A 110489-nucleotide genomic window follows, 5' to 3' on the forward strand; every position below is an offset into this window, starting at 1 on the left:
AAACAGCACCGAGGACGAACCCGCGGAGGCGGGTTCGTAACAAAAGATCCACCGGGCCGCAGGCCCGCAAGGGCGACCGCCCGCCCGCAGGTGCTCTGCCGCGCAGCGGCAGAAACAGCACCGAGGACGAACCCGCGGAGGCGGGTTCGCAAAACAAAAAATGAAAAGGGCAGCTTCGCCCGTCGGGAAGCTGCCCTTGACATGGTCAGCGGCCGGAAGTGCCGCTCACGTAGCCTTACTCAGGCGGATTACCGAGTATGCTCCGTAGGGATCTTCACCGACCTCGCTACTGAACCATGAGACATCGGATCACCTCCTTTCGCGCTTGTGAGCCAGACCCCGCGTTTCACCGGGGGCCGAGAGCCGCGTTCGCCGCTGGCCTCGGGGACCAATGTGAGTCATCGCGGGGGCTTCCACAAGACTTGAAATAATCTTTTCCGCCGTCATACTCACCCCTCGCCGCTGCACAGAGCGGCCCACCGCGCCTGAGGGAAACCTCGGGCGTTTTTCATTTCGGGCGCGGGTGTGGACAGGCTGGGGATGGGCCTGTGGATATTAATGTATGGAATCGGAAGGGCCCTTGTTTGTGTGCCCGCCTCCGCGGGCACATCCTCGGTGCTGTTTCGATCCCTGCGGTATCGAGCACCTGCGGGGCGGCCGCGTGGCCTTGCGGACCCTGCGGGTCCGAAATCAGCGAGAACCGCCCTCGTTCTTTCTAACCCCTGCAATCCTCGATCACCCGGCTGACCTCGGCATGGCTGGGGAGGTAGAGCGGCGGCAGGCCTTCGGTCTCGATTGCGAACCGCCCCTTGCTCAACGCCATCGCGTCCAGCAGGGGATCGGTTGCCGGCAGTTCGGCGGTCATTTCCCGGTCGGACAGGCGGGCAGCGAGGGTGCGGGTGGCGGTTTCGGCGCGCACCGTTACCACGGGTTGCCGTGCGCCATTGTCCGGCAGCGACAGCACGAGGCTGCGGCTGGCCGTGCGGCAACTCAGGCGCAGCAAAGGCATACCGCCCGTGCTCCAGAACCCAGCTTCGCTTCCGTCGCTGTTCGGGCCGTAGCGCCACACGCCCGGCGTTGCGGGCGCGTCGATCCAGCTGTCATAGACGGGAGCCTGCGGCACCGGCGGCAGCGCGGCGGGGGCTGGGGCGGGCGCGGCGTTCCGGACAGGCGGCGGGACGGGTGCCGGTGCCGGTGAGGATGACACGCAGGCGGCAATGCCGAAGGTCAGCGTCAGGGCAGCCGCTTGCTGAAGGTAGGTGGCTTTCATCCCCCCACTTTGCGCGCTAGGGCCTTGTCTTGTCCATGCCCGAACGTTCGCCTCCCACACCCAAGCCCAAAAAGCGCCGCGTCGATCAGCTGCTGGTCGAGCGCGGGCTGGCCGAGAGCCGCGCGCGGGCGCAGGCGCTGGTGATGGCGGGGCTGGTGTTTGCGGGCGAGGTGAAGATCGACAAGCCCGGCCATCAGCTGCCCGAGGACGCAGACCTCGACGTGCGCGGGCGCGATCATCCCTGGGTCAGCCGGGGCGGGATCAAGCTCGCTCATGCGATCGAACATTTCGGTCTCGATCCGGCAGGCGCGGTGGCGATGGATATCGGATCGTCCACCGGGGGCTTTACCGATGTGCTGCTGACCCACGGCGCGGCGCATGTGTTCTGCGTCGATTCGGGCACCAACCAGCTGGCGTGGAAACTGCGCGAGGACCCGCGCGTGACGGTGCTCGAACAGCTTTCGGCGCGGCTGCTGACGCCCGACCATATCGACCGGCCCTGCAACTGGGTGGTGTGCGATGCGAGCTTCATCAGTCTCGCCAAGGTGCTGGAGGTGCCGCTCCGTCTCGCCGCCACGCCGTGCCAGCTGGTCGCGCTGATCAAGCCGCAGTTCGAAGTCGGGCGCGAGGAAGTGGGCAAGGGCGGGGTGGTGCGCGATCCCGCGCTGCATGCCCGCGTGTGCGACGAGGTGCGCGGCTGGGTCGAACGGCTGGGCTGGCAGGTTCAGGGCATCGCGACAAGCCCGATCACCGGGCCGCAGGGCAATGTCGAATTCCTGATCGCCGCCACACGCGGCTGACGCGGGCTGCCCAACAAAAAACCGGCAGCAACCCTAAGGTTGCCACCGGTCTCTTGATCCGTTTCCCGGCTCACACCGGGACCGGCAATCCGTGAAGGATTACTCGGCAGCCGGAGCAGCTTCAGCAGCCGGAGCAGCTTCGGTCGCAGCGGCGTCAGCAGCCGGAGCAGCTTCAGCAGCAGCGGCATCGCCTTCGGCAGCCGGAGCAGCTTCTTCAGCGGCGGGCTCTTCAGCGACGGCGGTGGTGTCGGCTTCGGTGGCAGCTTCTTCAGCCGGCTTCGAGCAAGCGGCGGTGGCGAGAGCGAGGCCGGCGACGGCGACGAGAGCGATCTTCTTCATGGTGTTTTTCCCCTGTGAGGCCGGCACAGCCGACCCGTGATGAGCGTTAAGCGCGTGAAACCTTATCTTCCTGCCGCAAACGCGCCTAACGAATCACGGCAGGAATGTGGCAGCCTCTAGCAGACTGGTTTCGGCCTGCCCAAGCCTTTCGTGATGTTTCCCGGCAAAACTTGTCCGCTTTATGATTGCTGCGCCATCGCGGGCCAGACTGCGCCGGATATGTTGGCGCTGGCGCAAGGCTCTGTTATCGCGCCGGGTCACGGACGCGGGCAGAGTCGCAGCCTGTGCCGTGCAGGAGAAGCCATGAACGTCCTTGCCTCCAAAGAACAACTGCGCGCCAGCTTCCTGCGCTGGGCGCTGTTTCTGGTGCCGTTGATCCTGCTGGTCGGTTTTGCTGCCGGGCAACTTGGCGGGCCCGACACGGCATGGTTTGCCGGGCTGGAAAAGCCCGCGATCTATCCGCCGCCTGCGGCCTTCGGGATCGTGTGGAGCATCCTGTTTGTGCTGATCGGCCTGTCGCTGGCGCTGGTGGCGAGCGCCTGGGGTGCCTACGGACGCGGGGTGGCACTGGTGGCATTTGCGATCCACTTCATCGGCACCCAGAGCTGGAGCGCGGTGTTCTTCGGGATGCAGGACATGCTCGCCGGGCTGATGGTGCTGGGTTACGGCATCGCCAGCCTGCTGGTGGCGCTGGCGCTGGTGTGGCGGGTGCGCCGCGCCGCGGGGCTGCTGCTGCTGCCCTATCTGGCGTGGTTGTGCTTTGCCGGCGTGCTCAACTACCAGTTCATGACCGCCAACCCCGACGGCGGCAATCGCGGCGCAGACGGCGCTGCGACACGCGTGGAATTGTAAGAGCTACCGTAGAATTGGAGCCTCTCGGACGCCAAAGGCGTCCGCAAGCGCGACCGCGCGCCCGCAGCGACGCGACCTTCTGGTCGCATGAGCGAGGAAGATGCTTGATCGCACGATCAAGCATCTCCAAATAGAGAAGATGCAAAGCCAGAACCCGATCATCGCCGATCTCGTCAAACTCGCCAACAGCGCCGCCGGAACCATGGCCGGCATGACCCGCGAAGCCCGCGAAAGCGCGCGCGAGCGGATGCGCGAGGCCTTTGGCGGGATCGATTTTGTCTCCCGCGAAGAATTCGACACGGTCAAGGCAATGGCGCAGAAGGCCCGCGAACAGGCCGATGCGCTGGAAGCCAAGGTCGCCGCGCTGGAAGCGAAGCTCGCCAAGAAGTAAGGCGGGCCGCAGGCGATGAACCTGCGCTGCTCCGCCATTCTGCTCGGCTCGCGTCCGCAGGGCGAGACCGGGGCGATTGCGCGCCTGCTGACTGCTGAAGAAGGTCTGGTCGCGGCCTATGTCGCGGGCGGGCGCGGGCGGCAGATGCGCGCGGTGATGGTGCCGGGCAACCGCATTGCCGCCGAATTCACCACCCGTTCCGCCAGCCAGCTGCCGTTTGCGCGGCTTGAGCTGGAACAATCCCGCGCCGCTCTGATGACAGAGCCGCTTCCCGCTGCCGCGATCCAGTGGGTCTGCGCGCTGGGCGCAGCGGCCTTGCCCGAACGCCAGCCCTATCCCGCGCTCTACGAGGCGCTCGATGCGCTGCTGTCCGCGATCGCCTTTGCCCCTTCGGCCCGCGGCTGGGTGAGCGGGCTGGTGGCTTACGAGACGATGCTGCTGCGCGAGCTGGGCTATGGCGGCGGCCAGCCCCCGGCAGCCGATGACTGGCCCGCGCAGATGCAGGCGCTGGGCGTGCTCGAAGGCCGGCTGGCGCACTACCTGCTTGCAGGGCGGAAAGGCGATGTTATGGCCGCGCGAAAGCTGCTGACCGAGCGGCTGCAACGCATAGCCTGAAAGTGACAGCCCCATGAAAATCGCAGTCCTGCCCGGTGACGGGATCGGCCCCGAAGTGACCGCAGAGGCGGTGCGCGTGCTGGAAGCGCTGGGCCTGCCGGGCCTGACCCTGTTCGAAGGCGACGTGGGCGGCATCGCCTATCGCCGCCACGGCCACCCGCTGCCCGAAGAGACGCTGGCACTGGCGCGTGAGGCCGATGCGATCCTGTTCGGCGCGGTCGGCGATCCTTCCTGCGACGCGCTGGAACGCCACCTGCGGCCCGAACAGGCGATCCTTGGCCTGCGCAAGGCGCTGGGCCTGTTTGCCAACCTGCGTCCGGCAAAAGTGTTCGCCGGGCTGGAGCACCTTTCCCCCCTGCGGCCCGATATTGCCGCCAGCCTCGACATGCTGATCGTGCGCGAGCTGACCGGCGATGTCTATTTCGGCGCCAAGGGCCAGCGCACCACCGATACGGGCGAGCGCGAGGGGTGGGACATGATGGCCTATTCCGCGCCCGAAGTGCGCCGCATTGCCCATGTCGCCTTCCGTGCGGCGGCGGCAGGCGGCCACCCGCTCACCAGCGTCGACAAGGCCAACGTGCTCGAAGCCAGCCAGCTGTGGCGCGATGTGGTGGTCGAGGTGGCGGCGGAGTACCGCCAGGTCGCGCTCGATCACATGTATGTCGATAATGCCGCGATGCAGGTGGTCAGCCATCCGCACCGTTTCCGGGTGATGCTGACCGGCAACCTGTTCGGCGACATTCTCAGCGATCTGGCCAGCGCGGCGGTGGGCAGCATCGGCCTGCTCCCCAGCGCCTCGCTGGGCGAGCGCCAGACCGCCTTCGGCACCTTCGGCCTCTATGAACCGATCCACGGCAGCGCGCCCGATATTGCCGGGCAGGGCAAGGCCAATCCGATGGCGACGATCCTTTCGGCAGCGATGATGCTGCGCCATTCCTTCGGGCTTGAGGCAGAAGCAGCGCGGATCGAGAATGCGGTGGCCGCCGCGCTGGCCGACGGGTTCCTCGGCGGCGATCTGGGCGGCAGTCACGGCACGGCAGCGATCGGCGAGGCGGTGCGCGCGCGCCTCTGATCCGGCCATGCTCGATCTGGCGATCATTCTCCCGACCCTCAACGAGCGGGCAAACCTTGCCCCGCTGGTCGAGCGGATTGCGGCGGCGCTGGGGGACGAGCGTTGGGAAGTGATCATCGTCGATGATGACAGCCGCGACGGGACAGCGGACGAGGCGCGCCGCATCGCGCTGACCGATCCCCGCGTGCGGGTGATCCAGCGCATCGGCCGGCGCGGGCTGGCGAGCGCGGCGATCGAGGGCTTCTGCGCCACCGCCGCGCCCTATGTGGCGGTGATGGACGCCGACCATCAGCACGATCCTGCGCTGCTGCCCGCGATGCTGGCGGCACTGAAGGCGGGCGAGGCGGAAATCGCGGTCGCCAGCCGCTTTGCCGAAGGGGCCAGCACGGCCGACTGGGCCGCACCCGAACGCGAGCGCCTTTCGGCCTTCGCCAACCGGGTGGCGCGCAAGCTGACCGGCGTTGATCTGACCGATCCGATGAGCGGCTATTTCATGCTCGATACCGCCCGTGCCCGCGCGCTGGTGCCGCGGCTTTCGGGGATCGGCTTCAAGATCCTGCTCGATCTGCTGGCGACATCGGATATGCCGCTGCGGGTGCGGGAATTCCCGCTGCAATTTGCCGCCCGCCTGTCAGGAGAAAGCAAGCTGGACCGCGCCATCCTGTTCGATTTCCTTGCCGGGCTTTACGACAAGACACTGGGCAAGGTGATCCCCACGCGCTTTGCCCTGTTCGGCACGGTCGGGGCGCTGGGCGTGATCGTCCACATGGCGGTGCTGTCTGCGCTGCTGTTCGTGTTCGGCGAAGGCTTCATGCTGGCGCAGAGCGCGGCGGTGCTGGTGGCGATGAGCTTCAACTTCTGGCTCAACAACTGGCTGACCTATCGCGACAAGCGGCTGAAGGGGGCAGGGGCGCTGCTGCGCGGCTGGCTGGGCTTCTGCGCGACCTGCGCGGTCGGGGCCTTCGCCAATGTCGCGGTGGCGAGCTTTCTGGAAGGGCAGGGCCTGTTCTGGGCGCTCGCCGCGCTGGCGGGGATCGTGGTGGGATCGGTCTGGAACTACGCCCTGTCGAGCCGGTTCGTGTGGGGGCGGTTTTGAGAGCCTTCGTCATTGCGAGGAGCGCAGCGACGAAGCAATCCATGGCCTGACCTCAAAGGTCGAAGAACAAATCCCGCCAATCAGGATTCGAAGCCTCGATCAACGCAATCTTCGCCTTCCGCGATCCGCCCTTGATCTGCTTTTCGCGTGTGATGGCGTGTTCCATGGTTGAATGCAGTTCGAACCAGACAAGCCGCTTGCAATTGTATTTGGCGGTAAATCCTTCGACCATCCCTTCACGATGTTGCCACGCACGTTTGGGCAAATCCGAGGTTACGCCGACGTAGACCGTCCCGCTCTTGTGGTTTGCCATGATGTAGACGGCAGGTCGGAAATTCGGGCGTCGGTCCATGGATTGGTTGGCCTTCGGCCAGCTGCGCTTCCGCTACGCTCGCAATGACGAGATTACCGCCACCCCGCGATCCACGTCCATTTCGCAAAGGAATCCGCCCCCAGCAGTGGCGCGGCGGCGAGCACCTTGTAGAACAGCGCGAACAGGCCTGCCGATCCCGCCAGCGCGCCCCATGCCCACCACGCCCAGCCCGCCCGCCTCAGGTCGGACAGCGCCAGCGCCAGCGCGGCCAGCAGGAAGAACTGCGGGACGAAATAGTGGTAATAGAACTGCACCGGCTTGGGCGCGATCAGCCACAGGCCGAGCGCTGCGGCATAGCCGATGACCGTGCCGAGCTTCGCCCAGTCACGCTGTCGTGCGCCGCTCGCCAGACACCACGCCAGCGCGGGCAGCCCCAGCAGCATCGTCAGCGGGTTGCCGATCAGCAGCACCCCGCGCTGCGCCCCGTCGACCACTTCGTAAAGATACCAGATGCCCCGCGTGTTCAGCACCCATTGCGGCCAGTTGCTCTGGTAAAGGTGCGGGGTCAGCACCTGGCTTTGCAGGTCGAGGATCTCGCCATGCAGCCCGATCAGGCCGTTCTGCGCCAGCGGCGAGGGGTGGAAGGGCGTCCCCAGCCAGTATCCCGGCACAAAGGTTGCCGCGTAAACCGCCAGCGGCACGATGCCGAGCCACACGAAGGCTTCCACCAGCGTCACCCCCCGCACCGGCGCGCCGCGGCGGCTGAGGAACAGGCGGCGGCGTCCGGCGGAAAGGCGGGCTGCGAAGAAGGCGAGGCCCGGCAGCACCGCGAGCGGGATCGCGTTCCACTTCGCCCCCATCGCGCAGCCCAGCGCAATCCCCGTCAGCGCCAGCCGCCAGCGGCCCTGTTCGGGCTGGGCGCAGGCGGCGGCGAATTGCCATGCGGCCACTGCCAGAAAGCTCGCCATGAACACATCGAGCATGGCGATGCGCGACTGGATGAACAGGTGGAAGCCGGTGGCGAGCAACAGCCCGAAGGCTATGCACGCAAACCGGTCGGCGCTGGCGTGCCACAGGGCGCGCATCGCAGCGAACAGCGCCAGCGTGCCGAACACGAGCGGCATGATCCGCCAGCCCAGCGCATTGTCGCCGAAGAGCCCCATCCCCAGCGCGATCAGCTGCTTGCCCAGCATCGGGTGTTCGCGGTTGAGATATTCGCCGAAGCCGACGTCCCACCACGCCAGCAGTTGCCGTGCTGCGGGGAGGTAATGCACCTCGTCGAAATAGGGCTTGGACGGTGTCGCCAGCTGCCAGCCTGCCACGGCTGCGAAGGCGGCAGCAATCGCGGCGACCCACACCAGCGGATCGCGGGGGTGCACCGGCGGGGCGGTATCATGCGGAGAGGAAGCGTGCGCCTCGGCCATGGCTGGCCAGGGGCTTAGGCAGAGGCGCGCCGGCGGGCAAGCGGGATTATGGCCTCGCCGCCGCCTTGCGCTCCAGCCAGAACAGCCGCGCACACATCGCGAGCAGGGCAATGCTGGCGGTGGCGATGATCGCGAGCGTCCACAGCGGCAGGTTCATGCCCTGTGCGCGGGCGCGCGGGGCGATCAGGAACAGCGCGATGGTGAGCGCGATCAGCAGATCCCACCACACCTGCACGCCCCACAGGTTGCCGGTGTGGTTGACGATCACGGGAACCACGCCCTCGGCCCAGATGGTTACGCCGGTATAGGCCGCAAAGCCGCCCGCCAGCGCCGCCGCCAGCGCCGCGCTGCCGGTGACATCGCGCCGCGCCAGCACCCATCCGATCGCCGCCAAAGCTGCAGCGAGCCCGCCGATGAACAGCGCGGCATAGGGAGTAAGGGCGAGGTCCATCGGCGTGTCTCCGGCAAGTTGTAGCGAGTGCTACGCCCGCTTGTAGCGTGATGTAGCGCCTGCTACAAGGGGCTATGCCCGCGCCCGCCAGAAAGCCGCCGATGACGAAGGACAGCCTGCTGCCCTTGCTGGCCGCGCATGTTCTCGCGCACGGGCTGGGGCAGGCAAGCCTGCGCCCGCTGGCGAAGGCGGCGGGGACATCCGACCGGATGCTGCTCTACCATTTCGGCAGCAAGGAAGCGCTGCTGGCCGAACTCTTGTCCTTTCTGGCGCGCACCTATGCGGGCGCGCTCGACGCGGCGCTTGCGGGGGAGCGGGTGCGGACGCGGGCCGAGGCGGTCTCGCGCATCCTGACCCATGCCCGCAGCCCCGCGATGCGCCCCTTCATGGCCCTGTGGTGGGAGATTGTTGCCGGTGCCGCACGGGGCGTGCCGGGTTTCGCTCCGGCGGCGGAAGCGATGATGGGCGATCTGCTCGGCTGGCTCGAAGGGCAGATGCCCGAAGGTGACCCGGACCCCAGGGGCGGGGCGCGCTATCTGCTCACCGTGATCGAAGGCACGCTGATGCTCGGCGCGATCGGGCATGATCGCACGGCACAAGACGGCCTGCTTGCGGGCGGCCTCGCGCCGTCCTAAAGCCCCGCTCCATGAAGAAGACCACCGGAATGGACCGCGCCGCCACCGCCAGCTGGCGCCCTGCAACCCGTGCCCTGCGCGGCGGCACCTGGCGCAGCGAACATGGCGAGACGAGCGAGGCGCTGTTCCTCACCTCGGGCTACACCTATGACGACGCCCAGACTGTTGCCGATCGCTTCGCCGGCACCGCGCAGGGCATGACCTATTCGCGCCTCCAGAACCCCACCGTCGCGATGCTGGAAGAACGCATCGCGCTGATGGAGGGGGCCGAGGCCTGCCGCACGCAGGCCTCCGGCATGGCGGCGATGACAGCCGCGCTGCTGTGCCAGCTTTCGGCAGGCGATCATGTGGTGGCCGCCCGCGCCGCCTTCGGATCGTGCCGCTGGCTGGTCGATACGCTGCTGCCGAAGTTCGGGATCGAAACCACGGTGATCGACAGCGCCGACAATGCCGCGTGGGAAGCCGCGATCCGGCCCAACACCAAGGTGTTTTTCTTCGAAACCCCGGCCAACCCGACGCTCGACATCGTCGATATGGCGCACGTTTGCGGGCTGGCGCGGGCGCACGGGATCACCACCGTGGTCGACAACGCCTTCGCCTCGCCCGTCTTGCAGCGCCCGATGGAATTCGGCGCGGATGTGGTGGCATACTCGGCGACCAAGCTGATGGACGGGCAGGGCCGCGTGCTGGCGGGCGCGATCTGTGCCAGCCAGCAGTGGATCGACGAGGTGCTGATGCCGTTCCAGCGCAACACCGGCCCGACCATTTCCGCCTTCAACGCCTGGGTGGTGCTGAAGGGGCTGGAAACGCTGCCCTTCCGCGCCCGTCTGCAAAGCGAGAACGCGGTGGCGCTGGGCCAGTTTCTCGAACCGCGGGTGCAGGCGGCAGGCGGCCACCTGCTCCACCCCGGCCTGCCGAGCCACCCGCGCCACGCGCTCGCCACCGCGCAGATGGACGCGACGGGGCCGATCTTCGCGCTCGATGTCGGCACGCGGGCGCGGGCTTTTGCGCTGCTGGATGCGCTGCGGCTGATCGATATCTCCAACAATATCGGCGATGCCCGCAGCCTGATGTGCCACCCGGCATCGACCACCCACGCCGGCCTGACCGACGAAGCCCGCGCCGCAATGGGCGTGACCGAAGGCCTGCTGCGCATCAACGTGGGTCTGGAAGACATCGCCGATCTGACCGAGGACATGGACCAGGCCCTCGCCGCGGCGGGGATGTAAGGGAGCCGCACAATGGCCAAACGCGTTGAACTCGTCTTCGATTTCGTTTCCCCCAACGCCTATCTGGTGTGGTGGCCGCTGCGCGAATTGCTTGACCGTTACGAGGCCGAGCTGGACGTGATCCCCGTGTTCCTCGCCGGGATGCACAAGCTCACCGGCAATGCTCCGCCGATGCACCGCGATGCAGGGGTGAAGGGCAAGAACGAATATGCGATGCTCGAAATGCAGCGCTTTATCGCGAAGCACGGTCTCGACCGCTATCGCCTGCATCCGCAGTTTCCGTTCAATTCGATCCTGCTCCAGCGGATGCTCTACGCCGCCGATCAGGACGGGCGCGGGGTGCAGTTTGCGCAAAGCCTGTTGCGCCCGATCTGGGAGGAGGGGATCGACGTCACCTCGCCCGAAGCCATCGGCGCGGCGATCACCGCAGCCGGGTTCGACGCTGCCGACCTGTTCGCCCGTGCGCAGAGCGACGAGGTCAAGCAGGGCCTTGCCGCCAACACCGACGCGGTGGTCGCGCGCGGCGCCTTCGGCATCCCGACGATGTTCGTGGGGCCGAAGGGCGGGGCGAACGAGATGTTCTTCGGCAAGGAACGGCTGGGCCAGATCGAGGAACTGCTGGCCAAAGGGTAGGGCGGTCTATCGCCCCGCTGTCACCGCCTCGAGCGGCACATCCATCACCGGATAGCGCCGCCAGTCGGCCCAGTCGTAATGCCACCACTCGTTGGCGAGCGGCACGAAGCCTTCGGCCACCATCCAGTCTTCGAGCATCCGGCTTGCCGCCAGCGCCTCTGCGGGTGCAGCGGTGTTGCTGCGATAGGCGGCTGGCGTGAAATCGTCATAGGGGCTGGGCATGGTGACCTCGATGCCGCCGCGGTGCAGCGACAGATCGATCGAACAGCCGCGATTGTGACGCGATCCGGTGCGCGGGTCGGCGACGAATTCGCGCTTTTCGGGCGGGGTTGCCTCCCACATCGCCCTGGTGATGCGCCAGGGGCGATAGGCATCGAAGATCAGCAGGCCGTAGCCTGCCGCCGCGGCGCGGGTCTGCACTTTGGCGAGCGCCTCGGCCACGGGCCGCTGGGCAACCGCGTGCGGCACCGGATAAAGCACCCGCCCCATGAAATTGGCCGGCGTGGCATAGCGGATGTCGAGCCTGAGGCGCGGATCGAAGCGGGCGAGGTCAACCAGATCGGGCGTTGCCGTCGCGGCCGGATCTTGCGGCAGCGCCAGCGCCGGGCGGTCCCGCATGGCGCATCCGCCAAGCATTCCGGTCACGAATGTCGCTCCTATCCCGCGCAACACCGTGCGGCGGGTTGTCTGCGGGGCGGGGCCGGGGGGCAGGGCGATCATGGCAGGGAGACATAGGCCAGCCCTGCCGGCGCTTCCACACAGGATTCTCTCACCCTTGCGGGATACAGCGTGGATTAAGGGCGTTGAGCCTCTTGTAGCGCCCGCGCAATCCGCTACCTTGAGGCACGATATGAAGGAATTCTTCCAGCACGCTGCCACCACCGACGGGGTGACCGTCCGCGTCGCCGTCAATTACCTGCCGGAGCAGTCGCATCCGGAGGCGGGCAAGTGGTTCTGGGTCTATCACATCCGCATCGAGAACGCCTCGCACGAGGCGCTGCGCCTGCGCACCCGCCACTGGCGCATCACCGACGGGCGCGGGATGGTGAACCATGTCGATGGCGAGGGCGTGGTGGGCGAACAGCCGCTGCTCGCGCCGGGGCAGAGCCACGATTACGTCTCCGGCTGCCCGCTGACGACGCCGTTCGGGTCGATGGAGGGGTTCTACACCTTCGAACGCGCCGATGGCTCGCCGGCAGAGGTGCGCATCCCGTTCTTCCCGCTGTCCGCCCCCGAAACCGCCGAAGGCCGGTCTGCTCGCTGAACGCTTGCGGTAGGCCTGCTGCGGGCCTAATCGCGAAACCGTGAAGCGCACCCATCTTCCCCTCAATGCCCTGCGCGTGTTCGATGCTGCCGCGCGCCACCTGTCGTTCACCCGTGCGGCGGACGAGCTGGCGGTGACCCCTGCCGCGGTCGGCCAGCAGATCCGCGCGCTTGAGGATGTGCTCGGCGTGGTGCTGTTCCGCCGCACGCCCAAGGGGCTGGAACTCACCCCCGAGGGCGAGGCCGGGCTCGATCCCTTGCGCGAAGGCTTCCTGCGGTTCGAGGAAAGCGTCGAGGCGATGCAGGCCGGGCAGGCGTCCGACCGCTATACCATCGCGGTCCCGCGGGAATTCTACGCCGAATGGCTCGCCCCGCGGCTGGCGCGGTTCCAGGCCGATGCGGCGCAAGGCTCGGGGGACGTGCAGTACATCCTCTCTGCCGACGAGCACGCCGATTTCACCGAGGCGAATATCGACATCGCGATCCGGCTGGTCGACGGGCCGGGCGATCTGGAGGGGGTGCAGCTCGCCCCCGCGCTGCGCGTGACAGTCGCCGCGCCCGATGCCCGCGACAGCTGGATCGACTGGCCGGGGATGCCGCTGCCCGATGGCGTCACGCCGGGCATCAAGGCCGGCAGCCCCGGACAGGCGCTGGCTTCGGCGCTGGCGGGAATGGGGCGCACGATCCTGCCGCTGGCGCTTGCCGAAAGCGCGATCGGGCGCGGCGCGCTTACCGTGCTGGAAGGGCCGGAGCCCGCGATCCGAAGCTACTGGCTCCTCGCCCCCCCGCCGCAATGGCGCAGCCGCAAGGTGCGGGCGCTGGTAGGGTTTCTGGTTGGCTGAATCCCCTGCTGATCAAAGCCGGATAAGGCCGTTTCGCAACGCCTTGATAACCGCACCGATCCGGTCGTTGCAGCCCAGCTTGGCATAGATCCGGCGCATGTAGGTGGCGACCGTTTCCGGCGAAATCGCGATGATGGTGGCGATATCATTGTTGCTCTTGCCCTTGGCGACCCACGTCAGAACCTCGCGCTCGCGCTCGGACAGAACGGGCTCCGGCACCTCTCCGGATGACAGTTCGACGATCTTCTGATGCGCAGCCAGCAACATCGTGTGGACGGTGCGCAAGGTTGCCGGCGAGAGCGGGATTTCATTGTCGGGAAAACCGATCGCCACAAAGGCATTCTGGCCGCGTGCGCCCCAAAGCGGAAAACCGAGGCCTGCCGTCAGTCCGTGCGCGCGCGCCATCCGGAAAAAGGCTTTCTGCGCGGGGGTGAGTTTCAGGCTGGCGATGGCTTCTTGCCAGGTCATCACTCTGGCCTTGCGCATGACCAGATCGGGTATGGGATCGGCAATCTGTGCTCCGCCCCTGATGTAAAGGTCGATCCATTCCGCGGGGAAGCCCGTGGCGAACACTTCGGATCTGACGGTTGAAATGCCTTTGAACAATATTTCCGGATGATAGCTGAATTTATCAGCCCCAACGATGCGGCACATATCAAATACAGAATCAAGAACGCCTTTTACATTATCGGCGTTGAATATCCTTTCCAAAAACTGGAGATTCAATTCTGCATCTAAGGTCAAATATCAAACTGCGCCTAATTTCTTAGATTAGTTAACGCCCTCTAATTTTATGCCAAATTCTGGCGATCACGGAGTCTCGCCGCACCCATCATTCACGTAATCTACCCAGGGGACAGGAAATCGCGTATTTTTTCGCTAGGGCGTGGCTCATGCACGATGAAGCGACCCCCTTTCACACGCGCCTCGAAATTCTGGAGCACGCGATCCAGGCCATGCAGCCGGTCAAGACCTGTGGCTGTTCGGTCGGGCCGGATGTGCGGCAGGCAAAAAATGGCGAGCGTGGCGCGGGATCTTCGCTGGCTGACAGGTTGCGACTGATCGATGCTCTTGTCGCGGCGCGCAGGCACAGGACGAAGTATTTCGACCATGACCTGTTCTTCGATCCGGTCTGGTCAATTCTGATCGATCTTTACCGCGCCGAACTGACTGGCCAGCAATTGTGTGTATCGTCGGTCTGCTATGGCAGCGGCGTGGCCGAGACGACAGCGCTGCGCTACATCAGGGTGCTCGAACTGCGGGGGCTCGTCGAGCGCATGCCTGATCCAAGAGACAGGCGCCGGTCGTTTCTGGGGTTGAACAGGGCGGCGTTCGAGAAACTCGACACGTATTTCAGTGATGTCAGCAGCGGCTGGACCTTTGTGCATACTGCCGGCAGCGAAAGCCGCGAAAGCAGGTCTCTGGCCCGCTTCGGCTGATTGTCTTGACCCGCGACCCAAACCTGCCTAAGGGCGCCCATCTTTCCGGAGCAACCCTCCGGAGCGAGCTGAACATTGGCGGTGCGTCTTCCTCGGGTAGGCAGCCGTCAAAGTAACCCGGTGGCCGAAGGGCCGCGTCGAGTGGGTGGAGCGTTTCGGCTTGGACGTCATGCCGGCTTCGGCTGGTTCTTTCCTGCTGGCAATGCGCTGGCGGCGAGCGGTCCCGGGTCAAGCCCGGGATGACGGCTGAGGCCAACTCTCTCTCTTCCATCGTCCGGCACCCGTGCTCACCATCAACCTGGTGAAGTGAGAACTTAATGCCGACGATCAACCAGCTGGTCCGCAAGGGCCGCGTTCCGCAGAAGGCCAAGTCCAAGGTCCCTGCGATGGAGCAGAACCCGCAGAAGCGCGGCGTTTGCACCCGCGTCTACACGACGACCCCGAAGAAGCCGAACTCGGCGCTGCGCAAGGTGGCCAAGGTCCGCCTGACCAACCAGCGCGAAGTCATCAGCTACATCCCGGGCGAAGGTCACAACCTGCAGGAGCACAGCGTTGTGCTGATCCGCGGCGGGCGTGTGCGCGACCTTCCCGGCGTGCGCTATCACGTGCTGCGCGGCGTGCTCGACACGCAGGGCGTGAAGGACCGCAAGCAGTCGCGTTCGAAGTACGGCGCCAAGCGTCCGAAGTAATCGGTTTTTCCCGTCGCCCCGCACGTGATGCGGGGCTTGGCTTCCTTCCGGCGCGCCGCGTGAAAAAGGAAGCCCAGGCCCGGATCAAGTCCGGGCTGACGATTTAGGATTTTGGAGACAAAGCAATGTCACGTCGTCGTCGTCCCGAAAAGCGGGTCATCCTGCCCGATCCCCAGTACGGGGATCAGATCCTGTCGAAGTTCATGAACAACCTCATGCTCGACGGTAAGAAGGCTGTTGCCGAAAAGATCGTCTATGGCGCGCTCGCCACGGTCGAAGCCAAGGCCAAGGCCGATCCGATCCAGCTGTTCCATGATGCGCTGAACAATGTGAAGCCGCAGGTCGAAGTCCGCAGCCGCCGCGTTGGTGGTGCGACCTATCAGGTGCCGGTCGAGGTGCGCGCCGAGCGTGCCCAGGCACTGGCGATCCGCTGGCTGATCAATGCGGCGCGCGGCCGTCCGGAAACCACTATGGCAGCGCGTCTGTCGGGTGAGCTGCTGGATGCCGCCAACAACCGCGGCAACGCGGTGAAGAAGCGTGAAGACACCCACCGCATGGCTGACGCGAACCGCGCGTTCTCGCACTACCGCTGGTAAGGGTCGGGCACGGATGACAGGCCGCTCCGGTGAAAAAGGGGCGGCCGGTCTTTCCGCTGTCACAAAAGCAACTATATGGAGCCCGCGCCGGTCCCGGTTGGACCGTTGATGCTCCTCCAACGCTCAAGGAATTCACCATGGCACGCAGCCATCCGATCGACCGCTACCGCAATATCGGTATCATGGCGCACATCGACGCCGGCAAGACCACCACGACCGAGCGGATCCTCTACTACACCGGCAAGTCCTACAAGATCGGCGAAGTGCACGATGGTGCCGCGACGATGGACTGGATGGAGCAGGAGCAGGAGCGCGGGATCACCATCACCTCGGCGGCCACGACCTGCTTCTGGTCGGTTGCCGGCGGCCCCGAGCACCGCATCAACATCATCGACACCCCGGGCCACGTGGACTTCACCATCGAGGTGGAGCGTTCCTTGCGCGTCCTCGACGGCGCGGTCGCCTGTTTCGACGGCGTGGCCGGCGTTGAGCCGCAGTCGGAAACCGTTTGGCGCCAGGCCGACAAGTACGGCGTTCCGCGGATGTGCTTCATCAACAAGCTCGACCGCACCGGTGCCAACTTCAAGTATTGCGTCCAGTCGATCATCGATCGTCTGGGTGCGCGTCCGGCCGTGCTTTACATTCCGATCGGTCTCGAAGCCGATCTGAAGGGCCTGGTCGATCTCGTGCACAACCGCGCGATCATCTGGAAGGACGAATCGCTGGGTGCCGAGTTCACCTACGAGGAAATCCCCGCCGATCTGGCTGACGAAGCCGCGATCTACCGCGCCGAGCTGATCGAACTCGCTGTCGAACAGGACGACGAGGCGATGGAAGCCTACCTCGAAGGCAACGAGCCCGACGTCGCGACGCTGAAGGCGCTGATCCGCAAGGGCACGCTCAACCAGTCGTTCGTGCCGGTGTGCTGCGGCTCGGCGTTCAAGAACAAGGGCGTGCAGCCCCTGCTCGACGCCGTGGTCGATTACCTGCCTTCGCCGCTCGACATCCCCGACGTGCAGGGCGTCAAGATGGACAGCGACGAGCCCGACAGCCGTCCGGCCACCGACGAAGCGCCGTTCAGCGCGCTGGCGTTCAAGGTCATGAACGATCCCTTCGTGGGCTCGCTCACCTTCATCCGCATCTATTCGGGCGCGCTCACCAAGGGCACCTACCTGAACTCGGTGAAGGACAAGAAGGAAAAGGTCGGTCGTATGCTGGAAATGCATGCGAACGAGCGCAAGGACGTGGACGAAGCCTTCGCTGGCGACATCATCGCGCTGGCCGGGATGAAGGAAACCACCACCGGCGACACGCTGTGCGCGGAAAAGGCGCCGATCGTGCTCGAGCGGATGGAATTCCCGGAGCCGGTGATCGAGCTTTCGGTGGAGCCCAAGACCAAGGCTGACCAGGAAAAGATGGGCATCGCGCTCAACCGCCTGTCGGCCGAAGACCCCTCGTTCCGCGTTTCGACCGATCATGAATCGGGCCAGACGATCATCAAGGGGATGGGCGAACTCCACCTCGACATCATCGTCGACCGCATGCGCCGCGAGTTCAAGGTCGAGGCCAACGTCGGTGCGCCGCAGGTGGCCTACCGCGAATACCTCGCCCGCGAAGTCGAAGTCGATTACACCCACAAGAAGCAGTCGGGCGGCTCGGGCCAGTTCGGCCGCGTCAAGGTCACTGTCACTCCGGGTGAACGCGGCCAGGGCGTGATCTTCGAAGACCAGATCAAGGGCGGTAACATTCCGCGCGAATATATCCCCGCGATCGAAAAGGGCTTCCGCGAACAGGCTGCCAGCGGGCACCTGGTCGGCTTCCCGATCATCGATTTCAGCATCAAGCTGACCGATGGTGCGTACCACGACGTCGACTCGAGCGCGATCGCGTTCGAAATCGCCGCCCGCGGTGCGATGCGTGAAGTGGCGCAGAAGGCCGGGATCAAGCTGCTCGAACCGATCATGAAGGTCGAAGTGGTGACCCCGGACGATTATCTCGGCGACGTGATCGGCGATCTCAACAGCCGTCGTGGCCAGATCCAGGGCACCGATACCCGCGGCAATGCCCAGGCGGTCGAGGCGTTCGTCCCGCTCGCCAACATGTTCGGCTACGTCAACGAACTGCGCTCGTTCACCCAGGGACGTGCACAGTACACCATGATCTTCTCGCACTATGACGAGGTTCCGGCCAACGTCGCAGCCGAGGTCAAGGAGAAACTTGCCTAAGCCGAACGATCGGTCTAGGGGCGGCGCCTGATTCAGCGGGCACCGCCGTTCTCCCGCGAACACATTGTTTCATTCAAGAAGGTACACCAGAGAAATGGCCAAGGAAAAGTTCCAGCGGAATAAGCCGCACTGCAACATCGGCACCATCGGTCACGTTGACCATGGCAAGACCACGCTGACCGCCGCGATCACCAAGGTGATGGCTGAAACCTACGGCGGCAGCGCCGTGGACTTCGCCAACATCGACAAGGCTCCCGAAGAGCGCGAGCGCGGCATCACCATCTCGACCGCCCACGTCGAGTATGAATCGGCTGCCCGTCACTACGCGCACGTCGACTGCCCGGGTCACGCTGACTACGTGAAGAACATGATCACCGGTGCCGCCCAGATGGACGGCGCGATCCTGGTGGTGAACGCTGCTGACGGCCCGATGCCGCAGACCCGCGAGCACATCCTGCTCGCCCGTCAGGTCGGCGTGCCGGCGCTGGTCGTGTACATGAACAAGGTCGACCAGGTTGACGACGAGGAAATCCTCGAGCTCGTCGAGCTGGAAGTGCGCGAACTGCTGTCGTCGTACGACTTCGACGGTGACAATATTCCGATCGTCAAGGGTTCGGCTCTGGCCGCTCTCGAAGGCCGCGATGACAACATCGGCAAGGATTCGGTCATTGCTCTGATCGAAGCCGTCGACAGCTACATCCCGCAGCCCGACCGTCCGGTTGACAAGCCGTTCCTGATGCCGATCGAAGACGTGTTCTCGATCTCGGGTCGCGGCACCGTGGTGACCGGCCGTATCGAAACCGGCATCGTCAACGTTGGTGACGAAGTCGAAATCGTCGGCATCAAGGACACCCGCAAGACCACCGTCACCGGCGTGGAAATGTTCCGCAAGCTGCTCGATCGCGGTGAAGCTGGCGACAACGTCGGCGCCCTGATCCGCGGCGTTGCCCGTGAAGAAGTCGAGCGTGGCCAGGTTCTCTGCAAGCCCGGCTCGGTCAGCCCGCACACCGAGTTCAGCGCCGAAGTCTACGTGCTGTCGAAGGACGAAGGTGGCCGTCACACGCCGTTCTTCGCCAACTACCGCCCGCAGTTCTACTTCCGCACCACCGACGTGACCGGCGAAGTGATCCTTCCCGAAGGCACCGAAATGGTGATGCCGGGCGACAACGTGACCATCGGCGTCAAGCTGATCGCTCCGATCGCCATGGACGAAGGTCTGCGCTTCGCGATCCGCGAAGGCGGCCGCACCGTGGGTTCGGGCGTCGTTGCCAAGATCACCAAGTAAGGTTTTGCTCCTTTAGGGAGCGCAACTGAACGAAAGAGGCCCGGCGCTCGCAGGAGCTGCCGGGCCTTCTTTTGTGTGAAGGGCAGGGCTGGTTTCAGGGGTGCGGCGCGGTCGTTTCACGCTCGCGTAATTTCCTTAGCCTTACCCCCTTGCCAGAATCCAACACGCCCCGTATAGGCGCGCATCCGCAGACGAGATTCGTCCCGTCTGCATCGAGTTTTGAAGAAGGCCGCCCGCCTCGGGAAACCGGAAATGGCGGGGCCGGCCTTTGTTTTTTGGGAAATGCCGGGCAACCGGCGGCTCCTTGGCTCTTTCGCATCGGTAGTAGGACATGGAAGCTCAGAATATCCGTATTCGCCTCAAGGCGTTTGATCACCGCGTGCTCGACCAGGCGACTGGCGAGATCGCAGGTACGGCCCGTCGCACCGGCGCTCTTATTCGTGGCCCCATTCCCCTGCCGACGCGTATCGAGAAGTTCACCGTGAACCGCGGCCCGCACGTCGACAAGAAGTCGCGCGAGCAGTTCGAGGTGCGCACCTACAAGCGGCTGCTCGACATCGTGCAGCCCAACGCCCAGACCGTCGATGCTCTGATGAAGCTCGATCTGGCTGCCGGCGTGAATGTCGAGATCAAGCTGGCCTGAGGCTAGCCGAAATGCCCCTTGCCACGGCAGGGGGCCTCTATCGTAGGGGCGGGTAACGCCCCGACTGACGATAGGGTGGATACCGCCGGAGAAACTCTCCGGGCTGCGTCCCCCGTCTCGCTTCCAGCGGCCACCCGGCCAGCGGAGGCACTCAGCCCGGACGGGGCGATGCATGAAAATTCGGGCTGAACTGGGGCTGTGTTGCTTGCAACGCGGCCTCGCCATGCACCTTGCGGATGGTCTGCAGGGTGCCTCTGTTGAGGAGTGAACTGACGATGCGCACCGGCGTTATCGCAAAGAAAGTCGGGATGACCCGCCTCTTCCAGGAGGACGGACGGCACGTGCCTGTGACCGTTCTCGCGCTGGAAGATTGCCAGGTGGTGTCGCACCGCACCGCTGACCGCGATGGTTACTTCGCAGTCCAGCTGGGCGCGGGCGAAGCCAAGCAGAAGAACGTTGCCAAGCCGCAGCGTGAACATTTCGCCAAGGCCGATGTCGGTCTGAAGAAGAAGGTCGCCGAATTCCGGGTCGAGAGCGAGGATGCTCTGGTTCCCGTGGGTGCGACCATCAGCGCGGACCACTTCGTTGCCGGCCAGATGGTCGACATCACCGGTCACACGCAGGGTAAGGGCTTTGCCGGTGCGATGAAGCGCTGGGGTTTCGGCGGTATGCGCGCCACCCACGGTGTGTCGATCTCGCACCGTGCGCATGGTTCGACCGGTAACCGTCAGGATCCGGGCCGCGTGTTCAAGGGCAAGAAGATGGCCGGCCACATGGGCGACCGTCAGCGCACCCAGCAGAACCTCGAAATCGTCCGCACCGACGCCGAGCGTGGCCTCCTCTTCGTCAAGGGCTCGGTGCCCGGCGCGAAGAACGGCTGGCTGCTCGTTCGTGACGCGGTCAAGCTGCCGCTCCCCGAAGGTCTGCCGTTCCCCGGCGCAGTGCTCCAGAAGCACGCTCCCGTGGCTGACGAGACCCCCTCGGTGGTTGAAGCTGCTGCCGATGAAGCCATCGTGACCGAAGGTGCCGAAGCCGGCGCCGAGGCCACTGAAGAAAACAAGGAAGGCTGAGCCATGAAGATCAAGGTTCAGAAAATCGACGGCGGGAAGGCCGCAGGCGATATCGAACTGTCGGATGACGTGTTCGGCATCGAGCCGCGCGCCGACATCCTGCACCGGGTCGTGACCTGGCAGCTCGAGAACCGCCGCGGCACCGCCCGCCCGACGCGCGAGCGTTCGGACGTGGCCCGCACCGGCAAGAAGTTCGGCAAGCAGAAGGGTGGCGGCACCGCCCGTCACGGCGACCGCGCTGCCCCGATCTTCATCGGTGGTGGTAAGGCCCACGGTGCGCGCAAGCGTGACTTCGAGCAGTCGCTCAACAAGAAGATCCGTGCGCTCGGCCTCAAGATGGCGCTTTCGACCAAGGCCAAGAGCGGTCTTGTGGTCGTTGACAGCCTCGAACTCGCCGAAGCCAAGACCAAGGTGCTCAAGGGCCACCTCGCTAAGGCCGGCCTGTCGGGCAAGGTGCTGGTGATCGATGGCGAGCAGGTGGATGCGGGCTTCAAGAAGGCCGCCGGCAACCTGCCGGGGATCAACGTGCTCCCCGCGATCGGCGCCAATGTCTACGACATCCTCAACCACGACACGCTGGTGCTGACCAAGGCCGCTGTCGAAAAGCTGGAGGCGCGCTTCAATGGCTAAGAAGCAGACTGTCGATGCGCGTCACTACGACGTGATCATCGCGCCGCACATCACGGAAAAGTCGACCCTCGCGTCGGAACAGAACGCCGTGGTCTTCAAGGTCGCTAAGGACGCGACCAAGCCCCAGATCAAGGAAGCGATCGAGGCGATCTACGACAAGAAGGTCGTCGCCGTGAACACCCTGATCGCCAAGGGCAAGACCAAGCGCTGGAAGGGCAAGGCCTATCAGCGCTCCGACGTGAAGAAGGCCATTGTCACCCTCGCCGAGGGTGAAATGATCGACATCACCAGCGGTATCTGAGGCCAAGGGACAGGACACGAACAATGGCACTCAAGAACTACAAGCCGACCAGTCCCGCACGCCGCGGTCTGATCCTGGTCGACAAGTCGGCCCTGTGGAAGGGCAAGCCGGTCAAGGCGCTTACCGAAGGCAAGCGCAAGACCGGTGGCCGCAACAACAAGGGTCACGTCACCAGCCGCGGCATCGCCGGTGGTCACAAGCAGAAGTACCGCTTCATCGACTTCAAGCGTCGCAAGTGGGACATGCCGGCCACGGTCGAGCGTCTGGAATATGACCCGAACCGCACCGCTTTCATCGCTCTCGTCAAGTACGAGGACGGCGAGCAGGCCTACATCATCGCTCCGCAGCGCCTTGCTGTCGGTGACACGGTGGTGGCCGGTGAAAAGACCGACACCAAGCCGGGCAACGCGATGCTGCTGGGCCAGATGCCGGTCGGCACCATCTGCCACAACGTGGAAATGAAGCCGGGCAAGGGCGGTCAGATCGCCCGTTCCGCCGGCACCTATGTGCAGGTCGTCGGCCGTGACCGCGCTTTCGTGATCGTCCGCCTGAACTCGGGCGAGCAGCGTTACCTGCGCGCCGATTGCATGGGCACGGTGGGTGCGGTGTCGAACCCCGACAACGCCAACCAGAACTTTGCCAAGGCCGGCCGTTCGCGCTGGATGGGCAAGCGGCCGCTCACTCGCGGCGTTGCGAAGAACCCGGTCGACCACCCGCACGGTGGTGGTGAAGGCCGCACCTCGGGTGGCCGTCATCCGGTGACCCCGTGGGGCAAGCCGACCAAGGGTGCCCGTACGCGCCACAACAAGCAGACGGACAAGATGATCATCCGTTCGCGTCACGCGAAGAAGAAGAGGTAAGAGACGATGGCACGTTCCGTCTGGAAAGGTCCGTTTGTCGAGCTGAGCCTGCTGAAGAAGGCAGAAACGGCGCAGGAAACCACGAATGCCAAGCCGATCAAGACCTGGTCGCGGCGTTCGACGATCCTGCCGCAGTTCGTCGGGCTCACCTTCAATGTCTATAACGGGCACAAGTTCATTCCCGTTTCGGTTTCGGAAGAAATGGTCGGCCACAAGCTCGGTGAATTTGCGCCCACGCGCACCTTCCCCGGCCACGCCGCCGACAAGAAGGGCAAGCGCTGATGAGCAAGGCAAAGGCACCCCGCCGCGTCGCCGATAACGAGGCGCTGGCTGTCGGCACCACGATCCGTGGTTCCGCGCAGAAGCTGAACCTCGTTGCGGCCCTGATCCGCGGCAAGAAGGCCGAAGAGGCGATGAACATCCTCGCCTTTTCGAAGCGGGCGATGGCGCGCGATGCGAGCAAGGTGCTCGCTTCGGCAATCGCCAACGCCGAAAACAACCACAACCTCGACGTTGACTCGCTGATCGTGGCCGAAGCCTCGGTCGGCAAGTCGGTGACGATGAAGCGGTTCCACACCCGCGGCCGCGGCAAGTCGACCCGGATCCTCAAGCCGTTCAGCCGGTTGCGGATCGTCGTTCGCGAAGCAGAAGAGGCGTAAGATGGGCCAGAAGAGCAATCCGATCGGTCTGCGCCTGCAGATCAACCGCACCTGGGACAGCCGCTGGTACGCCGAAGGGCGTGACTATGCGCAGCTGCTCAAGGAAGATGTCGCGATCCGCAAGTACATCATGAAGAACCTGCCGCAGGCGGCGGTTTCGAAGGTGGTGATCGAGCGCCCGGCCAAGCTGTGCCGCGTGTCGATCTATGCGGCGCGTCCCGGCGTGATCATCGGCAAGAAGGGCGCAGACATCGAAAAGCTGCGTTCCAAGCTGGCGACCATGACCGCGAGCGAGGTGAAGCTGAACATCGTCGAAATCCGCAAGCCGGAAATCGATGCGAAGCTCGTCGCGCAGGGCATTGCTGACCAGCTGGTGCGCCGCGTGGCGTTCCGCCGGGCGATGAAGCGTGCGGTGCAGTCGGCGCTGCGTCTGGGTGCCGAAGGCATCAAGATCGTGTGCGGCGGCCGTCTCGGCGGGGCGGAAATCGCCCGCGTCGAATGGTACCGCGAAGGCCGCGTGCCGCTTCACACCCTGCGTGCGAACATCGATTACGCCGAAACCGAGGCGCTGACCGCCTACGGGATCATCGGGATCAAGGTGTGGATCTTCAAGGGCGAGATCCTTGCCCATGATCCGACCGCGCAGGACCGCCTGATGATGGAAGCCCAGACTTCCGGCGTTCGTCCGGCCCGCTAAAGGTAACAGACCATGTTGCAACCGAAGAAAACCAAGTTCCGCAAGGCTTTCAAGGGCCGGATCAAGGGCGAAGCCAAGGGTGGCACCACCCTCAATTTCGGCTCCTACGGTCTCAAGGCGCTCGAACCCGAGCGGATCACCGCCCGCCAGATCGAAGCGGCGCGTCGTGCCATCACCCGCCACATCAAGCGTCAGGGTCGTCTGTGGATCCGCGTGTTCCCCGATGTGCCGGTGTCGAAGAAGCCTGCCGAAGTCCGTCAGGGTAAGGGCAAGGGCTCGATCGAATACTGGGCAGCCCGCGTGAAGCCGGGTCGGATCCTGTTCGAACTCGACGGCGTTGCCGGCCCGCTGGCTGCCGAAGCATTCGAGCGTGCAGCGATGAAGCTGCCGATCAAGACCAAGGTCGTCGCCCGTCTTGGCGACACCAGCCACCTGGGAGGCGAATAATGGCCGATATCGCGGACCTTCGCACCAAGACCGATGATCAGCTGGCCGCCGAGCTCACCGAGCTGAAGCGCGAGCAGTACAATCTCCGGTTCCAGGCTGCGACCAACCAGCTCGAGGCTCCGTCGCGCATCCGTCAGGTGCGCCGGAACATCGCGCAGATCAAGACGCTGCAAAGCGAGCGTGCGGCGAAGGCCGCCGCCGCGAAGGCGTAAGGAGTAAGCACAATGCCCAAGCGCATCCTCGTCGGGACTGTGACCTCCGACAAGACTGACAAGACCGTGACCGTGAAGGTCGAACGCAAGGTTCGTCACCCGCTTTACGGGAAGATCATCCGTCGTTCGAAGAAGTATCACGCGCACGACGAGAACAACGAATACACCGTGGGTGATGTCGTGCGGATCGAAGAGACCCGTCCGATGTCCAAGACCAAGACCTGGATCGTCAAGGACCGGGTCGTGGCAGGCGGCGTTCAGGCGGTGGAAGCCGACCTCGACGTGGCGGCTGCGGGTAACTGAGTTAGACGTAAACGGAACTACCGGGCCCCGGTCGGATCGGGCGTCCCGGAAAGCCATTGAGTAAGGAACCGGATCAATGATCCAGATGCAATCCAATCTCGACGTCGCGGACAACAGCGGCGCCAAGCGCGTCCAGTGCATCAAGGTGCTGGGCGGGTCGAAGCGTCGTACCGCAGGCGTTGGCGATGTGATCGTGGTTTCCGTCAAGGAAGCCCAGCCGCGCACCAAGGTGAAGAAGGGCGACGTTCATCGCGCCGTGATCGTGCGCACCCGCAAGGACGTGCGTCGTCCGGATGGTACTGTCATCCGTTTCGACAGCAACGCTGCCGTGCTCGTGAACAAGAACGAGGAGCCGATCGGCACCCGTATCTTTGGCCCCGTGGTCCGCGAACTGCGCGGCAAGGGCTTCATGAAGATCATCTCGCTTGCTCCGGAGGTGCTGTAATGTCGGCCGCCAAGATCAAGAAGGGTGACAGCGTCGTCGTGCTGTCCGGCAAGGACAAGGGCCGCACCGGTACGGTCGCCCAGGTCATGCCGAAGGACGGCAAGGTCGTCGTGGAAGGCGTGAACATCGTCGCCCGTCACCGCAAGCCCAGCCAGGCCAACCCGCAGGGTGGCATCGACCGGTTCCCGGCTCCGATGCACATCTCCAAGGTCGCTCTGGCCGATCCCAAGGATGGCAAGCCCACCCGCGTCCGTTTCGAAATCAAGGACGGCAAGAAGGTGCGCGTTGCCGTGAAGAGCGGGGAGACCATCAATGGCTGACGCTTACACCGCACGGATGAAGGCGAAGTACGACGCCGAAATCGTCAAGGCGATGACCGAGAAGTTCGGTTACAAGAACCGCATGGAAGTGCCGAAGCTCGAAAAGATCACGCTCAACATGGGCGTGGGCGAAGCGAGCCAGGACAAGAAGAAGGTTCAGACCGCCGCCGAGGAAATGGCGCTGATTGCCGGCCAGAAGCCGGTCATCACCCTCGCCAAGAAGTCGATCGCGCAGTTCAAGCTGCGTGAAGGCATGCCGATCGGCTGCAAGGTGACCCTGCGCCGCGAACGCATGTACGAATTCCTCGATCGTCTCGTGACCGTGGCCATGCCGCGCATCCGTGACTTCCGCGGGCTGAACGCCAAGTCGTTCGATGGCCGCGGCAATTACGCGATGGGGCTGAAGGAACAGATCGTGTTCCCCGAAATCAGCTACGACAAGATCGAAAAGGTGCGCGGGATGGATATCATCATCACCACCACCGCCAAGACCGACGAAGAGGCGCGCGAACTGCTGCGTCTGTTCGGCTTCCCCTTCCAGGGCGAGGCCAAGGGTGAACAGAAGGAGGCGGCGTGAGCCGCTTCCCGTTAGAGACACGAAAGCAGAGAGCTTAAGTCCATGGCGAAACTGAGTTCCATCAACAAGAATGAGCGTCGCAAGAAGCTCGTGAAGCAGTACGCTGCGAAGTACGAGAAGCTGAAGGCGATCGCTGCCGATGAATCGCTTGACGAGACCGAGCGCCTGATGGCCCGGCTCAAGATGGCGGAGCTTCCGCGCAATGCGAACCCGACCCGGGTGCGCAACCGTTGCGCCACCACCGGCCGCCCGCGCGGCTATTACCGCAAGTTCGGCATCAACCGTATCGAACTGCGTCAACTCGGCAACAGCGGGATGATTCCCGGTCTGACCAAGTCGAGCTGGTGAGGACTGAACTATGGCTATGACCGATCCTCTGGGTGACATGCTCACCCGCATCCGCAACGGCCAGCGCGCGAAGAAGGACTCCGTCCTGACGCCCGCCAGCAACCTGCGTGCAAGCGTGCTCGAAGTGCTTCAGCGTGAAGGCTACATCCGTGGCTTCAGCGAAGACAATTCGGGCAAGCACAAGGCGCTGCGGATCGAACTGAAGTATTTCGAAGGCGAGCCCGCGATCAAGCACGTGGCCCGCGTTTCGAAGCCCGGCCGCCGCGTCTATTCGGGTTCCAAGGAACTGCCGACGATCCGCAACGGCCTTGGCATCACCATCGTCTCGACGCCGAAGGGCGTGCTCTCGGATGCCGAGGCACGCACCCACAACGTCGGCGGCGAAGTGCTGGCGGAGGTGTTCTGATGAGCCGCATCGGCAAAAAGCCGGTCGCGATCCCCGGCGGGGTGACGGCCACCATCGAAAACGGCACGCTCAGCGTGAAGGGCCCCAAGGGCACCCTTACCATGGGCCTGTCGGATCTGATCGACTACAAGCTCGAAGACGGCGCGATTTCGGTCAAGCCGGCCAACGACACCCGTCAGGCACGGGCGTTCTGGGGCATGCAGCGCACGCTGGTCTCGAACCTCGTCGAAGGCGTGACCGAGGGCTTCACCAAGGTTCTGGTGATCAAGGGCGTCGGCTACCGTGCCAGCGCGCAGGGCGCCAACCTGAAGCTGCAGCTCGGCTACAGCCACGATGTCGATCTGCCCGTGCCCGCCGGTCTTGAAGTCAAGACCCCGGACCAGACCACGATCGAGATTTCCGGCATCGACAAGCAGGCCGTTGGCCAGTTTGCCGCCGAAATCCGCCGCTGGCGCAAGCCCGAGCCCTACAAGGGCAAGGGGATCGCCTATCGCGGCGAGTTTATCTTCCGCAAGGAAGGGAAGAAGAGGTAAGATGGCTAAGCTCTCCCTGTTCGAACGGCGCCGTCGCCGCGTTCGCACCGCGCTGCGTGCGCGTGCCGGTGGCAAGCCGCGCCTGTCGGTGCACCGCACCGGCCGTCACATCTACGCCCAGATCATCGATGACGCTGCCGGCCGCACGGTCGCTGCTGCATCGACGCTCGGTGCCAAGGCGAGCGGTGCCAATGTCGATGCCGCTGCCCAGGTCGGCAAGGCAATCGCCGAAGCCGCCAAGAAGGCCGGCGTGACCACCGTCGTGTTCGATCGCGGCGGCTTCCTGTTCCATGGCCGCGTCAAGGCGCTGGCCGATGCCGCCCGTGAAGGCGGGCTGGAGTTCTGATCATGGCTGACGAAAACACCATCGAAACTCCGGAAGTCGCCGGTGACATCGGCGGCGACGCCGGGGAAGCGCAGGGCCGTCGTGGCCGTGGGCGTGGCGGCAACCGCGAAGGCGGTGACCGCGGGCGCGGTCGTGGCGGTCGCGACGACCGTCGCGGCGGCAAGCCCGAGGAAGATGACGGCATCATCGAAAAGCTGGTGCACATCAACCGCGTCTCCAAGACCGTGAAGGGCGGCAAGCGCTTCGGCTTTGCTGCGCTGGTCGTGGTCGGTGACGGCCAGGGTCGCGTCGGCTTCGGCCACGGCAAGGCCCGCGAAGTGCCCGAAGCGATCACCAAGGCGACTGCCTCGGCCCGCAAGAAGATGATCCGCGTTCCGCTCAAGGAAGGCCGCACCCTGCACCATGACGGCAACGGCCGTTTCGGCGCCGGCAAGGTGACCGTCCGCACCGCGCCTCCGGGGACCGGCATCATCGCCGGTGGTCCGATGCGCGCCGTGTTCGAGAGCCTCGGCGTTGCCGACGTGGTGACCAAGTCGGTCGGCACCTCGAACCCCTACAACATGATCCGCGCCACCTTCGACGCGCTGTCCGAGCAGACTTCGCCGAAGTCGGTCGCCCAGCGTCGTGGCAAGAAGGTTGCCGACCTGCTGGGTCGGGGCGGAGCCAGCGCAGCCGAGGCCGAAGCCGACGCTGCGGCGATTGTGGAGTAATCCGAGATGGCAACCATCAAGATCAAGCAGATCGGTTCGCCGATCCGTCGCCCGGAAAGCCAGCGCAAGATCCTCATCGGTCTTGGGCTGAACAAGATGCACAAGGTCGTCGAGCGTCAGGATACCCCTGAAGTTCGCGGCGCGATCGCCAAGATCCCGCATCTGGTCCAGGTGATCGACTAAATCCAGGCAGGCCCCGCGCAAGTGGGGCCTTCCTCTCTGTCAGCGCGACAAAAGCGAAAGCGAGTGCACACATGAAACTGAATGACATCCGCGACAATGCCGGTGCCCGCAAGGGCCGCATCCGTGTCGGCCGTGGTATCGGCTCGGGCAAGGGCAAGACCTCGGCTCGCGGCCAGAAGGGCCAGAAGGCCCGTTCCGGCGTTGCCATCAAGGGCTTTGAAGGCGGCCAGATGCCGCTGCACATGCGCCTGCCGAAGCGCGGGTTCAACAACCCGTTCGGCAAGGACTATGCCGAGGTGAACATCGGCATGATCCAGAAGTTCATCGACGCCGGAAAGCTCGATGCCAAGGCGACCATCACCGAGGAAGCGCTGCGCGCGGCCGGTCTGGTTCGTGGCGGTAAGGACGGCGTGCGTCTGCTCGGCAAGGGCGAGATCACGGCCAAGGCGACTTTCGCTGTGACCGGCGCCACCAAGGGCGCGATTGCCGCGGTTGAAAAGGCCGGTGGCAAGGTGGAAGTGGCTCCGGCCCCGACCCCCGAACATGAAAAGAAGCTCGCCCGTCGCGACGCCAACAAGGCCGCCAAGGCGAAGTAATCGACGAAAATGGGAGCGCGGGGGTTCGACAAGAGCCCCCGCGCTTCCTATTTACGCTCTCGCGTGCCGCGGCAGCCCTACGGACAGGGCCATTCGCGCCGGGCGCGCCCGGATCAAGAGCTAGGATCGACCAGACAACATGGCATCACGCGCCGACAATATCGCGAGCAACCTGAACCTCGGCAATTTTGCCAAGGCGACAGAGCTCAAGCAGCGCATCTGGTTCACCATCGGTGCGCTGATCGTGTTCCGCTTTCTCAGCTTTGTGCCGCTGCCCGGCGTCAATCCGCTGATCCTCAGCGAACTTTACGACCAGACCCGCGGCGGGATCCTCGATCTGTTCAACGCCTTTTCGGGTGGCAGCCTTGAGCGCATGAGCCTCATTGCGCTCGGCGTCATGCCCTACATCACTTCATCGATCGTGGTGCAGATGGCCTCGGCCCTGCATCCGGCGCTCGCCGCCCTTAAGAAGGAAGGCGCGACCGGTCGCCAGAAGCTGAACCAGTACACCCGCTACGGTGCAGTGTTCCTGTGCGCGATCCAGGGCTATTTCCTTGCGGTCGGTCTGGAAAGCTTTGCCGCGCAGAGCGGGCTTCAGGCGGTGGTCGATCCCGGCTACCTGTTCCGCATCGGCGCTGTGATCAGCCTGGTCGGCGGCACCATGTTCCTGCTGTGGCTGGGCGAGCAGATCACCAGCCGCGGCATCGGCAACGGTATCTCGCTGATCATCATGGCGGGCATCGTCGCCCAGTTTCCGAGCTTTGCCACCAACCTGTTCGAGGGCGGCCGCACCGGTTCGATCGCACCGTGGATCATCATCGCCTTTCTGGTGATGGTGGTGGTGCTGATCTACGGCATCAGCTTCTTCGAGCGCGCCCAGCGCCGTCTGCTGATCCAGTATCCCAAGCGCGCGACCCAGCGCGGCATGATGCAGGCCGAGCGTTCGCACCTGCCGCTGAAGATCAACACCGCGGGCGTGATCCCGCCGATCTTCGCCAGCTCGCTGCTGCTGCTGCCGCTGACGATCAGCCAGTTTGCCGGCAACTCTGTCGATACCGAGAGCACCTTCGGCAATGTTATCGTGACGCTGAACCAGTATCTCGCCCACGGCCAGCCGCTCTACATGACGCTTTACGCGATCGGGATTATCTTCTTCTGCTTCTTCTACACCGCGGTTGTGTTCAACCCGGAGGAGACGGCGGACAACCTCAAGAAGAATGGCGGGTTCATCCCCGGCATCCGTCCGGGCAAGCGCACCGCCGACTATCTCGAATATGTGCTGACGCGCATCACCGTGGTCGGGTCGGTCTATCTCACCATCGTCTGTGTGGTGCCTGAATTCATGATTGCCCAGACCGGCATTCCGCTGTTCCTTGGCGGCACCAGTCTGCTGATCGTGGTCAACGTGACGGTCGATACCATCACGCAGGTCCAGTCTCATCTGCTGGCGCACCAGTATGGCGATCTCATCAAGAAGGCCAAGCTCAAGGGGCGGATGCGCTGAGGCTCGGACAAAAGTCCGACTTGACGCCAGCCCACGCTTGGTTGAACCCGCAAGTCTGCAAAACACCCCCGGGCATGGGACCCGGGGCGTAACGGGGGACGGTTCGTGAACATCATTCTTCTGGGTCCTCCGGGCGCTGGCAAAGGCACGCAGAGTGCAGGGCTGGTCGAGCGGCACGGGATGCGCCAGCTTTCGACCGGCGACATGCTGCGCGCTGCGGTGAAGGCGGGTACCCCTGTGGGGCTGCGCGCCAAGGAAGTCATGGAACGCGGCGAGCTGGTGTCGGACGCGATCGTGTCCGACCTGATCGATGCCGAACTGGCTGCGATGGCGCCCGAGACCGGCGCTATCTTTGATGGCTATCCCCGCACCGCCGCGCAGGCCGACGCGCTCGACGCGATCCTCGCGAAGAACGGCCGCGTGCTCGATCACGTGATTGAACTCGAAGTGAACGAGGATGCGCTGGTCGAGCGGATCACCGGGCGCTTTTCCTGCGGCAATTGCGGCGCGCTCTATCACGACACCGCCAATCCGCCCGCCCAGGACGGCGTGTGCGATGCCTGCGGCAGCACCGAATTCAAGCGCCGTCCGGACGATAATGAGGAAACCGTTCGCACCCGCATGGCCGAATACCGTGCCAAGACCGCGCCGATCCTGCCCGGCTACGAAGCGCGCGGGATCGTGACCCGGATCGACGGGATGGCGGCGATCGATACGGTCGCGGGCCAGATCGACGCGATCCTGCGCGGCTGAGGCTGGCAGGGTGGGGAAGGGCGCTCTGATGTTCCGGATTGCGGCCCTTGCTGGCGCCGCGCTCGGCCTTGCCGCTCCGGCCTCGGCAGAACTGGTCCGCGCCAATGACAGCGGCTTTGTCACCCGTCACGAGGTGGTGGTCGAGGCTACCCCCAAGGACGTCTGGCTGGCGCTGATCGCCCCTGCGACCTGGTGGCGGGCGGAGCACACCTGGTCGGGCGATGCGAAGAACCTGACGCTCACCCCGCAGGCAGGCGGATGCTTCTGCGAGACCATTCCCGAAGTCGATGAACCGGGACGCTTCACCCTGCAAGGGAGCGTCGAGCATATGCGCGTGGTGCAGGCCTATCCCGAGCAGGCGCTGCGCATGACCGGCGCGCTTGGCCCCTTGCAGAGCGAGCCGGTGACAGGCGTGCTGACGATCGTGATCAGCACGATCAAACAGGGCACGCGGATCGTGCTCGAATATAATGTCGGCGGGCCGATGCGCTATGAAGTGCCGGTAATTTCCAAGGCCGTTGATGGCGTGATGGGCGCGCAGCTCGCTTCGCTGGGCAAGTTGCTTGGCCCCGTGGCCATGCCCGCGCCCGTCGCGCCGCCGCCGGTCGAGACCGCCCCGGCTGACGCGGCTGCTGCGCCTGCTGATGCGCCGGAGAAGGCAGGGGCAGGGGAGAGCAAGGCGGCTCCGGCCGCTCCGGCGATCAAGGCAGCTCCGGTGCTTGGACCTGCGACCAAGCCCGCCGCTCCGGCACCTGCGGCAAAGCCTTCTGCCAAGGCCCCATCTGTCGAGGATGCTTTCGCCGATCTCGACAAGGATCCCCCCGCCTGACCCTTGCGGCAGGGGCAAATCCGTAACGCGGCGCAGGGGCGGTTGACGGCCTGCCCGAATCAGCCTATGCGCGCCCCTCATTCGACATGCTCGAAGTCAGTTCGGCAGGCATCGCCCTTGCGCGTGCCGACCGGACTTTTTGCCGTTTGCATGCCTGCGATTTGCAGGAGCAACCGGCGGCGAGCGTGGGAATGAATGAGCGTTGAGATAGGGGTGGCCCCGTGAAGGCCGTCAAGCCCCTGTGGAGCATGGAGAAATAAGTGGCTCGTATTGCCGGGGTCAATATCCCCACCAACAAGCGCGTGATCATCGCGCTCACCTACATTCACGGGATCGGTCGCACGACGGCTGTCCAGATCGCTGACAAGCTGGGCATTCCCCACACCGCGCGTGTGCAGGACCTCACCGACGAGGAAGTGCTGCGGATCCGCGAAACCATCGATGCCGATTTCACCGTGGAAGGCGACCTGCGTCGCAACACCGCGATGAACATCAAGCGTCTGATGGACCTGCGCGCCTATCGCGGCCTGCGTCATCGCAGCGGTCTGCCCGTTCGCGGCCAGCGCACTCACACCAACGCCCGCACCCGCAAGGGTAAGGCCAAGCCCATCGCGGGCAAGAAGAAGTAAGCCGGAGGCCCGCACGGGCCCCCGACGCTTTTTCCTTCTTACGAGTTAGAGGACACATACGATGGCACGCGAACCAGGCCGTATCCGGCGCCGTGACAAGAAGAACATCACCAGCGGCGTTGCGCATATCAACGCCAGCTTCAACAACACCATGATCACCATCACCGATGCCCAGGGCAACGCCATTTCCTGGTCATCTGCCGGCATGATGGGCTTCAAGGGTAGCCGCAAGTCGACCCCCTACGCCGCGCAGGTTGCTGCCGACGATGCGGGCAAGAAGGCTGCCGAACATGGCGTGCGCACGCTCGAAGTCGAAGTGAAGGGCCCGGGTTCGGGCCGCGAGAGCGCGCTGCGCGGTCTTGCTGCAGTCGGCTTCAACATCACCTCGATCCGCGACGTGACGCCGATCCCGCACAACGGGGTCCGTCCGTCCAAGCGTCGTCGCGTCTGATCCGCCGGGATGGCGGCGGCAATCCGTGCCGTCGCCGCCCGAACGGGTCCGATGCCGCGCTCGCGACCAGCGCATCCGGCCCGACCAGAATGTGAAACGCCCGCACAGGGCGAATTAGGGGAAATCCATGTCCGTCAACACGAAGAACTGGCAGGAACTCAAGAAACCCAACACCCTCGAAATCAAGGATGGCGGCGATCGTCAGCGCAAGGCGACCTTCGTGGCCGAACCGCTGGAGCGCGGCTTCGGTCTGACGCTGGGCAACGCGCTGCGGCGCGTGCTGCTGTCGAGCCTGCAGGGCGCGGCAATCACCTCGATCAAGATCGAAAACGTGCTGCACGAATTCTCGTCGCTCGCCGGCGTGCGTGAAGACGTCACCGACATCGTTCTGAACGTCAAGCAGATCGCGCTGAAGATGGAAGGCGAAGGCCCCAAGCGGCTCCAGCTTTCGGCCACCGGCCCGGGCGCGGTCAAGGCGGGTGACATTGCTGTCACCGGCGACATCGAAGTCATGAACAAGGATCTGGTGATCTGCCAGCTCGATGAAGGCGCGACGCTCAACATGGAGCTGACTGCCGACACCGGCAAGGGCTACTCGCCTGCCGTGCAGAACCGCCCGGTCGATGCGCCGATCGGCCTCATTCCGGTCGATTCGATCTATTCGCCGGTGCGCCAGGTGAGCTACAAGGTCGAGAACGCCCGCGTCGGTCAGGAGCTTGACTATGACAAGCTCTCGCTGACGGTCGAAACCGATGGCACCGTCACCCCGGAAGACGCCGTGGCCTATGCCGCGCGCATCCTTCAGGACCAGCTGACCCTGTTCGTCCACTTCGAAGACGGCATCCCGCAGCCGGTCGGCACCATGATCGGCCATGCGGCTCCGGCCGAGGAAAGCGACGCCAACCAGCTCAACCGTTACCTCCTCAAGAAGGTGGACGAGCTGGAACTGTCGGTGCGTTCGGCCAACTGCCTCAAGAACGACAACATCATCTACATCGGCGACCTGGTCCAGAAGACCGAAGCCGAGATGCTGCGCACGCCGAACTTCGGCCGCAAGTCGCTCAACGAGATCAAGGAAGTGCTTTCGAGCATGGGCCTGCGCCTCGGCATGGACATCCCGGGCTGGCCGCCTGAGAACATCGAGGAAATGGCCAAGAAGCTCGAGCAGGAGCTTTTGGGCTAAGCCGATCGGCGACGTCGCCAAGCGCTGCTTGGTGACGCACAGCCGGAAGGCCGGCCGGCGGGCGCAAGCCCGTTCGGAAGCGAAGCTGGCCGGAGGCCACCTCACGGGATTTACTCCCGTGACGGCCTCGCTGGGAAGAGATGGGCAGGTCGGACCCTTTCCGACCAGGATGGAGCTACCTTGCACGGGCTCCCTACGAACGGAGTAAAGAATATGCGTCATGGTATTTCGGGCCGCAAGCTGGGCCGTCGCACGGGTCACCGCAACGCCCTGTTCCGCAACATGGCTGCCGCGCTGATCAAGCACGAGCAGATCAAGACCACGCTGCCCAAGGCGAAGGAACTGCGCCCTTACATCGAGAAGCTGATCACGCTGGCGAAGCGCGGTGGCCTGTCGAACCGTCGTCTCGCCATGGCCCGTCTGGGTGACGAAGCACAGCTCAAGAAGCTGTTCGAAGTTCTGGCCGAGCGTTATTCGGACCGTGAAGGCGGCTACACCCGCGTGCTGCGCGCCGGTGTGCGCGCTGGCGATGCGGTGCAGATGGCGATCATCGAACTGGTCGACCGCGACGAAGGTGCCAAGGGTCAGGATTCGGGTCCGGTGGCATCGGACGAATACGAAGACGCGTAAGCCGCGCGCTTTCAACGCAACACAGGCAGGGGCCGGGGCGGGAACGCTTCCGGCCCTTTCCTTTTGGGCAGTGGCGGATAGGGTGCGCCGCATGATCCGCACCACGCTTGCAGCCGCCACGCTGCTTCTCGCCGTCCCCGCCGCCGCCCAGAGCCAGCAAGAGGCGCTTCAGGCGCGCCATGACCGGGCGCTTGCGGCGGGCTACAAGGCGCTGATGCTGTGCGGCGCGATCGCCAGTGCGCAGCGCAGCGGCTCGCCTGAGCGCAGCGAGGAAAGCGTGCTGGCGCTGGAACTGACCGGCATCCAGCAACCGCTCGACGGGATTGTCGCGGCGTTGCCTTACCGGATCACCCGCTGGCCTGACGGCAGCAAGCCTATCCGCCATGTCACGGTGGACTGGGCGGACGACATGCCGCCCCGGATCGCCTTCCAGCGCAGCACCGGCGGATGTTCGCTCGGTCCGATCGGGATGGAGGCGGCCGATGTCATCCACTCGCCCCCGCCAGCGCGTCCGGAGATGATCACCACCTGGCACATGCGCAAACCCGGCAAGGTCACGCCGGTGCTGGAGGCCGCGATGAGCGGTGCCTACGGGGCCAAGGCGCGGACCACCGCGGTTTCGGTCAACTGGGGCGAAAGCGGCTGGGACTGGCGCTTCGCCGATGGGTTCACACCGTTTACGCCGCAACGCACCTGGTCGGTCGCCAAGAGCCTTGCGGCAACGCTGGTAGGCGCCAACGAGCAGCGTGGGGGAGGGTTGGTGCCCTCGAAGGGGGCTCATGCTGTCCCTGCGCCGCCGCTGCCGATCTTCGACTGGTATGGTGGCGAGCTGCGTGATCCGCGCCGCGACATCAGCATGGACCACCTGCTGCGCATGGCATCGGGCCGCTATTCCGACACCCCCGGCAACCGCACCGATGCGCTCTATTTCGGCGGATCGACGGTGCGCGAGACAGCGCTGCACTGGCCTGTCGTCCACCGGCCCGGAACGGTGTTCCGCTATGCCAACAACGACACGCTGGCAGCGGTTGCCGCCATTTCCCACACCTTTGCCGACCATCCCCCTGCGGAGCTGTTCGCAAAGATCGGGATGCAGGACACCATTGCCGAGACCGACTGGCAGGGTGATTACGTCCTCTCCAGCCAGGTGTGGGCGAGCACCATGGACCTGATCCGCTTCGGCCAGCTTTACCTCAACGACGGCAAGCTCGCCTCGGGCGAGCGGATCCTGCCCGAAGGCTGGGTGAGATATGTCTCCACCCCGTCCGGCCCGCAGCCCGAAGGCGAATTCGGCTATGGTGCGGGGTTCTGGTTGATGAACCGGTCTGATGGCATCCCGCCCGATACCTTCGCGGCCTTCGGCAATCGCGGGCAATATGTGGTGATCGTTCCTTCCCGGAAGGTGGTGATTGTCCGCCGGGGCGAGGATCCGGTGGGCAGCCGCTTCGACATCGCCGCCTTCACCCGCGATGTGCTGGCTGCGCTGCGGGAGCGGTGAAGGCGGCTATTCATAAAAGGCTGGCCGAAGATTAACATTTCCTGCCAAGCCAATTCAGCTTCGTCACACCCCGAATCGCGCACAAGGTCCTCGACACCCCGGCAATTCCGCCAGGGTGCCAGACGAGGATAGACTTCGATGACCACCAAGACCATCCGGCTGGCCTCCGGCAAACTGGCCCGGCTTTCGCTCGGCGCGGTGGCTGCTACCGCGCTTGCTGCTGCCACTGTTTCCCCGGCGATGGCGAATGACCATCGCGACCGCGGCGGGATCGGGGCGGGCGAGATCATCGCGGGTGCGGTGGTGATCGGCGGAATCGCGGCGCTGGCCGGCGCTTTCGACAATGATCGCGACCACCGCCGCTATGATTACCGCGACCGCGATTTCCGCGGAGATCGCTGGGATCGCGGCGGCTTCGGCTTTGCGGGCAATCCGCGCACGGCGGTGGATCGCTGCGTGAGGGCGGCCGAGAACCAGGCGCGGCGCTTTGGCGGGTATCGCTATGCCGACGTGATCGACGTGCGCGACATTGATCGCACCCGCGACGGGTTCCGCGTGCGTGGCCGGATCGATGTCGGCGGCGGCTGGAACCGCAACGACCGTGGCCGGTTCACCTGCCGGATCGACGGACGCGGCGCACCGCTGATCGATTTCGACGGGATCCGCGGCCTGCGCTGACCATTCTGACGCCTCGCGCCGCCTCTCCCCCTCTCCCCTCAGGCGCGAGCATCCTTGCCGCCCCGCTGTTCCTGAAGGAACGGCGGGGCGGCTTCGTTTGTGCGGCTCTGCGTTCAGCCCAGCGCAAGCCTTGCACGGTTAATCGGGCGGCTATCAGGGCGTTTGGTGGCCGCTCGTCTTGCAACAGGAGTGAGCTCTATGGCTCTGACTATTCGTGCACTTGCGCTGGCGGGCGCTCTGGCCGGCACCACCATTCTTGCAAGCCCGGCGGCAGCGGCAACCCTGCCTGCAAGCGGGCTTGGCGCGCCTTCGGCCGCTTTCGATCACAGCCGCTACGATCCCGCTGCCGACACCTCCGACTGGCGTTGCCGCGGCTGGGGCTGCAACCGTGGCTGGGGACGGCGCGGATGGCGGCGCAACCGCGTGGACGCCGGCGATGTGCTGATCGGCGCGGCGATCATCGGCGGGATTGCCGCGATTGCCAGCAGCAACAACCGCCGCCAGCGCGAACGCGATGTGGTGGTGGTGCAGCGCGATGTGCGCCAGCCCGACTGGCGCGACAATGATCGCCGCTATGATGACCGCCGCGACGATCGCAGGGCCGGGCCGCGTGGCACCGGTTCGGCGGGGCTGGATAGCGCGGTCAACATGTGCCTCGACCGGATCGAGCGCGATGTGCGGGTGGATACGGTCGACAATGTCGAGCGCACCGGCGCAGGCTGGACGGTCAGCGGCGCGCTGTTCAACGGATCATCCTTCCGCTGCCGGATCGGCAATGGCGGGCAGATTGACGGCGTCGACTATGGCGGCGGGTTCTCCGGTATCGGTTACACCGGCAGCGCCGCAGGCAACGTCGCTCCGGCGGCGGGCCAGTGGGACGAGCAGCGCTATGCCTCGGCGCGGCAGGCGATCGGCGGCACCGCAAGGCCCGACATGGCGGTGCAGGAAGCACCGATGCAGGTTGCCCAGGCCCCGCGCCAGTCAACCCGTCCTCCGGTGATCACCGACCGGATGCCGGCCTATCCCGGCGGGCCGATTCCGGGTGAGGACATTCCCGAGACGATCGACGGCGACCTGTAAGACGAAATTGGGGGGGAGGGGGCCTAGGCCTCCTCGCCCTCTTTCGTGCCGTAGCTCGGCAAGCCCCATTCCCACCGGATCGCGGCGCTGCGCAGGGCAAAGCCGCAGGCGAAGGCAAGGCTCCATACCGCAGCATCGGGCAGGCCCAGCAGCGGCGCGATCCCCATTCCTGCAACCGTCAGCGCGGCGCTGAGTGCGGCGGGGGTGACATAGAGTTCGGGCTGCATGATGATCGACGGGCGGCCTGCCACCACATCGCGGATGATCCCGCCCACGCAGCCGGTGATCACCCCCATCAGCGCAGCCGGCACCGGCGGCACACCGTAAGCCAGCGCCTTGGCGGTGCCGAGCACGGCATAGGCCGCCAGCCCCGCGCCATCGGCATAATCGAAGCCCTTGCCCTCCCACCAGCGCACCGGCGTGAACCACGCGATCAGCGCGGTGGCGAGGCATACGGCGGCAACCCAGGGATCGCGGATCCAGAACACCGGCGCCTCGATCAGCAGATCGCGCACCGTGCCGCCGCCCACGCCGGTCACCAGCGCGAAGAAGCCCATGGTGACGAAGGTCTGCTTTAGCCGCGCCGCGAGCACCGCGCCCGACAGCGCGAACAGCGCAATCCCGGCAATGTCGAGCCAGTCGAGGATCGGGGTGAGGACTGTCGGGGTCATGCGGCGCGGACCCGCGCCTTGCGGCGGCGGAACATCAGCACGCAGCCGATCACCGCTCCGGCAAGGCCGAGCGCGGCGAAGATGATCAGCACCGGATGGCTGGTGTCCTCGCGCTCCGACAGGTCCATGATGTGCAGGCCCCAGGCGACATCGAAGGCGCGCCACCAGCGGGTGCGCACTGCCTCGATCGCGCCGGTATCGCGCCCGACATAGACATTGGTGCCATCCGCCAGCGCGACCTGCCACACGGCGAGCGGGCGGCGGAAATCGAACGGGGTGCGGTCGGCAGGGAACAGGGTGACGCGCTCGACCCTGTCGCCGCCGATGATCCCCTGCGCGACCAGCGCCCGCGCACCGGCGGCATCCAGCGGTGCGAGCGGCGCTCCGGTGGCGAAATCGACCCGGCTGACAGCGCCATCGAGCGTGGTGAGGATCGCGACGGCGCGGCCATCCTGCATCGTGACCCGCATCTCCTTCAGCCCCGCTTCGGGAGCAGCGAGCGTGCTGCCTGGGATCGCCAGCGGCTCTGCCGCCGCCTCGCGTCGCAGGTGATCGCCGCGCACCTGATCAATCGGGCGCGACACCATCAGCAGGCCCGTGGCGAGCCACATGACAATCGGCACACCGACCAGCCAGCCGAGCCAGAAGTGCCATTTGGCCAGAGAGCGCATGGAGATGATTGTCATGTCCGCGCCATGACGAAGCCTGATCAGCCGTGCAAGATGTTCCCGATCGCTTCGGCGGCCGCGATGCAATCGAGATCGCTCCAGCGCGGGCCGATCACCTGCATCCCGCAGGGCAGTTCGGCGCCCAGATAGGTGCCGCTGCCGATGGGGAGCACCGTGGCGGGCAGGTTGGGGAAGGTCGCAAGGCCTGCCCACATCAGCCCGTTGCCGCCCGGATGCTCCGCCCCGTTGATGGTGATCGTGCCGCGGAACACCGCCTTGTCGCTGTGCGGCACGGCCAGCACCGGCGCGGGCGGGGCGAGCACGAAATCGTAGGTTTCGAACAGGGCATTCCAATGCGCGATGCAGGCCGCCTGTGCATCGAGCAGGTCGAACCAGTCGGTCGCGGTGGCGCGTCTGCCATCAGGGGCCGGAGCGCCGCGGGCCATCACCACGTTCATCATCTTGAGGTAATGGCGATATTGCACCGCCTGATCGGGCAGGAGGTCGCTCGACCGGTCGATTGTCACGTCTGCCCGCGCAAGGGCTTGCAGCGCCGCTTCGGTCGGGGCCATGACGCTGTCATCGACCGGCGCGCCGGGCAGATCGGTGATCGCCAGCAGGCGGCATTCGCGGATCGGCTTCGGACGGCGGCGCAGCGGCACGTCCGCGCCCACTTCCACCAGCAGCGCCAGATCGGGGGCATTGCGCGCCAGCGGTCCGGCAATGCTGAGCATCCCGTCATGCGCCGCGACAAAGCCCTCGCGCCGTGCCATGGCGGGGTGATCGTGGCCGTGCTTGGGCACCAGACCCCAGGTGGTCTTGTGCGCCCAGACCCCGCAGAAATGCGCCGGCACGCGCACCGATCCGCCGATGTCGGTGCCATAGTCGCACGGCACCATCCCGCTCGCCACCGCCGCCGCGCTGCCGCCCGACGATCCGCCGGGCGAGCGGGCCGTGTCATGGGGGTTGCGGGTGCGGCCATAGACCGGGTTGAAGCTCTGCCAGTCGGTGAGGTCGACCGGCACGTTGGTCTTGCCGATGATCACCGCGCCCGCCGCTTTCAGGCGCTGCACCAGCAGGGCATCGCGCGGGGCAAGCTGTTCGCGGAACTCGGGATGGCCCCAGGTGGTGGGCAATCCGGCGACGTCGAAGCTTTCCTTGATCGTCATCGGCACGCCGAACAGCGGCTGATCGAGCCGCCGTGTGCCTGCGTCCATCGCCCTGGCCGTTTCATAGGCGCGGTCGAAATCGGGCACTGCGATCGCGTCGATTTCGGCATCGAGCCGTCCGGCGCGGGTGATTGCTGCATCGACCGCTTCGGCCACGCTGAGCTTGCGCGTGCGAATGGCCAGCGCGGTGGCGAGCGCGCCGGGTTTGTCGGTCAGTTGCGGATAGGCCATGCGTGAATTCTCCCCTCGGCCCTGCGGTCTAGGCAAAGCCGCGGGGAGGGGCAATTCACATACTGACAGGTTTCCCCGCCGCGCTTAGCGCAAGGGCAAGACCGATGATCGGAGAAGCGCCGTAGCCGATCAGGGCATAGGGGAAGGGGGAAAGGCTCGCCATGGTCCCCGCAGCCACCAACATGGCGGCCAGCGCGAGGCGCTCGGCGTGGGAGAGGTGCGGGGCGCGTGCCAGTAGCCACGGCGCGGCGACGAACAGCAATGCCCCGAGCATGAGCGCTGCAACGGGCGCGCTCTGCCACACCTGCGCCAGCACGCCCTCGGTAAAGAGTTGCGGTTCCAGCGTCCCTCTCCCGAAAGTCAGCGCCGCCAGGGCCGCGCCCGAAGCGGCGACCAGCGCGTAGCCGGCCGAGCGGTTTGTCGCCGCCAGCACCGCACTCGCCGCGCCAAGCGCTGCCAGCATCGCCGCATCGGGCTGGAGCGCGAGCGCGATCATGGCGAGCGCGAGCAGGAAAGGGCCGAACCGCGCCGCACCCGCCGCCAGCACGATCACCAGCGGCAGGAGCAGCGCGCCGGAATGGAGCAGCACGGGTCCTGCCCGCAGCCAGCGGCTCACCCCGCCAACCTCGGGCCCGAGCAGCAAGGGCAGGAACAAGGCACCCGCCGCCGAGGCCGCGAGGCCGAGGCGCGCGCTGCGCCCCGAGGGCATTCGTCCCAGCAGCACCCAAGCGAGGCCGAAAGCCAGCGCTCCCGCGTTCACGGCAATGAGCCGCGCGGGAGCGTCATAGGAAAGCAGATAGGCCAGCCCGCCCAGTGTCGGCAGAGCAAGGGGCAGGGTGAGCCGCCAGCGCTCCAGCGCCCGCGTGCTCACCCTGGCGCGCATCACATGTGGATCGGCTTGCCCTGCACCGCCATCGCCGCTTCCTTGACGGCTTCGGCGTGGGTCGGGTGGGCGTGGCAGGTGTAGGCGATGTCTTCGCTGGTGGCGCCGAATTCCATCGCCAGCGCGGCCTCGGCGATCATCGTGCCGGCAACCGAGGCAATGGCCCAGACGCCCAGCACCTTGTCGGTCTTGGCGTCGGCGATCACCTTCACGAAACCGTCGGGCTCGTGATTGGTCTTGGCGCGGCTGTTGGCCAGCATCGCGAACTTGCCGACCTTGATTTCGCTGCCGGAAGCGGCTGCCTGTTCGCGCGCCTGTTCCTCGGTGAGGCCGACGCCTGCGAATTCGGGCATCGTATAGACCACGCCGGGGATTACATCGTGGTTCACGATGCCGGTGCCGGTGGCGATGTATTCGGCCACGGCGATGCCTTCGTCCTCGGCCTTGTGCGCCAGCATGGGGCCGGGGATCACGTCGCCGATCGCGCGCACGCTATCAACGCTGGTGCGGAAATCGTGGCCCGTTTCGATCTGGCCGCGCGCGTTGAGTTCAAGCCCGATGTTCTCGAGCCCGAGACCCTGCGTGTTGGGACGACGCCCGATGGCGACGAGGACGCAATCGGCCTCGATCGTCTCGGCCGCGCCGCCCTTGGCCGGTTCGATGGTGAGGGTGGCTGTCTTGCCCTTGACCACCGCACCGGTGACCTTGGTGCCGAGCTTGAGTTCCAGACCCTGCTTCTTGAAGATCTTCGCGGCTTCCTTGCGCACGTCGCCGTCCATGCCGGGCAGCAGCTGGTCGAGGAATTCGACGACGGTGACCTTGGCGCCGAGACGCCGCCAGACCGAACCCATTTCAAGGCCGATCACGCCGCCGCCGATCACCACGAGGTGATCCGGCACCCGGTCAAGCGCCAGCGCGCCGGTGCTGTCGACGATGATGCCCTTGTCGTTGTCGATCTCGACGCCGGGCAGGGGAGTGACGCTCGAACCGGTGGCAATCACCACTTCCTTGGCGGTGTAGTCCTTGCCCGCGACGGTGACGGTGTGCGCGTCCTTGAAAGTGCCGTGGCCCTTGAGCCAATCGACCTTGTTCTTCTTGAACAGGAATTCGATGCCGCCGGTGAGGCCCTTGACCGCATCGGCCTTGTCGGCCTGGAGCGCGGCGAGATCGAGTTCGACCTTGCCGAGCTTCACGCCGTAGCGCGCCAGCGTGCCGTTGGCGGCCTCGGCAAACTTTTCCGAGCCGTGCAGCAGCGCCTTGGAAGGGATGCAGCCGACGTTGAGGCAGGTGCCGCCGAGCGTTTCGCGGCTTTCGACGCAGGCGGTCTTCAGGCCCAGCTGCGCTGCGCGGATCGCACCTACATAGCCGCCGGGGCCGGCGCCGATAAAGATAACGTCGTAATCGTAGTTCTCAGCCATTTCATTCTCCGTCGCCCCATTGAAAACTGGGGTCTCAAGCGTCGAAGGGCAAGACCTGCCGCCCTAGGCCCCGGCTTTCGCCGGGGTGACGCGGGAGTGCGTAAACTTACAGATCGATCAGCATCCGGGTGGGATCCTCGATCGCTTCCTTGATGATCTTGAGCGCGGTCACCGCCTCGCGCCCGTCGATCAGGCGGTGATCGTAGGACAGGGCGAGATACATCATCGGGCGGATCACGATCTGGCCATTGCGGACAACCGGGCGATCCTCGATGCGGTGGAGGCCCAGCACGGCGCTCTGCGGCGGGTTGATGATCGGGGTGCTCATCAGGCTTCCGAACACGCCGCCGTTCGAGATGGTGAAGGTGCCGCCGGTCATGTCTTCCATGGTCAGCGTGCCAGCCTTGGCGCGCGCGCCGAAATCGGCGATGTCCTGCTCGATCCGGGCAAAGCCCTTCTTGTCGCAATCGCGCACCACCGGCACCACAAGGCCATTGGGGGCCGAGACCGCCACCGAGATATCGACATAGTCGTGATAGACGATTTCGTCGCCGTCGATATAGGCGTTCACGCTCGGCACGTCCTTCAGCGCAAGGCAGGCGGCCTTGGCGAAGAAGCCCATGAAGCCGAGACGGATGTCGTGCTTCTTGGCGAACAGGTCCTTGTACTTGTCGCGCGCTTCGATGACCGCGCTCATGTCGCAATCGTTGAAGGTGGTGAGCAGCGCGGCATTCTCCTGCGCGCCTTTCAGCCGCTTGGCGATGGTCTGGCGCATGCGGGTCATCTTGACCCGCTCTTCCCCGCGAGCGCCGGTGCTGGCCGCCGGAGCGGTGGCAGCAGGCGCAGCGGCCGGAGCCGGGGCAGCGCCGCCCTTGGCCTTGGCTTCCGCCGCCGCGAGCACGTCTTCCTTGGTCAGGCGGCCATCCTTGCCGGTGCCCTTGATGGTCGAGGGATCGACCCCGTGCTCCAGCACCGCACGGCGCACCGCGGGCGACATGGTCTGCGCCGGTGTGAGCAGCTCTTCCGAGGCCGCAGGCGCGGGCGCTTCCGCCTTGGCGGCGGCCGGAGCGGGCGCTGCGGCTGCGGCAGTGGCACCGGCTTCGATCACCGCGATCACCGCGCCCACTTCGACATTGTCGCCCACCGCGGCGCGGTGTTCGGACATGATGCCCGCGACCGGCGAGGGCACGTCGACCGCGACCTTGTCGGTCTCGAGGCTGCAGATCGCCTCGTCGGCGGCAACCGCATCGCCGGGCTGCTTGAACCATTCGGCAATCGTGCCTTCGGTGACGGATTCGCCGAGGACGGGGACTTTGATTTCGGTGGCCATTGCAATCGGTTCCTAAATTCTATTCCGTTCGGTTCGAGCGAAGTCGAGAACCATTCGTGCGGGGTGTCTCGACTTCGCTCGACACGAACGGGTGATGTTATCTTCGGCTACAGCCCCAGCGCGGCGGCGATCAGCGCTTCCTGCTGGGCCTTGTGGCGGCTGGCGAGACCCGTGGCGGGCGAGGCAGCAGCATCGCGGCCCGCATAGGTCGGGCGCATGCCCTTGTGGCCGGCAGCGGTCAGCGCATCCTCGATCCGCTCGTTCACGAAGAACCACGAACCATTGTTGCGCGGCTCTTCCTGGCACCACACGACCTCCTTGAGGTTGGTCATGCGGGCAAGGCGGATCGCCAGCGGATCGCCGGGGAAGGGGAACAGCTGTTCGATCCGGACGATCGACACATCGTCCTGCCCGGCAGCATCGCGCGCTTCGATCAGATCATAGGCGACCTTGCCCGAACACAGCACCAGACGCCGCACCTTGTCGTCGGCGATGGTCTTGGTGTCGGACAGGATCCGCCGGAACTGGCGATCGCCGAGGAACTCCTCGCGGCTCGACTTCGCCATCGGGTGGCGCAGCAGCGACTTGGGGCTCATGATGATCAGCGGCTTGCGGAAGCTCCGCAGCATCTGGCGGCGCAGCACGTGGAAGTAGTTGGCCGGCGTGGTGATGTTGCACACGCACATGTTGTCGTCGGCGCACAGCTGGAGGAAACGCTCCAGACGCGCCGAGGAGTGCTCCGGCCCCTGACCTTCATAGCCGTGCGGCAGCAGCATCACGAGGCCGTTGGCGCGCAGCCACTTGCTCTCGCCGCTGGCGACAAACTGGTCGATCATGATCTGCGCACCGTTGGCGAAGTCGCCGAACTGGCCTTCCCACAGCACAAGGCTCTTGGGATCGGCCATGGCAAAGCCATATTCGAAGCCGAGCACGCCATATTCCGAGAGGGTGGAATCGTGCACCTCGAACTTGCCGTGGGGCAGGGTGGAGAGCGGCACATATTTGCGCTCGACCTTCTGGTCGACCCACACGGCATGGCGCTGCGAGAAGGTGCCGCGTCCGCTATCCTGACCGGACAGGCGCACGCCGTAGCCTTCCATCACCAGAGAGCCGAACGCCAGCGCCTCGGCGGTGGCCCAGTCGAAGCCTTCGCCGGTGGCGAACATCTCGCGCTTGGCGGCGAGCACGCGGTCGAGGGTCTTGTGGATGTCGAGATCGGCAGGGACTTCGGTGAGCACGCGGCCCAGCGAATCCAGCACCTTGGGCTCGATCGCGGTTTCGACCGAACGGCGCGCGGTTTCCGGATCAGCCGGCTTGTTGAGCCCGCTCCAGCGCCCGCCGAACCAGTCGGCCTCGTTGGCCTTGTAGTTCTTGCCCGCCTCGAATTCCTCGTCGAGCAGCGCGACGAATTCGGCTGCGATGCGCTCGCGGGTGCCGGGTTCGATCACGCCTTCGCGGATCAGGCGCGCTTCGTAGCTGACGCTGACCTTGGGGTGGCTGCGGATCTTGTCGTACATCAGCGGCTGGGTGAACTTGGGCTCGTCACCCTCGTTGTGGCCGAAGCGGCGGTAGCACCACATGTCGATCACGACATCGCGGTGGAAGGTCTGGCGGTATTCGACCGCAAGCTTGCACGCGAAGGTCACGGCTTCGGGATCGTCGCCGTTGACGTGGAGGATCGGCGCCATCACGCCCTTGGCCACGTCGCTCGGATAGGGCGAGGAACGGGCGAACTTGGGGCTGGTGGTGAAGCCGATCTGGTTGTTGATGATGAAGTGGACGCAGCCGCCGGTGTCATAGCCCGGCACGCCGGAGAGCGAGAGGCTCTCCCACACCACGCCCTGACCCGCAAAGGCGGCATCGCCGTGGATCAGCACGGGAAGCACCTGATCCTTCTTCTTCAGATCATCGCGGATCGCCTGCTGGGCACGCGCCTTGCCGAGCACCACGGGGTTCACCGCTTCGAGGTGCGAGGGGTTGGGCACGAGGCTCATGTGCACCGAAATCCCGTCGAATTCGCGGTCGGTCGAGGTGCCGAGGTGATACTTCACATCGCCCGAACCGCCGACATCGTCGGGGTTGGCCGAGCCGCCCGAGAATTCGTGGAAGATCACGCGGTAGGGCTTGGCCATCACGTTGGCGAGCACGTTCAGCCGGCCGCGGTGGGCCATGCCGTAGATGATCTCGCGCACGCCCGCGCTGCCGCCATGCTTGATCACGGCTTCCAGCGCCGGGATCATGGATTCGCCGCCATCAAGGCCGAAGCGCTTGGTGCCGACATACTTCTTGGCGAGGAATTCCTCGTATTGCTCCCCGCGCAGCACAGCGGCGAGGATCGCCTTCTTGCCTTCGGGGGTGAACTGGATCGTCTCGCCGGGGCTTTCGAACTTGTCCTGCAGAAAGCGCCGTTCCTCGGTGTCGGCGATGTGCATGTATTCAAGGCCGACCTTGCCGCAGTACACTTCGCGCAGGCGCTGGTGGAGCTTGCCCACCGTGGTCCACTCCATGCCGAGCACGCCGCCGACATAGACGTCCTCGTTCTCCTTGCCCGCAAGGCCGTGCCATTCGAGCGTGAGGTCAGCCGGGCCTTCGCGGTTGCTGAGGCCGAGCGGATCGAGGTCTGCCGCCATGTGCCCGCGCACGCGGTAGAGGCGAACGAGGGTCATCGCCGCGATCGAGAGCGCGGCGGCCTTTTCGACCGCCTTGGGGTCCATCGCCTTGCCGCTGTCCTTCGCGGCCTTGGCGACCGCGAGCTTCATCTCGGTCGGGTCCATCGCGGCCACAAGGTCCGCGCCGCTGTCGGCCAGCGTGTCGAGCCAGCCGCGCTTGGCCCACGAAGGACCGGGCTGCGGGCCTTCCTGATCGGTGAGAGCGGGGATGAAGTTCTGCGGTTCGTTGCCCATGTGGGGGTTCCCGGGGAGGAGAAAAACGTAAGGAGAAAGGCTTGGCCCCTCACCAGAACGGGAGGGGCCGGTCGTCGTTAACTCAGGCGTTCTCTTTCAGCATCGCAGCCAGCGTTTCGCCGAGCAGCGAGGGCGAGGGGCTGACGCGGATGCCTGCGTCTTCCATCGCCGCGATCTTGTCTTCCGCGCCGCCCTGACCGCCGCTGACGATGGCGCCAGCGTGGCCCATGCGGCGGCCCGGAGGGGCGGTGCGCCCGGCGATGAAGCCGACCATCGGCTTGGAACGGCCCTTGGCGCGTTCGGCCTTGATGAAGGCAGCGGCTTCTTCTTCGGCCGAGCCGCCGATTTCGCCGATCATGATGATGGACTCGGTTTCCGGATCGTCGAGGAACAGGTCGAGCACGTCGATGAAGTTGGTGCCGTTGACGGGATCGCCGCCGATGCCGACCGCGGTGGTCTGGCCGAGGCCCGCCATGGTGGTCTGGTGCACGGCTTCATAGGTGAGCGTGCCCGAACGCGAGACGATGCCGACGCTGCCCTTCTTGAAGATGTTGGCCGGCATGATCCCGATCTTGCACTCGTTCGGCGTCAGCACGCCGGGGCAGTTCGGGCCGATGAGCCGCGACTTCGAGCCCGAGAGCGCGCGCTTGGCGCGGACCATGTCGAGCACCGGAATGCCTTCGGTGATGCAGATGATCAGCTCGATCTCGGCATCGATGGCTTCGCAGATCGCGTCGGCAGCGAACGGCGGCGGCACGTAGATGCACGAGGCGGTCGCGCCGGTCGCTGCCTTGGCTTCGCGCACGGTGTCGAACTGCGGCAGGCCGATATGCGTGGTGCCGCCCTTGCCCGGCGTCACGCCCGCGACCATCTGCGTCCCGTAATCGAGCGCGGCCTGCGTGTGGAAGGTGCCGGTGTTGCCGGTCATCCCTTGCGTGATGACCTTGGTGTCTTTGTTTACGAGGATGGACATTCAATTTCTCCGTGAGACGCAGCGTCAATCTGCTTCAGGTTCTTTTACAGGGCGCGTTAACCAGCAAATCAGCATCGCTGTGACAGCACTCAAGGCGTACCAGATGCCTTGTTCAGCGGTAAATGTATTGCCAATGAAGTTGCCCACGATACTCATTAAAAACAGACCGATGATCAAAAACCCCCACCATTGACCCCGGATTGTAGCTGCTAAGCTCAGAGTCAAAATAATGCTGATGACCAAATAACTTGGCAGATTATCAGCAATGTAGAGGAGGAGGGTCATCACGCCAGCGAGCTATCCAGCGCCTTGCACGCCTCAAGCAGTTCTTTGACCGCGTCGACGCTGACCTGGAGGTTGGCCTTTTCCTCGCCGGTGAGGTTGATCTCGATCACTTCCTCAGCGCCGTTCGCGCCGATCACCACCGGCACGCCGACATAGAGGCCATCGACGCCGTACTTGCCGTCAACCTGCACCGCGCAGGGGAGGATGCGCTTCTGGTCGTAGAGGTAGGCTTCGGCCATCGCAATGGCGCTGGTGGCGGGCGCATAGAAGGCCGAGCCGGTCTTGAGCAGCGCGACGATCTCGCCGCCGCCCGAACGGGTGCGCTTGACGATCTCGCCGAGGCGCTCTTCCGAAATGCCCTTGATCTTGGCCATGTCCGCGACGGGGATGCCGTTGATGGTCGAGTAGCTGAGCACCGGCACCATCGTGTCGCCGTGGCCGCCGAGCACGAAGGCGTTCACGTCCTTGACGCTGACGCCGAATTCCCACGCGAGGAAGGTGGCGAAGCGCGCCGAATCCAGCACCCCGGCCATGCCGACGACCTTGTTGGCGGGCAGACCCGAGAACTCGCGCAGCGCCCAGACCATCGCATCGAGCGGGTTGGTGATGCAGATCACGAAGGCATCGGGGCAGTTGGCAGCAATGCCTTCGCCGACCGCCTTCATCACCTTGAGGTTGATGCCGAGCAGGTCATCGCGGCTCATGCCCGGCTTGCGCGCAACGCCCGCGGTGACGATCACCACATCCGCGCCCGCGATGTCGGCATAGTCGTTCGATCCGGTGATCGAGGCGTCGAAGCCTTCGACCGGGCCGCACTGGCTGAGGTCCAAAGCCTTGCCCTGCGGAATGCCCTCGGCCACGTCGAACAGGACGATGTCGCCAAGGCCCTTCAATGCTGCGAGGTGAGCGAGCGTGCCGCCGATATTGCCGGCGCCGACGAGGGCGATTTTCTTGCGGGCCATGTGAGGACTTCCTTCCCAAATCTCTCGGGACGAAGTGACAAGGCGTGACACGCCGGTGCCTGCCTTCCGTCCCAAGCGGCTGGGCACCCGTTACAAAAGCGGCGGTAGGCCTCTCAAAACGGGTTTGCAACCATCAAAAGGTCGGATGCGGCAACTATCTTTGCAAACAGTTCGCAATTGCATTAAGCCATTCGGGCTGTCGCATCAGGGAAACACCCTATCACGGGTGCCGTGAGGTCAGGCAGGTCAGGGACGGATCAGTCGCAGCGGGTGCGCGCGGCGAGGCGGCGGTCGAACATGCCGGTGATCGCGAGCCAGTGCGCCTTGCTCTGCCCGTCGCCGCGGCGCGCCGCTTCCTCGGCGGCATCGCGGGCAGCCTCGGCTGCGGCAAGCCCGTGCACGGCAAAGTGCCGAAGCGCCTCTGCCAGCAGCGGGTCGAAGGCCGCAGCGGGCGGATGGGCTGCGCCATTATCGTTCACCGCCCGCGCCAGTGCCGGGGCGATCAACCCGCGTCCCGCCGCGTGCCAGCCGATCCGGCGCACAGCATTGCGGGCAGGGGCAAATCGGACGGACATCAAGGGGCTTCCCGTTTTGGCATCTGCTCTCACGGCGGAGCAGTTCGTGCAGCAGGCTCTAGTGCCTGTGCCGCTAAGGCTTGGTGTGGCAACAGGGTTTCGCGGGTCTTAACCCTGTTTTGCGCATCTTGCGCGGGGCCGCCAGCCGCTATTCGCCTGCGGGGGTTACGGCGGGGGTTATGGCGGGGCGCGCCTTCCACTGGCCCGCCTTGGCATATTCGGCCTTGACCGCGCCTGCCCCGGTGTAAGGCTCTGTCGGCGGGGTTGCGGGGAGCGCGCCAGGGGCAGCGGCAGGGGCTTTCGCGCCCGGCTTGCCCTGTGCGCGCACCGGCACGGGTTCCAGATCATAGGCAATCGCCGGACGCCCTGCTGCGGGCATGGCCGCGTCGGGCAGGGCGGCAGGCGGCGGGGTCGTGCGCCCGCTCACCACCGGTTCGAGGCCCGCATAGGCATTGGTGAAGGCCGCTGCCGTCCCGCCCGCACCGCGATTGCGGTAGAACCGGTGCGCGCCGATCGTGCCGATATGGTCGAGCGTGCCTGCCCAGTAAGGATTGACCCAGAGCGTGTGGTAATGCGTGGCAAGGCCGACTGGGGCATAGACGCTGCCGTTCAGGGCATCGGCGGCGATCCGCTGCGCCCGCGCCCAGCTTGCCCCCGAAGGACGGCGGGCGAGGCTGCCGTCGCAGGTGAAGGTGAACTGGCAACCGGTGCTGCGTTCCGATCCCTGATAGACTACGCCGCACACGCTCGATGGCCACGAGGGGTGGGCGACGCGGTTGAGCACCACCTGCGCCACGGCGCGCTGGCCGGCCTCGCTTTCGCTGGCGGCTTCGTACCACACGGCCTGCGCCAGACATTCCTGCGCCCGCATCGCGGTGATGCCGGTGCCGGGGGCGAAGAACGGCCTGGCCGCCACGCCGACATCGATCAGCGCGCCCAGCTCGCGCCCTTCCTCGGCGCCGGTGGCCAGCGGATCGGCTGTGGGCAGGGCGAGCAGCGCGCTGCCTGCGGGGTCGGCCATGTAGTAATAGGCCGATCCGGGAAAGCTCATCCCCGGCCGCTCGAACGGCAGCGCGGCTTCGGCGGCTGCGCGGGTGGCGAGCGCGGCGGTGCTTTCGACCGCGGGGCCGGGCAGCGTGCCGACCCCGCCGGTGGCCGCCATCGCGGGCACGGCAATCGCCGCGACCAGCACCGCGAGCCGCTTGCGCCAGCCTGTGCGCGGGGCAGGCTGCGCGGGCGAAGCAGAGGAGGGGCGGCGGGCGGCGGGCATGGTGTCATCCCGCCCTACGCCCAAGCCGCTGGCAGGGCGAGGGCGGCGCACCCCCGCGTCCCGATTGGGGACACCTCTCCGGCAGGTCTTAAGGCGTTGCGCGTTTGGGCCCGCCGCCCTATCGCCACAGCCGGACATGGCGCGGGATCACAGCAGTTTGGGGACGGGACTGGCCGGCGCAATCGCCGCCCTGATGCTCGCCGCCTGCGCGCCGCAAGCCGCGCCGCAAGGTGATGCGCAGTCGCCCACGATCGTCAGCCTCAACCCCTGTCTCGACGCCATTCTGGTGGAGGTGGCAGACCCCTCGCAGGTGCTCGCCCTGTCGCATTACAGCCGCGATCCGGGCGGCAGTTCGATCCCGCAGGCGGTGGCGCGGCGATATGGCGTCACGGGCGGCACGGCTGAGGAGGTGATCGCGCTGCGGCCCGATCTCGTGCTCGCCTCGATCTACCTGCCGCAGCCCACCAAGACCGCCCTTGAGCGGGCGGGACTGACCGTCGCAACCTTCGGCAGCCCTGTCACGGTCGCCGAAAGCATCGCGCAGGTGCGCGAAGTGGCCGCGCTCGCTGGAAAGCCGGATGCGGGCGAGGCGCTTGCTGCGCGCATGAGCGCGCCGCCCGCCGATCCGCGCCCCTCGGTCAGCGCGCTGCTGTGGCAACCGGGCGAGATCGTCGCGGGCGAGACGACGCTCATTGCGCAGCTCCTGCGCGAAGAGGGCTTTGCCAGCCATGCCGCCGCACGCGGGCTGGGGCAGGCCGATGCGGTGCGGCTGGAGACGCTGCTCGCCGATCCGCCGCAAGTGTTGCTGGTGGCAGGCGATGCGCCGGGGCAACGCCATCCGTTGCTGGCAGGGGCGCTCAAGTCCACGCAGATCGCCGATTTCGACCCCGCGCTGCTCTATTGCGGCGGGCCGACCATTCCCAAGGCCCGCGCCCGCCTGCGCGACATCCGCGATGCGGCAGAGGCACGGCCATGAACCGAGCCGCGCTGGTCTTTGCAGGCGTGTTGGCGGTGCTGGTGCCGCTATCGTTGCTGGCGGGGAGGGTGTGGATCGCGCCATTCGGCGACATGCCGCAGAACGCGGCGCTGATCCTCGCCGAACTGCGCCTGCCCCGTGCCGTTCTGGCGATCACCATCGGCGCGGGGCTGGGTGCTGCGGGGGCGGCGATGCAGGGCTATCTCAGGAACCCGCTCGCCGATCCCGGCCTGTTCGGCATCGCCCCGATGGCGGCGCTGGGCGCGGTGGCGAGTTTCTGGCTCGGCGCGAGCTGGGCGCTGCCGGTCGCCGCGCTCGCCGGAGCCGGCACCGGCATGGCCGCGCTGGCGCTGATCGCAGGCCGCACCACATCGGACGCCGGCAGCGGCGCGGGCGGAGGGATCGCGCTGTTCACCCTTGCCGGGCTGATGCTGGCGAGCCTCGCAGGCGCACTCACCGCGCTGGCGATCACCCTCGCGCCCAACCCCTTTGCCCTGTCGGAAATCGTAATGTGGCTCAACGGCGCGCTGACCGACCGTTCGTGGCGCGAGGTGTGGCTGGCCGCACCGCTCACCCTCGCGGGCATCGCCGTGCTGGCACTGGCGGCGCGCAGCCTCGATGCGCTGACGCTGGGCGAGGAAGCGGCGCGGTCGATGGGGGTCGATCCGGCGCGGCTGCTGGTGCTGCTGGTGCTGGGCGTCGGCCTGACCGTCGGCGCGGGGGTGGCGGTGGCGGGGATCATCGGCTTTGTCGGCCTTGTGGTGCCCCATCTGGTGCGCCCGCTGACCGACCGTCTGCCTTCGAGCCTGATCGGCCCAAGCGCGCTTGCTGGCGCATGTCTGGTGCTCGCGGCGGACAGCGCGGTGCGCATCCTGCCGCTGGTGACCGAACTCAGGCTCGGCATCGCGCTGTCGCTGATCGGTGCGCCGTTTTTCCTGTGGCTGCTGCTGCGCATGCGGCGGGGGCGGCTCTAGATGCTGGCGGCGGAAAACCTCACGCTGATACGCGGCGGAACGAGAGTGGTGGAGCGCCTGTCCGCCGCGCTCGAACCCGGCCGGATCACCGCGATTGTCGGCCCCAACGGCGCGGGCAAATCATCGCTGCTGCTGGGGCTGGCAGGCTTGCTCGCCCCTGCGGAGGGCGAGGTGACGCTGGGCGGGCAAAGGCTCGCCGCGCTCCATCCCCGCGCCCGTGCGCAGGCCATCGGCTACCTGCCGCAGGTGCCGGACATCGCGTGGGATGTGGCGGCGGAGAACCTTGTGCGGCTGGGCCGTCTGCCATGGCGCGATCGCGGGGATGCGGCGGTCGAGGCGGCGATTGCGGCCCTCGCGCTTGAGCCGCTGCGCCATCGCCCGGTCAGTCAGCTTTCGGGCGGAGAGCGGGCGCGCGTGCTGCTGGCCCGCGTGCTGGCGGGCGAGCCGCAGTGGATCCTCGCCGACGAACCGCTCGCCGCGCTCGATCTGGCGCACCAGTTGGGCCTCGTCGCCCACCTCAAGGCCTGCGCGGCGGCGGGGCAGGGGGTGGTGGTGGTGCTCCACGATCTGGGGCTGGCGATGAACCATGCCGACCGCGTGCTGGTGCTGAAGAAAGGCCACCTGATCGCCGACGGCTCGCCCGCACAGGCACTCGCGCCGCACATCATCGCCGAAGGCTGGGGGGTCAATGCCCGCTGGCTGGGAGACACCGGCGCGCAAGCTCTGCTGACCGATTAGGGGCGTTGGTGACCGGTCAGGGAAACCGGTGGCAAGTTAGGAACCGGGAAACATCGAGGCGGGCTTTGGGGTACCCAAGTGTGTTTCCCGGTCCCTGACCAGATCTCTGCTGAATAGCCAGGTTGCGACCCTGAAAGGCCCCGGCTGGAGACCGGCAAAGAGGACTCTCCAGTGGCCCACGGCACGCAGTTTGACGACTTCAGATTTTCTGTAGGGTGGGGGTTTTGGGCGATTAAAATTGCTTAATCATCAGATTGGGCTGGAAAAATTGTCCGGTGAGCAATGCTCATTGTCCGCATCTGCTTAGGTCGCCTTTCTGGCACGCCTCAACATCTGCGCGCCATTTCGCCATGGCTGCTTCGTATTCGCGCTGCTTGCGTTCGGCCTCGGCCTTCTGTGCGGCGATGGTGGCCTCGCGTTCTGCGGTGGCCTTTTCAAAGGCGGCCTTGGCGGCGGCATTTTCCGCGTTCTGCTTTGTCGCGAAAGCGACCTGCTCGCGGTTGAGCCTTTCACGGGTGGCGATTTCGGCCAATGCCTGTTCTGAGGTGACGGGAAGCGACTCAGGCTGCTCGGCTGGGCGAACGGCAACAGGCGACCGTGCCGGTGCGACCGGCGCTGTGACGGTCGATGTCGAGGCTCGACCGCGTGTTCCAGCGGCGACATTGTCGCGTCTGGTGCCTTTGACCTCCGAACACTTGTATTCGATCACCTCACTGTAATGCGTCGCATCCGGCCGGTAGGTTTTGCGCTTGTGCTCCTCGCGCACCATGTCGCCGCCCCAAAGGCCGGAAAGCTGCCGGTAATCGAGGTAGGGCGTCATCGGCGATGAGACGCGCAAGTCAAGCGGAAGGACGGATGCCACGGGAAAACCGGCACGGGCCCGAAACCTCCCCGCGTCTCGCCCGTTGCACCGGCACAACCCGATCCCATTTCCTACAGGCCCGCGGATACCCCGCCGCACCGGCCTTGACCGCCACGAACATTTCCGGAACAGACCCTTTCCATGAGCCTCACCAAAATCAGTGTGCGCGGAGCGCGCGAGCATAATCTCAAGGGTATCGACATCGATCTGCCGCGCGATGCGCTGATCGTGGTAACGGGCCTGTCCGGCAGCGGCAAGTCGAGCCTCGCGTTCGACACTATCTATGCCGAGGGCCAGCGGCGCTATGTCGAATCCTTAAGCGCCTATGCGCGCCAGTTCCTCGAAATGATGCAGAAGCCCGATGTCGAGCATATCGACGGGCTGTCCCCTGCGATCAGCATCGAGCAGAAGACCACCAGCCGCAACCCGCGCTCGACCGTGGCGACGGTGACCGAGATCTACGATTACATGCGCCTGCTGTGGGCCCGCGTCGGCGTGCCTTACTCGCCCGCCACCGGCGAGCCGATTTCCGCCCAGACTGTCAGCCAGATGGTCGACCGGGTGATGGCCCTTCCCGAAGGCACGCGGCTCTATCTGCTCGCGCCGGTGGTGCGCGGGCGCAAGGGCGAATACCGCAAGGAGCTGGCCGAATGGCAGCGGCAGGGCTTCACCCGCGTGCGGATCGACGGGGAGATCTACGCCATCGAGGATGCCCCCGCGCTCGACAAGAAGTTCAAGCACGACATCGAGGTGGTGGTCGATCGCATCGCGGTGAAGGAGGGCATCGAAACGCGCCTCGCGGAAAGCTTCGAGCAGGCGCTGAAGCTGGCCGAGGGGCTTGCCTATGTCGATCTGGCCGATGGCGTGGTGCCGGGGCGCGAAGGCGAGGCCGAAAGCGGCGGCGCGATGAAAGGCGCAGGCCTGCCCGCCAACCGCATCGTCTTCTCCGAGAAATTCGCCTGCCCGGTCTCCGGCTTCACCATCGAGGAGATCGAGCCGCGCCTGTTCTCCTTCAACGCCCCGCAAGGTGCCTGTCCCGCGTGCGACGGCATCGGCGAGAAGATGCTGTTCGACCCGCAGCTGGTCGTGCCCAATGAAGGCCTGACCCTCAAGCAGGGCGCGGTGGTGCCCTGGGCCAAGTCCAACCCGCCGTCGCCCTATTACATGCAGGTGCTCGCCAGCCTCGCCAAGGCCTACGGCTTCGACCTGACGACCCCGTGGAAAGACCTCGCCCCCGAACAGCGCCTCATCATCCTCCACGGCACGGGCGGGATACCGGTGCCGCTGACCTTCAAGGACGGGCGCCGCGAATACACCGTCCACAAGCCGTTCGAGGGCGTCATCGGCAACCTCAACCGCCGCCTGATGCAGACCGAAAGCGCGTGGATGCAGGAGGAGCTCGCCAAGTACCAAACCGCGCAACCCTGCGAGACCTGCGGCGGCAAGCGTCTCAATGAAAAGGCGCTCTCGGTCAAGGTCGCCGGGACCGATATCGCCACCCCCGTCGCCATGAGCGTCGCGGACGCCAAGGCGTGGTTCCTTGCCCTCGACGCGCAGCTCACTCCGCAGCAGTCGCAGATCGCCAAGGCCATCCTGAAAGAGATCAACGAGCGGCTCGGCTTCCTCGACAACGTCGGCCTCGATTACCTCAACCTCGACCGCACCAGCGGCACCCTGTCGGGGGGCGAGAGCCAGCGCATCCGCCTCGCCAGCCAGATCGGCAGCGGGCTGTCGGGCGTGCTCTACGTGCTGGACGAGCCCTCCATCGGCCTCCACCAGCGCGACAATGACCGCCTGCTCGAAACCCTCAAACGCCTGCGCGATCTCGGCAACACCGTGATCGTGGTCGAGCATGACGAGGACGCGATCCGCACCGCCGATCACATCGTCGATCTCGGCCCCGGCGCGGGGGTGCACGGCGGGCAGGTGGTCGCCCAAGGCAGCCTCAAGGACATCCTCAAGGCCAAGGGATCGCTCACCGCCGATTACCTCACCGGCAAGCGCAAGATCGCAGTGCCCGCCACCCGCCGCAAGGGCAATGGCAAGCACATCACGGTCAAGAACGCCCGCGCCAACAACCTCAAGGGCGTCACCGCCAAGATCCCGCTCGGCACCTTCACCTGCATCACAGGCGTCAGCGGGAGCGGCAAGTCCTCGCTCACCATCGACACCCTGCAAGCCGGCGCCGCCCGCGTGCTCAACGGCGCGCGCGTGATCGCGGGCGCGCATGACGCGATCACCGGCCTCGAACATTGCGACAAGGTGATCGAGATCGACCAGTCCCCCATCGGCCGCACCCCGCGATCGAACCCCGCCACCTACACCGGCGCCTTCACCCAGATCCGCGACTGGTTCGCCGGCCTCCCCGAAAGCCTCGCGCGCGGGTACAAGCCGGGGCGCTTCTCCTTCAACGTCAAGGGCGGCCGCTGCGAGAAGTGCCAGGGCGACGGCCTGATCAAGATCGAGATGCACTTCCTCCCCGATGTCTACGTCACCTGCGAGGAATGCCACGGCAAGCGCTACAACCGCGAGACGCTGGAGGTGAAGTTCAAGGGCCACTCCATCGCCGACGTGCTCGACATGACGATCGAGGATGCCGAGGAGTTCTTCAAGGCCGTGCCGTCGATCCGCGAGAAGATGCGGATGCTGAACGAAGTCGGCCTCGGCTACGTCAAGGTCGGCCAGCAGGCGACGACCTTATCGGGCGGCGAGGCGCAGCGGGTGAAACTGGCCAAGGAACTCGCCCGCCGCAGCACCGGCCAGACCTTGTACATCCTCGATGAACCCACCACCGGCCTGCATTTCGAGGATGTGCGAAAGCTGCTCGAAGTGCTGCACCGGCTGGTCGAGGGCGGCAATTCGGTCGTGGTGATCGAGCACAACCTCGACGTGATCAAGACCGCCGACTGGATTATCGACTTGGGCCCCGAGGGCGGGGTGCGCGGCGGGGAGATTGTCGCGGTGGGCACGCCGGAAGCGGTGGTGAAGGAGCCGCGGTCGTTTACGGGGCAGTATCTCAAGCCGCTGCTGGCGAAATAAATCCAAACTCCCCTCCCGCTTGCGGGAGGGGCCGGGGGTGGGCAAGAGACAAGCGCAATCCTCCCCTCAAGGGGAGGGGGACCATCCGAAGGATGGTGGAGGGGCGGCTGCGGCTACCCCAACCACCCGTCACGCCGGCGCAGGCCGGGGTTCGGCTTTTTGGCTCACACAAAGCCACAAAGCCACAAAGGGGGCGGTGCTCGGATTTATATTGAAACCCGCCCCGATCTTGAGCGAGGGGATGAGGCGGTAAATCGTTTAGGTAATCGCCGATTTATCCTACCACTGCCGTGACTATACTGAAGTTGTCTTCAGGGCCTCTTGCTGTGACTTGAGAAATTATATTTTCAACAATTTCTTGAGCATTGTTTGCACTTTTGAAAAGAGGGATCATTTCTCGTAACTTCAATATCTCATGAATTCCATCCGATACAATCGCAATTTTGTCACCAGGTTCTAGGTCATAGTTAAATTCATCAATGTATGGGGCTTTCTGAGATCCTAATGCATTATCGAGAATGTTTCTGCGAGGATAGTTTTCGTACTCGGTTTTTGATAGCTTGCCTGACTTAAATAATCGGAACGCTTCGGTGTGCTCCTGAGTAAGTCGAATGATCCCATCTTTTCTCTGCAGGATGCATCGGGTATCGCCAACATGCGCGCCGCTCAATTTTAAGTCGCTGACTGCAGCAATGGTGGCGGTCGTTCCCATGGATCGCAATTTCTCGTTTTGCGACTGCACGCTCCTTATCTTATCGTGCGCGCGCTTCAGCACTTCTGCAAGTGCAGAGGCACTTGCTTCTTTGCACGTAAGGGCGATCGTAGCCACGATGCCTGCGGCCTCGGCGCCACCAAGGTGACCACCAAGTCCATCGGCTACGCCAATCAGGCGAAAAGTTGACGACTGCAAATCGATGACGCGATCTTCGTTTTGAGATCGGGGGCCGCGATCTGTGTAGTGCGCGAACGAAGTCACCCGCAGATACTCTCTAACGCATCGACGATTAGTGGATGTAATCCCGTTCGACTCACTCCGATTGAACTTTCTAGGTGGTCGACCGTTGAGCAGATTTCTCCTCCAGTAGCTTTCAGCTCGACAACGAACCTCTTGGCTAAGGCGGTCTCCATAGTAGGTCCGGATAGTCGCATGAATTTTCTTTCGACGTACCAGCGGTTGTGCGCCGTACCCATCTTTAGAAGCGCCAACAAGCATTCCGCTTGTAAAGCTAAATCTCCGTTTCTGAAAAAGCAGGAAAGTCGGTCTGCTAAGACATCGCAGTAATCAAAATTAAACGAACCCTCGGCTACCCAAGATGAAAAAATCAACCCAATTTGATTTGATTTCAAAGGATCTATTTTATACATTTCGTCAATATTATCGATTGTTATTCGACGGAAAAGGAGATTTCCATCGTTTGTATCTAAATTATCTTCACAAAAATCTGCGATCTCATCAATAACTTTTTTGTTAATATCTCCGTTCTCGAGAGCTTCGATTAAGTTTACCGTATCTGCATTCTCTGCTGGGGGTAGCTCAGCGTCGATGGAAGCCAGCACGTCCCGCACAGCTGCTACAGACTTGAAGCGTTTTTGTGGAATGCTCCGCGTGCAATTCCGAAGCAGCGGGCCGAACGGAGTGGTTTCCTTGATTTCTCCACAAGGTATCCGGTCTTCTGCGCCGACAACGTCATGCATGATGCATCCCAAGGAATAGATATCAGTTGCTGCGCTAGCGAGGCGCAAATCCTTGGTAATCTCTGGGGCCGTGTAATAGTCAGTACCTTTCGCCATCCCAGTATGCGTTAACGCTGATAGGCGTGAGTCGTTAAGTGAAACGAAGCCAAAGTCGCTAATCGCGTAAAATGTTTCCCCATCTTCATCTTCGAAACGTAGGACATTTTGTGGCTTCAGATCGCGATGGTACATTTCCATAGAGTGCATTTCGTTTAGGCCTGAGACGATGTCAGAGACGACAGAGAGGAGTTCTGCCTGCGTCACAACTTTATTTGCGATGTCTTTTTCTAGCGTCGAGACGGCCACAGGCATAAGATAGGAAGGCGCTTCGCCCGCAAGATCCACGCCAACGATTGGTACGATATGGCGATGGTTTATCCCGGATTGTAGCTGCGCCTCTCGAATAAAGCGCTTTCTGACATTCTCGATCAAATCGGGCGGCAGTTGCTGGGCCACGGAGAAGCGTTTGCGTGCGAATCGCTGTCCTTCCCCATCTTCCACCAGTTCAACGATGCCGAAGCCGCCACTCCCAAGTGTTTCGATTACCTTCATGCTTTTGCGCCCCATTCCAAGTTCGTTATCGTCACTACTCAACGAACAATCCCCTGACAAATTCGTACCACGAATCCGTCTCAAGTGCTCTGCTCCGCGAGTCCCCCTTTCCTACACCCCACCCCCGACATACCCTCCCGCGCAGGCGTCAGCCTGCACGCGCAGGCCTCACCCCGCGCCCGAGCTCTGCGCTCGCTCTCCGGCTCCCCGCTCGCGGGCCATGCGCAAGCGCCTCGGGGCGGTGGTGAGGGGGTGCGCCTGCGGGGGCGGGGCGGTTTGCTTGTGCTTTGGTGACGGCGCCCGCGCTTGTGGCATCGCCGCCACGGCGTCGGTCGGGGGCGGGCAGGGCAGAGGGGCAGCAGTGCACGGCCCCGCGGCAACACGGCCTCAACCCCGCGTGAAACATTGAAAATCACGCGATAACAGGGCGCTAGGCGTGAAACATTGCTCCGCCAGCCCGTTTTAGACCCCCTTTAGACCCCTGTTAGACCCCCGCTACTCTGCCGGCAGGGCCTCGGCCCCGGCGAGCCCCTCGGCCCGCTCGATTTTTCGCGGGGAGGGCCTTGCGACCGGCGCTTCGGCAAGGCTCCACCCCGCCGCCAGAAAGCTCCGCCGCTCCAGCCCCGCATGCTCGCCCGCGGGAAAGACATTGATCGCGGCAAGGCAATCGGGAACCATCAGCGCCACCCCGCAATCCTCGGGCAGGGCGGACAGATCGACGTGATACCGCCAGCGATCCCGCGCCACCTCCTCGCGCCGCACGGGCAAGGGGGCGAAGGTCGCGGCATCATGCGCGGCGATATCGGCAAAGGTGATGCCGTTGATCACGAGCACCTCGAAACTCAGGCGGTTCAGGGCCTTGGTGCGACGGATGGCGAGATCGCTGCGGCGCGAGGGGCCGGCCCAGTGGCCCGGGCCAATCGCCGTCGGCTCGGCCGGATACCACCCCTCGCGCAGCCACACGCCGCTCGTGCCCCGGCGGAACACCTGCGAGGCGTTGGCGGGGTAATTCCACGGCGCGCGCTGCTCCGCCACCGCCGCGGACCACGCGGCAAAGCGGCTCTGCGCATATTGGTAGAGCACGTTGTCGAGCGCGAACAGGCCGATGCGGGAACGGATCGCAGCCTCCAGCGCGGGGAGATCGACATCGTCGGGCGGGGCGTGGTTGGTGGCATAGGCAGGCTCCGCCACACGCCGCCCGCTCTCGACCTCCCACAGCGGGACAAAGGCGTCGATCCGCGCGGTCGGCACCAGCCAGCGCACCTTGTCGAGGATCGCGGGCAGGTGGCGCGAGGCGGTGTGCCAGATCCCGAGGCGCTGCTCCTCCAGCCCCAGCGGGATGAAGGCCGAGAGCAGGTAGCGCGTCTGGAAGTCGGCGAAGAAGTCACCGAAATGGTCGAAAAACGTGCCCGGATCGAGCTCGCGCGCTGCGCGGGACAGACGACGGTGCGGCTCGCGGCGGATGTGGCGGTAGTTCGAGATGATCTGCGCCACCGGATCGCGCACCGTCACCAGCAGGTCGGCAATCCGGCGTCCGGCGAGCAGTTCGCCGGTGACATGCGCCTCGACGAAATCGTGACGCTTGAGCACCTTATCGAGGGCGGCGCTGTCGTCCGGAAAGGTGAACTGGTCCTGCTGCAAATGGGCGCGCCCGGGCGGGAAGGCCGAGGCCAGCCGGCGGGCCAGCGTCTGGCCGCCGGTCTTGGGAATATGCAGATAGAACACCGTGTCTCGCTCCCGTTGCGCCCCCGCCGCCATCCTGTGTCTGGCCGCCGGGGATACCTGCGGCCACTAGGGATGAGTCCTGAACGGAGTTAGCTTTGTAAGAACAATCAGGAGCCTAACGTGGGCGAGGGCGCTTTCCCTTCGGCCGCTCAGGCGCGGGCAGGGGCGGGTTTCCGGTGTGCCAGCGTGATGAGGGCAAAGACCGCCGCGCCCGCCGCGATCATCCACAGGAACGCGCCCGGCACGCCCATCACATAGTCGAGCACCGTCAGCACCAGCAGCTGCGCGATGATCGCGCCTGTCGCGGCCCGTCCGGACGCCGACCACCGCGCCAGCCCGACGATGATCGGCACCGCCAGCACAGCGGCAATCGCTCCGGCATCGAGCACGAGGTTGCGCAAGGATTCCCCCTGCGCCGCGACCAACGCGGCCACCGCCGCAGCCCCCACGGTCGAGGCTCTGGCAGCGCGCAGCATCGACAGCGGCGAGGCGGCGGGGTTGATCCGGCGATACCCGCTTTCGGTCATCACCGCCGACACCGCCAGCAACGCGGAATCGACCGAGGACAGGATGGCCGAGACCAGCGCGCCGGTGAAGATGATCAGCAGCCATGGCGGGAACAAGGCCTCGGCCAGGCTGGGCAGATAGGCCTCGTCCGCACCCAGCGTCACGCCCAGAACCGGCGCCAGTTGCGGCCCGAACAGACCGAGGCTCACCGGGATCAGGCCGACCGTGAGGTAGATCGCCGCGCCCAGCATGGCCCCCTTGCGCGCCACCTCGGGCGAGCGGGCGGCGAGGGTGCGTGACAGCGCCTCCTGGCTCACCATCGTGCCGGCGATCGGGATCAGCCACAGCTCCACCCGGTCGATCCAGCTTTCGCCGGGTGCGGTGAAGCTCCACGCTGTCGGCGGGGCGGCGGCGAGCATCGCGGTCACACCGCCCGATGCATCGACCATCAGCGCGAACAGCACGCAGATCGCGGCGATGATGATCGCGCCCTGCACGATATCGGTCACCACGTCGCCCGCCAGCCCGCCGAACAGGGTATAGGTCATCACCAGCAGCGTCGCCCCGATCAGCGCGGTGGTGAAATCGAGGCCCGATGCGCTGGCGATGATGGTGGCGAAGGCGAACAGCTGCGCGGCCGACCAGGTGGTGGCCGACAGGGCGATGACGATGGCGGCCAGCCCCTCGGTCTTCGGGCCGAAGCGGTCGCGCAGGAAATCGGCGATGGTGATGAACCCGCCGCTGCGCAGCCGGTAGGCGAAGAACAGCGCGATCGCGAGGATGCCGATGGCATAGGCAAAGGGTTCTGCGCGGGCGCCGGCAAGCCCGTCGCGGGCGACTTCGCCCGAGGTTGCGATCAGGCTTTCCGAGGCGAACCACGTCGCGAACAGCGACATGCCGACCGCGCCCGTCCCGAGGCTGCGTCCGGCGACGAGGTAATCGGCATCGGATCTTGCCCCGCGTCCGGCCCACACCGCCAGCGCGATCTGGGCGGCGACATAGAGCATTATCAGTGTGAGAGTGATGGCCGTATTCCCCCGCAGACGCGCTGGCGGCGCATGCCGTCAGGATCGTGTTTGCAGGAGACTAACTAGCTGCGGGAGAGGCGTGCGCAAGAGGCCGTTGCAGGTGGCCCGCGCGCGATCAGTCTTCGATCAGCGCCAGTTCCACCGTGGCGTGGCCGCGGGCAACCATGCCCAGTTCGTCGGCAGCGGCGCGGCTGACATCGATCAGGCGGCCGCGGGTGAAGGGGCCGCGATCATTGATCCGCACCACCACGCTTTTGCCGTTGGCCGGATTGCGCACCCGCACAAGGCTGCCGAAGGGCAGGGTGCGATGCGCCGCTGTCATGGCGTCATTATCGAATACCTCGCCGCTGGCGGTGCGGCGGCCATCGAACTTGGCAGCGTAATAGGATGCGCTGCCACTGCCGAGCACGGTTTCCTGCGGGGCAGACGGGGCTTCGGGCGTCGGGGCAGGGACAGTGACGTCTGCCGAAGGCTGGAGCGGAACAAGCTCGATCACAGCCGCGCTGGCAGCCGGTTCGGCCCGCAAGGCACCGGCATCGGGCGAGGCCGCACTGGAGGCACCAAGCGGCGCCAAACCCAGCAAAGCGGCGATAACCGCCGATTGCAGGCTGATGGCACGCAAGGCCGGGATGCGATTTTCCCTCCGCATGGCGCGGCGGATAGGTCGGGATGCTTACCGAAAGCAAACCGGGCCTGCGTTTCATCGCCGGTGATGCGCGTTTGCGGCACGAAGCGCCCCTCAAATGCGGCGAAACGATGGCGGTGGTTGTCGTGCGATAGGGGGAATTGCGGATTTCTGATGACCACGACTCGCAGAGGCGCGATGCGATGGCGGGGTATCCGGAGGCAACGGCGCAAGGGTTGGCGCAATGCAAATGGGGCCGGCATTGCTGCCGACCCCACTCTCACCGGCGTGTGGATGACCCTCCGCTAGCGATGCTTCCGGCGAACCTTCAGCTCCGTTTGCTCGCGGGCCATGCTTGGCGCCCGATGTCTAGCCTCTTGCTGCCTGCGTCTTGCGACCGGCCTTGCCAGAGATTTGTCACCGGCGCTCGCGCCGGCATCCGGCTTTCGCTCCTGCCCTGCCGCGTTGCGCTTCTGCCCGAAGGCTGCCCGCTTTCCGCTGCCATGCGCAGTCGCCTGGCCGAGGTCTTGTCCCTTTAACCGGCTGAATTGCGACGGGTTGGGGGCTTTCGCCGTTCCGCTGCATTTCTGCCTGCCCAGGTTCCTGACCTGTCCGGTGTTACCGCGTCGCGCTCTTCTCAAACGAGCCTGCTTGCATTTGGCCGCAGCCTCTTGCATGCCGTCTCTCGATGAGCGCGGGGACTGGTTCCACCGCCATCCCTGGGATCAAAACCCCGGTAACTTCAAGGCCTTGCGGCTTTTCGTTCCGGTTGCTTCGTGTCCCGAAGACAGGTTCAAAGTGCGCCTGAATCGGCGTTCTGACAACAACCGGAAGCCCGAGTTTTCCACTTTCAAGCAACTCGCCTGTGGACGAGGGTGGATAAGTCAACGCTTCGTCGCATTCAGCGCGACGCGAGCCCATCCCGGGAACCACAAGGCCGCCGCATCACCGGATCATAGCCTCCACGCCGCCGCGACGCGCGCGGCGACTCGGTGTTTCCCACCGGAAATGCGATCAGGCGTCGCGGTTGCGGCGCGCGAGCAGACGCAGGCGCAGGCCGTTCAGCTTGATGAAGCCTTCCGCATCCTTCTGATCATAGGCACCGGCGTCGTCTTCGAAGGTGACGTGCGCTTCGGAATAGAGCGAATAGGGCGATTTGCGGCCCACCACGCTGGCCAGCCCCTTGTAGAGCTTCAGCCGCACGGTGCCGGTCACCTTGTCCTGCGAATGGTCAATCGCGGCCTGAAGCATCTCGCGTTCCGGCGAGAACCAGAAGCCGTTGTAGATCAGTTCGGCATAGCGCGGCATCAGCTCGTCCTTGAGGTGCGCGGCGCCGCGATCGAGCGTGATCTGTTCGATCCCGCGATGTGCGCGGGCGTAGATTTCGCCACCAGGGGTCTCGTACATCCCGCGGCTCTTCATACCGACGAAGCGGTTTTCGACCAGATCGAGCCGACCGATGCCATGCTTGCGGCCCAGTTCATTGAGTGCGGTCAGCAGCGTGGCGGGGCTCATCGTCTCGCCGTTCAGGGCGACACCGTCACCCTTTTCGAAATCGATGGTGATGTATTCGGGCGTGTCGGGCGCGTCTTCGGGATTGACCGTGCGCGAATAGACGTAGTCGGGGGTTTCCTGCCACGGGTCTTCCAGCACTTTGCCCTCGGACGAGGTGTGCAGCAGGTTCGCATCGGTCGAAAACGGGCTTTCGCCGCGCTTGTCCTTGGGGACCTGGATCTGGTGCTTTTCCGCCCATGCGATCAGCGCGGTGCGGCTGGTGAGATCCCATTCGCGCCACGGGGCAATCACCTTGATGTCCGGATCGAGCGCATAGGCCGAAAGTTCGAAGCGCACCTGATCATTGCCCTTGCCGGTCGCGCCGTGGGCGATGAAATCGGCGCCGGTTTCATGCGCGATCTCGACCAGCCGCTTGGAGATCAGCGGGCGGGCGATCGACGTGCCGAGCAGGTAGTCGCCTTCATAACGGGCATTGGCGCGCATCATCGGGAAAACGAAATCGCGCACGAATTCCTCGCGCAGGTCTTCGATGAAGATGTGATCGTCGGCAATGCCCATGGCCTTGGCCTTGGCACGGGCGGGTTCGATTTCCTCGCCTTGCCCCAGGTCGGCGGTGAAGGTCACGACCTCCAGCCCGCGCTCCACGCTCAGCCACTTGGCAATGACGCTGGTATCGAGACCGCCCGAATAGGCGAGGACGACTTTCTGGGGTTGGGCCATGGTGGGGTTCCTGATATGAAAAGGCGCGAGCGCCGGTCGCAGCCGCTCCCCGCCTTGTCAAGCATTCTGGCCGAGCAGATAGTCCCGCGTGACCGGCAGGGCATGACGGCTGCGGATGTACTGGATCTGGTAATTGCACATGCTGCCATGTTCGAAGACTGTCGCAGCTCCGGCGAGATAAAAGGTCCACATCCGGAAAAACCGCTCGTCATGCATGGCGATGATCGCATCGCGGTGGGCGAGGCAGTTGGCATACCAGCAGCGGATCGTCCTGGCGTAATGCAGCCGCAGCGTCTCGATATCCGAGGCGATCAGGCGCACTTTCTCGCTGGCGGCCAGTGTTTCCGAAAGGGCGGGGATATAGCCGCCGGGGAAGATGTATTTGCGGGTGAAGGCATCGGTGGTGCCCGGCCCGCCGAACCGGCCGATGGTGTGGAGCAGCATCACGCCGTCATCCTCCAGCATCCGTGCACAGCATGCGAAGAAGGTGTCGAACTGCGCCCGGCCCACGTGTTCGAACATGCCGACCGACACGATCCGGTCGAACCGGCGGCCCGAAGCGGCGGTGTCACGATAGTCTTCGAGCAGGATCGTGACCCGGTCGGCCACGCCCGCTGCCTGCACCCGCTGCCGGGCGAGCGAAGCCTGTTCTTCGGACAGGGTGATGCCGGTGACATGGACATTGTGCGCCCTTGCCAGATGGATCGCCATCCCGCCCCAGCCGCAGCCGATATCAAGCACCTGCTGTCCGGCGGTCAGCGCCAGCTTTTTCGCGATATGCGCCAGTTTTGCGCCCTGCGCTTCGGCCAGCGTGGTGACGCCATCGGCCCAATAGGCGCAGGAATACTGCCAGTGTTCACCATCCAGCATCAGCGCATAGAGATCATTGCCGATGTCATAATGGTGCGCGACATTGCGCTGCGAACGCACGCGGTTGTTGATCTGTTCGGCGGCAAAGCCGGCGCGGCTCACCAGCCGTTTGATCGTGCCGGGCCGGACCAGATCGCCGCCCTTGTCCCACGCATTATTGGCGCGCAGCAGGCTGACGAGGCCCATGACATCGCCCTCCTCGATCAGCAGGCGGCCATCGATGAAGGCCTCTGCCGCGCCAAGCCGCGGGTCCATCACGATGTCGCGGGGCACGCCGGCATCGGTGAAGCGGATCACGATGTCGGGAAATCCTGCCGCTGCGGTGCCGAAGGTGGCAGAGCTGCCATCGGCAAACACCACGCCAAGGCGGCCCTTGCGCACGGCGCGGGACAGGAAGCGATCGAGAAGGGGTTTGCTCATAAGGCGCCTTTCTTCGTTTTCCGTGCTAGAAGGATAGCCGCAACGCATGCCTGTTCAAGGGCGCAAGGGGAGGGCTGACAGCATGGCAGAGGCCAAGACCACCATCACCGACGTTCCGGTCGAAGCGTTCATCGCTGCGGTAGAGCCGCCGGCCAAACGCGCCGACGCCGAAGTGCTCGACGCGCTGTTCCGCCGGGTGACGGGCGAGGTGCCGAAGATGTGGGGGCCGACGATGATCGGCTACGGCGAAGTGCGCACCACCTATGAGAGCGGGCGCGATGTGCACTGGATGCGCACCGGCTTCAGCCCTCGCAAAGCCAAGCATTCAATCTACCTGATGGGCGGGTATTGCGATGCGGAGACGGGAGAGAAACACGGTGACGCGCTTGAGCGGCTGGGAAAGCACTCACGCGGCAAAAGCTGCCTTTATGTCAACAAGCTGGCCGATATCGACCTTGCCGTGCTTGAGGAGATGATCCGCAACGACTGGCAAGAGATGAACTGGCGCTACCCGGCCTAGGCTGCATCGACATCCAGCCCTGACGGCCTGCAAATGCCCCGCTTTCCGGCATTCCGGTGCTCACGGCCAGAAAGGCCGCTGCGCTCCGGGTCCGGAAATCGCCCCATTTTCGGCGCGTCATCATCTGGATGTCGATACAGCCTAGATCCCCGCATACCACTGGTAACCGGCGAGATCCTCCCAGAACCCGCCCTTGCCGCCGCCAATATCGTCGAAACTCGCCACCGCCTCGATCGCGGTGAGAAACTTGGCGTGCTTGTAGCCAAGCTGCCGTTCGATCCGCGCCCGTAGCGGGGCACCGTTCTTTTCGGGCAGGGGTTCGCCGTTCAGCGCGTGGGCAATGATGGTCTGCGGGTGATAGGCATCGACCATGTCGATGCTCTCGTAATAGTCCCGGCCATAAAGGCGGTCGGCACAGCGGAACACGATGAACCTCGCATCCTCGCGCACGCGGGCGGCATCGAGCAGGGTCGACAGCTGCGGCCCCGTCCATTCGCCGATGGCGCTCCACCCCTCGACACAATCATGGCGGGTGATCTGGCTGCGCTGCGGCAGGGCGCGCAGATCGGCAAGGGTGAAGAACAGCGGCTGTTCCACCAGCCCGCCGACGGTCAGCACCCAGTCGGGAAAGCCCTTGGCCAGCTGATCGCGATACGCCGGATCATCCACCGTCAGCGAGCCATTGCCCTTGAAGGTGGGGGAACGGTCTTGCGGCGCATACTCGGGCGCAAGCGCCTGCCGCCCCGCCAGCGTGCGGTGTGCGGTGCGGTGCCAGCTCTCGGCAGCGTCGATCAGGCTCTGGGTCGCCTCGCTGTCGTTGATCTTCGCGCAGGCACCGACGCCCAGCGCAGCGATCCCGGCGAGCAGCGAGCGGCGGGGAAGGTCAGGCATGGCCGCGCTCCTCGCCGGGCTTGCCGCCGGTGATCATCGCTGCGATCAGCCGCCAGTTGGCCAGCGCCAGCACGATGTGGATCACGAAGAAGCCGAACAGGCCCCATGCGGCCACAAAGTGGAGCGAGCGGGCGCTCTGCCGTCCGCCCAGCGCCTCGACCATCCACGGCGCGGCAGGTTCGAACCCCGGGCTGATCGCAAGGCCGGTGACCACCATCAGCGGCAGCAGCACGCCGAACACCATGCCGTAGAGAATGCGCTGCACCGGATTGTAGCCCCCGGCATCCGTCGTATGGGAATTGAGCGAGGCGATCATCGCACCCGGCGTCCAGTCGCGCGGGGTGGTTGCAAGGCTGCGGCGGAAATGCCCGTTCGCCAGCATCGCGATCCAGATGAACAGCAAGCCGATCGCGAAGGGCCACGCCGCCAATATGTGCCAGTCCCTTGCCACGGCGAGGTTGTAATGCTGCGGGATCGTGGCCCAGGCGGGGAACTTCGCCACTTTCAGCCAGGCATCTGCCGGATCGAAGCCGTAATTGCCCCAATAGAGGTAACGATGGGCGTTGGAGATGTTCAGCCCGCTCATGAACAGCACGATGATCGCGCCCGCGTTCACCCAGTGCCACAGGCGGGTGGAGAGCGCGTGCTGCTTCATGCCCCGGCGGCCTCGCGGGCGAGCCAGATCACGTCGCGCGGCTGGTCGAGCAGGTGCTGGCCGCTGTCGATGAACAGGCTCTCCCCGCTTTTCAGCGCGCCGCTGGCGAGGAACAGCGCGGCATCGGCGATCTCGCCAGCGCCGGTCTTGCGGCCCAGCAGGTTCATGCGGTGGGAGACATCGGTCTCCTCCTCGCGCTGGTCGTGGCTGGCAAGGATCGCGCCGGGGGCAAGGCCATAGACCCGCGCTCCGGCGAAGGCTTCGGCCTTGGCCATCATGCCGATGGTCGCCGCCAGCGCGTGCTTGGCCATGGTGTAGCTGAAGAAATCGGGGTTGGTGTTGGCGATCTTCATGTCGGTGACATTGATCACGCTGCGCACGCCCCCTGCGGCGGCGGCATGGGCGAGAAAGGCCTGCGCAAGGCGGGCGGGGGCAAGTGCGTTGACCTGCATCGCCTCCCGGTTCGTCTCAGGATCGAGCGCGGTTACACTGTCGTAATCGAATACCGAGGCCGAATTGACGAGGCAGCGCCATTCGGGCAGCCGCGCCGCCAGCGCGGTAACGGCGGCTACGGCGGTGTCATCGTCGCACAGGTCGAAGCCGATGGTTTCGGCAGAGGGCAGGGTCGCGGCCAGCGCATCGGCCTGTGTGGCCGAACTGCGGTAATGGATCACCACATGCCAGCCGGCAGCGGCAAACCGTCGGACAATCGCTGCGCCGATACGGGTCGCCCCGCCGGTCACGAGAACGGCGGGGCAGGTCATGGAATATGCATGTGTGCTGGAGCCATGATGCCAGCGCTAACAGTGAGCGGGCCGCGCTTCAATCGGGGAGCTACACGCGGCCCGATTGCTGTCAGTGCGGCATCAGCGGCAACGCAGCTCTCCGCGATCGATCTCGCGGCCGATCAGACCGCCGCCAATCGCGCCGAGCAGGGTGCCGGCGGAGCGGTCACCGCGGGTGTCGATCGTGCGGCCCAGCAGCGCGCCGACGCCTGCGCCGATCACCAGACCGGTGGTGCCATTATCGCGGCGGCAGTAATAGCGGTCACCATCGCGCCAGATGCGGTCATTGCGCGACAGGCGGCGCGGTTCGAGATAGCGGCCGCGATCGTCATAGATGCGGTCCTTGGCGCGCTTGCCCCAGGCGGGGGCGTGGGGCGGCGGATCGGCCTGGGCCGGGGTCGCCAGCGGAAGGGGCATGGCTCCGGCGGCGATGAGGATGGCGATCTTCTTCATGGCAGGTCCTTTCGGTTTGTCTGCGTGATGGAGAGGTCCGGATGCTGCCCGATGTTACCGGGCAGGCAAAGCGCAGGGCGGCGGGGCGGGCTTGTCGTCAGCCGGAAGCCCGCCCGGCCGTCATGTTCAGCGGCAGCGGACGTCGCCCCGGTCGATCTCGCGGCCGAGCAACCCGCCACCAACCGCGCCAAGCACGGTGCCGAGCGTGCGGTCGCCCCGGCGGTCGACTTCGCGGCCGAGCAGCGCGCCGACGCCGGCACCGATCAGCAGGCCGGTGGTGCCGTCGTCGCGACGGCAGCGCCAGCGACCGTCATCGCCGCGCCAGTAACCGCCGCGCTGGTCGCGCCAGCGACGGTCATCGCGGTGGCGGCGATCGTTCCAGCGACGGCGATCGCGGCGGTCGTCCCAGCGGTCGCGATCATATCCGGCCGTGGCCGAGACAGGGTGGCTGGCGGCGTCATAGCCGGCAAAAATCGTGGCGGAGGCCGGTGCGGCGGGCAGTTCGGCCGCCTGCGCCGGCGCGGCAAACACGGCCAGCGAACCGGCGGCGGCAAGGAGGGCGAGGTGTTTCATGGTCTTATCCCTTGTGGCGGCTCCCCGATGGAGCGAGACCTTTTTCGTTCAGTTAAGTCGAACGCGGGATGAATGGCGCTGTCAGGAAACGGCCAGTTTTGTTCATCTTGCGGATGCGCAAGGTGAACCGTGTCTCAGCCGAGACGGGCTGCAGCTTTCTCGCGCCAATGCGGGTTCAGCGCGGGCAGCACGGCGATTTGGGCGTATTCATCCTTGCTCGCCTTGCCGCCGATGATGGCGTGAAACACCCGCGCAACGCTCCAGTCTGCCGCGCCGATGCTGATCCGTTCGAGCGAATCGCCCGCGGCGACCTCGCCTTGCTCGATCACACGGAAATACCAGCCGCAGCGGCCGCTTTCGACGATCCGCGCCACCATGCCCTTGTGGCCGAAGCGGTGCTCGATCTTCCAGCACGGCTGGCGCGGCTGGCTGATCTCGATCAGCGCGGTGCCGAGGCGGAAGCGGTCGCCGATATGCACCATGTCCTCGGTCAGCCCGCTCACGGCAAGGTTCGACCCGAAGCCGCCCGGTTCCGCAAGGGCAGGGTGATCGCCGATTTCCCCGCGCCACCATTCATGGTGATCGATCGGGTAAAGGTGCAGCGCCATCTCCGGCCCGCCATGCACGCGGCGGTCGGCCTGCTCGTCGGGTGCAAGCCCTTCGTGCAGCACCTGCACCGCGCCTTCGCGGGGTCGTTTGGCAATCGCGCTGGTCTCCGCGCCGTTGAAGGGGCGGGCGGTGCCGGTGCAGACGGCGCTGACGATGTGCTTCATGGTGTCCTCGCGATGAGATCGATCCAGTCGCGCTGCGTACCGTCACTGGCCTTGCCCGCATAGGTTTCCTGCGCTTCGATCACGAAACCGGGAGCCTCGTAAGCGGCGACCAGCCATTCTTGCGAGGGGAAATTGTGCAGCCGTCCAAGCAGGTCGCGGCCTTCCCCGTCGCCGAGCTTGTAGCTGGAGAAGAACCAGCCGCCCGGCACCAGAGCGCGGCGGATGCGCACGAGCACATCGGGCAGGGCATCGCGGGGGCAATGCAGCAGGCTGGCATGGGCCCAGACACCGGCATAGGCGGCCTCGGCCTCCAGCTCGTCGAAGGCCATCACCCTCGCGCCAAGATCGAAGGCTTCGTTGACGCGCCTGACGAGGGCGGGGGTGGCGTCGGTCGCATCGACCGTGAACCCGCGCTGCCTGATCCGCGCCGCATCGCGCCCGCCACCGCAGCCCAGTTCAAGCACGCGTCCGCCGGGGGGCAACCGGTCGAGGAAGGTATCAAGCTGGTGGCTGTGCCGCTCGCCCGAATGGAACACCCAGTAAGGCGCGCGGTCCTGATAGAACGCGATTGTCGCCGGATCGGTGCTCAAGCGCCCTCGGTAGCCGCCGCAGCCGCCTCGCGGTCGCGCTGGGCGCGGCTTTTCTTTTCCGCGGTCGTTTTCAGCTGGCCGCAGGCCGCGTCGATATCGCGCCCACGCGGGGTGCGCACGGGAGCCGAAAAACCGCCCTGGAACACGATCTCGGAAAAGGCGCGGATGCGCTCCGGCGTCGAGGTTTCGTAACCCGCGCCCGGCCAGGGGTTGAACGGGATCAGGTTGACCTTGGCGGGCAGGTTATACTGCCGCAGCAGCCGGACCAGCTCGCGCGCATCGTCGTCGCTGTCGTTCTTGTCCTTGATCATCACGTATTCGAAGGTGATGCGGCGGGCGTTGCTCGCGCCGGGATAGTCGGCGCAGGCCTGAAGCAGGTCTTCGATGCCGTATTTCTTGTTGAGCGGCACCAGTTCGTCGCGCACTTCCTTGCGCACGCCGTGGAGGGACACCGCGAGGTTCACGCCGATTTCCTGCCCGCAGCGCTCCATCATCGGGATCACGCCGCTGGTCGAGAGCGTGATGCGGCGCTTCGACAGGGCGAGCCCATCGCCGTCCATCACCAGCGTCAGCGCATCGCGCACGTGATCGAAATTGTAGAGCGGCTCGCCCATGCCCATCATCACGATATTGGTGAGGAGGCGCCCGTCGGCGGTGTAGTGGCCCGCCTCGTCATCCTCGTCGATCGCGTCGGCATCGGAGATCATCGTCCCGCGCGGCCATTCGCCCAGCGCATCGCGGGCAAGCATCACCTGCCCGACGATCTCGCCGGGGGTGAGGTTGCGCACCAGCTTCATCGTGCCGGTGTGGCAGAACGAACAGGTGAGGGTGCAGCCGACTTGGCTGGAGACGCACAGCGTGCCCCGCGTCTCGTCGGGGATGAAGACCATCTCGAAATCGTGGCCGTCAGCCGTGCGCAGCAGCCACTTGCGGGTGCCGTCGACCGAATGCTGCGCCTCGACCACGTCGGGCCGCCCGATCACGAAGCGTTCGGCGAGCCACGGGCGCATCGGCTTGGCGATGTCGGTCATCGCCTCGAAGTCGGTGACGCCGCGATGGTAGAGCCAGTGGAACACCTGCTTGGCGCGCAGCTTGGCGGCCTTTTCGTCCAGCCCGGCCTCGGCAAACAGCTCGCGGATGCGCGGGCGCGGCAGGCCGATCAGATCGATACGGCCATCGGCGCGCGGCGTGATGTCGCGCGTGGCGGGAACCGGGTCAACGAGGCCCGGAATGGACATGAGAGCAGTGTCGGCCATGGGTGGCGGCCATATAGTGCGCCTTGCGCCGTTTGGCGAGTCAGCGCTTGGCGCACCCCACGGTCGCAGCATCGATCGCCGTGGCCGCGCCGTTCAGGCTATAGCGGTCGGTGAAGCCGCTGCCTTTGGTGCTGGTGGCCGAAACGCTCATGCGCGAGGCAGAGCGGATCGCAGCGATGATTGCGGCGTCATCGCGGCTGTCCCTGGCCCAGGCATTGCGGCCCTTGGCGACGAGGTCGAAGCGCTTGTCCCCCACTGTCAGCCGGACATTGCCCTTGGCTGCCACCTCGCGTGACAACACCATGTGCAGCGCGCCGCGCACCTTGCGGTCGGGCCAGTTCGATACCGTCGCATAGGCGGGCGCGGCGGGCCTCCCCTGCGCCTTGGCGATGGCATAGCAGCGCGCCGGCTGCGCATCCTTGAACGCGGCCCAGCCGTCGAACACGCCCAGGCTGTCGCGCGCAGCCAGCGGCGTCGTGATGGCTAGGGCGAGCGCAAGGCCAGCAAGAGCGACCAGCCTAATCATAGGCAATCGCCAGAACCTCCCATTCGCGCGTGCCGGAGGGCAGGGCGACTACGCGGCAATCGCCCACGCTCGCCCCGCGCAGCGCCCGCGCCATGGGGGAACTCCACCCGATCCGCCCTGCGCCTGCATCCTGTTCGTCATCCCCCACCAGCGTTACCGTCTGGCGGTTGTCGTCCTCGTCCGCGATTTCGACGCTGGCACCGAAGAATACGCGGCTGCGGTCAACCTGCGCGGCGGGATCGACCACCCGCACCGCCTTCATCCGCCGGGCAAGGTGCGCCAGCTCGCGGTCGATCTCGCGCATTTTCTTGCGGCCGTAGAGGTAATCGCCGTTCTCGCTGCGATCGCCATTGCCCGCCGCCCAGCTGACGATCTCGACAATCGCCGGACGCTCGGTGCCGAGCAGATGGTCGTAGCGCGCCTTAAGCGCGGCCATGCCCGCAGGCGTGATCGGCGGCCCTTGAGGTTTCATCGGACGAGGTCAGCGCAGGAAGGAATCGACCGGGCGCGGCAGGCCCGCTTCGCCCGGATACATGTGCGAATAGGTCACCGCATTGCCGATCACCCGCATGATGTAATAGCGGGTTTCGAAATTGGCCGGAATCTTCTCGACCCAGGTGACCCAGTCGATGGCGCCCGTGCGCGGATCGCCGTTCTTGCGCAGCCATTCGTTCACGCGCCCCGGCCCTGCATTATAGGCGCCCACGGCGAGCGGATAGGCCCCGCCGTAATAGCTCATCATGCGGGCGAAATAGGCATCGCCCAGCTGGATATTGTAATGCGGCGTCGCGGTCAGATCGGCGGCCATGTAATTGATGCCGAGCTTGCCTGCCTGTTCGCGTGCGGTGCCGGGCATCAGCTGCATCACCCCGCGTGCGCCCGCGTGGGAGACACGGTTACGGTCGAACTCGCTTTCCTGTCGGCCAATTGCGTGCACCATCGTCCAGTCGTTGACGAAGGAGGGGGTGGAGATGGTGGGAAAGCCGATCCGTTCCAGCCCGGCCAGACCGTTTTCGCCCGCTTTCATGCCCAGCACCACGGCCATTTCGTCCAGCCCGGTTTCGCGGGCAAGCATCCCTGCCATCAGCATTTCCTCGCGGCTGTCGGCCTCATCGCCCAGCGCTTCGAAGAAACGGCGCTCGGTGCGCCAGTCGCGGCGGTTGGTGGCGAGCGCGCGGATGGCCTTGACCAGCGGTCGCGCTTCGAATTCGGCGCGCAGGCCCGCGTCCATCGCGGGTTGCGGCAGCGGGGCAAAGGCCGGCATCGGCTGGCCCAGCGCCGAAAGCGCGAGCTGGCCGTAGTAATAATCGGGCCAGCGCGCCGCCATGTCGAAATAGACGCGGGCGGCGGCCTCGTTGCCCGATTGGCGCGCGGCGCGGCCGGCCCAGTAATAGCCCTTGGCCTTGGTCAGCGGGGTCTTGGCTGCATCGCCATAGCGCTGGAACAGCGGCGCGGCCGCCGCTCCGTCGCCCAGATCCCACAGGGCGCGGGTGCCGCCCAGCCACATCAGATCGGTGTAGCGATCGCGCAAGGCGAAGCTGAGCGTCGAGATATCGGTGCCGGGCGCGAACAGATCGTCGGTGCGGCTTGCCACCTGCACCGCATCGCGCGCGCCGCCCGCCTTGGCGAGCGCCAGCAGATCGCCGACGAAGGCCTCGGCATCGCGGGCAGGGCGGGCAAAATCGGGGCGGGTGGCAAACACCCGTGCGGCCTCGCCGGTCTGGCCGGTGGCGCGCAGATGCTTCACGAGGTTGAAGACATAGCCCGGATCGCGCTCCGAACCGGCCGGCACGGCAAGCCCGGCGCTTTCGGGCCGCGCACCGCGCAGCAGCGACAGGCGGGCGAGCGCCATCGGGCGCTCCGGCTCGGGCAGGTTCATCGCCTGCCGCGATGCGGCGTCGGCCTTGCCCTGCCACAGCAGCGCATCCATTCGCGCCGCGTGATCATCAGGCGTGAACTGCGCGCCGTAAATGCCTGACAGATAAAGCTCGATGGAATCGGCCATCTGTCCGCCGCGCCACGCCTTGCGCGCTTCGGCAAGGGCCTCGGGCCGCTGCGTCGCGGTCAGCGCCAGCGCATAACGCGCCCGGCCCGCATTGGTCAGCGGCGGGTGGGCATCGAAATAGCGGATCACCTCGTCCTGCGAGGGTGCCTCTTTCTCCAGCGCAGCCTCGGCCCGCAGGCGCAGGATCTCCATGCGGGGGAAGCTCGGATAGGCCATCACGAAGCCGGCATAGTCGGCAAAGCCGTGCTGGGTGCTGGCCTGCAGCACTTCCCAGCGGGCAATCGCAGCGTTCATGGCCGAAGGCTGGCGCGCCACCAGATTGTCCCCCGAAGGCGCGGCAAATTCCTGCGCGGCGAGCGGCGCGGCAGACGCCAGCCCGATTGCAGCAATAATCCGTGCGGAAGTCATAAGATTACGGACCATGCTGGACATAGTGCCAATCGGCTCCTTATCAGGCGCTGAACAGAAGGGGTAACGGGTGGGGGTGCCCGGCTATTCCGGTATCTAACGATGAAGGCAGGACTAAGGCAATGTTCAGCGGCTCCATTCCCGCTTTGGTGACTCCTTTTCGCGGCGGAACGTTTGACGAGGCCGCGTTCCGGCGGTTGGTCGACTGGCAGATCGAGAACGGCAGCGCCGCGCTGGTGCCCTGCGGCACGACCGGCGAGGCTTCGACCCTGTCGAATGCCGAACACCACCGCGTGATCGAGGTCTGTATCGAACAGGCGGCGGGCCGCGTGCCGGTGATTGCGGGCTGCGGTTCGAACGACACCCGCAACGCGCTGCTGCACATGAACTTCTCGCGCAAGGCCGGCGCGGCGGCGGGGCTATGCGTCGCCCCCTATTACAACCGTCCGAGCCAGCGCGGGCTGATCGCCCATTTCAGCTTCCTCGCCGAAAACAGCGACCTGCCGATCGTGCTCTACAACGTGCCGGGCCGCACCGTCACCGATCTCGAGGACGAGACCGTGGTGGCGCTGGTCAACAAGTATCCCGACCGGATCATCGCCATCAAGGATGCAAGCGGCGACCTGTCGCGCGTCGCCGATCACCGCATGGGCATCGGGCGCGAATTCTGCCAGCTTTCGGGCAATGACGAGCTGTGGCTGCCCCACGCGGCAGCGGGCGGGCGCGGGTGCATTTCGGTGACGGCCAATGTCGCGCCCAGGCTGTGCGCCGAATTCCACGAGGCGATCGCCGCCAATGAACTCAAGAAGGCGCGCCAGCTGAACGACCGCCTGTTCCCGCTGCATTACGCGATGTTTTCCGACGCTTCGCCTGCGCCGGTGAAATATGCGCTCAGCCGCGTGCATGACTGGATCGAGCCCGAAGTGCGCCTGCCGCTGGTGGAATGTTCGGACGAGGCCAAGAAGGCGGTTGACGAGGCACTGGTGGTTGCGGGCGTGCTTCCCGCCTAAAGCCCCTCGCTTTTTCGCACGCCAGCCCCTACATCGCGCGTCCCATGGCACGCCCCAAACCCGTTACTTTCGACAAGCTCAAGATCGTCGCCGAAAACCGCCGTGCGCGGTTCGATTATTCGATCGAGGACACCTTCGAGGCCGGGCTCGCCTTGCAGGGCACCGAGGTCAAGGCGCTGCGGGCGGGCGAGGCGAGCATTGCCGAAAGCTATGCCGAGGTGAAGGACGGGCAGGTGTGGCTGATCAACGCCAACATCCCCGAATACAGCCACGGCAACCGCCTGAACCACGAGCCGCGCCGCCCGCGCAAGCTGCTGCTGCACGAACGCGAGATCGAAAAGCTGTTCGGCGCGGTCGAGCGCAAGGGCATGACGCTGGTGCCGCTGTCGGTCTACTTCAACCGCACCGGCCGGGCGAAGGTCGAACTGGCGCTCGCCAAGGGCAAGCAGACCCATGACAAGCGCGCCAGCATCAAGGAGCGCGACTGGAAACGCGACAAGGCCCGGCTCATGCGCGAAAAGGGCTGATCGCAGGCCCACCACAGGCTGCCGAAAAAAATCATGGGCGCGCGATTCACCTACTGGTCAGTCTTGTGGTGCTACCCATATGGGCGCTGACCATGATGCTCCGGTTCCCCTCTTGCGATTCTGCCGCCTGCGTGCGCCTTTCGGGGGCGGACGCATGAGCACGCCTCCCAAAAAGCCCACCATTGCCGGACGCTCCAAGACCTGGGCGATGGACATCATCCGCAAGAACACGCCCACCCGCGAGGAAATGGCGCAGAACAAATATCTCGCGCCGATCGCCCACCGCTTCCTGTCGCCCGAATTGTGGCGCTTTACCCGCCGCTCGGTGCCGCGCGGCGTGGCGCTGGGGCTGTTTGCGGCCTTCATCATTCCCATCGGGCAGATTTTCCTCGCCGCCTTCCTCGCGCTGCCATCGCGGGCGAATGTGCCGCTGGCAGCGCTGGTGACTTTCGTCACCAATCCCTTCACCCTGCCATTCTGGCTGGTGGTGGCGAACAAGGTCGGCAATTTCACCCTCCGGCTCGACGCGGCGGGGCCGGCGATTGCCAATGCCCATATGGAAACCAGCGCCTGGGCGGTGGTGACCGATTTCTTTCAGATGGCGGGCGCCACCGCGTTCGGCTTCATCGTGCTGGCGGTGGTTACGCCGTCGGTCGGCTATCTGGTCGCCGGATGGGTGTGGCGCGCCGTGGTGTCGCGCAGGCGCGCCAAACGGTTGAAGGTTATGGAAGCACGGCTCGACCAGCGGCTCGGCTCGCAGTAGGACGGGGCTGACGGCCCGCACCCGATTGCGGGCCTTGCGTTACAGGAGCCCCCGCTTGTCCCGCCTGACCGGCACCCCGAAAAACACCAAGCCCGATCTGCCTGCCGATAGCGAGCAGGGCGGCGTTAGCGATAACGCGCTGCTGCTGCCGGTCCTCGGCGGTGGCATGCTCGCGAGCGCGCTGGTGCTGTTTTTCGCCACCGGCAGCTGGCTGGTGGCGCTGGCCTTTGTGCTGGGTGCAGGCGTGCTGCTGGGCGGGGTGGCGGCGTTTGACCGGATGCGCGCCCAGCCGCAGACTGACAGCTTCGCCGCGCCCGATTGGACGGTGACCGTCGCCGCGATCGAGCGTGCGGGCGAAGCTATCGCCATCACCGACCGCGCCAACCGCATGGTGTGCGCCAACAGCCTGTTCCTCCAGCACTTCGGCGCCGCCGGTGCGCCGCCCGCGCTGCCTTTCGATCGCCCGCAGCTGGAAGCCGTGACGCTGCTCGCCCGCAATGCCTGGCGTGATGGCACGGCTGCGCTTGAGGCGGTCGAGGCGCCTGACGGAAACGAATGGCAGATTTCCGCCCAGCGCGCCGGACGGGGCGAGGATCACCTGATCTGGCGCCTGCGCCCGATTGCGCGGGCCCGCGGGGCCGATCTTGGCGCGCTCGATCTGGCGGGGCCGTTCGGCAAGATGCTGAGCCGGGCGGGGATCGAAACCGCGATCACCACGGCTGACGGCGTGATCCGCGCGGTCAGCGCCGGATTTGCCGAACGGGCAGCGGGCGATGAACGCGCCACGCTGGCGGGGCAGGATTTTGTCAGCTTCCTGCGCTCTGACGAGCGCGACCGGATTTTCTTCGCCCGCGAGGGGCGCGGCGGCACGCCGCAGACGCTGGTGGATATTCCGCTGGTCGATCCCGAAATCCAGACCGCGCCGGCGGGGCCGGACGAGGCGACTTCGCTGATGCTGCTGATCGATAGCGGGGTGGGCATCGGTTCGGGCTGGGACGGGACATCGCAGGCGGGCGTGGCGCAGCTCGATGCGCTGCTTGCGCAATTGCCGCTCGGCCTTGCCATGACCGACCGCGACGGGCGCTTCCTGTTCGGCAACGAGGCGTTCCTGCGCAGCGTGGGCCGCGAAGGGCGGGGCCTGCCGCCGTTCCCGACCGATCTGGTGACGCGGGAAGACAAGGCCGCGCTGTCCGATGCGGTGCGCCGCCACGGACGCGGGCCTGCGACCAGCGGCGATGTGGCGGTGCGACTGGTCAATTCGCCCGAGGAGCCGGTCAGCCTCGGCCTTGCGGGCGTGCGCGGGCTGGGCGAGGCGGCGGTGCTGCTGTCGCTGGCCGATTCCAGCCAGGAAAACCAGCTGCGGCGGCAGGTCGCGCAGGCGACCAAGATGCAGGCCGTGGGGCAGCTGGCAGGCGGGGTCGCGCATGATTTCAACAATGTGCTGACCGCGATCATCGGCACCTGCGATCTGATGCTGCTGCGCCATATTCCCGGTGACAGCGATTATGACGATATCCAGCAGATCCGCGCCAATTCCAACCGCGCCGCCGCGCTGACGCGGCAATTGCTCGCCTTCTCGCGCCAGCAGACGCTGCGGCCGGAAATCATCCAGCTGCCTGACGTGGTGAGCGAGGTCAGCCCGCTGATCAAGCGGCTGCTGGGCGAGAAGATCACCTATTACGTCCAGCATGACCGCAATCTGGGCCCGGTGCGCGCCGATCCGCAGCAGCTGGAACAGGTGATCATGAACCTCGCGGTCAATGCCCGCGACGCGATCCAGTCGCGCGGGAACGGCACGGGGCGGATTTCGCTCTACACGCGGACCTTGCAGGCAAAGCAGGTGATCCAGCTGGGTTCCGAAGTGCTGCCCGCTGCCGATTACACCGTGCTGATCGTGCAGGATACCGGCGGCGGCATCCCCCCGCATGTGCTGCCCAAGCTGTTCGAACCGTTCTTCACCACCAAGGAACAGGGCAAGGGCACGGGCCTTGGACTTTCGACCGCCTACGGGATCGTCAAGCAATCGGGCGGCTTCATCTTCGCCGACAATATCACCGACAAGACCGGCCACCCTACGGGCGCGCGTTTCACGGTCTATTTCCCCGTCCACCGCGGCGAGGTGCCCAAAAAGCGTCCGGTGCAGGAGCTGGTCTCGTCCGACTGGTCGGCGGGCGGCAAGGTGCTGCTGGTGGAGGACGAGGACATGGTCCGCGTCGTCGCCGAACGCGCGCTGACGCGGGCGGGTTATGAAGTCACCACCGCTGCCAATGGCGAGGAGGGGCTGGCCGCGATCACCGAGGGCAAGGCGCAGTTCGACATCGTGGTGAGCGATGTGGTGATGCCCGGGATGGATGGCCCCGCGATGGTCCGCGCCATCCGCAAGCAGCTGCCGAAGATGCCGGTGCTGTTCATGTCCGGCTATGCCGAAGAACAGCTGCGCCGCGATATCGACATCCCCGACATGCACTTCATCGCCAAGCCTTTCAGCGTCGCGGCGATCGGCGACAAGGTCGGCGCGGTGCTGCGGCAGGCGCGCAGCGAACAGGGTGCAGGGGCGTGATTCCGGCGGGAAACCGCTTTGTTCACCTTGGATAAATTGCACAAGTGGCTCATGATCCCCGTCCGAGGCAGGAGGGGACAGCATGATCACACGCGCATCGATCCGCACAGGCGGGCTTTCGGCAATCGCACTTCTCGCAGGCGCAGCAGCGGCGCAATCGCTCCCCGATCCTGATGCGACTGCTCAGGGCGATGTCTCGCTCACCATCTACAACGGCGGCACCACGCTGGTGCAGGATGTGCGGCAATTGAACATCGCGGGCGGGATCAGCCGGGTCGAATTCCCCGATGTCTCGGCCAGCATCCGCCCCGAAACGCTCAGCTTCGCGGCGGCCGACACCACGATCATCGAGCAGAATTTCGATTTCGATCTGCTGACCCCCACCAAGATGATGGAGAAGGCCGTCGGCCAGACCGTCACGCTCCTGCGCACCAATCCTGCCACCGGCATCGAAACCCGCGAGCGCGCCAAGGTGCTCTCCACCGCAGGCGGGGTGGTGATCCAGATCGGCGAGCGGATCGAGGTGCTGCGCGACGATGGCCTGCCGGTCCGCGTGATCTTCGACCGCGTGCCGCCCAATCTGCGCGCCCGCCCGACGCTGTCGGTCAACCTCGATTCTGCCCGCGCCGGCACCCGCCCTGTCAACCTGCGCTATCTCACCGGCGGACTGGGGTGGAGCGCGGATTATGTCGCGCTTTACAACGAGAAAGGCGGCACCATCGACATGCAGGGCTGGGTGACGCTGACCAACAACACCGGCACCACCTTCCACCGCGCCGATACCGTGCTGGTCGCGGGCAACCCTAACGGCGGCGGCGGGCGCAGCTTCGGCAGCCGCGGCATGACCCGTGCGGGGACCGAGGCCGCCGCGCGCGAACGGCTCGGCGATTTCTACCTCTACCCGATTGCGGGCCGCACCACCGTCGCCAATGCCCAGACCAAGCAGGTCAGCTTCCTCGACGTGCAGGCCGTGCCTGCGCGCAAGATCTACTCGCGCGAGGTCTATTGGCAGCAGAACGACAGCGAGGCCGAAAACGCCGAAAGCCGCATCGCCTTTTCCTCCTCGAAGAACCAGGGTCTCGGCGATGCGCTCCCCGCAGGCACGGTGCGCTTCTACCAGCGTGACAGCGAGGGCACGCCGCAATTCATCGGCGAAAACGCCATCGACCACACCCCGATGGGCAGCGAACTCTCGCTCGTCACCGGCGAAGCCTTCGACATCACCGTGAAGGCCGAGGTCGAAAAGCGCGAGACGATCACGTCGGACGAATGGGAGAAAACCGCCCGTTACCGCGTCACCGATGGCGCAGCCACGCGCACCATCACCCTCGAACGGCCCAAGACCTATTACCGCACCACCATGCGCTACACCCTCACCAACGCCAAGGATGAGCCGGTCGAGGTGCAGGTGACCCAGACCGGCCTCAATCGCAGCTGGTGGGCCGACGATTTCCGCGTCACCGCCGAGGATATCAAGGGCGAACAGCTGAATGCCGACCGGCGGCGCTACACCATCCCCGTCCTCGCAGAAGGCGAGCGGGTGATCCGCGTGACCTACGAAACGCGGTATTGAGGGCGCGAGGCCGTGCGCGTCGCTGCGACCTGTTGGCTGGCTCTGGCGGCAGGCATCGCCGTGCCACTGGCCCCTGCTGCATGGGCGCGCGAGGTGGTGGACGCCTCGCCGCCGACCGATCTTTCGGTGTCGATCTACCGCAACCCCGACCGCGAGGTGGACGAGGCGCTGGAGCGTGACTATCCGCAGGGCTTCGCCATGATCAGCGAAACCCGCCGCGTGACGCTGCCCCCCGGCGAATCGACGATCCGTTTCGAAGGCGTGGCCGAAGGCATGGTGGGCGTCTCCGCCATCGTCACCGGCCTGCCCGGCGGCACGATCGAGAAGAACCGCAACGCCCAGCTCCTCTCGCCCGCCGCGCTGGTGGACGGCACGCTCGGCAACCGCGTGACCATCACCCGCACCAATCCCGCCACCGGCGAGGTGCGCAGCGAACAGGCGGTGGTGCGCACCCGGGCCGACGGGGGCCTGGTGCTGCAATCCTCAGCCGGCTTCGAAGCGGTGCGCTGTACGGGCCTGCCCGAAAAGCTGACCTTCGACCGCGTGCCCGCCGGATTGTCCTCCGCGCCGGTCTATTCGGTCGATACGCGTTCGGAGGCGGGCGGCACCTATGATGTGACGCTCACCTACCTCGCATGGGGTTTCGACTGGCAGGCCAATTATGTCGCCACCATGCTGGACAAGGGTGTCGGGAAGGGGGCGGGCGAGGAGTTCGAGCTGCGGCTGCTCAGCTGGCTGACTCTACTCAACGACAATGGCCAGAGCTTTGACAAGGCGCGGCTCCAGATCATCGCGGGCGAGCTCAATATCGACAGCGATTTCGAAGGGCTGGCCGATCCCCCGGTGGCAGAGCCGTTGCAGTTGACCTGCTACCCCTTCGGCAGCACGGCGGAAGGATCGCCGGTGCCCGATTACAGCCCCGTGCCGCCCCCGCCGCCGCCGCCCGTGGCCTACGCGCCGATGGCAGCCGAGATGATCACTGTGACAGCATCGCGCCGAACCGAGGCGATGATGGACGTGCCGGTCGCCGTCGTCACCGCCGACGAGGAAGACCTCGGCGATCTCAAGCTGTTCCGCGTGCCGGGGCGGATCGACGTTTCGGCCAAGGGGATGAAGCAGGTCGCCTTCCTCAACAAGGACGCGGTCAAGGCGCGTTACCTCTATCAGGCGCCGTGCGATCCGTGGGAATGGATCGGGGAGGGAGGCGAACCGCAGCCCGCCAGCCTGCTGCTGGTGACCAAGAACGAAGTGGCCAAGGGCCTCGGCATCGCCCTGCCGCAGGGTCAGATGACGCTCTATGAACCCACCGCGCGCGGGCCGCAGCTGGCCGGAACGGTGTCCCTGCGTGATTATGCCCGCGGGCGCGATATCGAGCTGGAACTGGCGCAAAGCGCGCAGGTCTTCGCCCGCTGTGCGGCGGTGAACGAGGATGCCAAGCCCGATGACGGGCGCAAGTGGACCGCGATGCGCGCCGAACTCTCCAACGCCAACCCGCACCCTGTGACTGTGCGGCTGCAACTGGGTTGGGCGAGCCAGTTCGAGATCCGCGTGCCGCGCGAAAAGGTGGTGCTGAAGAACGGCTACCGCAGTGTCGAGGTGACGGTGCCGGCCAACCGGACCCGCACGATCGACTGGCAATTGCGCAGTTCCGAACGCGATTGAGCGCGTTGTAGGAAAATTTTCGTTCCCCACTTGTTCCATGAGAACAAATGCGATACATGGCTGTCAACGGCGGCGGAAAACTGCTTTCCGCCCTCTAGGCAAGCGAAGGAGCGCGTGCGATGGCTACCCAATTGAAATTGGTCGAAGAGGACAGAAAAGCCGTGGATCGTCAAAAGGCTCTCGAAGCCGCGCTCGCGCAGATTGATCGTGCCTTTGGCAAGGGTTCGGCGATGAAGCTGGGCTCGAAGGAAGCGATGCAGGTCGAAGCGATTTCGACCGGATCGCTGGGTCTGGATATCGCGCTTGGCATCGGCGGCCTGCCGCGCGGCCGCGTGATCGAAGTCTATGGTCCGGAAAGCTCGGGCAAGACCACGCTGGCGCTGCACGTGATTGCCGAAGCGCAGAAGATGGGCGGCACCGCGGCCTTTGTTGATGCGGAACACGCGCTCGATCCGGTCTATGCCAAGAAGCTGGGCGTCGACATTGACGAACTGATCGTCTCGCAGCCCGATACCGGCGAACAGGCGCTCGAAATCACCGACACGCTGGTGCGCTCCAACGCGATCGACGTGCTGGTGGTCGATTCGGTCGCGGCGCTGGTGCCGCGCGCGGAAATCGAAGGCGAAATGGGCGATTCGCACGTCGGCCTTCAGGCGCGCCTGATGAGCCAGTCCCTGCGCAAGCTGACCGGATCGATCAGCCGCTCGCGCTGCATGGTGATCTTCATCAACCAGCTGCGCATGAAGATCGGGGTGATGTACGGCAATCCGGAAACCACCACCGGCGGCAACGCGCTGAAGTTCTACGCCAGCGTGCGGCTCGACATCCGCCGCACCGGCCAGATCAAGGAACGTGACGAGATCACCGGCAACACCACCCGCGTGAAGGTGGTGAAGAACAAGGTGGCGCCGCCGTTCAAGCAGGTCGAATTCGACATCATGTATGGCGAAGGCATCTCGAAGATCGGTGAAATTCTCGATCTCGGCGTGAAGGCGGGCCTTGTCGAGAAATCGGGCAGCTGGTTCTCCTACGATTCGATCCGGATCGGGCAGGGGCGCGAAAACGCCAAGAACTACCTCAAGGAAAACCCGGAAGTTTGCGACCGGTTGGAAGCTGCGATCCGCAGCCGCACCGATCAGGTCGCCGGGGAGATGATGACAGGGCCGGACGCGGACTCTGACGACTGATCCCCAAGCGGACATGACGGGAGCGTGGTGAGCGCTCCCGGTCCGGAAAATCGGAACGCCGGCGCTGTGTCTCCTCGCGGATGCATGCGCCGGCTTTTCGGTTGCGCAAGGGGTGCGGGGTGCAGGTGGAGGTTAGCCTCGTCCAGACCCCTCTAGACCCCCTCTAGACCCCCTCTAGACCCCTTCCAGGCTCCTCCAGACCCCCGTTTCATGCACCTTTTGGCCATGGTCTGTGACCTGCCTGCAACGCTTGGGAGCGGCGCTTTTGCGCGGTGGATTGCCTTAACCCCGCGCTTTGCCTAACTGCACGGCCATGACCTCGACGAACGACATCCGCCGCTCCTTCCTCGACTATTTCAGTAGGAATGGCCACGCCGCCACGCCTTCGGCGCCGCTGGTGCCCTACAATGATCCGACGCTGATGTTCGTCAACGCGGGCATGGTGCCGTTCAAGAACGTGTTCACCGGCCTCGAAACCCCGGCCTCGCCCCGCGCCGCATCCTCGCAAAAATGCGTCCGCGCCGGCGGCAAGCACAATGACCTCGACAATGTAGGCTATACCGCCCGCCACCATACCTTCTTCGAAATGCTGGGGAATTTCTCCTTCGGCGACTATTTCAAGGAAGAGGCGATCACCCACGCCTGGACCTTGCTGACCCGCGAATGGGGCCTGCCCAAGGACAAGCTCACTGTCACCGTCTACCACACCGACGACGAGGCAGCGGGCCTGTGGAGCAGGATCGCAGGCCTGCCCGAAGACCGCATCATCCGCATTAGCACCAACGACAATTTCTGGTCGATGGGCGACACCGGCCCCTGCGGTCCGTGCTCCGAAATCTTCTACGATCACGGCGACCACATCTTCGGCGGACCTCCCGGCAGCCCCGATGAAGATGGCGACCGCTTCGTCGAGATCTGGAACCTCGTGTTCATGCAATACGAGCAGCAGGCTGACGGGACGCGCCGCAATCTGCCCAAGCCTTCGATCGACACCGGCATGGGCATCGAACGCATCGCCGCCGTGCTTCAGGGGGTGCATGACAATTACGATACCGACACCTTCAAGGCTCTGATTTCGGCGTCGGAATCGATCACCGGTGTCGCCGCACAAGGCGAATCCGCAGCCTCGCACCGGGTCATTGCCGATCACCTGCGGTCTACCAGCTTCCTCATGGCCGACGGCGTGCTGCCTTCCAACGAAGGGCGCGGTTATGTGCTGCGCCGGATTATGCGCCGCGCCATGCGCCACGCCCACCTGCTGGGTGCAAGCGAGCCGCTGATGCATCGCCTTGTCCCCGCGCTGGTCACGGAAATGGGCGCCGCCTATCCCGAACTTCAGCGCGGACAGGCGCTGATCACCGAGGTGCTCGAGCGCGAGGAAACGCAGTTCCGCCGCACGCTCGACAAGGGTCTCAAACTGCTCGACGAGGCGACCGGCGATCTGGGCGAAGGCGGCGAGCTCGACGGCGAGGTCGCCTTCCGGCTCTATGACACCTACGGCTTCCCCTATGACCTCACCGAAGACGCGCTGCGCGCCCGCGGCATCGGGGTCGACAAGGCCGGGTTCGATGCCGCCATGGCCCGCCAGAAGGCCGCCGCCCGCGCCGCCTGGAAGGGCAGCGGCGAGGCGGCTTCGGGCGAAGTCTGGTTCGACATTGCCGAGCGCGAAGGCGCCACCGAGTTCACCGGCTATGCCTCCACCAGCGGCGAGGGCCGGGTGGTCGCCATCGTCAAGGGCGGCGCCGAGGTGCAAAGCGCCACGGCGGGCGACGACGTTGTGATCCTCACCAACCAGACCCCGTTCTACGGTGAAAGCGGCGGTCAGACAGGCGATGCAGGCACCATGGCGAGCCTCGGCGGCTTCAAGGCCACCGTCACCGACACCGCCAAGCCGCTCGGCCGGTTGCACGCCCATCAGGTGCGGATCGAGGCGGGCCAGGTCGCGGTCGGCGATACAGTGGAACTCAAAGTCGATTCCGAACGGCGTGACCGCATCCGTGCCAACCATTCGGCCACGCACCTCGTCCATGCGGCGCTGCGCAACCGGCTTGGCGGTCATGTGACGCAGAAGGGCAGCATGGTTGCCGAAGATCGTCTGCGCTTCGATTTCTCGCACCCTGTGGCGCTGACGCCGGAAGATATTGCCGCGATCGAAGCCGAAGTGAACGCCGAGATCCGCGCCAACGAGGTTGTCAGCACCCGGCTCATGACGCCCGACGATGCCGTTGCGGCAGGCGCGCTGGCGCTGTTCGGCGAGAAGTATGGCGATGAAGTGCGCGTGCTCGCCATGGGCCGTGCGGGTCGCGAAGGGCGCAATTATTCGGTCGAACTTTGCGGCGGCACCCACGTGCGCGCCACCGGTGATATCGGCGTATTCCGCATCGTTTCGGAGAGCGCGGTGTCATCAGGCGTCCGCCGGATCGAGGCGATGACGGGCGAGGGTGCGCGCCAGTGGCTGGTCGCACGCGAGGAGGCACTGAAGGCGGCTGCGGGGGTGATCCGCGCAACGCCTGAAGAAGTGCCCGCGCGTCTCGCCGCGCTGCTCGATGAGCGCAAGCGGCTCGAAAAGGAACTCGCCGAGGCGAAGAAGGCGCTGGCGCTGGGCGGCGGCGGTTCGGGCAGCGGCGCGGCGGCTGCGGACGAGACCGTGGCGGGCGTGACCTTCTCGGGTCAGGTGCTCGAAGGGCTCGACCCGAAAGAACTGCGCCCGCTGCTCGATGCGGCCAAGCAGCGCATCGGCTCGGGCATCGCGGTGCTAATTGCGGTCAATGACGGCAAGGCGAGCATCGCGGCTGCCGTGACTGATGATCTCACGGCACGCTTCAGTGCGGTCGATCTGGTGCGCGCAGGGGTGGAAGCTCTAGGCGGCAAGGGCGGCGGCGGGCGTCCCGACATGGCCCAGGGCGGCGGGCCGGAGGGTGCGAAAGCAGCCGAGGCGCTGGCGGCAGTGAAGGGCGTGCTGGCGGCGGCGACAGCTGCCTGACGCCGCCCGCTACCGCCGGGTCAACTGCTCTGGATTGCGCTGGTGGTGCGCAGCTTCGGCTTTTCGCTGAGCCCGCCTTCGCGTTCCAGCTGCTCGCGGAATTCGTCGCGCTTTTCGTGAATGCTGGCGATCACCGGCCCCATCGCCACGCCGATATCGACCAGCACAGCTTCTGATAGCTGGAGCGAGCTTTCCAGCGTTTCCGGCACGGCATGGCTTGCACCCGCCCGGTACATGGCGGCAGCGTGATCGGTATCGCGGGCGCGGGCGACGATCAGCAGATCGGGGTAGGACTGGCGGAGTTTGGCAACGAGACGCTGGGCCAGCACCGGCTCGTCCATCGTCAGCACCACGGCAGGCGCGGATTCCACGCCAAGCCGTGACAGCGCATCGCCCCGCGCTGCATCGCCGAAGGTGGCGCGATACCCGTCACGCTTGGCCGCCGCGATCAGATCGGGGTTGGAATCGAGCATTACGTAGGGCTTGCCATGGGTTTGCATCATGTCGGCCACCAGCCGGCCCACACGGCCGCCACCGACAATGATGGTGCGAGCGATGTCCGCGTCATCATCGTCCATCGGAGCGGCAACGCCGTCCACCCGCCGGGCCAGCATCGCGCCGAGCTTTGCCAGCAACGGGGTGATGGTAAGGCCGATCGCCGTCACCGTCTGCCAGAAACGGGCGGTTTCGGTGTCGAGCACCAGCGCGCTGGTGGCTGCGGCGAGAATGATCAGCGTGGTTTCGGAAGGCGAGGCCATCAGCACGCCGGTTTCCGCCGCCGTGCCGCGCCGCGCCCCCATCAACCGCAACAGCACCCCGGTCACCAAGGCCTTGAACACCAGCACGCCGACCACCGCGAGGGCAATCGCCCCGATCTGTTCGCCGATCTCGACCAGATTGATGCTCATGCCCACTGTAATCAGGAATACGCCGAGGGCGAGACCCTTGAACGGCTCCATGATCAGTTCGACTTCGGTGTGATACTCGGTCTCGGCAATCAGCAGGCCCGCGATCAGTGCGCCGACGATCGGCGAAAGCCCGACCAGCGCGGTCGCCAGGCTTGCGCCGATGACCACCAGCAGCGAAGCGGCAAGGAACAACTCGGGGCTCTTGGTGCGGGCGGCCTGTGCGAACAGACGGGGCAGGGCGAGGCGTCCGACCACCAGCAGGGCCGCAATCACCAATCCGCCTTGCCACAGGGTCGTGATCAGGCCCTCCCACCCTTCGCCCTGCGCATTGGGTGCGAGCGCGCCGAGGATGAAGATGATCGGCACGATCATGATATCCTCGAACAATAGCATCGAAAGCGCCGCGCGGCCCACCGGTGTGCGGGTACCCGAAATCGGCAGCACGATGGCGGTCGAGGAAAAGGCGAGCGCAAAGCCCAGCGCCAGTGCCGCCGTTGGCGTCATGCTGCCCGCCAGTCCGAGAAACAGCGCCAGTGCGCTGCCGATGATCAGCACTTCGAGCGCGCCAAGCCCGAACACCAGCTTGCGCATCTGCCACAGGCGGTTGAACGACAGCTCCAGCCCGATGGCGAACAGCAGCAGCACGATGCCGAAATCGGCAAAGGGTGTGAGTGCCTCTGGGTCGCTTATCGTTATGTAGTAGAGCCAGGGTATTCGTCCGGTCAGCGAGCCCAATCCGAAGGGGCCGACCAGCACGCCGATCAGGATGAAACCGATGATCGGCGTTATCCGGAACCGGGCAAACACCGGGATCACGATCCCCGCCGCGCCGAGAATCACCAGCGCATCGGACAGGAACGGAGAGAGGGTCAGTTCGCCAGCCACATGGCGGGCTTAACGCGGGCGAGGGGGGCTGTCACCCGTGGCTTTCACAATAAAAAGCCGGGCGGACCGCGGCCCGCCCGGCTTTCCGGATTCATGCGGGACCGATCAGGCCCAGGCAGCCATTTCCTTTTCGAGATTCTCGACAATGGTCTCGAAGAACTGCTCGGTGGTCTGCCATGCCTGGCCCGGGCCAATCAGCAGCGCGAGATCCTTGGTCATGTAGCCCTTCTCGACAGTCTGGATGCAGACGCGCTCGAGCGTTTCGGCGAACTTCACGACATCGGGGGTGCCATCGAACTTGCCGCGATACATCAGGCCGCGGGTCCAGGCGAAGATCGATGCGATCGGGTTGGTCGAGGTCGCCTTGCCCTGCTGGTGCTGGCGATAGTGGCGGGTGACGGTGCCGTGCGCGGCTTCGGCCTCGACAGTCTTGCCGTCGGGGGTCATCAACACCGAGGTCATCAGGCCGAGCGAGCCGAAGCCCTGCGCCACGGTATCCGACTGCACGTCGCCGTCGTAGTTCTTGCACGCCCAGACGAACTTGCCCGACCACTTGAGCGCCGATGCGACCATGTCGTCGATCAGGCGGTGTTCGTAGACGATGCCCTTTTCCTTGAACTGTTCGGCAAAGCCTTCGGTGTCGAACACTTCCTGGAACAGATCCTTGAAGCGCCCGTCATAGGCCTTCATGATCGTGTTCTTGGTGGAAAGGTACACCGGCCAGCCAAGGTTCAGACCGTAATTGAAGCTGGCGCGGGCGAAATCGCGGATCGAATCGTCGAGGTTGTACATGGCCATCGCCACGCCGGCGCTGGGGAAATCAAACACGTCGAGATCGATCTTGGTGCCATCCTCGCCATCAAAGACCAGACGCAGCTTGCCGGGGCCGGGGATGCGGGTGTCGGTGGCGCGATACTGGTCGCCGAAGGCATGGCGGCCCACCACGATCGGATCGGTCCAGCCCGGCACGAGGCGCGGCACGTTGTCGATCACGATCGGCTCACGGAAGACAACGCCGCCAAGGATGTTGCGGATCGTGCCGTTGGGCGACTTCCACATCTTCTTGAGGCCGAATTCCTCGACGCGCTGTTCGTCGGGGGTGATGGTGGCGCACTTCACGCCGACGCCGTACTGCTTGATCGCATTGGCGGAATCGATGGTCACCTGATCGTCGGTCGCATCGCGGTTCTCGATCGACAGGTCGTAATACTTCAGGTCGATGTCGAGATAGGGCAGGATCAGCCTTTCGCGGATCCATTGCCAGATGATGCGGGTCATCTCGTCGCCGTCGAGTTCGACGACGGGGTTGGCGACTTTGATTTTGTCCATGGCTGTTGCCCTATCCTTCTTGCCCCGTCTGCGCAGGGCTGTGTGTGATCGACAGGAAGCTGAATAAGATCCCGCAGGCGCTTTAGCAGAGGAGGGCGGGCTTGCAAGCGCAGGTCTTGCGAATGATTTGCAACAGCTAATGCGCTATGCGCTGCCGGGCGAGGCGGGCACAAAAAAGCCCGCCGGAAGGGCGGGCTCTTTGCGGCTTAACCGATGGTGGGCGTAGCAAGGATTGAACTTGCGACCCCTACGATGTCAACATAGTGCTCTACCACTGAGCTATACGCCCACACCATCGGATGCGCGCCCTGTTGAGGGCGGAGCGGCCCTTTATCGCAGCACCTCGCAAGGTGCAAGCGATTCGGACAGGCTAGCCTCTTGCCGCGTCCGCTTCCTCGAACACGCGCTCCACTTCCAGCACCAGATCGCGCAGGTGGAAGGGCTTTGACAGCACCCTTGCGGCCGGCTGTTCGCGGCTGGCGCGCAAGGACACGGCGGCAAAACCGGTGATGAACATCACCTTGGTGCGCGGGGAAATCTCGGCGCAGCGCTGCGCCAGCTCGATCCCGTCCATTTCCGGCATGACGATATCGGACAACAGCAGATCATAGTCGCCGTTTTCGAGCAGGGGCACGGCTTCGGTGCCGCGATCGACCGCGCTGACTTCGTAGCCGGCGTTGGTCAGCGCCCGTTCGAGATAGGCGCGCATCGCGTCTTCATCTTCGGCGAGCAGAATCCGGGGGGTGCGTGCGACTGTCATGCAGGTTCTGTTAGCAGAGGGGACTTAAGAAATCTTTCTCCCTGCGCCGAAAGGTGCCGCCAATGAGGGCGATCAGGCTTTGACAGGGCGGGGCAAAGGCGGCAGCAAGGGTGGGGAATGACCTCCGCCCCCCGCCCGCCATCCTCGCTTGCTGCCCGCCAGAGCGTGCGTTCGTCCGTGACGGGCGGGCTGGTTCCGGGCCTGCGCGATGCTCCGGCGTTCACGCTGTCGGTTCCGGCGCGGTTGAGCCTGCCGGTGTTGATCGCCGTGCCCCATGCCGGGCGTGCCTATCCGCCATCGGTGGTGGCCCGGATGCGCGACCCCGCGCTGGCGAAACTGCGGCTGGAAGACCGTCTGGTTGACCGGATCGGAGTGGAAATCGCCCGCCAGACCGGCGCGGGCCTGTTGGTCGCCCACGCCCCGCGGGCGCTGCTCGACCTCAACCGCGCCGATGATGATATCGACTGGGACATGGTCGAAGGTGGCTTGCCCGAAGGCGTCATCGCGCCGGTAGCGGGGCAGGGCGGCAACCGCCGCGCCCGCAGCGGTCTCGGGCTGGTGCCGCGCCGCTTGCCGGGATCGGGCGAGATCTGGCGTGGGCGGCTTGATCCTGACGAGCTGGCCGGACGCATCTCCGGCATCCACCGCGCCTATCATTCCGCGCTCGCCGACGAGCTGACGCGGATCAAGGCCGGGTGGGGCGCGGCGCTGCTGATTGATCTGCACTCGATGCCGCCACTGAAACCCGCACAGGGTGAAACCCGGGCGCCGCTGATCGTGCTGGGTGACCGGTTCGGGGCATCGTGCCACAACCTGCTGATGGGCCGGGCGCTTGGCCATCTCGACCGTCAGGGCGTTCCGGCTGCGCAGAACCAGCCCTATTCGGGCGGCTATGTGCTCGACCGGCACGGCGCGCCGCAATCGGGCGTGCATGCGATGCAGATCGAGGTGTGCCGTTCGTCCTATCTCGATCGCACGATGGCAGAGGCCGGTCCGGGCTTGCCCGCCATGGCGGCCATGCTTGCCGCTCTGGTGCGCGAACTTGGGGCGGAAGCGGCCTTGCTCGGCGGAGGCGATGGGATGTTGCAGGCGGCGGAATAGGCTCGGCAGCTTGAGCACTTTCCGACCACTCCGGGTCACCCTGACGGAGCCGGTTTGGGCTCAGGGCGAGGCGCGAGGAGCGAGCGATGCAGCGCATCGTGAGCGACGAGCAACGTGGCCCTGAGCCCAAATCGGCCCGCCCCTTCGGGGTCGCATGAGGAAGCCCGCTGGCTTCGTCACGCCGCTTGCAGGGGCAACCAGCCCCTGCTGCGCGCCGTTCCTGTCCAGCGGACTTCCTGATGCGATCAGGGTGACCCGGAGTGGTCGGAAAGTGCTCTAAACGGGCAGGGGGCCCGTGCCCGCCTGCCCGCCTGTTTTGCAATGCCATCCGGAGCGCGAAGGCTCCGGCAGCGGTCAGTTCAGCGTCGGCGCCGCGTCAGCCGGCATCGGCACGCGGCCCTGCGCCAGCTGGCGTTCGAAGATCGTGCGCATCAGGTTCAGCGAGAACAGGTGCGCATAGATCAGCATCAGCATGCCGTTCTTGGCGAGGCCATCGAGTGTTTCGGGCGAAAGCTCGCGCAGCTTGTTTTCATCGACCATGCGGAAACCGCGATAGATGAACGGCTTGTCGGGCATGTCGTTACGGGTGATGGCGATTTCGCCGTCCATCATGATGTCGAGCTTGCCCAGCTCTTCCATGAACAGCTTGGTGCGCTGGCCGGCTTCTTCGAAGCGGCGGCAGAAATCGAGCACGCCCTGAGTGTATTCGGTCGGCTGGCCGGCATCGTCGAACAGCGCGAGGCCTTCATCGAACTTGCCGAGCAGGTTCGCGCTCGGGTCGAAGCAGAGCGACATGTCGTCGCTGTTCGGCTGGAGCTTGGCGAGGATGAAGGGGTAACGGCGCGCGTAGGCGGGCAGATAGATCGCTTCGTTGATCTTGTTGTCCGCGCCCACGAAGGTGTTGACGCCTTCGTTGAGACCGAACAGCGCGATCGGCAGCGGGGTTTCGCCCGAAGTGAACACGATCGGGAAGTGGCGCTGGGCATCGACGAATTCGTCGGTGGTCAGCGGAATGGCGTGGGTTGCCGCGAGATAGGCGGCACTCTCCAGCGTTCCGGCCTTGAAATCGGCGTGGTCGCGGCTGTTGAGCGGCAGAAGGTCGTTGTAGAACAGCGGAAGTTGCGGTTGCGGCGCGCTGGCCATGACGTCGTCTCCGGAAAAACGGTGGTGGATGATCCCCTCAGCGGAAAAACGAACCCCCCGCCGAAAGCGCGGCCCTTAAGCGTTTGGCGGGGCTGGCGCAAGCCGCGAGGGTCAGCTTGCGGGCGGCATGTGCAGCAGTTTCCCCGGATTGAGGAGATTGGCAGGGTCAAGCGCGCGCTTTACGCGTTGCATCAGCGCCAGCGCCGCAGGATCGTGCAGGCGCGCGAGATCATCGATCTTCATCTGGCCGATGCCGTGTTCCGCACTGATCGATCCGCCCCATGCGGTGACCAGATCATAGACCTGCGCGCTGACCGCCTTGCCTTCGGCTTCCTCCCACACGCCGCGCACGGCACCCTCGGGCGCCATGACGTGGAAATGGACATTGCCGTCACCCAGATGCCCGAAGGCTATGGCGCGGGTGCCGGGAAAGGCTGCCTCGATCGCCGGCGAGGCGGCAAGGATGAATTCGGGCATTTTCTCGACCGGCACCGAGATGTCGTGCTGCATGGCCGGACCGATCGCGCGCTCGGCGGCGGATATGCCGTCGCGAAGAGCCCAGAAATCCTCGGACTGGGTTTCGTTGGCGGCGATCACCGCATCAGCGATCAGCCCCTCCTCCAATGCCCCGGCCAGCGCCGCTTCGATGGCCTCGTTGAGCGCGGCACTGTCGCTGGAGGATGATACGCACTCGATCAGCGCATTCCATGCGTGCCGCTCGCCCAGCGGTGCACGGGCTGTAGGTTGATGGGCCAGCACCGCATCGAGGCAATGGGCAGGCACCACCTCGAACCCCTCGAGCGCTTCGCCCATCGCCCGCTCAATCCGGCGCAGCAGCGTGCGTGCCTCGATAATCCCGCCAAGGCCGACCCATGCCGTCACCCGTCCGACGGGGGCGGGCAGCAGCCGCAGGGTTGCGGCGGTGACGATCCCCAGCGTGCCTTCCGATCCGATCAGCAACTGCTTGAGGTCGAACCCGCGGTTGTCCTTCTTGAGCGGGGTGAGCTGGTCAAGCACCGTGCCATCGGCCAGCACCGCCTCCAGCCCCAGCACCTGGGCGCGCATGGTGCCGTGGCGTAGCACCTGCGTGCCGCCTGCGTTGGTCGAAACCAGCCCGCCGATGGTGGCAGAACCCTTGCCGCCCAAAGTCAGCGGAAAGCGCATCCCTGCCGCCTGTGCCGCATCATGCAGATGCTGGAGGATCACGCCCCCCTCGCACAGGACTTGCCCGGCCTCGGCATCCAGCGTGCGGATGGTGTCCATCCGGCGCAGCGACAGGATGATCGCGGTGCCACTGGCATCGGGGGTCGCGCCGCCCGCCATGCCGCTGTTGCCGCCTTGCGGCACGATCGGCACACCATGCCTGCCGCACAGCCTTACCAGCGCGGCGACTTCGGCCGTCGAGGCAGGCGAGGCGAGCGCCAGTGCGCGACCGGTGTAGCGCCCGCGCCAGTCGGTCAGCCATGCATCTATCCGCTCGGGATCGGTGGTAAGCCCGCGCGGGCCGAGCAGTGCGGCAGCCTCGGCCAGAAAATCGCGGGCAACGGGAGAGGCAACAGGGTGATTCATTGTGGCCTCCATGCCACAGTTGCGTGGCAATGTGCCACCGGTTTCGGGCAAAGCGGCCCGCCAGTTAAGGCACGGTTCAATTCGCGGGACTATCGCAGTAGCGCAAGACCTACCCGATCCCCGCAAGGAGAGTTCCCCCGCATCATGCACAGCCTGTTCGCCATCGCGGCGCCGCTGGCGCTGATGCTGCCTGTGGTTACGGGGAGCGATGCGTTGGAAAGCGAAGCTGTGCCTGCGCCTTCGGCCCCGCAATGCGAAGCGGCTGAAGCGCAGGATGCCCCCATGCTGCCGAACCCGCTGTCGGCGATGCGCGCGGGCGAGAACTGGCGCCAGATCCGGATCGAACAGCGCGTTGTGGTGCGCATCGCGCCGCAGCCGCCTGCAGCCCGCCAGAACATGCTTGCCGACCTGCCCCAGCGCGAACTCGCCCCCAAATTCGAGGAGCGCAAGAAGGAAAAATGCGTCGCCCTTGAAGGGATTGCCGGCGTCCAGACCGGCAGCGGCAACCGTCTGGTGCTGTTCCTGCGGGACCGGCGGATGATCTCGGTCAACCTCGAAAAGGCCTGCCGCGCCCGCGACTTTTACTCCGGCTTCTATGTCGAAAAGAGCAAGGACGGGCGGCTATGCGTCGAACGCGACAAGCTGCAATCGCGCACCGGCGCACGCTGCGAAGTCGAGGCGATGCGCCAGCTGGTTGAAGTGCGCGACTGAAGGTCGGGTTCGCGGGCACGCGTTTCCTTGACTTTTGCCCCTTTTTAAGGAAAAGGCGCGGCAGCCAGATGCCGCCGGGGGGTCGCGTCAGGGCCACCAATCCCGGCAGGTCATCCTGCCCGCTATTTTCGGACATCACACACCGCATGACCTTCGCCGATCTCGGCCTTTCGCCCGAATTGCTCAAAGCCGTGGAGGACGCGGGCTACACCACGCCGACCGCTATCCAGGCGCAGGCGATCCCCACGATCCTGATGATGAAGGATCTTATCGGCATCGCCCAGACGGGCACGGGCAAGACCGCGAGCTTCGTTTTGCCGATGATCGACGTCATGGCCGCGGGCCGCCGCCGCGCACTGATGCCGCGTTCGCTGATCCTCGAACCCACCCGCGAGCTTGCCGCGCAGGTCGCCGAGAATTTCGAGAAGTACGGCAAGAACCACGATCTCAAGATGGCGCTGCTGATCGGCGGCGTGCAAATGGGCGATCAGCTGAAGGCGCTCTCCGACGGGGTCGATGTGCTGATCGCGACACCGGGCCGCCTCATGGACCTGTTCGAACGCGGCAAGATCATGCTCAACGGCTGCGAGCTGCTGGTGATCGACGAGGCTGACCGGATGCTCGACATGGGGTTCATCCCCGACATTGAGTTCATCTGCTCCAAGCTCCCCGAAACGCGCCAGACCATGCTGTTTTCGGCCACCATGCCCGCACCGATCGAGAAGTTGGCCAAGAAGTTCCTGAACAATCCCAAGCGGATCGAAACCGCCCGCGCGGCGACGACCAATGCCGATATCACCGCCTTCAAGGTGCCGGTGAAGTCGCGCCAGAAGCGTGAAACGCTGCGCTGGTTCCTCGAAAACGATCTGGTCGAAACCGCGATCATCTTCGCCAACCGCAAGACCACGGTGCGCGAGCTCAACCAGAGCCTCAACCGCCACGGCTTCCGGTCGAGCGAAATCCACGGCGACATGGACCAGTCCTCGCGCCTGAAGGAACTCGACCGGTTCAAGAAGGGCGAGGTCAATATCCTCGTCGCCTCCGACGTCGCCGCCCGCGGCCTCGACATCAAGGGCGTGAGCCACGTCTTCAACTTCGACACGCCCTGGCACCCGGATGATTACGTCCATCGCATCGGCCGCACGGGCCGGGCCGGTGCCAAGGGGCGGGCCTTCACCTTCGTTTCGGAAGAAGACGCCGAAGCCATCGCCAATGTCGAGAAGCTGACCGGCGCTGCGATCAAGGTGTTCGGCAAGGAAGACGTGCGCGTCGACCTTTCCGAAGTCATCGCCAAGGCCGAAGCGGCAAAAGCCAAGGCCGAACCTGAGGAGCGCGAGGAGCGCACCGAACGGAAGCCCCGCCGTGCCCGCGAGGAGGAGCGCGCAGAACGCGCCCCGCGTGCAGAACGCGCCTCGCGCGACGAACGCCCGCGCCGCGAAAAGTCCGCGCCGCGCACAGACCGCGTCACCGCCAGCGACAACAGCAAACCGCGTCGCCGCTATCACGAGGACGACGAGCCTGTGCCCGCCGGCGAATGGAACGGCCCGCGCCCGAGCTTTCTGGACGTGGGTTTCGGGTAAGCCTTACTGTTCGGGCGGAAACGCCGGGGGTGATGCCGTGATGGGGCCAAGCCAGAATACGCCGTAAAACCGTCGCGCCAGCTGTGGGTCGGCAAGGTTCCCGGTCGTGATATGAGGCGCGCGGTCGCCTGATCCTTCCGCGCCCGCACGGGATGCGCCGCAGGTGATCATGTCGTCCGTTATCTCCTGTCCCGGTGCAAGCTTGGTTCCGGCGGCGAGCTGACAGCTCCACGATTCCCCGCCTGCGTGCCGCATCCCGAGACTGAGCACCGAGCCGTAACCACGCAGCCGCACCGCCATCGGATCGAACTCCGGCCCGCCGATGCTGAGCGGCGCGATTTCGGCATGGAGATTGCCGACCAGCACGATCACCCGGTCATAGTCCTTGCGCGCAGCAGCCTCGGCGATGTTCTCGGCCTGCGCCGCTTCGTGCGGGCCTTGCGCGGGCAGATGGGCAAAGCGGGCGCGCTGGGCGTCATCCCCGGCGCCGTTGAAGGCGACGATGTCGATGGCGGCGCCCTGATCCTTCAAGGCATGGGCGCCCGTCACCAGCGCCAGCATCGCCGCGCTCGCCACCCCATCGTCGCGCCCGCGCCAGCCGAGATCGGGCAGGGCCTGCCGGAACGCCGCGTGCGGCAGCGCCCATGCCTCTTGCCAGGCGGCGTTCTGCCATGAGGAGTGCTCCACCGCGAGCAACAAGCGGCGGCCCAGCCTTGCCTCGGCGCAGATGATCCGGGCGACGAATGCCGGGGCCTCAGTGGTTCCGTGCAACTCACCGAACACAACGAAATCGGGATCGCGTGCGACAACCTCATCCCAGCCCTCCGGCGCGGCGCAATCAGCTTGCGTGGGTGCGGGAGGCGAGTTTGCGTCCCCGGCAGAGACTGGAACAGCGATGACAGCCGCAATCAAGGCAATCAGGGTCTTCATCCGCAATCTTCCGCTTCAGCGTCTTCACTGAGAGAGTAGCATCGCCTTGCGGGAAGCAAACACAATATCTTTCAGCGCTCTACCCCACCACCGTCACGAAACTGTCGAGCACGCGCTTCTCCCCCGCATCCTCGAACAGGATGGTGAGCTTGTTGCCCTCCTGATCGATCACGCAACCGGTGCCGAACTTGGCGTGGGTGACCATTGCGCCAATCGCGATGTCGCTGCGGGCAGGGGCGGCGAAGCTGGCGGCTGAGCGGGTGTTTTCGCGCACGCGGGCGGGTTTGGTTTCATAGCCCGATGTCAAAGCCCGCTGCCATCCGGGGCCTCGTTGCTGTGCCTTGGCGGGATAGTCGCGGGCGACATGGGCGAAGGGGTCTTCCTGCTCGCTCCAGTTGGCGCGCCACAGGGATGCGCCGCCCGACAGCGTGCTTTCCTGCTCGATATGCTCTTCCGGCAATTCCTCGATGAAGCGCGAGGGGATGGAGCTGACCCACTGGCCGTAGATCCGGCGGTTTGCGGCGTGGAGGATGGTGCAGTGCTGCTTGGCCCGCGTGATCGCGACATAGGCAAGGCGGCGTTCTTCTTCTAGGGACGCAAGGCCCCCTTCGTCGATGGCGCGCTGCGAGGGGAACACGCCTTCTTCCCAGCCGACGCAGAACACATTGTCGAATTCCAGCCCCTTGGCGGCGTGGATCGTCATGATCGTCACCGTTTCGCCTTCGCCGGCGCGGTCATTGTCCATGACGAGGCTGACATGTTCGAGGAAATCGCCGAGGCTGTCGTATTCTTCCATGGCGCGGGCGAGTTCGGACAGGTTTTCGGCCCGGCCTGCGCTTTCGGGCGAACGATCGGCGGCGAGCATCGCGTTATAGCCCGATTCCTCCAGCACCAGTCGCAGCAGATCGGCAGGGGAAAGCACTTCGGCCTGTTCGCGCCAGTGCAGGAATTGCCGCATCAGCCCGCCGATCGTGATCGCCGCACGCTTGGGCAATTCGTCGCTGTCAGCCAGTTGCAGCGCCGCCGCCGCCAGCGGCAGTCCGGTGCGGCGGGAGTGGGAATGCATCGCTTCCAGCGCCTTGGCACCCAACCCGCGTTTGGGGACGTTGTGGATGCGTTCGAATGCCAGATCGTCCTGCGGCTGGGCGATCAGGCGCAGATAGGCCAGAGCATCGCGGATTTCGGCACGCTCGTAGAAGCGGAAGCCCCCGATGATGCGGTAATTCACCCCGATCTGGATGAAGCGGTCTTCGAATTCGCGGGTCTGATACTGGGCGCGCACCAGAATGGCGATACTGTCGAGCGAGGCGCCTTCGCGCTCCAGCCGTTCGATCGCCTCGCCCACGCGGCGCGCTTCTTCAGGTGCGTCCCACACGCCGATGACCTTGACCTTGTCCCCGCCATTGACCTCGGTCCACAGGGTCTTGTCATGGCGCTGGCTGTTGGCGCGGATCAGGCCGGCCGCCGCACCCAGAATGTGCGGGGTGGAGCGGTAATTCTGTTCGAGCCGGATCACTTCCGCGCCCGGAAAATCTTTTTCGAACCGCAGGATATTGGCAACTTCTGCCCCGCGCCATGAGTAGATCGACTGGTCATCGTCTCCCACCACGCAGATGTTCCTGTGCCCCTGCGCCAGCAGCCGCAGCCACAGATACTGCACCGCGTTGGTATCCTGATATTCGTCCACCATGATGTAGCGGAAGCGGCGCTGGTAATCGGCGAGGATATCGTGATGCTGCCGCAGGATGTTCAGCATGTGCAGCATCAGATCGCCGAAATCGCAGGCGTTCAATGCCTTCAGCCGCTGCTGATACCGCGCATAGAGCGCCGCGCCCTTGCCGTTGGCATAGGCTTCGTTTTCCACCGCATCGAGATCGGCGGGGTTGAGACCGCGGTTCTTCCAGCGGTCGATCAGGCCGGCCAGCTGGCGCGCAGGCCAGCGCTTCTCGTCCAGCTCTGCCTCGGCAATCAGGGCCTTGAGCAGCCTGATCTGGTCGTCCGTGTCGATGATGGTGTAATTGTGCTGCAAACCGACAAGCTCCGCATGGCGACGCAGCATCTTGGCGCAGATCGAATGGAAGGTGCCGAGCCACGGTATGCCCTCCGCCCCCGGCCCGAGATGGTGCGCCACCCGCTCGCGCATCTCGCGCGCGGCCTTGTTGGTGAAGGTGACGCACAAAATCTGCGAGGGATAGGCGCGGCGGGTCGCCACCAGATGCGCCAGCCGTGCGGTGAGCGCTGCGGTCTTGCCCGTCCCCGCGCCTGCCAGCATCAGCACCGGGCCTTCGGTTGCCAGCACGGCAGCACGCTGCGGCGGGTTGAGCCGCGCGGCATAGGCCGGGACATTGTCGTGCGCAGGGTCATGCGCAGGCGCGGGCGAGGGCAGGTTGGTGCTCATGGTGTGATGCGAACAGGTAGGGAACAATTGCGGCGCGGGCAAGCCGCTTGCCGCGCTTGTCCGCCGCTTGCTTCAGGCGGCAGGCGGGGCGAGCCGCATCAGGCTGAGCTTGCCCTTGCCGACCCGGCGTTCGGCCTCGATCACAAGGCCTTCGATCGCCGGATCCTCGTTGAAAGCGGTCTCCAGCGAGATCCATGTCTCCGGCCCGATCCAGCCAAGCCGCAGCAACCGGTCCAGCGCAACCTCGCCTGCGCCGGTGTGGTAGGGCGGATCGACGAGGATGATGTCGAGCGGCTTGGTCGCTGCGCGCAGCTGCATCACCGATCCGGCATCGACCCGCGCCGTTTCGCGGGCGCCGAGCGTGGCGATATTGGCGCGGATGGCATCAAGCGCGGCGCGATCCTGCTCGACGAACAGGCATGAAGCCGCGCCGCGTGACAGGGCTTCGAGCCCGAGTGCGCCTGATCCTGCGAACAGATCGGCGACCTGCAAGCCTTCGAAACTGCCGAGGCGGCTGGTCAGCATCGCAAACAGCGTTTCGCGCATCCGGTCCGCCGTCGGCCGGGTGGCATCGCCCTTGGGCGCGACGAGCTTGCGCCCGCGCCACTGGCCGGTGATGATCCTCACGAGCGCGGCCCGCGCGGCGGCGTGTTGCCACGGGTTGGCTTGGGCCGGCTGCGGGCCGGTGCCCGCCCGGCAGGACGCGCAGCACCGGGACCGGCGGGGCCTTTGCGACGGTCAGTTGCCGGGGTGTTTTCCCGCTTGCCCGGTGCAGGCCGTGCATCGGATTTGCGCGCAAAGGGTGCGCCTTCAGCCGCCTTTCGCGGGGCCGGTTTTGCGGGTGCAGCCTTGCGTGCCTCGGGGCGGGGCGGCCTCGCCGGAGCGGCGATTTCAACCTTGTCTGCCTTTTTCACGCCGCCGCGCGGGATCGGCTCGCCGGTCATCTCCGACAGGAAACGCGCCACCGGCTTGCCGGTCAGCTCCACCGCCTGACCACGCGGCAGATCGCCGAGGTTGAACGGGCCGTAGCCGACGCGGATAAGGCGGTTCACCTGCAATCCGAGATGTTCGAGCACGCGCCGCACTTCGCGGTTCTTGCCTTCCGTGATGGACATCTCGATCCACAGGTTGCGGCCCGAGGAGCGCTCGAGATTGGCATTGATCGAGCCGTAGCGCACACCGTCGATCTCCACCCCTTCGATCAGGTCCTCGAGCTGTTCCTGGGTGACCACACCGAAGGCGCGGGCGCGGTAGGTGCGCGGAACACCGGTGGCGGGCAATTCCAGCGTGCGCTTCAACCCGCCGTCATTGGTGAGCAGCAGCAGCCCTTCGGTGTTGAGATCGAGCCGCCCGATCGGCATCAGCCGGGGCGTGCCTTTGGGCAGGGCGTTGCGCAAGGCGGTGTAGATCGTCGGACGGCCCGCCGGATCGCGCTCTGCGGTGATCAGGCCGGTTGGCTTGTGAAAGGCAAACAGCCGCGTCGCTTCTGCTGCGGCGACGGGATTGCCGTCCACTGTCACGCCCTTGAGGCCGGGCAGGATCGTGGCGGGGGTGTCGAGCACCTTGCCATCCACCGCCACGCGGCCATCGGCGATCATCCGCTCGATCTCGCGGCGGCTGGCCACGCCTGCGCGGGCAAGCAGCTTGGCGATTCTTTCACCTTTTGGGCGTTCGCCTTCGGGGCGACCTTCGGAGCGAGGGGGAGTGGTGGGCATGGCGAGGCCGAGTAGGCCTTCAGCCCGCCGCCCGCAAGGCTTCGCTCACGATCTGGTCGAACCGTGCAATCCCGCCTTCGAGCGTGCCGAGCGTAATGTGGCTCACCGCGCCGCTGGAGAGCCCTTGCTGGCCGAGTTCGGCAGCGCGGAAATCCTCGCTCGCGAACACGCCCCCGTCGAGCAGGTTCCAGCTCTTTTCCCAATGCGCCAGCGCCTTTTCGGATGCCGGGGCTTCGGGGATCAGCATGAAATCCTCGACCAGTGTCAGATCATGCGCCTGCGGCATCAGCACCATCACGTTCACGTAATCGGGGCTGGGGACGATGATCGTGGCGGGCAGCAGCTGATAGGCGAAGGTGACCACCCGGCGGAGTGCCGCCATGTCGGTGAGGTCGACTGTCTCCATCTCCTCCAGCCGCCCGACGGCGCTGCGCTGGTGCGGGCCGATCTGGTCGCCTGCGGTGATCCCGTCCTTGAAGAACGGGCCGATGGTGGCGGCGTGGAGGCGGGTCACATGGTAGCTTTCAAGGAAGGCATCCATGATCAGCTTCCAGTTGCCCTTCACCCGATGCAACTTGCGCCGGAACAGGTGCGATTGGCGCAAGGCAAAAGCATCGAGATCCTCGCCCAGAGCCCTGGCATCTGTGAAATCAGCGCCCTCGACCGGAGCAAACCAGATCAGCCCGCCTGCTTCGACGCTTGGCAGTTCGACGAGACCGAAATCGGCCTTGTCCATGCCGGGGAAGGTCTCGGGCCGGGGCAGGGCCAGCAGGCCCCCGTCGAGCCGGTAAGTCCAGGCATGATAGGGGCACACGAGCCTCTTGGCGCATTGCACCTCGCTCCCCTCCACCAGTCGCGTGCCGCGGTGGCGGCAGACATTGAGGAAGACGTGCGCCCTGCCGTCATTGTCGCGGGTGATCAGCAGCGGGCGGCCGGTGGCATCGTGCGGCACGGCCATGCCGGGATCGGGCAGCAGTGCGGAAGGGCAGATCACCTGCGGCAGCCGGTCGAACAGCGCCGCCTTCTCGCGCGCAAAGTGATCGGGGCAGGTATAGTTGCTGGCGGGCACGGTCTGGATGCCGCCTGCCTGCCTTCCCACCCCGCCGCGGATTGCCTCCGCCAGCGCCAACTGGCCGGGCGTCGGAGACAAACGGGGCATATCTGTTGTGGGGGCGTTCATCGCTCTTTTCTCATCCTCTCCTGCCCGTTTAGTGTGGCATGAAATCGGGCCGGAGCAAATCCGCCTCAGCGAATATGGGATCGTCAATGGCCGAAGCTGCTTTCCAAACACCCTCGCGCCTGTCGCGCTGGCTGACATTGCTGGCGGCGCTGCGCCATCCCAAGACCGGCTATGTGCTGCTGTTCGGCTTTGCCAGCGGGCTGCCCTATGCGCTGCTCCTCGGCACGCTCTACGCCTGGCTGACCGATGCCAAGGTCGATGTCGAGACGATGGGCGTGTTCTCGCTGGTGGGCCTTGCCTATGCCTTCAAGTTCCTGTGGTCGCCCGCCTTGGACCGGGTCGATCTTCCGGGGCTGAGGCGGCTGGGCAAGCGCAAGCAGTGGATCGTGACTGCGCAATTGCTGCTGGGCGGTATTCTGGTGACACTATCCTTGCTCAACCCGCTGACATCGCTTGGCATGTTTTCGCTGCTGGCCGGGATCGGTGCCTTTGCCAGCGCGACGCAGGACGTGGTGATCGATGCCTGGCGCGTCGATGTGGCGGACGAGGTGGCGACGATCGATATCCTCTCGACCGTGTTCCAGATGGGGTACCGCGTTGCCGCGCTGGTGGGCGGCGCGCTGGCGCTGTTCATGGCCGAGCGGATGGGCTGGCCGACGGTGTTTGCGAGCATGGGCGCAATCCTGCTGTTCGTCGGCTTCCTCGGCCTGTTTGCCCCCGATGCCGAGCGGAGCACCGCTGCGCTGGCGGACGAGCGCGCCAATCTCGGCACGCTGCGCCATGCAGGGCAGATGACACCCCGCGTGAGAGCCTATGCACTGGCTGCCGTGGCGCTGCTGTGGGGCTGGGCGCTGGTGACTGTGCTTACTTTCATGATCCGCTCTCTCGGCGCGACACCCGAAACGCGGCCGGATTCGACCGAATTCGTCAGCCAGATGGGCCCGTTGATCGTCATCGCGACAGTGGTGATCCCCGGACTCATTGCCGGGTGGCTGGAGGCGATGCGCAAGCAGGGCCGCTATGTGCTCAGCCACGATGCTCCGGCAAGCGGTGCGCTCGATACCGCGCTCGATCACGGCTACCGCGCGCTGATCCTGCCGCTGGCGGAGATCATCGGTCGCCTGAAATGGGCCGCGGTGCTGGTGATTGCACTGGTGCTATCCTACCGCATCACCGACGCGATCTGGGGCAGCTTTGCCTACCCCTTCTATCTGGGCGAGCTGCAATACACGAAAGACGAGGTGGCGATCGCCTCGAAGTTCTTCGGCGTCGGCGCACTGATTGTAGGGTTGGCGCTGGGCGGCACGCTGCTGACGGTCATCGGCCGCATGACCACGCTGACGCTGGGCGCGGTGATCGCGGCGCTGACCAACCTGCTCTATGCCGACCTCGCTGTCGGCGGAGCGCGGATGCAGGCCGCGAGCGACCTGACAGGCTTTACCTGGCTCGCCGGGCAATTCGGCGCTGATGACCGGATGTCACGGCTGATGCTCACCATCGGGATGGAGAACATCGCGGTCGGCATCGCCGGGGCGGCCTTCGTCGCCTACCTCTCCAGCGTGGTCGCCAAGGGCTACAGCGCGGTGCAATATGCGCTGCTGTCCTCGCTGACGATGCTGGTGGGGACATTGGGCCGCCCGGCGCTCGGCCAGATGATCGAGGAACGCGGCTATTACGACGTGTTCCTGCTGACGACCGCAATCGGCGGCTTTGCCGTGGTGCTGTGCCTGATCGAGTGGGCGCGGCAGGCGCGTTCGGGCCGGGCGGAGAACGCCCCGCCGCCCGAGCCGGAGATCTAGTCCGGCAGCTCGTCGTTGAGCCTGAGCACCTCGCCCGCGAGGTAGAGCGAGCCGGCGATCAGCACCGGTAGGCCGTCGTCGGGGATCATCGCCAGCGCGCTCGGCACATCGGGTGCCGCGCGTGACGAGGGGCCGAAGGCTGATGCCGGATGCCAGTCATGCCCCGGCACCGGGACGGCGGTGATGCTCTCCAGCAGCGTGGCTAGTGGAGCGGTCAGCGCCGTGGGATCCTTGCCCTCGATCATGCCGATTATGAGGTGGATCGGCCTCAATTCGCCTGTCGCGCGTATCCGGTCGGCATAGATGTGCCGGTTCAGGAAACTGAACAATCGCTGCGCCGCATTCGGGTTATGGCCGCCGTCGAGCCAGACCTCGCGGTGCCCGGTCAAAGGACCTCGGGCAAGGCGCTGCAGCCTTGCGGGCCATTTCGCAGCGACCAGTCCCTCGGCGATGGCTTCGATGGAGATGCGCACCTGCCGCTGGTGTCTCAGCATGGCTATGGCGAGCCCGGCGTTCTCAATCTGATGCTCGCCTGCAAGGCTGGGCCGGGGCAGCACGAACGACGTCTGCTTGCCGCTGCTTTCCTGCCAATCGGCGTAGCGGACCTTCTCCGGTGACCGCCAATTGGCTTTGATGGCCCACGCGCCCGCGTGTCCACCGACATGGAGCGGGGCGTCGACTTTCTCGGCCACGTCCTCAATTGCCTCAAGCGCCTCGGCCTCATAGGGCGTGAGCACGATCAGCGGCACACCCCGCTTGGCAATCCCCGCCTTCTCGAAGGCTATCCGCGCCATCGGCTCGGTGGGCACGCCTTCCTCGGGCGCGAGCAGGAAGCGTTCGTGATCGAGGCCCAGCGCCGCGATCCCGCAGGCGGCGAGCACATCCGGCTCCAGCACATTGGTCGCATCGAAGCGCCCGCCCATGCCGACTTCGACCACGCAGGCATCGGCAGGAGTGCGACTGAAGGCGAGGAAGGCAGCTGCGATGGTGACTTCGAAGAAGCTGGGGCCGAGGTCGTCGCCCGCGTCAAGCACCTCCGCCAGCACATCGGCCAGCATGGCGTCCGAGATCAACTCACCCGCCAACCGGATGCGCTCGTTGTAGCGCACCAGATGGGGCGAGGTGGTGACGTGGACCTTGTAACCCTCGGCCTCCAGCATCGCGCGCAGAAAGGCGCAGGTCGAGCCCTTGCCGTTGGTGCCCGCGACATGGAACACCGGCGGCAGCTTGCGGTGCGGGTTACCGAGCCGCTCCATCAGGGCACGGATCGTCTCCAGCCCCAACCGCCCTTGCGGCAGGCTCAGCGCGGCGAGGCGATCAAGCTGGGCCTGAACGCGCGGGTCGTCGGATTTGCCGAAGTCTCTCATGCCCACCCCCGGCCCCTCCCGCAGGCGGGAGGGGAGGACTTACGCCGCCTTCACGGGTGCGAGATAATCCAGCACCTGCGCCAGCGTTGCCTTCAGGTCGCGGCGGTGAACCACCATGTCGACCATGCCGTGCTTGTGGAGGTATTCAGCGCGCTGGAAGCCTTCGGGCAGCTGTTCGCGGATCGTGTCCTGGATCACGCGCTGGCCGGCAAAGCCGATCAGTGCGCCGGGCTCGGCGATGTGGATATCGCCGAGCATGGCGTAACTTGCCGTCACGCCGCCGGTGGTCGGATCGGTCAGCACCACGATATAGGGCAGACCCGCCGCCTTCAGCCGCCGCGTCATCACGGTGGCACGCGGCATCTGCATCAGCGAGAGGATCCCCTCCTGCATCCGCGCACCGCCAGCGGCGGTCACGACGATATAGGCACAACCGCGATCCAGCGCCTTTTGCGCGCCTTCGCAGAAGGCCTGCCCCACGGCCATGCCCATCGAGCCGCCCATGAAGCTGAAGTCCTGCACGCCGACCACCGCGGGCCGCGTGTCGATGGTGCCGGAGCCGGTGACGAAGGCATCCTCATGCGGATTGGCGGCACGTGCGGCCTTCAACCGGTCGGTGTATTTCTTGGTGTCCTTGAACTGCAGCGGGTCTTCGGTGACCTTCGGCAGAGGGAGAATCTCGAAGCCCGGATCGAGCAGCAGGCCAAGGCGCGCATCGGCCCCGATGCGCCCGTGATGCTCGCATTTCGGGCAGACGCTGAGGTTGTCCTCGTACTCTGCCACGAACAGCATTTCCTGGCAGGACGGGCAC

The 110489-nt window shown here is 65.5% G+C and carries 114 protein-coding genes and 1 tRNA gene (1 of these 115 running past the window's edge); 64 read left to right on the top strand and 51 right to left on the bottom strand.

Translation table 11 applies throughout. The annotated features are described in order from the left end of the window. Window positions 1–715: 715 nt before the first annotated feature. On the bottom strand, window positions 716–1270 hold the full coding sequence (locus ACU0AG_RS03015) for a hypothetical protein (RefSeq protein WP_482780791.1): 555 nt from the start codon (window positions 1268–1270) through the stop codon (window positions 716–718). 35 nt (window positions 1271–1305) lie between these two features. Between ACU0AG_RS03015 and ACU0AG_RS03020 the strand changes: the two genes are divergently transcribed. Then, window positions 1306–2070 (top strand): TlyA family RNA methyltransferase, encoded by a 765-nt coding sequence (locus ACU0AG_RS03020; RefSeq protein ID WP_482780792.1) that lies wholly within the window; start codon window positions 1306–1308, stop codon window positions 2068–2070. 99 nt (window positions 2071–2169) lie between these two features. On the opposite strand, the gene ACU0AG_RS03025 is transcribed toward ACU0AG_RS03020, so the two are convergent. Continuing rightward, complete coding sequence (locus tag ACU0AG_RS03025) at window positions 2170–2409, bottom strand: hypothetical protein (protein WP_482780793.1); 240 nt, start codon at window positions 2407–2409, stop codon at window positions 2170–2172. Window positions 2410–2712: 303 nt separating this feature from the next. Here ACU0AG_RS03025 and ACU0AG_RS03030 point away from each other — a divergent pair, with 303 nt between their 5' ends. From ACU0AG_RS03030 to ACU0AG_RS03050, 5 genes are all read left to right on the top strand, one after another. After that, window positions 2713–3261, top strand: coding sequence for a TspO/MBR family protein (locus ACU0AG_RS03030; RefSeq protein ID WP_482780794.1), 549 nt, complete (start codon window positions 2713–2715; stop codon window positions 3259–3261). 139 nt (window positions 3262–3400) lie between these two features. Next, on the top strand, window positions 3401–3652 hold the full coding sequence (locus tag ACU0AG_RS03035; RefSeq protein WP_482780795.1) for an accessory factor UbiK family protein: 252 nt from the start codon (window positions 3401–3403) through the stop codon (window positions 3650–3652). A 15-nt stretch (window positions 3653–3667) separates the two neighbouring features. Continuing rightward, a complete protein-coding gene (recO, locus tag ACU0AG_RS03040; protein WP_482780796.1) occupies window positions 3668–4267 on the top strand; it encodes a DNA repair protein RecO in 600 nt (199 codons plus the stop codon). Window positions 4268–4280: 13 nt separating this feature from the next. Further along, complete coding sequence (gene leuB, locus ACU0AG_RS03045; RefSeq protein WP_482780797.1) at window positions 4281–5339, top strand: 3-isopropylmalate dehydrogenase; 1059 nt, start codon at window positions 4281–4283, stop codon at window positions 5337–5339. 7 nt (window positions 5340–5346) lie between these two features. Continuing rightward, complete coding sequence (locus ACU0AG_RS03050) at window positions 5347–6435, top strand: glycosyltransferase (protein ID WP_482780798.1); 1089 nt, start codon at window positions 5347–5349, stop codon at window positions 6433–6435. Between the two features lie 52 nt (window positions 6436–6487). On the opposite strand, the gene ACU0AG_RS03055 is transcribed toward ACU0AG_RS03050, so the two are convergent. The 3 genes from ACU0AG_RS03055 to ACU0AG_RS03065 are packed head-to-tail and all read right to left on the bottom strand — an operon-like array spanning window position 6488 to window position 8623. Beyond that, window positions 6488–6787, bottom strand: coding sequence for a GIY-YIG nuclease family protein (locus tag ACU0AG_RS03055; RefSeq protein ID WP_482780799.1), 300 nt, complete (start codon window positions 6785–6787; stop codon window positions 6488–6490). A gap of 53 nt (window positions 6788–6840) precedes the next feature. Further along, window positions 6841–8172: a phospholipid carrier-dependent glycosyltransferase gene (locus tag ACU0AG_RS03060; RefSeq protein WP_482780800.1), complete on the bottom strand. Its 1332-nt coding sequence runs from the start codon at window positions 8170–8172 to the stop codon at window positions 6841–6843. A gap of 46 nt (window positions 8173–8218) precedes the next feature. Continuing rightward, window positions 8219–8623, bottom strand: coding sequence for a hypothetical protein (locus ACU0AG_RS03065; RefSeq protein ID WP_482780801.1), 405 nt, complete (start codon window positions 8621–8623; stop codon window positions 8219–8221). A gap of 101 nt (window positions 8624–8724) precedes the next feature. On the opposite strand from ACU0AG_RS03065, the gene ACU0AG_RS03070 reads away from it, so the two are divergent. The 3 genes from ACU0AG_RS03070 to ACU0AG_RS03080 are packed head-to-tail and all read left to right on the top strand — an operon-like array spanning window position 8725 to window position 11120. After that, window positions 8725–9258 (top strand): TetR family transcriptional regulator, encoded by a 534-nt coding sequence (locus ACU0AG_RS03070; RefSeq protein WP_482780802.1) that lies wholly within the window; start codon window positions 8725–8727, stop codon window positions 9256–9258. 11 nt (window positions 9259–9269) lie between these two features. Further along, on the top strand, window positions 9270–10487 hold the full coding sequence (locus ACU0AG_RS03075; protein ID WP_482780803.1) for a trans-sulfuration enzyme family protein: 1218 nt from the start codon (window positions 9270–9272) through the stop codon (window positions 10485–10487). Between the two features lie 12 nt (window positions 10488–10499). Then, window positions 10500–11120 (top strand): DsbA family protein, encoded by a 621-nt coding sequence (locus ACU0AG_RS03080; RefSeq protein WP_482780804.1) that lies wholly within the window; start codon window positions 10500–10502, stop codon window positions 11118–11120. 6 nt (window positions 11121–11126) lie between these two features. Here ACU0AG_RS03080 and ACU0AG_RS03085 read toward each other — a convergent pair whose 3' ends face one another. Further along, complete coding sequence (locus tag ACU0AG_RS03085) at window positions 11127–11756, bottom strand: M15 family metallopeptidase (protein WP_482781387.1); 630 nt, start codon at window positions 11754–11756, stop codon at window positions 11127–11129. A 214-nt stretch (window positions 11757–11970) separates the two neighbouring features. On the opposite strand from ACU0AG_RS03085, the gene apaG reads away from it, so the two are divergent. Continuing rightward, on the top strand, window positions 11971–12384 hold the full coding sequence (gene apaG, locus ACU0AG_RS03090; protein WP_482781388.1) for a Co2+/Mg2+ efflux protein ApaG: 414 nt from the start codon (window positions 11971–11973) through the stop codon (window positions 12382–12384). Between the two features lie 40 nt (window positions 12385–12424). Then, window positions 12425–13225 carry a LysR family transcriptional regulator gene (locus tag ACU0AG_RS03095; protein WP_482780805.1) on the top strand — a complete coding sequence of 267 codons (801 nt, stop codon included), beginning with the start codon at window positions 12425–12427 and terminating at the stop codon, window positions 13223–13225. A 12-nt stretch (window positions 13226–13237) separates the two neighbouring features. Here the strand turns inward: ACU0AG_RS03095 and ACU0AG_RS03100 are convergent, their stop codons facing one another. Beyond that, on the bottom strand, window positions 13238–13969 hold the full coding sequence (locus ACU0AG_RS03100; RefSeq protein WP_482780806.1) for a helix-turn-helix transcriptional regulator: 732 nt from the start codon (window positions 13967–13969) through the stop codon (window positions 13238–13240). Window positions 13970–14118: 149 nt separating this feature from the next. On the opposite strand from ACU0AG_RS03100, the gene ACU0AG_RS03105 reads away from it, so the two are divergent. The 36 genes from ACU0AG_RS03105 to ACU0AG_RS03280 all read left to right on the top strand — a co-directional run bounded on the left by ACU0AG_RS03105 (window position 14119) and on the right by ACU0AG_RS03280 (window position 38980). Further along, window positions 14119–14664, top strand: coding sequence for a hypothetical protein (locus ACU0AG_RS03105; RefSeq protein WP_482780807.1), 546 nt, complete (start codon window positions 14119–14121; stop codon window positions 14662–14664). Between the two features lie 317 nt (window positions 14665–14981). After that, a complete protein-coding gene (gene rpsL, locus ACU0AG_RS03110) occupies window positions 14982–15353 on the top strand; it encodes a 30S ribosomal protein S12 (RefSeq protein ID WP_006831873.1) in 372 nt (123 codons plus the stop codon). Between the two features lie 125 nt (window positions 15354–15478). After that, complete coding sequence (rpsG, locus tag ACU0AG_RS03115; RefSeq protein WP_482780808.1) at window positions 15479–15949, top strand: 30S ribosomal protein S7; 471 nt, start codon at window positions 15479–15481, stop codon at window positions 15947–15949. A gap of 137 nt (window positions 15950–16086) precedes the next feature. Then, window positions 16087–18174, top strand: a complete 2088-nt coding sequence (gene fusA / locus ACU0AG_RS03120; protein ID WP_482780809.1) for an elongation factor G — start codon at window positions 16087–16089, stop codon at window positions 18172–18174. 94 nt (window positions 18175–18268) lie between these two features. Next, the gene (gene tuf / locus ACU0AG_RS03125) at window positions 18269–19459 is read left to right on the top strand and encodes an elongation factor Tu (RefSeq protein WP_482780810.1); all 1191 of its coding nucleotides are present in this window, start codon (window positions 18269–18271) and stop codon (window positions 19457–19459) included. A gap of 331 nt (window positions 19460–19790) precedes the next feature. After that, window positions 19791–20102: a 30S ribosomal protein S10 gene (gene rpsJ / locus ACU0AG_RS03130; protein ID WP_482780811.1), complete on the top strand. Its 312-nt coding sequence runs from the start codon at window positions 19791–19793 to the stop codon at window positions 20100–20102. 275 nt (window positions 20103–20377) lie between these two features. Then, window positions 20378–21172: a 50S ribosomal protein L3 gene (gene rplC, locus ACU0AG_RS03135; protein ID WP_482780812.1), complete on the top strand. Its 795-nt coding sequence runs from the start codon at window positions 20378–20380 to the stop codon at window positions 21170–21172. A 3-nt stretch (window positions 21173–21175) separates the two neighbouring features. Continuing rightward, complete coding sequence (rplD, locus tag ACU0AG_RS03140; protein ID WP_482780813.1) at window positions 21176–21802, top strand: 50S ribosomal protein L4; 627 nt, start codon at window positions 21176–21178, stop codon at window positions 21800–21802. Then, entirely contained in the window at window positions 21795–22103 is a 309-nt protein-coding gene (locus tag ACU0AG_RS03145) for a 50S ribosomal protein L23 (RefSeq protein ID WP_482780814.1), read from the top strand. The genes rplD and ACU0AG_RS03145 overlap by 8 nt, the downstream gene beginning before the upstream one ends. A gap of 23 nt (window positions 22104–22126) precedes the next feature. After that, on the top strand, window positions 22127–22963 hold the full coding sequence (rplB, locus tag ACU0AG_RS03150) for a 50S ribosomal protein L2 (protein ID WP_482780815.1): 837 nt from the start codon (window positions 22127–22129) through the stop codon (window positions 22961–22963). Between the two features lie 6 nt (window positions 22964–22969). Next, complete coding sequence (gene rpsS / locus ACU0AG_RS03155) at window positions 22970–23245, top strand: 30S ribosomal protein S19 (protein WP_088914647.1); 276 nt, start codon at window positions 22970–22972, stop codon at window positions 23243–23245. Beyond that, window positions 23245–23622: a 50S ribosomal protein L22 gene (gene rplV, locus ACU0AG_RS03160; RefSeq protein WP_482780816.1), complete on the top strand. Its 378-nt coding sequence runs from the start codon at window positions 23245–23247 to the stop codon at window positions 23620–23622. The genes rpsS and rplV overlap by 1 nt, the downstream gene beginning before the upstream one ends. Before the next feature lies 1 nt (window position 23623). Continuing rightward, window positions 23624–24319: a 30S ribosomal protein S3 gene (gene rpsC / locus ACU0AG_RS03165; protein WP_069310549.1), complete on the top strand. Its 696-nt coding sequence runs from the start codon at window positions 23624–23626 to the stop codon at window positions 24317–24319. Between the two features lie 12 nt (window positions 24320–24331). After that, window positions 24332–24766: a 50S ribosomal protein L16 gene (gene rplP, locus ACU0AG_RS03170; RefSeq protein ID WP_482780817.1), complete on the top strand. Its 435-nt coding sequence runs from the start codon at window positions 24332–24334 to the stop codon at window positions 24764–24766. After that, on the top strand, window positions 24766–24978 hold the full coding sequence (rpmC, locus tag ACU0AG_RS03175; protein WP_482780818.1) for a 50S ribosomal protein L29: 213 nt from the start codon (window positions 24766–24768) through the stop codon (window positions 24976–24978). Before rplP ends, rpmC begins: the two co-directional genes overlap by 1 nt. Window positions 24979–24990: 12 nt before the next feature. Next, complete coding sequence (rpsQ, locus tag ACU0AG_RS03180) at window positions 24991–25281, top strand: 30S ribosomal protein S17 (protein ID WP_069310546.1); 291 nt, start codon at window positions 24991–24993, stop codon at window positions 25279–25281. Window positions 25282–25357: 76 nt separating this feature from the next. Next, window positions 25358–25726, top strand: coding sequence for a 50S ribosomal protein L14 (rplN, locus tag ACU0AG_RS03185; protein ID WP_482780819.1), 369 nt, complete (start codon window positions 25358–25360; stop codon window positions 25724–25726). Continuing rightward, complete coding sequence (gene rplX, locus ACU0AG_RS03190) at window positions 25726–26046, top strand: 50S ribosomal protein L24 (protein WP_482780820.1); 321 nt, start codon at window positions 25726–25728, stop codon at window positions 26044–26046. Before rplN ends, rplX begins: the two co-directional genes overlap by 1 nt. Continuing rightward, window positions 26039–26623: a 50S ribosomal protein L5 gene (gene rplE / locus ACU0AG_RS03195; RefSeq protein WP_482780821.1), complete on the top strand. Its 585-nt coding sequence runs from the start codon at window positions 26039–26041 to the stop codon at window positions 26621–26623. The genes rplX and rplE overlap by 8 nt, the downstream gene beginning before the upstream one ends. A gap of 42 nt (window positions 26624–26665) precedes the next feature. Next, a complete protein-coding gene (rpsN, locus tag ACU0AG_RS03200) occupies window positions 26666–26971 on the top strand; it encodes a 30S ribosomal protein S14 (protein ID WP_482780822.1) in 306 nt (101 codons plus the stop codon). Window positions 26972–26981: 10 nt separating this feature from the next. Continuing rightward, window positions 26982–27377, top strand: a complete 396-nt coding sequence (gene rpsH, locus ACU0AG_RS03205; protein WP_482780823.1) for a 30S ribosomal protein S8 — start codon at window positions 26982–26984, stop codon at window positions 27375–27377. Beyond that, entirely contained in the window at window positions 27377–27910 is a 534-nt protein-coding gene (gene rplF / locus ACU0AG_RS03210) for a 50S ribosomal protein L6 (protein ID WP_482780824.1), read from the top strand. The genes rpsH and rplF overlap by 1 nt, the downstream gene beginning before the upstream one ends. Window position 27911: 1 nt before the next feature. After that, window positions 27912–28256: a 50S ribosomal protein L18 gene (gene rplR / locus ACU0AG_RS03215; RefSeq protein ID WP_482780825.1), complete on the top strand. Its 345-nt coding sequence runs from the start codon at window positions 27912–27914 to the stop codon at window positions 28254–28256. A gap of 2 nt (window positions 28257–28258) precedes the next feature. After that, window positions 28259–28966 carry a 30S ribosomal protein S5 gene (rpsE, locus tag ACU0AG_RS03220; protein WP_482780826.1) on the top strand — a complete coding sequence of 236 codons (708 nt, stop codon included), beginning with the start codon at window positions 28259–28261 and terminating at the stop codon, window positions 28964–28966. Window positions 28967–28972: 6 nt separating this feature from the next. After that, a complete protein-coding gene (rpmD, locus tag ACU0AG_RS03225) occupies window positions 28973–29149 on the top strand; it encodes a 50S ribosomal protein L30 (protein ID WP_481771249.1) in 177 nt (58 codons plus the stop codon). A 71-nt stretch (window positions 29150–29220) separates the two neighbouring features. Then, window positions 29221–29745, top strand: a complete 525-nt coding sequence (gene rplO, locus ACU0AG_RS03230) for a 50S ribosomal protein L15 (RefSeq protein WP_482780827.1) — start codon at window positions 29221–29223, stop codon at window positions 29743–29745. A 139-nt stretch (window positions 29746–29884) separates the two neighbouring features. Beyond that, window positions 29885–31249 carry a preprotein translocase subunit SecY gene (gene secY / locus ACU0AG_RS03235; protein ID WP_482780828.1) on the top strand — a complete coding sequence of 455 codons (1365 nt, stop codon included), beginning with the start codon at window positions 29885–29887 and terminating at the stop codon, window positions 31247–31249. Between the two features lie 105 nt (window positions 31250–31354). Continuing rightward, window positions 31355–32002 carry an adenylate kinase gene (locus ACU0AG_RS03240; RefSeq protein WP_482780829.1) on the top strand — a complete coding sequence of 216 codons (648 nt, stop codon included), beginning with the start codon at window positions 31355–31357 and terminating at the stop codon, window positions 32000–32002. A 28-nt stretch (window positions 32003–32030) separates the two neighbouring features. Further along, complete coding sequence (locus ACU0AG_RS03245) at window positions 32031–32831, top strand: SRPBCC family protein (protein WP_482780830.1); 801 nt, start codon at window positions 32031–32033, stop codon at window positions 32829–32831. Between the two features lie 260 nt (window positions 32832–33091). Then, window positions 33092–33460: a 30S ribosomal protein S13 gene (gene rpsM, locus ACU0AG_RS03250; RefSeq protein WP_482780831.1), complete on the top strand. Its 369-nt coding sequence runs from the start codon at window positions 33092–33094 to the stop codon at window positions 33458–33460. A 61-nt stretch (window positions 33461–33521) separates the two neighbouring features. Continuing rightward, window positions 33522–33911 carry a 30S ribosomal protein S11 gene (gene rpsK, locus ACU0AG_RS03255; protein WP_017666383.1) on the top strand — a complete coding sequence of 130 codons (390 nt, stop codon included), beginning with the start codon at window positions 33522–33524 and terminating at the stop codon, window positions 33909–33911. Between the two features lie 127 nt (window positions 33912–34038). Beyond that, entirely contained in the window at window positions 34039–35094 is a 1056-nt protein-coding gene (locus tag ACU0AG_RS03260; protein ID WP_482780832.1) for a DNA-directed RNA polymerase subunit alpha, read from the top strand. Between the two features lie 213 nt (window positions 35095–35307). Next, window positions 35308–35724, top strand: a complete 417-nt coding sequence (gene rplQ, locus ACU0AG_RS03265) for a 50S ribosomal protein L17 (RefSeq protein WP_482780833.1) — start codon at window positions 35308–35310, stop codon at window positions 35722–35724. Window positions 35725–35815: 91 nt separating this feature from the next. After that, complete coding sequence (locus ACU0AG_RS03270) at window positions 35816–37222, top strand: serine hydrolase domain-containing protein (RefSeq protein ID WP_482780834.1); 1407 nt, start codon at window positions 35816–35818, stop codon at window positions 37220–37222. Between the two features lie 138 nt (window positions 37223–37360). Then, a complete protein-coding gene (locus ACU0AG_RS03275; protein ID WP_482780835.1) occupies window positions 37361–37900 on the top strand; it encodes a hypothetical protein in 540 nt (179 codons plus the stop codon). Window positions 37901–38098: 198 nt separating this feature from the next. Beyond that, the gene (locus ACU0AG_RS03280; protein WP_482780836.1) at window positions 38099–38980 is read left to right on the top strand and encodes a hypothetical protein; all 882 of its coding nucleotides are present in this window, start codon (window positions 38099–38101) and stop codon (window positions 38978–38980) included. A 23-nt stretch (window positions 38981–39003) separates the two neighbouring features. Here the strand turns inward: ACU0AG_RS03280 and ACU0AG_RS03285 are convergent, their stop codons facing one another. The 12 genes from ACU0AG_RS03285 to ACU0AG_RS03340 all read right to left on the bottom strand — a co-directional run bounded on the left by ACU0AG_RS03285 (window position 39004) and on the right by ACU0AG_RS03340 (window position 52318). Further along, on the bottom strand, window positions 39004–39651 hold the full coding sequence (locus ACU0AG_RS03285; RefSeq protein ID WP_482780837.1) for a trimeric intracellular cation channel family protein: 648 nt from the start codon (window positions 39649–39651) through the stop codon (window positions 39004–39006). After that, on the bottom strand, window positions 39648–40337 hold the full coding sequence (locus ACU0AG_RS03290; RefSeq protein WP_482780838.1) for a PepSY domain-containing protein: 690 nt from the start codon (window positions 40335–40337) through the stop codon (window positions 39648–39650). Before ACU0AG_RS03290 ends, ACU0AG_RS03285 begins: the two co-directional genes overlap by 4 nt. A gap of 23 nt (window positions 40338–40360) precedes the next feature. Further along, the gene (locus ACU0AG_RS03295; RefSeq protein WP_482780839.1) at window positions 40361–41719 is read right to left on the bottom strand and encodes an amidase family protein; all 1359 of its coding nucleotides are present in this window, start codon (window positions 41717–41719) and stop codon (window positions 40361–40363) included. Between the two features lie 55 nt (window positions 41720–41774). Beyond that, complete coding sequence (locus ACU0AG_RS03300; RefSeq protein ID WP_482780840.1) at window positions 41775–42602, bottom strand: hypothetical protein; 828 nt, start codon at window positions 42600–42602, stop codon at window positions 41775–41777. Further along, window positions 42602–44020 (bottom strand): dihydrolipoyl dehydrogenase, encoded by a 1419-nt coding sequence (lpdA, locus tag ACU0AG_RS03305; protein ID WP_482780841.1) that lies wholly within the window; start codon window positions 44018–44020, stop codon window positions 42602–42604. The genes ACU0AG_RS03300 and lpdA overlap by 1 nt, the downstream gene beginning before the upstream one ends. Before the next feature lie 106 nt (window positions 44021–44126). Next, on the bottom strand, window positions 44127–45350 hold the full coding sequence (gene odhB / locus ACU0AG_RS03310) for a 2-oxoglutarate dehydrogenase complex dihydrolipoyllysine-residue succinyltransferase (RefSeq protein WP_482780842.1): 1224 nt from the start codon (window positions 45348–45350) through the stop codon (window positions 44127–44129). Window positions 45351–45457: 107 nt separating this feature from the next. Further along, window positions 45458–48253, bottom strand: a complete 2796-nt coding sequence (locus tag ACU0AG_RS03315; protein ID WP_482780843.1) for a 2-oxoglutarate dehydrogenase E1 component — start codon at window positions 48251–48253, stop codon at window positions 45458–45460. A gap of 82 nt (window positions 48254–48335) precedes the next feature. Further along, a complete protein-coding gene (gene sucD / locus ACU0AG_RS03320) occupies window positions 48336–49226 on the bottom strand; it encodes a succinate--CoA ligase subunit alpha (protein WP_482780844.1) in 891 nt (296 codons plus the stop codon). Between the two features lie 24 nt (window positions 49227–49250). Further along, complete coding sequence (locus ACU0AG_RS03325; protein WP_482780845.1) at window positions 49251–49511, bottom strand: hypothetical protein; 261 nt, start codon at window positions 49509–49511, stop codon at window positions 49251–49253. Next, window positions 49511–50473 (bottom strand): malate dehydrogenase, encoded by a 963-nt coding sequence (gene mdh / locus ACU0AG_RS03330; RefSeq protein WP_482780846.1) that lies wholly within the window; start codon window positions 50471–50473, stop codon window positions 49511–49513. The genes ACU0AG_RS03325 and mdh overlap by 1 nt, the downstream gene beginning before the upstream one ends. Before the next feature lie 257 nt (window positions 50474–50730). Next, a complete protein-coding gene (locus tag ACU0AG_RS03335) occupies window positions 50731–51048 on the bottom strand; it encodes a hypothetical protein (RefSeq protein WP_482780847.1) in 318 nt (105 codons plus the stop codon). 148 nt (window positions 51049–51196) lie between these two features. Then, window positions 51197–52318 carry a cell wall hydrolase gene (locus tag ACU0AG_RS03340; protein WP_482780848.1) on the bottom strand — a complete coding sequence of 374 codons (1122 nt, stop codon included), beginning with the start codon at window positions 52316–52318 and terminating at the stop codon, window positions 51197–51199. Window positions 52319–52454: 136 nt separating this feature from the next. Here ACU0AG_RS03340 and ACU0AG_RS03345 point away from each other — a divergent pair, with 136 nt between their 5' ends. The 3 genes from ACU0AG_RS03345 to ACU0AG_RS03355 are packed head-to-tail and all read left to right on the top strand — an operon-like array spanning window position 52455 to window position 55006. Beyond that, complete coding sequence (locus ACU0AG_RS03345) at window positions 52455–53294, top strand: ABC transporter substrate-binding protein (RefSeq protein WP_482780849.1); 840 nt, start codon at window positions 52455–52457, stop codon at window positions 53292–53294. Then, a complete protein-coding gene (locus ACU0AG_RS03350; protein ID WP_482780850.1) occupies window positions 53291–54268 on the top strand; it encodes a FecCD family ABC transporter permease in 978 nt (325 codons plus the stop codon). The genes ACU0AG_RS03345 and ACU0AG_RS03350 overlap by 4 nt, the downstream gene beginning before the upstream one ends. Further along, a complete protein-coding gene (locus ACU0AG_RS03355; RefSeq protein ID WP_482780851.1) occupies window positions 54269–55006 on the top strand; it encodes an ABC transporter ATP-binding protein in 738 nt (245 codons plus the stop codon). It abuts the gene before it with no gap. Window positions 55007–55292: 286 nt separating this feature from the next. Here the strand turns inward: ACU0AG_RS03355 and ACU0AG_RS03360 are convergent, their stop codons facing one another. Next, window positions 55293–55826, bottom strand: coding sequence for a hypothetical protein (locus tag ACU0AG_RS03360; protein ID WP_482780852.1), 534 nt, complete (start codon window positions 55824–55826; stop codon window positions 55293–55295). Window positions 55827–56009: 183 nt separating this feature from the next. On the opposite strand from ACU0AG_RS03360, the gene uvrA reads away from it, so the two are divergent. Beyond that, window positions 56010–58907, top strand: coding sequence for an excinuclease ABC subunit UvrA (gene uvrA / locus ACU0AG_RS03365; protein WP_482780853.1), 2898 nt, complete (start codon window positions 56010–56012; stop codon window positions 58905–58907). Between the two features lie 274 nt (window positions 58908–59181). On the opposite strand, the gene ACU0AG_RS03370 is transcribed toward uvrA, so the two are convergent. The 7 genes from ACU0AG_RS03370 to ACU0AG_RS03400 form a co-directional block, all read right to left on the bottom strand. Beyond that, the gene (locus tag ACU0AG_RS03370; RefSeq protein WP_482780854.1) at window positions 59182–59883 is read right to left on the bottom strand and encodes a PP2C family protein-serine/threonine phosphatase; all 702 of its coding nucleotides are present in this window, start codon (window positions 59881–59883) and stop codon (window positions 59182–59184) included. Then, window positions 59880–61193 carry a serine/threonine protein kinase gene (locus ACU0AG_RS03375; RefSeq protein ID WP_482780855.1) on the bottom strand — a complete coding sequence of 438 codons (1314 nt, stop codon included), beginning with the start codon at window positions 61191–61193 and terminating at the stop codon, window positions 59880–59882. The genes ACU0AG_RS03370 and ACU0AG_RS03375 overlap by 4 nt, the downstream gene beginning before the upstream one ends. A 495-nt stretch (window positions 61194–61688) precedes the next feature. Next, a complete protein-coding gene (locus tag ACU0AG_RS03380) occupies window positions 61689–62918 on the bottom strand; it encodes a sulfotransferase family protein (protein ID WP_482780856.1) in 1230 nt (409 codons plus the stop codon). A gap of 149 nt (window positions 62919–63067) precedes the next feature. Beyond that, window positions 63068–64432 carry a sodium:solute symporter family transporter gene (locus ACU0AG_RS03385; protein ID WP_482780857.1) on the bottom strand — a complete coding sequence of 455 codons (1365 nt, stop codon included), beginning with the start codon at window positions 64430–64432 and terminating at the stop codon, window positions 63068–63070. 136 nt (window positions 64433–64568) lie between these two features. Further along, complete coding sequence (locus ACU0AG_RS03390; protein ID WP_482780858.1) at window positions 64569–65102, bottom strand: septal ring lytic transglycosylase RlpA family protein; 534 nt, start codon at window positions 65100–65102, stop codon at window positions 64569–64571. A 990-nt stretch (window positions 65103–66092) separates the two neighbouring features. Next, on the bottom strand, window positions 66093–67313 hold the full coding sequence (locus ACU0AG_RS03395) for an argininosuccinate synthase (protein ID WP_482780859.1): 1221 nt from the start codon (window positions 67311–67313) through the stop codon (window positions 66093–66095). Window positions 67314–67370: 57 nt separating this feature from the next. After that, a complete protein-coding gene (locus ACU0AG_RS03400) occupies window positions 67371–68603 on the bottom strand; it encodes a class I SAM-dependent methyltransferase (RefSeq protein ID WP_482780860.1) in 1233 nt (410 codons plus the stop codon). 46 nt (window positions 68604–68649) lie between these two features. Between ACU0AG_RS03400 and ACU0AG_RS03405 the strand changes: the two genes are divergently transcribed. Further along, window positions 68650–69123, top strand: a complete 474-nt coding sequence (locus ACU0AG_RS03405; RefSeq protein ID WP_482780861.1) for a DUF1801 domain-containing protein — start codon at window positions 68650–68652, stop codon at window positions 69121–69123. A 141-nt stretch (window positions 69124–69264) separates the two neighbouring features. Here ACU0AG_RS03405 and ACU0AG_RS03410 read toward each other — a convergent pair whose 3' ends face one another. From ACU0AG_RS03410 to ACU0AG_RS03460, 11 genes are all read right to left on the bottom strand, one after another. Beyond that, on the bottom strand, window positions 69265–70014 hold the full coding sequence (locus tag ACU0AG_RS03410; RefSeq protein WP_482780862.1) for a molybdopterin-dependent oxidoreductase: 750 nt from the start codon (window positions 70012–70014) through the stop codon (window positions 69265–69267). After that, window positions 70007–70669 carry a cytochrome b/b6 domain-containing protein gene (locus ACU0AG_RS03415; protein WP_482780863.1) on the bottom strand — a complete coding sequence of 221 codons (663 nt, stop codon included), beginning with the start codon at window positions 70667–70669 and terminating at the stop codon, window positions 70007–70009. Before ACU0AG_RS03415 ends, ACU0AG_RS03410 begins: the two co-directional genes overlap by 8 nt. Next, window positions 70666–71433 carry an SDR family oxidoreductase gene (locus tag ACU0AG_RS03420; protein WP_482780864.1) on the bottom strand — a complete coding sequence of 256 codons (768 nt, stop codon included), beginning with the start codon at window positions 71431–71433 and terminating at the stop codon, window positions 70666–70668. Before ACU0AG_RS03420 ends, ACU0AG_RS03415 begins: the two co-directional genes overlap by 4 nt. Before the next feature lie 102 nt (window positions 71434–71535). Further along, a complete protein-coding gene (locus tag ACU0AG_RS03425; protein WP_482780865.1) occupies window positions 71536–71907 on the bottom strand; it encodes a glycine zipper 2TM domain-containing protein in 372 nt (123 codons plus the stop codon). Between the two features lie 126 nt (window positions 71908–72033). Then, on the bottom strand, window positions 72034–72480 hold the full coding sequence (locus ACU0AG_RS03430; RefSeq protein ID WP_482780866.1) for a glycine zipper 2TM domain-containing protein: 447 nt from the start codon (window positions 72478–72480) through the stop codon (window positions 72034–72036). A 134-nt stretch (window positions 72481–72614) separates the two neighbouring features. After that, window positions 72615–73253, bottom strand: a complete 639-nt coding sequence (locus ACU0AG_RS03435) for an MOSC domain-containing protein (RefSeq protein WP_482780867.1) — start codon at window positions 73251–73253, stop codon at window positions 72615–72617. Continuing rightward, complete coding sequence (locus ACU0AG_RS03440; RefSeq protein WP_482780868.1) at window positions 73250–73843, bottom strand: class I SAM-dependent methyltransferase; 594 nt, start codon at window positions 73841–73843, stop codon at window positions 73250–73252. The genes ACU0AG_RS03435 and ACU0AG_RS03440 overlap by 4 nt, the downstream gene beginning before the upstream one ends. Continuing rightward, window positions 73840–75099, bottom strand: coding sequence for a dual-specificity RNA methyltransferase RlmN (gene rlmN, locus ACU0AG_RS03445; protein ID WP_482780869.1), 1260 nt, complete (start codon window positions 75097–75099; stop codon window positions 73840–73842). Before rlmN ends, ACU0AG_RS03440 begins: the two co-directional genes overlap by 4 nt. 40 nt (window positions 75100–75139) lie before the next feature. After that, window positions 75140–75625 carry an invasion associated locus B family protein gene (locus ACU0AG_RS03450; RefSeq protein ID WP_482780870.1) on the bottom strand — a complete coding sequence of 162 codons (486 nt, stop codon included), beginning with the start codon at window positions 75623–75625 and terminating at the stop codon, window positions 75140–75142. Continuing rightward, entirely contained in the window at window positions 75618–76097 is a 480-nt protein-coding gene (locus ACU0AG_RS03455; protein ID WP_482780871.1) for a GreA/GreB family elongation factor, read from the bottom strand. Before ACU0AG_RS03455 ends, ACU0AG_RS03450 begins: the two co-directional genes overlap by 8 nt. Before the next feature lie 9 nt (window positions 76098–76106). Then, a complete protein-coding gene (locus ACU0AG_RS03460; protein ID WP_482780872.1) occupies window positions 76107–78053 on the bottom strand; it encodes a lytic transglycosylase domain-containing protein in 1947 nt (648 codons plus the stop codon). A gap of 107 nt (window positions 78054–78160) precedes the next feature. Here ACU0AG_RS03460 and dapA point away from each other — a divergent pair, with 107 nt between their 5' ends. The 8 genes from dapA (at window position 78161) to alaS (ending at window position 90303) form a co-directional block, all read left to right on the top strand. Then, window positions 78161–79048 (top strand): 4-hydroxy-tetrahydrodipicolinate synthase, encoded by an 888-nt coding sequence (gene dapA / locus ACU0AG_RS03465; RefSeq protein ID WP_482780873.1) that lies wholly within the window; start codon window positions 78161–78163, stop codon window positions 79046–79048. Window positions 79049–79092: 44 nt separating this feature from the next. Further along, window positions 79093–79575, top strand: coding sequence for an SsrA-binding protein SmpB (gene smpB / locus ACU0AG_RS03470; protein ID WP_069310492.1), 483 nt, complete (start codon window positions 79093–79095; stop codon window positions 79573–79575). A gap of 208 nt (window positions 79576–79783) precedes the next feature. Further along, window positions 79784–80338: a DUF2062 domain-containing protein gene (locus ACU0AG_RS03475; RefSeq protein WP_482781389.1), complete on the top strand. Its 555-nt coding sequence runs from the start codon at window positions 79784–79786 to the stop codon at window positions 80336–80338. 166 nt (window positions 80339–80504) lie between these two features. Then, window positions 80505–82898, top strand: coding sequence for a hybrid sensor histidine kinase/response regulator (locus ACU0AG_RS03480; RefSeq protein ID WP_482781390.1), 2394 nt, complete (start codon window positions 80505–80507; stop codon window positions 82896–82898). Window positions 82899–82980: 82 nt separating this feature from the next. Then, window positions 82981–84471, top strand: coding sequence for a DUF4139 domain-containing protein (locus tag ACU0AG_RS03485; RefSeq protein WP_482780874.1), 1491 nt, complete (start codon window positions 82981–82983; stop codon window positions 84469–84471). Between the two features lie 12 nt (window positions 84472–84483). Then, window positions 84484–86133, top strand: coding sequence for a DUF4139 domain-containing protein (locus ACU0AG_RS03490; RefSeq protein WP_482780875.1), 1650 nt, complete (start codon window positions 84484–84486; stop codon window positions 86131–86133). Between the two features lie 119 nt (window positions 86134–86252). After that, window positions 86253–87320, top strand: coding sequence for a recombinase RecA (gene recA, locus ACU0AG_RS03495; RefSeq protein ID WP_482780876.1), 1068 nt, complete (start codon window positions 86253–86255; stop codon window positions 87318–87320). A gap of 313 nt (window positions 87321–87633) precedes the next feature. Beyond that, a complete protein-coding gene (alaS, locus tag ACU0AG_RS03500; protein WP_482780877.1) occupies window positions 87634–90303 on the top strand; it encodes an alanine--tRNA ligase in 2670 nt (889 codons plus the stop codon). A gap of 20 nt (window positions 90304–90323) precedes the next feature. Here alaS and ACU0AG_RS03505 read toward each other — a convergent pair whose 3' ends face one another. The 4 genes from ACU0AG_RS03505 to cpdR all read right to left on the bottom strand — a co-directional run bounded on the left by ACU0AG_RS03505 (window position 90324) and on the right by cpdR (window position 94185). After that, on the bottom strand, window positions 90324–92096 hold the full coding sequence (locus ACU0AG_RS03505) for a cation:proton antiporter domain-containing protein (RefSeq protein WP_482780878.1): 1773 nt from the start codon (window positions 92094–92096) through the stop codon (window positions 90324–90326). Between the two features lie 105 nt (window positions 92097–92201). Continuing rightward, the gene (locus ACU0AG_RS03510; protein WP_482780879.1) at window positions 92202–93425 is read right to left on the bottom strand and encodes an NADP-dependent isocitrate dehydrogenase; all 1224 of its coding nucleotides are present in this window, start codon (window positions 93423–93425) and stop codon (window positions 92202–92204) included. Between the two features lie 214 nt (window positions 93426–93639). Then, a tRNA-Val gene (locus ACU0AG_RS03515) sits at window positions 93640–93714 on the bottom strand. A gap of 81 nt (window positions 93715–93795) precedes the next feature. Then, a complete protein-coding gene (gene cpdR, locus ACU0AG_RS03520) occupies window positions 93796–94185 on the bottom strand; it encodes a cell cycle two-component system response regulator CpdR (RefSeq protein ID WP_482780880.1) in 390 nt (129 codons plus the stop codon). 117 nt (window positions 94186–94302) lie between these two features. Between cpdR and ACU0AG_RS03525 the strand changes: the two genes are divergently transcribed. Next, complete coding sequence (locus ACU0AG_RS03525; RefSeq protein ID WP_482780881.1) at window positions 94303–95286, top strand: N-formylglutamate amidohydrolase; 984 nt, start codon at window positions 94303–94305, stop codon at window positions 95284–95286. 354 nt (window positions 95287–95640) lie between these two features. Here ACU0AG_RS03525 and ACU0AG_RS03530 read toward each other — a convergent pair whose 3' ends face one another. Then, window positions 95641–96429 (bottom strand): SapC family protein, encoded by a 789-nt coding sequence (locus ACU0AG_RS03530; RefSeq protein ID WP_482780882.1) that lies wholly within the window; start codon window positions 96427–96429, stop codon window positions 95641–95643. A 111-nt stretch (window positions 96430–96540) separates the two neighbouring features. Further along, complete coding sequence (locus tag ACU0AG_RS03535; protein ID WP_482780883.1) at window positions 96541–97998, bottom strand: FAD-binding oxidoreductase; 1458 nt, start codon at window positions 97996–97998, stop codon at window positions 96541–96543. A gap of 144 nt (window positions 97999–98142) precedes the next feature. On the opposite strand from ACU0AG_RS03535, the gene ACU0AG_RS03540 reads away from it, so the two are divergent. Both ACU0AG_RS03540 and ACU0AG_RS03545 read left to right on the top strand, forming a co-directional pair. Next, a complete protein-coding gene (locus ACU0AG_RS03540; RefSeq protein ID WP_482780884.1) occupies window positions 98143–98709 on the top strand; it encodes a hypothetical protein in 567 nt (188 codons plus the stop codon). A 146-nt stretch (window positions 98710–98855) separates the two neighbouring features. Next, the gene (locus ACU0AG_RS03545) at window positions 98856–100289 is read left to right on the top strand and encodes a DEAD/DEAH box helicase (RefSeq protein ID WP_482780885.1); all 1434 of its coding nucleotides are present in this window, start codon (window positions 98856–98858) and stop codon (window positions 100287–100289) included. Between the two features lie 3 nt (window positions 100290–100292). On the opposite strand, the gene ACU0AG_RS03550 is transcribed toward ACU0AG_RS03545, so the two are convergent. The 5 genes from ACU0AG_RS03550 to ACU0AG_RS03570 form a co-directional block, all read right to left on the bottom strand. Continuing rightward, window positions 100293–101060, bottom strand: coding sequence for a hypothetical protein (locus tag ACU0AG_RS03550; protein WP_482780886.1), 768 nt, complete (start codon window positions 101058–101060; stop codon window positions 100293–100295). A gap of 238 nt (window positions 101061–101298) precedes the next feature. Further along, complete coding sequence (locus ACU0AG_RS03555) at window positions 101299–103617, bottom strand: ATP-dependent helicase (protein WP_482780887.1); 2319 nt, start codon at window positions 103615–103617, stop codon at window positions 101299–101301. A 72-nt stretch (window positions 103618–103689) separates the two neighbouring features. Next, complete coding sequence (rsmD, locus tag ACU0AG_RS03560) at window positions 103690–104244, bottom strand: 16S rRNA (guanine(966)-N(2))-methyltransferase RsmD (RefSeq protein WP_482780888.1); 555 nt, start codon at window positions 104242–104244, stop codon at window positions 103690–103692. Next, entirely contained in the window at window positions 104241–105332 is a 1092-nt protein-coding gene (locus tag ACU0AG_RS03565) for a pseudouridine synthase (RefSeq protein WP_482780889.1), read from the bottom strand. The genes rsmD and ACU0AG_RS03565 overlap by 4 nt, the downstream gene beginning before the upstream one ends. 19 nt (window positions 105333–105351) lie before the next feature. Then, window positions 105352–106491: an aromatic ring-hydroxylating oxygenase subunit alpha gene (locus ACU0AG_RS03570; protein ID WP_482780890.1), complete on the bottom strand. Its 1140-nt coding sequence runs from the start codon at window positions 106489–106491 to the stop codon at window positions 105352–105354. Window positions 106492–106598: 107 nt separating this feature from the next. Here ACU0AG_RS03570 and ACU0AG_RS03575 point away from each other — a divergent pair, with 107 nt between their 5' ends. After that, window positions 106599–108311 carry an AmpG family muropeptide MFS transporter gene (locus tag ACU0AG_RS03575; RefSeq protein ID WP_482780891.1) on the top strand — a complete coding sequence of 571 codons (1713 nt, stop codon included), beginning with the start codon at window positions 106599–106601 and terminating at the stop codon, window positions 108309–108311. Here the strand turns inward: ACU0AG_RS03575 and ACU0AG_RS03580 are convergent. Next, complete coding sequence (locus ACU0AG_RS03580) at window positions 108308–109678, bottom strand: bifunctional folylpolyglutamate synthase/dihydrofolate synthase (RefSeq protein ID WP_482780892.1); 1371 nt, start codon at window positions 109676–109678, stop codon at window positions 108308–108310. The two genes, ACU0AG_RS03575 and ACU0AG_RS03580, sit on opposite strands and share 4 nt — an antisense overlap. A 39-nt stretch (window positions 109679–109717) precedes the next feature. After that, window positions 109718–110489, bottom strand: the 3' portion of a protein-coding gene (accD, locus tag ACU0AG_RS03585; RefSeq protein WP_482780893.1) for an acetyl-CoA carboxylase, carboxyltransferase subunit beta. Its footprint extends 80 nt past the window's final position; the window shows 772 of its 852 coding nt (coding positions 81–852); its start codon lies beyond the right edge, outside the window; it ends in the stop codon at window positions 109718–109720.

Source organism: Erythrobacter sp. RANMB8, from assembly GCF_056848235.1.

Bases quoted from the DNA above. Each gene is read 5' to 3' on its own strand.
- ACU0AG_RS03015 (WP_482780791.1), bottom strand. From the start codon at position 1,270: ATGAAAGCCACCTACCTTCAGCAAGCGGCTGCCCTGACGCTGACCTTC.
- ACU0AG_RS03020 (WP_482780792.1), top strand. From the start codon at position 1,306: ATGCCCGAACGTTCGCCTCCCACACCCAAGCCCAAAAAGCGCCGCGTC.
- ACU0AG_RS03025 (WP_482780793.1), bottom strand. From the start codon at position 2,409: ATGAAGAAGATCGCTCTCGTCGCCGTCGCCGGCCTCGCTCTCGCCACC.
- ACU0AG_RS03030 (WP_482780794.1), top strand. From the start codon at position 2,713: ATGAACGTCCTTGCCTCCAAAGAACAACTGCGCGCCAGCTTCCTGCGC.
- ACU0AG_RS03035 (WP_482780795.1), top strand. From the start codon at position 3,401: ATGCAAAGCCAGAACCCGATCATCGCCGATCTCGTCAAACTCGCCAAC.
- recO (WP_482780796.1), top strand. From the start codon at position 3,668: ATGAACCTGCGCTGCTCCGCCATTCTGCTCGGCTCGCGTCCGCAGGGC.
- leuB (WP_482780797.1), top strand. From the start codon at position 4,281: ATGAAAATCGCAGTCCTGCCCGGTGACGGGATCGGCCCCGAAGTGACC.
- ACU0AG_RS03050 (WP_482780798.1), top strand. From the start codon at position 5,347: ATGCTCGATCTGGCGATCATTCTCCCGACCCTCAACGAGCGGGCAAAC.
- ACU0AG_RS03055 (WP_482780799.1), bottom strand. From the start codon at position 6,787: ATGGACCGACGCCCGAATTTCCGACCTGCCGTCTACATCATGGCAAAC.
- ACU0AG_RS03060 (WP_482780800.1), bottom strand. From the start codon at position 8,172: ATGGCCGAGGCGCACGCTTCCTCTCCGCATGATACCGCCCCGCCGGTG.
- ACU0AG_RS03065 (WP_482780801.1), bottom strand. From the start codon at position 8,623: ATGGACCTCGCCCTTACTCCCTATGCCGCGCTGTTCATCGGCGGGCTC.
- ACU0AG_RS03070 (WP_482780802.1), top strand. From the start codon at position 8,725: ATGACGAAGGACAGCCTGCTGCCCTTGCTGGCCGCGCATGTTCTCGCG.
- ACU0AG_RS03075 (WP_482780803.1), top strand. From the start codon at position 9,270: ATGAAGAAGACCACCGGAATGGACCGCGCCGCCACCGCCAGCTGGCGC.
- ACU0AG_RS03080 (WP_482780804.1), top strand. From the start codon at position 10,500: ATGGCCAAACGCGTTGAACTCGTCTTCGATTTCGTTTCCCCCAACGCC.
- ACU0AG_RS03085 (WP_482781387.1), bottom strand. From the start codon at position 11,756: ATGCTTGGCGGATGCGCCATGCGGGACCGCCCGGCGCTGGCGCTGCCG.
- apaG (WP_482781388.1), top strand. From the start codon at position 11,971: ATGAAGGAATTCTTCCAGCACGCTGCCACCACCGACGGGGTGACCGTC.
- ACU0AG_RS03105 (WP_482780807.1), top strand. From the start codon at position 14,119: ATGCACGATGAAGCGACCCCCTTTCACACGCGCCTCGAAATTCTGGAG.
- rpsL (WP_006831873.1), top strand. From the start codon at position 14,982: ATGCCGACGATCAACCAGCTGGTCCGCAAGGGCCGCGTTCCGCAGAAG.
- rpsG (WP_482780808.1), top strand. From the start codon at position 15,479: ATGTCACGTCGTCGTCGTCCCGAAAAGCGGGTCATCCTGCCCGATCCC.
- fusA (WP_482780809.1), top strand. From the start codon at position 16,087: ATGGCACGCAGCCATCCGATCGACCGCTACCGCAATATCGGTATCATG.
- tuf (WP_482780810.1), top strand. From the start codon at position 18,269: ATGGCCAAGGAAAAGTTCCAGCGGAATAAGCCGCACTGCAACATCGGC.
- rpsJ (WP_482780811.1), top strand. From the start codon at position 19,791: ATGGAAGCTCAGAATATCCGTATTCGCCTCAAGGCGTTTGATCACCGC.
- rplC (WP_482780812.1), top strand. From the start codon at position 20,378: ATGCGCACCGGCGTTATCGCAAAGAAAGTCGGGATGACCCGCCTCTTC.
- rplD (WP_482780813.1), top strand. From the start codon at position 21,176: ATGAAGATCAAGGTTCAGAAAATCGACGGCGGGAAGGCCGCAGGCGAT.
- ACU0AG_RS03145 (WP_482780814.1), top strand. From the start codon at position 21,795: ATGGCTAAGAAGCAGACTGTCGATGCGCGTCACTACGACGTGATCATC.
- rplB (WP_482780815.1), top strand. From the start codon at position 22,127: ATGGCACTCAAGAACTACAAGCCGACCAGTCCCGCACGCCGCGGTCTG.
- rpsS (WP_088914647.1), top strand. From the start codon at position 22,970: ATGGCACGTTCCGTCTGGAAAGGTCCGTTTGTCGAGCTGAGCCTGCTG.
- rplV (WP_482780816.1), top strand. From the start codon at position 23,245: ATGAGCAAGGCAAAGGCACCCCGCCGCGTCGCCGATAACGAGGCGCTG.
- rpsC (WP_069310549.1), top strand. From the start codon at position 23,624: ATGGGCCAGAAGAGCAATCCGATCGGTCTGCGCCTGCAGATCAACCGC.
- rplP (WP_482780817.1), top strand. From the start codon at position 24,332: ATGTTGCAACCGAAGAAAACCAAGTTCCGCAAGGCTTTCAAGGGCCGG.
- rpmC (WP_482780818.1), top strand. From the start codon at position 24,766: ATGGCCGATATCGCGGACCTTCGCACCAAGACCGATGATCAGCTGGCC.
- rpsQ (WP_069310546.1), top strand. From the start codon at position 24,991: ATGCCCAAGCGCATCCTCGTCGGGACTGTGACCTCCGACAAGACTGAC.
- rplN (WP_482780819.1), top strand. From the start codon at position 25,358: ATGATCCAGATGCAATCCAATCTCGACGTCGCGGACAACAGCGGCGCC.
- rplX (WP_482780820.1), top strand. From the start codon at position 25,726: ATGTCGGCCGCCAAGATCAAGAAGGGTGACAGCGTCGTCGTGCTGTCC.
- rplE (WP_482780821.1), top strand. From the start codon at position 26,039: ATGGCTGACGCTTACACCGCACGGATGAAGGCGAAGTACGACGCCGAA.
- rpsN (WP_482780822.1), top strand. From the start codon at position 26,666: ATGGCGAAACTGAGTTCCATCAACAAGAATGAGCGTCGCAAGAAGCTC.
- rpsH (WP_482780823.1), top strand. From the start codon at position 26,982: ATGGCTATGACCGATCCTCTGGGTGACATGCTCACCCGCATCCGCAAC.
- rplF (WP_482780824.1), top strand. From the start codon at position 27,377: ATGAGCCGCATCGGCAAAAAGCCGGTCGCGATCCCCGGCGGGGTGACG.
- rplR (WP_482780825.1), top strand. From the start codon at position 27,912: ATGGCTAAGCTCTCCCTGTTCGAACGGCGCCGTCGCCGCGTTCGCACC.
- rpsE (WP_482780826.1), top strand. From the start codon at position 28,259: ATGGCTGACGAAAACACCATCGAAACTCCGGAAGTCGCCGGTGACATC.
- rpmD (WP_481771249.1), top strand. From the start codon at position 28,973: ATGGCAACCATCAAGATCAAGCAGATCGGTTCGCCGATCCGTCGCCCG.
- rplO (WP_482780827.1), top strand. From the start codon at position 29,221: ATGAAACTGAATGACATCCGCGACAATGCCGGTGCCCGCAAGGGCCGC.
- secY (WP_482780828.1), top strand. From the start codon at position 29,885: ATGGCATCACGCGCCGACAATATCGCGAGCAACCTGAACCTCGGCAAT.
- ACU0AG_RS03245 (WP_482780830.1), top strand. From the start codon at position 32,031: ATGTTCCGGATTGCGGCCCTTGCTGGCGCCGCGCTCGGCCTTGCCGCT.
- rpsK (WP_017666383.1), top strand. From the start codon at position 33,522: ATGGCACGCGAACCAGGCCGTATCCGGCGCCGTGACAAGAAGAACATC.
- ACU0AG_RS03260 (WP_482780832.1), top strand. From the start codon at position 34,039: ATGTCCGTCAACACGAAGAACTGGCAGGAACTCAAGAAACCCAACACC.
- rplQ (WP_482780833.1), top strand. From the start codon at position 35,308: ATGCGTCATGGTATTTCGGGCCGCAAGCTGGGCCGTCGCACGGGTCAC.
- ACU0AG_RS03270 (WP_482780834.1), top strand. From the start codon at position 35,816: ATGATCCGCACCACGCTTGCAGCCGCCACGCTGCTTCTCGCCGTCCCC.
- ACU0AG_RS03275 (WP_482780835.1), top strand. From the start codon at position 37,361: ATGACCACCAAGACCATCCGGCTGGCCTCCGGCAAACTGGCCCGGCTT.
- ACU0AG_RS03280 (WP_482780836.1), top strand. From the start codon at position 38,099: ATGGCTCTGACTATTCGTGCACTTGCGCTGGCGGGCGCTCTGGCCGGC.
- ACU0AG_RS03285 (WP_482780837.1), bottom strand. From the start codon at position 39,651: ATGACCCCGACAGTCCTCACCCCGATCCTCGACTGGCTCGACATTGCC.
- ACU0AG_RS03290 (WP_482780838.1), bottom strand. From the start codon at position 40,337: ATGACAATCATCTCCATGCGCTCTCTGGCCAAATGGCACTTCTGGCTC.
- ACU0AG_RS03295 (WP_482780839.1), bottom strand. From the start codon at position 41,719: ATGGCCTATCCGCAACTGACCGACAAACCCGGCGCGCTCGCCACCGCG.
- ACU0AG_RS03300 (WP_482780840.1), bottom strand. From the start codon at position 42,602: ATGCGCGCCAGGGTGAGCACGCGGGCGCTGGAGCGCTGGCGGCTCACC.
- lpdA (WP_482780841.1), bottom strand. From the start codon at position 44,020: ATGGCTGAGAACTACGATTACGACGTTATCTTTATCGGCGCCGGCCCC.
- odhB (WP_482780842.1), bottom strand. From the start codon at position 45,350: ATGGCCACCGAAATCAAAGTCCCCGTCCTCGGCGAATCCGTCACCGAA.
- ACU0AG_RS03315 (WP_482780843.1), bottom strand. From the start codon at position 48,253: ATGGGCAACGAACCGCAGAACTTCATCCCCGCTCTCACCGATCAGGAA.
- sucD (WP_482780844.1), bottom strand. From the start codon at position 49,226: ATGTCCATCCTCGTAAACAAAGACACCAAGGTCATCACGCAAGGGATG.
- ACU0AG_RS03325 (WP_482780845.1), bottom strand. From the start codon at position 49,511: ATGACCCTCCTCCTCTACATTGCTGATAATCTGCCAAGTTATTTGGTC.
- mdh (WP_482780846.1), bottom strand. From the start codon at position 50,473: ATGGCCCGCAAGAAAATCGCCCTCGTCGGCGCCGGCAATATCGGCGGC.
- ACU0AG_RS03335 (WP_482780847.1), bottom strand. From the start codon at position 51,048: ATGTCCGTCCGATTTGCCCCTGCCCGCAATGCTGTGCGCCGGATCGGC.
- ACU0AG_RS03340 (WP_482780848.1), bottom strand. From the start codon at position 52,318: ATGCCCGCCGCCCGCCGCCCCTCCTCTGCTTCGCCCGCGCAGCCTGCC.
- ACU0AG_RS03345 (WP_482780849.1), top strand. From the start codon at position 52,455: ATGGCGCGGGATCACAGCAGTTTGGGGACGGGACTGGCCGGCGCAATC.
- ACU0AG_RS03350 (WP_482780850.1), top strand. From the start codon at position 53,291: ATGAACCGAGCCGCGCTGGTCTTTGCAGGCGTGTTGGCGGTGCTGGTG.
- ACU0AG_RS03355 (WP_482780851.1), top strand. From the start codon at position 54,269: ATGCTGGCGGCGGAAAACCTCACGCTGATACGCGGCGGAACGAGAGTG.
- ACU0AG_RS03360 (WP_482780852.1), bottom strand. From the start codon at position 55,826: ATGACGCCCTACCTCGATTACCGGCAGCTTTCCGGCCTTTGGGGCGGC.
- uvrA (WP_482780853.1), top strand. From the start codon at position 56,010: ATGAGCCTCACCAAAATCAGTGTGCGCGGAGCGCGCGAGCATAATCTC.
- ACU0AG_RS03375 (WP_482780855.1), bottom strand. From the start codon at position 61,193: ATGAAGGTAATCGAAACACTTGGGAGTGGCGGCTTCGGCATCGTTGAA.
- ACU0AG_RS03385 (WP_482780857.1), bottom strand. From the start codon at position 64,432: ATGCTCTATGTCGCCGCCCAGATCGCGCTGGCGGTGTGGGCCGGACGC.
- ACU0AG_RS03390 (WP_482780858.1), bottom strand. From the start codon at position 65,102: ATGCGGAGGGAAAATCGCATCCCGGCCTTGCGTGCCATCAGCCTGCAA.
- ACU0AG_RS03395 (WP_482780859.1), bottom strand. From the start codon at position 67,313: ATGGCCCAACCCCAGAAAGTCGTCCTCGCCTATTCGGGCGGTCTCGAT.
- ACU0AG_RS03400 (WP_482780860.1), bottom strand. From the start codon at position 68,603: ATGAGCAAACCCCTTCTCGATCGCTTCCTGTCCCGCGCCGTGCGCAAG.
- ACU0AG_RS03405 (WP_482780861.1), top strand. From the start codon at position 68,650: ATGCCTGTTCAAGGGCGCAAGGGGAGGGCTGACAGCATGGCAGAGGCC.
- ACU0AG_RS03410 (WP_482780862.1), bottom strand. From the start codon at position 70,014: ATGCCTGACCTTCCCCGCCGCTCGCTGCTCGCCGGGATCGCTGCGCTG.
- ACU0AG_RS03415 (WP_482780863.1), bottom strand. From the start codon at position 70,669: ATGAAGCAGCACGCGCTCTCCACCCGCCTGTGGCACTGGGTGAACGCG.
- ACU0AG_RS03420 (WP_482780864.1), bottom strand. From the start codon at position 71,433: ATGACCTGCCCCGCCGTTCTCGTGACCGGCGGGGCGACCCGTATCGGC.
- ACU0AG_RS03425 (WP_482780865.1), bottom strand. From the start codon at position 71,907: ATGAAGAAGATCGCCATCCTCATCGCCGCCGGAGCCATGCCCCTTCCG.
- ACU0AG_RS03430 (WP_482780866.1), bottom strand. From the start codon at position 72,480: ATGAAACACCTCGCCCTCCTTGCCGCCGCCGGTTCGCTGGCCGTGTTT.
- ACU0AG_RS03435 (WP_482780867.1), bottom strand. From the start codon at position 73,253: ATGAAGCACATCGTCAGCGCCGTCTGCACCGGCACCGCCCGCCCCTTC.
- rlmN (WP_482780869.1), bottom strand. From the start codon at position 75,099: ATGGCCGACACTGCTCTCATGTCCATTCCGGGCCTCGTTGACCCGGTT.
- ACU0AG_RS03450 (WP_482780870.1), bottom strand. From the start codon at position 75,625: ATGATTAGGCTGGTCGCTCTTGCTGGCCTTGCGCTCGCCCTAGCCATC.
- ACU0AG_RS03455 (WP_482780871.1), bottom strand. From the start codon at position 76,097: ATGAAACCTCAAGGGCCGCCGATCACGCCTGCGGGCATGGCCGCGCTT.
- ACU0AG_RS03460 (WP_482780872.1), bottom strand. From the start codon at position 78,053: ATGGTCCGTAATCTTATGACTTCCGCACGGATTATTGCTGCAATCGGG.
- dapA (WP_482780873.1), top strand. From the start codon at position 78,161: ATGTTCAGCGGCTCCATTCCCGCTTTGGTGACTCCTTTTCGCGGCGGA.
- smpB (WP_069310492.1), top strand. From the start codon at position 79,093: ATGGCACGCCCCAAACCCGTTACTTTCGACAAGCTCAAGATCGTCGCC.
- ACU0AG_RS03475 (WP_482781389.1), top strand. From the start codon at position 79,784: ATGGACATCATCCGCAAGAACACGCCCACCCGCGAGGAAATGGCGCAG.
- ACU0AG_RS03480 (WP_482781390.1), top strand. From the start codon at position 80,505: ATGCTCGCGAGCGCGCTGGTGCTGTTTTTCGCCACCGGCAGCTGGCTG.
- ACU0AG_RS03485 (WP_482780874.1), top strand. From the start codon at position 82,981: ATGATCACACGCGCATCGATCCGCACAGGCGGGCTTTCGGCAATCGCA.
- recA (WP_482780876.1), top strand. From the start codon at position 86,253: ATGGCTACCCAATTGAAATTGGTCGAAGAGGACAGAAAAGCCGTGGAT.
- alaS (WP_482780877.1), top strand. From the start codon at position 87,634: ATGACCTCGACGAACGACATCCGCCGCTCCTTCCTCGACTATTTCAGT.
- ACU0AG_RS03510 (WP_482780879.1), bottom strand. From the start codon at position 93,425: ATGGACAAAATCAAAGTCGCCAACCCCGTCGTCGAACTCGACGGCGAC.
- cpdR (WP_482780880.1), bottom strand. From the start codon at position 94,185: ATGACAGTCGCACGCACCCCCCGGATTCTGCTCGCCGAAGATGAAGAC.
- ACU0AG_RS03525 (WP_482780881.1), top strand. From the start codon at position 94,303: ATGACCTCCGCCCCCCGCCCGCCATCCTCGCTTGCTGCCCGCCAGAGC.
- ACU0AG_RS03530 (WP_482780882.1), bottom strand. From the start codon at position 96,429: ATGGCCAGCGCGCCGCAACCGCAACTTCCGCTGTTCTACAACGACCTT.
- ACU0AG_RS03535 (WP_482780883.1), bottom strand. From the start codon at position 97,998: ATGAATCACCCTGTTGCCTCTCCCGTTGCCCGCGATTTTCTGGCCGAG.
- ACU0AG_RS03540 (WP_482780884.1), top strand. From the start codon at position 98,143: ATGCACAGCCTGTTCGCCATCGCGGCGCCGCTGGCGCTGATGCTGCCT.
- ACU0AG_RS03545 (WP_482780885.1), top strand. From the start codon at position 98,856: ATGACCTTCGCCGATCTCGGCCTTTCGCCCGAATTGCTCAAAGCCGTG.
- ACU0AG_RS03555 (WP_482780887.1), bottom strand. From the start codon at position 103,617: ATGAGCACCAACCTGCCCTCGCCCGCGCCTGCGCATGACCCTGCGCAC.
- ACU0AG_RS03565 (WP_482780889.1), bottom strand. From the start codon at position 105,332: ATGCCCACCACTCCCCCTCGCTCCGAAGGTCGCCCCGAAGGCGAACGC.
- ACU0AG_RS03570 (WP_482780890.1), bottom strand. From the start codon at position 106,491: ATGCCCCGTTTGTCTCCGACGCCCGGCCAGTTGGCGCTGGCGGAGGCA.
- ACU0AG_RS03575 (WP_482780891.1), top strand. From the start codon at position 106,599: ATGGCCGAAGCTGCTTTCCAAACACCCTCGCGCCTGTCGCGCTGGCTG.
- ACU0AG_RS03580 (WP_482780892.1), bottom strand. From the start codon at position 109,678: ATGAGAGACTTCGGCAAATCCGACGACCCGCGCGTTCAGGCCCAGCTT.